Raw genomic sequence first — 111,599 nt, forward strand, 5'->3', positions numbered from 1 at the left:
TCTCGATGCTGCCTATGGCCCCGGCCTGCTCAACGAATCCGAAAGGGGCCTGACGATCGCCGAATTGATGCGGCAGCGCCTCGGCGGCAAGGCCGACTATGCCGACCGCGTCCGCCTCGGCTCGATCATCCTCATCGTCCGCGATCTCGACGAGCACGATCACATCACCTCCGTCGGCATGTCGCTCGAAGCAGTCGAACCGGCAATTACGCTGCCGATCTTCCTCAATCTCAAGGACATCACCCAGCGCATCCGCGACCGGCTGAATGGACGCCGGAACCGGGAAACCGCAGCCTCCGAAAGCCCCCCGAAACCACCGGCCGGACGCGACGAAGGCACACGCGAAAACGGCCGCTGAACGCCTTGCGTCTCGAATGATCCTTGCTATGTTCGGCGCAACTTTCGCCAACCACGACAGGATCCTCCCCATGCCTTCTTTCAAGACCCTCGACGATCTTTCCGACATCCGCGGCAAGCGCGTTCTCGTCCGCGTCGACCTCAACGTCCCGGTGAAAGACGGCAAGGTCACCGATGTGACGCGCATCGAACGTGTGGCGCCGACCATCCTCGAATTGTCCGAAAAGGGTGCCAAGGTGATCCTGCTGGCCCATTTCGGCCGGCCGAAGGATGGCCCGTCGCCGGATCTGTCGCTGTCGCTGATCGCCCCTTCCGTCGAGGAAGTGCTTGATCATGCCGTGCTGACGGCCTCCGACTGCATCGGCGAAGCCGCCGCCTCCGCCGTTGCCGCGATGAATGACGGCGATATTCTGCTTTTGGAAAACACCCGCTTCCACAAGGGCGAGGAAAACAACGACTCCAACTTCACCAAGACGCTTGCCGCCAACGGCGATATCTACGTCAACGACGCCTTTTCGGCCGCCCACCGCGCCCATGCCTCGACCGAAGGCCTTGCCCACCACCTGCCGGCCTATGCCGGCCGCACCATGCAGGCCGAGCTGGAGGCGCTGGAAAAGGGCCTCGGCGAACCGGCTCGCCCTGTTGTTGCGATCGTCGGCGGCGCCAAGGTCTCCACCAAGATCGACCTGTTGATGAACCTCGTGAAGAAGGTCGATGCGCTCGTTATCGGTGGTGGCATGGCCAATACCTTCATCGCCGCCCGCGGCACCAATGTCGGCAAGTCGCTCTGCGAACATGATCTCGCCGAAACCGCCAAGCAGATCATGATCGAGGCCGCCACCGCCGGCTGCGCCATCATCCTGCCCGAGGATGGCGTGATTGCCCGCGAGTTCAAGGCGGGCGCCGCCAACGAGACTGTCGATATCAACGCCATTCCCGCCGATGCCATGGTGCTCGATGTCGGCCCGAAATCCATCGAGGCCATCAACGCCTGGATCGAGCGTGCCGCAACCCTGGTCTGGAACGGCCCGCTCGGCGCCTTCGAGATCGAACCCTTCGATGCCGCAACGGTCGCTGCTGCGAAATACGCCGCTGGGCGCACGGTAGCCGGCAAGCTCACCTCCGTTGCCGGCGGTGGCGACACCGTCTCGGCGCTCAACCATGCCGGCGTTGCCGACGATTTCACCTACGTCTCGACCGCCGGCGGCGCCTTCCTCGAATGGATGGAAGGCAAAGAGCTTCCCGGTGTCGCCGTCCTCAACGCTGCTAGATAGTTGCCAAGATTGATTTCGCAGATTTTACATGTGGATAGACCGTGGAAGAAAAAACAGCTTCCGCGGTCTTTTGCTCAGAGGACGAAAAAAATCCCAACTTTCAAACGATTGAATTGAATTCAATCGTTTCAATGACTTAGCCTTCCATTTTCCTCCCTATAAACTTCTGTTATCCGCGTTCTATATTCCTGAAGTGCCGATATTTATTGTTGTGGAGAGAACGAAATGAGCGAACGACTGGAAGACATTGCAGTGCAGATGGTTACGGGCGGCCGGGGGCTGCTCGCCGCCGATGAATCGACCTCCACCATCAAGAAGCGTTTCGACGCGATCAATCTCGAATCGACCGAAACCAGCCGGCGCGACTATCGCGAAATGCTCTTCCGCTCCGACGAGGCGATGAAGAAATATATCTCCGGCGTCATCCTCTTCGAGGAGACGCTGTTCCAGAAGGCGGCGGACGGTACGCCCTTCGTCGATATCATCCGCGCCGCCGGCGCCATTCCCGGCATCAAGGTCGATACCGGCGCCAAGCCGATGGCCAAATATCCGGCTGAAACCATCACTGAGGGCCTCGACGGTCTCGGCGAGCGCCTTGCCAGATATTATGAAGCCGGCGCCCGCTTCGCCAAGTGGCGCGGCGTCATCGCCATCTCGTCAACCTTGCCGACCCGCGGCTCCGTCCGCGCCAACGCTCAGGCGCTTGCTCGTTATGCCGCACTTTGCCAAGAGGCCGGGATCGTTCCGATCGTCGAGCCGGAATGCCTGATGGACGGCAAACCGGGCGACCACAATATCGACCGCGGCGCCGAAGTGACCGAATCCACGCTGCGCATCGTCTTCGAAGAACTGGCCGATGCCCGCGTCAACCTCGAAGGCATGATCCTGAAGCCGAACATGGTGATCGACGGCAAGAACGCCCGCAAGGCCTCGGTCGCGGAAGTTGCCGAGCGCACCGTCAAGGTGCTGAAGGCGACCGTTCCGCCCGCTGTTCCGGGCATCGCCTTCCTATCCGGCGGCCAGACGACCGAAGAAGCGACAGCCCATCTTTCGGCGATCAATGCCAGCGGCGACCTGCCCTGGTTCGTCACCTTCTCCTACGGCCGCGCCCTGCAGGACAGCGCGCTCAAGGCCTGGAACGGCAAGCAGGAAAACGTCGCTGCCGGCCAGCGCGAATTCACCCACCGCGCCGAGATGAACAGCCTCGCCGCCAAGGGCAACTGGAAGAAGGACCTGGAAAAGGCCGCCTGAGTTTTTGGAGCCTTGAACGTTGGGCAGGGAGCGGCGAACGCAGCTTCCTGCCCTCTCCGCCGTTTCTTTTCCTCCGATTGTCACGGCGACAAGAAACCGCTTCGTTCCCTCGAAAACCGTGACTACTCATAGCGCCCTGTCACAACAGGAGCCGCCATGAACACCCTCTCCTACGTCACCGTCGATGTCTTCACCTCCACCCGCTTCGAGGGCAATCCGCTTGCCGTCATTTCCGATGCGCGCGGTCTGAGCGACGCGGCGATGCAAAAGATCGCCACCGAGTTCAATTATTCCGAAGTCACCTTCGTCCTGCCGCCGGAAGACCCGCAAAATTCCGCCCGCGTGCGCATCTTCACCCCGACGATGGAAATACCCTTTGCCGGCCATCCGAATGTCGGCACAGCCTATGTGATCGGCCAACAGGCGGAGATCTTCGGCAAGCCAGTCGGCGATACGCTGCGTTTCGAGGAAAAGGCCGGCATCGTCGAAGTCAGCCTGAAACGCGAGGGCGGAAGGGTTGCTGCTGCCGCCATCCGCGCGCCGCAGCCGCTGACGATCGGCGACACCATAGCCGCGGAAACCGTCGCCGGCTGTGTCTCGCTCGACCCCGGCGCCATCGTCAACACCACCCATGCACCGGTCTTTGTCTCGGTCGGGCTGAACTTCGCCGTCGCCGAGTTGAACGGGCTTGGAGCGCTGGCCGCCGCCCGCCCGAACCTTGCCGGGTTTCAGGCAGCTGCCGGCCGCCAGACGACCAGCGGCCACGACTTCTCGCTCTTCGTCTACGTGAGGACAGCCGAAAATCCATGGAGTATTCGCGCCCGCATGTTCGCGCCACTCGATAACGTGCCCGAAGATCCGGCAACGGGCAGCGCGTCAGCTGCGCTTGGCGCCTATCTCGTCTCGCTTGCGCCGGAGGCCGACATGAACGCCCGCATCACCATTGAACAGGGCGTCGAAATGGGCCGCCGCAGCGTCATCACTCTTGATGTCGCGAAATCCGACGGCACCGTCACCGATGTGGTCATCTCGGGAGGCTGCGTTTCCGTCATGCGCGGAGAAATCAGTTTGCAGGACTGACGGTCGCAGGTCGGCCGTAATCCCCGGGTTACATATAATCCAAGGATTACATCAGGAAATCGCGCGAAAGCAGAGCCACTGCCCACACCGCGAAAGCGATCAGCGCGAGCTTCCAGAAATCCATCCGCCGCCTTAGGCCGGGAAGCCCGAGCGGCTTGATCACCTGTATCGCCATGGCAAGGATGAGCAGCAAGGCTATCAGCTTTGTCATGCTTTATTTTTTCCGTTTTTCGGAATGTCACAGGACGGACATTTTTCCGCGCGAACAAGAGGATCTCGACACGCCGTAAAGATATTCCGGGGCACAATCAATCATCTTGAGGCTGGGCTGAGGCAGGTCTTGCCTTATGTCCATTGCAAATCGCTAAGACCGAGTCTGGGGAAATGAAGAGAAATCTGCTGTCCGTCGCCGCGTTGCTCTTTGGCACGCTCTTCCTTTTCATGGGCAACGGCCTGCAGGGCATCCTGCTCCCCGTCCGCGGCAATCTCGAAGGCTACGCAACGACGACGCTCGGCCTGCTCGGCACCTCATGGGCCGGGGGCTTCGTCATCGGTTGCCTGGTTGCGCCGAAGATCGTGCGCCGCGTCGGCCATGTGCGTGCCTTTTCGGGCTTCATCTCGATCATCGCCATCATCGCGCTGGTCAGCGGTATCATCATCGATCCGGTCTGGTGGGTGGTCCTGCGCGCCGTCACCGGCTTCTCCACTGCCGGTACGTCGATGATCATCGAAAGCTGGCTGAACGAGCGCGCCAGCAACGAGAGCCGCGGCATGATCTTCTCGCTCTATATCGGCATCACACTACTTGGCGTCGTCGGCGGCCAGATGATGATCCCGCTCGAGGATGTGCGCACGCCGGTTCTGTTCATGATCTGCGGCATCTTCTATTGCATCGCCATGCTGCCGACGACGCTGTCGACCGCTGCTTCGCCGCAGCCACTGAAGGCGGTGCGCCTCGACCTGCCGGCGCTCTATCGCAACTCGCCGGTCTCCTGCCTCGGCATCCTGCTCGTCGGCATCGCCAACGGCGCCTACGGCACGCTCGGCGCCGTCTTCGGCGCCGGCGCCGGCCTGTCCGACACCAACATCGCCGTCATGATGAGCGCCACCATCTTCGCCGGGGCGGTGATGCAGCTGCCGGCCGGCCGGCTTTCCGACCGCATCGACCGGCGCTACGTGCTCGCCGCCATGTCGGGGATCGCCGCCCTTGCCGGCTTGCTGATCTTTCTGCTCCACCCGACGTCCCCCGCCTTGCTGATCGGGCTTGTGGTCCTCTACGGCGCGGTGGCGAATACGCTCTATCCGATCGCCGTCGCCCACGCGAACGACTTCGCGGCCTCGGAGGATTTCGTCAAGGTCTCCGGCGGCTTGCTGCTGCTTTACGGCATCGGCACGATGATCGGCCCGACGCTCAGCGGTCCCGTCATGTCGGCGATCACCCCGCATGCGCTTTTCCTCGTCACCGCCATCGCCCATGTGCTGATCACCGTTTACGCCATCATCAGGAGCCGCATCCGCGCCGCCGTGCCGGCCAGCGACCGCGACGCCTACACGACGATCCCGACCGGCACCTCGCAGATGCTGACACCGCAAAGCATGTCGCTTGCCGATCGCGGCGCCGGCAAACCTCCCGAAACGGAAAAGTCTCCCGAAAGCGGCGATCCTGCTGTAAAGTTCGGCTAGAACAATTCCAGCAAAAGTGCGCAGCGAACGGAGGACGAACCATGAGCTTCATCGATGACGAGCGGCCGCAGAAGAAAGTCGCCCATGAGATCGGCGCGGATCTCTCCATGCTTTCGGTCGACGAATTGAAGGGGCGGGTGGAATTGCTGAAGATGGAGATCGCACGCCTCGAGGCCGAGGCCGGTCGCAAGGCCTCCGGGCGGCAGGCAGCGGAAAGCTTCTTCCGCTCGTGATCCGCTAAAAACCCCGAAATACAAGGCTATGGGCGGATAAAACAGCTAGCCCCAAGTCTTAATTCAGCACAATGTTAATAAAATATTAAGCTTTATAAGGTATTACTATATTCATCCGGATTTCCTCTGGATCTCAGACAGTTTCCCAAGCGGTGAATTGGTCTGATTTTTCTCCCTGTTTTACCTTGAGAGCCGCGTTTGCGGCTCTTCTTTTTCCTATGGCCGGCGCACTTCCACGAAACTGTGGAGATTAACCCTTTCTTAAGAAACGGCTTGCGCATTTGGGCTAATGATACCATCTTAAAGTCATAAAGACCGGGCCTGGAAACTTTTCCGTCGGTGCCGGCGTTACCTGAATATATGTAGCTGCGTGCGAACAGGGACTATTGCGATGTCGGAAGTTGGATTGAACACGATCAGTTTTGCAGGCCGCGCCGCTGCATCCTCGCAGTTCAAGGCACTTTACGCGGAAGGCATGTCGCTGGTCGAAGAGACTGCCTCCTATCTCGACGGCCAGGGCCGTGCCGCCTCCAAGGTTCTGCCGCGTATGGCCTCGGTTCTCTACGCCGCGGAATCGATGCGTCTCACCACCCGCCTGATGCAGATGGCTTCCTGGCTGCTGTTGCAGCGCGCCGTCAACAATGGCGAAATGTCCCGTGACCAGGTGCTGGCCGAAAAGAACAAGGTTCGCCTCGACGGCTTTAACGTCGACCGCGCCGCACCCGGCTGGGGTGATCTGCCGGAATCCTTCCGCGACTTGGTCGAACGCTCGTTGCGTCTGCAGAACCGCATTGCCCTGCTTGACCGCGAGATCTACCGCCCGTCCGAAGCAGTGATCGTTCATGATAATCAGAACAGCGTCCAGGCCCAGCTGTCCCTGCTGCAGACCGCCTTCGGCAACAACTGACCAGATCTGCAAGAATTCGATATGAACCGGCTGCGTCTTACGCGGCCGGTTTTTTGTTTGCCGCTGAACACCGGCATTGCTAAAGCATCCTTTGCGCGTACGAAAAGACGCGCGGCGCTGTAAGCCATTGCCAACGCAAAAAAGCCCGGCGAAACCGGGCTCTCTTCGAATTCCGTCGAGCAGAAGCGATTAGAGGCCGAGGCCGCCGAAACGCTTGTTGAACTTGGAAACGCGGCCACCGCGGTCCATGAGCTGCTGGTTGCCGCCGGTCCAGGCCGGATGCGACTTGGAATCGATTTCGAGGTTCATGACAGCGCCTTCCGAACCCCAGGTCGAGCGGGTTTCGTACTCAGTGCCATCGGTCATGACCACCTTGATCATGTGATATTCGGGATGGATGCCTGCCTTCATAACAATCTTCCTGCGATACCGGAGTTCAATTTGCCGCATGCAGTTGCGGCCAACGAACCGATTGAATAAATGAAGCCGCAGTCGGATGGCTACGGCTTCCCATTAGGATGCGGTGCCTATACATGAAGGACGCCTAGATAACAAGAGCCAACAGGCCGCATTGCGCGGGTCCTGCGGGCGATCGGAGACGATTTGGCAGAGCAGGCACGGGCTGAGGAAAACAAGAAGCGATCGCTGCGACCGCTCGGCAGGCTGACACCCTATGTCATGCGTTACCGCGGCCTGGTAGCCGGTGCGCTGATGTCGCTGGCGCTTGCCGCCATCACCTCGCTGGCGCTGCCGCTCGCCGTGCGCCGCATGATCGATCACGGCTTCACCCAGTCGGACGGCCGCTTCATCAACAGCTACTTCGCCATGCTGATGGTCATGGCCATCGTGCTCGCGGTCGCCAGCGCGCTGCGCTATTATTTCGTCATCACCATCGGCGAGCGCATTGTCGCCGATCTTCGCCGTGACGTCTTTGCCCATGTGACGCGGCTGTCGCCCTCCTTCTTCGACGTCAACCAGTCCGGCGAGATCGTCTCGCGGCTGACCGCCGATACGACGCAGATCAAGTCCGCCGTCGGCGCCACCGCCTCGGTGGCGCTGAGGAACCTCATCCTCTGTATCGGCGCCATGGGCATGATGATCGTCACCTCGCCGAAGCTTTCGAGCCTCGTCATCGGAGCGATCCCGCTGATCGTCTTCCCGCTCGTCGCCTTCGGCCGCTCAGTGCGCAAGCGCTCCCGCGCCGCTCAGGATACACTCGCCGATGCCTCCGCCTTCGCCAACGAGACGATCGCCGCGACCCGCACCGTCCAGGCCTTCAACGGCGAAGACGCCGCAGCGACGCGTTACGGCACCGCCGTCGAATCCGCCTATGAGGCCGCCCGCGCCGCCATCCGCTCGCGCGCGCTGCTGACGGGGATCGCCATCACGCTGATCTTCGGCAGTGTCGTTGCCGTGCTCTGGTTCGGCGCCCATAGCGTGCTTGCCGGCACGCTTTCGGCCGGCACGCTCGGCCAATTCCTGCTCTATGCCGTCATCTCCGCCGGTTCGCTGGGCGCACTGTCGGAGGTCTGGGGCGAACTTTCGCAGGCAGCCGGCGCCGCAGACCGGCTGACCGAGCTTCTCGACGAGGTTTCGCCGATCACAGCCCCCGCCAGCCCTGAGCCGCTTCCGTCGCCCAGCCGCGGCCGCGTCGAATTCTCAGGCGTGCATTTTGCGTATCCTTCGCGCCCCGGCAAATCGGCGCTGCATGGCTTAAGCTTCGCGATCACGCCAGGTGAGACCGTCGCCATCGTCGGTCCTTCCGGTGCCGGCAAGAGCACCGTCTTTTCGCTGCTGCTGCGCTTCTACGATCCGCAGCAGGGCAGCGTGAAGATCGATGGTGTCGACGCGCAGCTGACGACGCCCGACGAGCTGCGCCAGCGCATCGCCATCGTGCCGCAGGACGTCACCATCTTTGCCGCCTCGATCCATGACAACATCGCCTTCGGCCGTCCCGGCGCCTCGCGTGACGAGGTCCGCGCCGCAGCCCTTGCCGCGCAGGCCGACGAATTCATCGCCCGGCTGGACCAGGGCTACGAGACCGAGGTCGGCGAACGCGGCATCACGCTCTCCGGCGGCCAGCGCCAGCGCATCGCCATCGCCCGCGCCATCCTGAAGAACGCGCCGGTGCTGCTGCTCGACGAGGCGACCTCGGCGCTTGACGCCGAAAGCGAGACGCTGGTGCAGAAGGCGCTCGACGGCCTGGTGGACGGCCGCACGACGCTCGTCATCGCCCATCGCTTGGCAACCGTGCTGAAGGCCGACCGCATTCTCGTCATGGATCAGGGCCGGGTCGTCGAAGAGGGCACGCATCAGAGCCTGATCCGTCACGGCGGCATCTATGCGCGGCTGGCGCGGCTGCAATTCGACGCCGCCAATGAGGATGTGCTCGCCGCCGCGAAATAGCCGGCGCGCACTTCTCCCGCCAACAGCGACTAAAGTCTGAACCCGCCACGCCTCTCTGCGGTTGTCTTTCGCGCGTCCTGCCCTAACCTCTTCATTCCCCGGGGTGGGGATATTGCTGCTGAAATCCTTGGGAGGAGATAGGAATGGCGCTTTCCGATATGACGCGACGTACGGGCCTTGCGCTCGGTTTCGGTGTGCTTGCGGCCCTTGCCGTCAGCGCGTCTGCCACTGCTGCGGATTTTCCCGATCGGACGATCACCATGGTCGTGCCCTTCGCGGCCGGCGGCTCGACCGATGTCGTCGCCCGCATCGTCGCGCAGAAGATGTCGGAGGATCTCGGCCAGCAGGTGATCGTCCAGAACGTCGCCGGCGCCGGCGGCAATCTCGGCGCCGGTAACGTCGCCCGCGCCGAACCGGATGGCTACACCATCCTGATGGGCACGGTCGCGACCCACGCCCTCAATCCGCTGATCCTGAAATCGACGCCATATGATGCCGAAAAGGATTTCGCACCGATCTCGCTGCTCGTCGTCGTGCCGAACGTGCTGGTCGTCAATCCGGAACTGCCTGCAAAGACCGTGCAGGAACTCGTCGCGCTACTGAAGGCCGAGCCAGACAAATACAGCTACGCCTCATCGGGCAACGGCACGCCGTTGCATCTTTCCGGCGAACTCTTCAAGTCCATGGCCGGCGTCAGCATGCAACACATCCCCTATAAGGGCGCCGGTCCGGCATTGAACGACGTCATCGGCAACCAGGTGCCGATCATGTTCGACAACCTGCCCTCCTCGTCGAGCCACATCAAGGCCGGCACTCTGCGGGCGCTGGCGGTGACCACGGCCGAGCGTGCGCCGTCCTTCCCCGACGTACCGACCGTCGCCGAGTCAGGCATTCCAGGTTACGAGACCTATACCTGGAACGCGCTTTTCGCCCCGGCCAAGACGCCGAACGAAGTGGTGATGCGCCTCAACGCCTCGGCTAAAAAGGCTCTCGCCGACCCAGCTGTCGCTGAACGCATGAAGGAATTCAGCGCCACCATCGTCGGCTCGACGCCGGAAGAACTCGCCGCCCATGTGAAGGCCGAACTCGCCAAATGGGGACCGGTCGTCAAGGGCGCCAACATCCAGATGGAGTGATGCCGAGCATGATGCCGAAAAGTGTGAGCGGCTTTCGGATGACATCATGCTCTATTCTTTAAATGAGAACAGGATTCAGATTTTAGGCCGACCCGGGCTGAAATCATCCTGTTCTCGGCATAGGCGCTGGCGCCCCCTCATTCGCTTGCGTCCAATGGAAACGGTGACAATTGGACGCTAAGCAACCCAATCCTGATTAAGGCAGTGGAAAAGCTCGCCATTTTGATCTAGCCTCCGCTAAGCTGATGGTTGCAATTCAGCGTTTTGGGATTTCGGGAGACATCTATGTATAAATTCGAAGTCTATAAGGATAAGGCCGGCGAGTTCCGCTTCCGCTTCAAAGCATCGAACGGGGAAGCTATGTTCTCGTCAGAGGGCTACAAGGCGAAGGCGTCCGCCATGAGTGCAATCGAATCCATCAAGAAGAACACGCCAAGTGCCGAAATCGTCGATCAGACGAAGGCCGAATCCTGAGCAGACCGGCAGCGGCGGCATGATTGCCGCCCTGCCCTTTCGCGCCCGTAAGCAGCGCCGGCGCCCTTGAGCTCGGCTCGCTTGCTTGCGATTTCGGGCGCCATTTTTCTTTTTAGCATATTTTTTTGAAAGCCATGTCGAAACGACCGGTGGCCGCGCCTCATTGTTTCGGAACGGCCGCGCCGCTCCGCCGGGCTTCACGGCTTTCGGGATCTCGATCCCCGACATCGGGATGCCCGGATCAACGTCAGCAACGAGATCAGGAGTTTTCCATGCAATATGCTCTCATCATTCGCGAAGCCGCCGAGGATTTCGCTCGCCGCGGCGATCCCGTCTATCGCGACGGCTGGGTCGCCTACAGCCAGGCGCTCGCCCAGGCAGGAATCATGACCGGCGGCGCCGGACTGACAGGCCCGGAGACCGGCACGATCGTGCGCCGCAAAGGCGGGGACCATGATGTTCAGGACGGTCCCTATCCGGAAGGTAAGGAACAGCTCGGCGGCTTCTATCTGATCGACGTCCCCGACATGGACACCGCGCTCGAATGGGCGACCCGCGTTCCGATCTCCGACAAGGGTTCGGTCGAGGTGCGCCCGCGCCTGCAGATGTGAGGCGGCAATGCAGCCCGATGCCGGACGCGCTGCCGAAAAGGTGGCGCGTCAGTCGTACGGCAAGCTGATCGCCTTCCTCGCCGCCCGCTCGCGTGACGTGCCGGCGGCAGAGGATGCATTGTCGGAAGCGTTGGCTTCGGCCCTTCGCGTCTGGCCGGAGCGCGGCGTTCCCGGCAATCCGGAAGCCTGGCTGCTGGTGGCTGCCCGCCGCAACCTCATGCAGGCGGCCCGCCACCGCACCGTCGAGGCCAATGCGCAAACGACGATATCGGTCGCCTTCGAGGAGGCGGAGGAACGCATGAACGCGGCCGGCAGCGCCGTCTTTCCCGATGAGCGGCTGAAGCTGCTCTTCGCCTGCACCCATCCCGCCATCGACAGCTCCGTGCATACGGCGCTGATGCTGCAGACAGTTCTCGGCATCGAGGCAAAGACCATCGCCCGATCGTTCGTCGTTTCACCCGAGGCGATGGGCCAGCGGCTGGTGCGGGCCAAGCTGAAGATCCGCGATGCCGGCATTCCCTTCGCCGTTCCGCCTCGCCCCGCGTTGCCGGGCCGGTTGGCGGCGGTGCTTTCGGCGATCTACGCGGCTTACGGTCTTGGCTGGGACGGTCTTGACGGAGAGAACGAACGCCATTCGCTCGCCGGCGAGGCGATCTGGCTCGGCCGCGCGCTACTGGCGGTACTGCCGGACGAACCCGAAGCTGTCGGCCTGCTCTCGCTGATGCTTCACTGCGAAGCCCGCCGCAGCGCCCGGCGCGACGGTAGCGGCCGATATGTGCCGCTGGACGAGCAGGATACGGCCGCGTGGAACGCGATCATGATTGCCGAGGCGGATGCGCTGCTGCGCAAGGCCGGCAGCTTCGACCGTTTCGGCCCCTTCCAATGCCAGGCAGCGATCCAGTCCGTGCATGCAGCGCGCCGGCTATCGGGAACGACCGACTGGCAGGCGCTGACGACACTCTACGCGGCGCTGGTGATGATGAAGCCGACGGTGGGTGCGCGCGTCAGCCAAGCTGCGGTGATCGGCAGGGCCTTCAGCGCCGATGCCGGCCTGGAGCGGCTCGACAAACTCGATCCGCGCGACGTGGCAGCCTATCAGCCTTACTGGGCCGTGCGTGCCTATCTTCAGGCGCAGGCCGGCGACAATGCCGCCGCAGCCGACGCCTATATGACGGCGATCGGCCTCAGCGACAGCCCCGCCGTGCGCGACTTTCTCGCCGGCCGGTTAAAGGGTGTGCAGCGGTAATGTCAGCCCCCTGCATAACTCCTTAAATCGGAATCGATTTAAGGAGTTATGCAGCCATTCAAAGTGTTTCGGCGTCCTTTGCGCGTCTTCGAAGAGGCGCGGCGCTGAAATCACTTCTCGGTCAGCTTCAGCTCGATGCGGCGGTTGGTAGAGCGCGCATCCGGCGTTTCGCCCGGCGCGATTGGCTGGAACTCGCCGAAGCCGGCGGCAACCAGCCGGTCGGCCGGCACGCCTTGTGCGATCAGGAACTTAACGACCGAAATCGCGCGCGCCGAGGAGAGCTCCCAATTGTCGCGATAGCGGCCCGTTCCGGCAAGCGGCACATTATCCGTATGGCCGTCAACGCGCAGCACCCAATTGATCTCCGGCGGAATTTCCTTGGCGAGATCGAGAAGGGCCGCGCCAAGCTTCGCCATCTCGGTCTGCCCTTCCGGGTTGAGATCGGCGCCGCCCGAGGGAAACAGCACTTCCGACTGGAAGACGAACCGGTCGCCGACGATGCGGATATTTTCGCGGTCCGAGAGGATCTCCCGCAGACGGCCGAAGAAGTCGGAACGGTAACGGTTCAGCTCCTGGACACGGGCGGCAAGCGCCACGTTGAGGCGGCTGCCGAGGTCGGCGATCTTGGTCTGCGAGACCCGGTCTTTATCCTCCGACGCCTGAAGGGCTGCTTCGACGGCGGCAATCTGGCTGCGAAGCGCTGCGATCTGCTGGTTTAGCAGTTCGACCTGGCTGAGCGCTCGTTCGCTCACCTGCTTCTGCTCGTCGAGCTCCTGCGTCATCGAGCCGATCCGCTTCTGCGCCGCATCCTGACCGCCCGAACCGGCACTCAGCAGCGCTTGCAGCCGCGACCGGTCGCCTTCGGCGCTGGCAAGCGAGGCCTGCAGATTGGCGACCGAATCCTGGAGATCCTGGTTGCTGCCCTTTTCCAGCGCAAGAAGCTGCGTCAGCTCGTTGATCTGGCTGTTAAGACGATTGAGCACCTCATCGCGTCCGGTGATCTCACGGCTGAGTATGAACTGCCCGACGACGAAGACCGTCAGCAGGAACATGATGGAGATGAGCAGCGTCGACAGCGCGTCGACGAAGCCCGGCCAATAATCGACCGTGCGTTCGCGGCGCCGGTTGCGGGCTAGAGCCATGGCTTACTTGCCCTCGCTCTTTTCTGCCTGGCTGGCGCGGTCGCGCAAACGCTCGCCCCTCTCGCCTGCGCGCTCCTGCACGCCGATGCGTTCGGCAAGCCGGTCGAGCGTGCGGCGCATCGCCTTCGCCTCGTCCTGCTGTGCCTCGATCCAGTCGCGCAGCATCTGCTGCTCGTTGCGCATGTTCTTGACGAGGCCTTGAATGCCTTCGGCAAGGCTCGCCATGGCGGCGACGGAGCGCTGGCTGCCGGCACCACCCTCTTCCGAGACCTTGCGCAGATAATCGGAGAGCGCGCGCATGTCGTCCGACGAAGCGCCGGCAACGGCGTCGAGAGCCGGGGCAAGATGATCGGAGCCGACATCCGTGACCGAGGAGAGCCAGTTTTCCAGCTCCATATAGAAGCGGTTTTGCGCGCGGCCGGCCTGCAGGTCGAGGAAGCCGAGAATGAGCGAACCGGAAAGGCCGAGCAGCGAGGAGGAGAAGGCCTGGCCCATGCCCGAAAGCGGCGTGGAAAGCCCTTCCTTCAGCGCCGAGAGCACGTCCCCCGTGCCGTTCGAGCCGGCATCGAGCGACTGGATGACAATGCTGATCGAACCAATCGTGCCGATGAGGCCCCAGAAGGTGCCGAGCAGGCCGAGGAAGACCAAGAGGCCGATCAGGTAGCGTGAAACGTCGCGCGATTCGTCGAGGCGGCTGGCAATCGAATCGAGGATCGAGCGCAGCGCCGTCGTCGACAGCGACGCTGAGGACTTGCGGCTGCCGAGCAGCGCCCGCATTGGCGCAAGCAGCCGCGGATTGCGGTTGACCTTGTCGACGCTGCCGGCGGCGCGGAAGGAATTAAACCAACGCACCTCGGGGCGAAGCGCCAGTACATGGTTGAAAACAAGGATGATTCCGACCGCGAGAACGCCGACGATCAGGCCGTTGAGGCCCGGATTGTGCATGAAGGCGGTCTGCGTCTGGCGGAAGAGGATAGCGGCGATAAAACCGACGATGACGAGGAAAAGCAGCATCGTCCAGAGGAAGGGCATGGGGCTCGAAAGCCTGTTGGCATAAATGCCCGTCGTCTTTTCGGTGGAGCCGATCTCCGCCACATTCACATTTTCCATAGGTTACGCAGCCTCCGGATTCCCTGCTGGCGGAGACTAGAACAACATTGTGCCGAATTGAAGTATGCCGGGGAGAAAACCGTGACTTTACAACAGCCAGATTTTCGTTCGGTCACTTGGCGGGAACCGGCCGCTTGACGACTTCGATCAGCGCCTTGTGGATGATCTCGTTGCCGGCGACGATTGTGCCGCTCTCCAGCATCGTCGCGCCACCCTCCCAGTCGGTCGCGAAACCGCCGGCTTCACGGATGAGCAGGATGCCGGCCGCCACGTCCCAGGGCGCCAGTTCCGCTTCCCAGAAACCGTCGAAACGCCCGGCCGCGACATAGGCGAGATCAAGCGTCGGCGAACCCAGGCGGCGGATGCCTGCCACTTCGCCCATCACGTGACGAAGCTCGACCAGGAACTTGCCGTGATTGCGCTTGCCAAGCGCCGGCACGCCACAGCCGATGACGCAATCCGACAGCGCCCGGCGCGCGGCGACGCGCAGGCGCCGGTCATTGAGGAAGGCGCCGCCGCCGCGCTCGGCGGTATAGAGTTCGTCGGTCGCCGGATTGAAGACGACGGCGGCGACGATCTCGCCATTGCGTTCGAGCGCGATCGAGACAGCGAAGGCCGGGATGCCGTGCAAAAAGTTCGTCGTGCCGTCGAGCGGGTCGACGATCCAGCGATGCGCGCCGTCGGTGCCCTTGATTTCCTCGCTTTCCTCGCCGAGGAAGCCATAGGTCGGACGCGCCTTGAGCAGCTCTTCCCTGACGATCTTTTCGGCCTTGCGGTCGGCGGCGGAAACGAAGTCGCCCGGTCCTTTCACGGAAACCTGCAGGTTCTGCACTTCGCCGAAATCACGCCCCAGCGACTTTCCTGCCTTGAGGGCAGCCTGAACCATGACATTGAGAAGAGCTGAACGGGCCATCGGCGCATTTTTCCTTGGGACTGATACGGGGCGCGCGCGCTGCCAGGGGCGGGAAGTGTCCCTGACCATGCATGACAGGCAGCGCTGCGAAGATTGGCGGCCTCAAGACCACAAAATCAGGGAAATTTCAAGGGGACGCACGCATGGCTGCCCTGCGGCGTCGGAAACTATTCATTTTATTCTGGACAAACCAGTCCAATAAGAGTAGAAGCCTGGTCATGGCACGACACAAGGAATTCGATCGCGACACCGCCCTTCATGCCGCCATCGGCGTATTTACCGAGCATGGCTATGAAGGCACCTCAACCGAGGAATTGCTGACGGCGATGAAGATCAGCCGCCAAAGCATGTACGACACCTTCGGCGACAAGCGCGGTCTCTATCTGGAAGCGCTGAAGCGCTACAATGTGGAGAGCATCGATAAGATCATCGCCGATCTTCGCCACGACGGTCGGCCGATCGAGGCGCTGGAAGGTGCTCTTGTCGCTTTCGCCTCGCGTCCCGCTGCCGAGGCCCGGCGCGGCTGCCTCGGTGTCAGCGCCATCTGTGAATTCGGCCGCTCCGATGCCGAGGTCGCAGCTCTTACGGACAGCGCCGGCCGCGCGCTTCACGCGGCGATCGAAAGCCTTCTCGCTGAGGCTCGCAGGAGCGGAGAACTCGCAACAGAGATCGATATCGCCGACGCCATTCCGTTTCTCGGCGCTGCGCTGTCGGGCATGAAAGTCAGCGCCCGAAACGGCGCCCAATCCGAGACGCTCCGCGGTATCGCACACATGGCAATCAGAAGCCTCCGCTGACGAACGGACAACTCCGAACTGACCTTTCCATGAGCAATTCTAGACTGATCAATCCAGAAACAAAGGAAACCTGCATGTCTCAACCCCTTTCCACCAAGATCGCCCTCGTCACCGGCGGCTCGCGCGGCATCGGTGCCGCTATCGTCCGAAGGCTCGCCGCTGATGGCGCCGCCGTCGCCTTCACCTATTCCAGCTCGGAGCACAAGGCGAAGGCGATCGTCGCCGAGCTGGAGGCTGCTGGCGGCAGGGCGCTGGCGATCCGGGCCGACAGTGCCGATGCGAAGGCCGTACAGGATGCCGTCGCGTTGACAGCCGGGCATTTTGGCGGTCTCGACATTCTCGTCAGCAATGCCGGCATTCTCATCCTCAACCCGCTCGACGACTATTCGCTCGAAGATTTCGACCGGATGTTCGCCGTCAACGTCCGCGCTGCCTTCGTCGGCATCCAGGCAGCGGCAAGACACATGAAGGAAGGCGGCCGCGTCATCACCATCGGCAGCGTCACCGCCGATCGCAGCGGCTTTCCAACCTCCGCAGTCTACAGCATGACGAAGGGCGCAATCGCCTCGATGACCCGCGGCCTCGCCCGCGATCTCGGCCCACGCGGCATCACCGTCAACAACATCCAGCCCGGCCCGACGGCGACCGACATGAACCCCAATGAGGACGATCATGAGCGCCTCAAGCCGCTGATGGCACTTGGCCGCCTGGGTGAGGACCGCGAGATCGCCGGCCTCGCCGCCTATCTCGCCAGTGCCGAGGCCGCTTTCGTCACCGGCGCCAGCCTGACGATCGACGGCGGTTATCTCGCCTGAATACGGAACCTGCACGGCTATGATCAAAAGCCGGCGGCATCCTGCGATACCGCCGGCTTCAGCCGGTTCCGTTGAAACCGACTTAAAACTTCTGCTGCGTTATCAAAACTTCGCGAGCGATCTGATCGAGCGGCAGGATACGGTCGACGCCGCCTTTGGCGATCGCCTCCTTCGGCATGCCGAAAACGACTGAACTCGCCTCGTCCTGCGCCACCGTGTAGGCGCCGGCCTGATGCATTTCCAGCATGCCGCGCGCGCCGTCGTCGCCCATGCCGGTCATGATGATACCCATGGCGTTCGAGCCGGCCGAGCGCGCCGCCGAGCGGAAGAGCACGTCGACGGAAGGCCGGTGTCGCGACACCAGCGGCCCGGTCTTGACGCTGACATAGTAGCGCGCACCCTGGCGCTCGAGCAGCACGTGCTTGTCGCCTGGCGCGATCAGCACATGGCCACGCAGCACCGGATCGCCATCGACGGCTTCCTTGACCTCGACCTCGCAAAGCCCGTTCAGCCGCTTGGCGAAGGCGGCGGTGAATTTCTCCGGCATATGCTGGACGATCACCATGCCCGGCGCGTTGGCCGGCAGTTCCTCCAGGAACTCGCGCAGCGCTTCGGTGCCGCCGGTGGAGGCGCCGACGCAGACGACCATCTCCGTTGTCTTCGCCATGGCCCGCCCCGTCGGTGGCGGCAGCATCACATCCGCCGTCAGCTTCTTGGCCGGCCCCTCCGCTGAGGCGGAGCGGATGGTTCCGGCAGCGCGGCGGACATTGGAAAGCCGTGCATGCGAGGCGCTCTTGACGACTTCGCGAATACGCATCGCATCGTCGGAAAGGCTGTCGGCAGCCCCGATCTTCGATTTCAGGATGACGTCGACGGCGCCGGCCTCCAGCGCCTGGAGCAGCGTTTCCGATCCCGCCTCCGTCAGCGACGAGCACATCACGACGGGGATCGGCCGCTGCGACATCAGCTTGCGCAGGAAGGTGATGCCGTCCATGCGCGGCATCTCTACATCGAGCGTGATGACATCGGGGATCTCCTCCTGCAGTTTCCGCGCCGCCATGAAGGGGTCGGATGCCACCGCCATGATCTCGATATCGGGATCCTGCTCCAGCACATGGGTCAGCGTTTGGCGGATACTGGCGGAATCGTCGATTATAAGAACGCGGATTTTCTTAGCCATGAATGCCCCTAATGCATGCCGTCCAGAAGTGCGCAGCGGTTTTGGGATGACGCAATGCGCTTTAGATACGCTGAAACACCGTATTCGAGACCTGCTTCAACGGCAGATCGAAGCCGGTGATTGATTCAGAATGGCCGATGAACATGTAGCCGCCCTTCGCCAGGCAGGCACAGAGGCGGTTGAGAACACCGGCCTGAGTCTGCTTGTCAAAGTAGATTAGCACGTTGCGGCAGAAGATGACGTTCATCAACTCGCCGATCGCGTATTTCTCGTCCATCAGGTTCATGCGGGCAAAACCGATCTTGCTGCGCAGTTTCGGCGTGATACGCACCTCCCGCCGACCCGGCTGCTTGGCTGTCAGCACGTATTTGCGCTGCAGATCGCGCGGCACAGGCGCGATCAAATCTTCCGGGTAGATGCCCCGGCGCGCCGTCTGCAGCACATCAGTGGAAAGGTCGGTCGCCAGAACGCTGTAGGAGACGTCGTTGCGGCCTTCGGCGAATTCCGCCAGCACCATCGCCATCGTGTAGGGTTCCGCTCCCGTCGAGCAGGCCGAACTCCAGGTGCGGATGGTCCGAACGCCGCTATTGACAATCATTGGCAGCGCTACCGTCTGCAGATAGTCGAAATGCTTGGCTTCGCGGAAGAAGTCGGTCTTATTCGTCGTCACCACGTCGATCAGGTAGACGGTTTCCTGGTCGAGGCCGTCATGATTGAACAGGAAATCGCAATAATCGTCGAAGGTCGCATGGTTGGTTGCGCGAAGGCGGCGCCTCAACCGCCCTTCGAGCATCGTCAGCTTGGTCGGCGGCATCTTGATGCCGCTATAATCGTAGATGAACCGGGCAAGCTTATCGAAATTGCGCTTGCTGATCCGGTCGCCCGGCAATTGGGTTTCCACCGCTGCTGCCATACTCATAGAATGCAGTACTCCGAGTTGATGCGCGGGTCAGGCCGCCGATTGCAGTACCGAGGCGTCCTCGCGCGACAGCAACCGTGCAAGGTCGATGATGACGACGAAGCCGTTTTCACGGCGAACGACGCCGGCGATATAGTCCGAGCGCCAGCGCACGCCGATATCAGGCGCCGCCTCGATCTGCTCGTGCCGGAATGGCGTGACTTCGAAGACGCGATCGGCGACGAGGCCAAGCGTCAGCAGCCGGTTTTCCATCGGCACGTCGAGGACGAGCACCCGCGTGTGCGGCGTCGGCACGGTCTTCGTCATGCCGAGCTTCAAGCGAAGATCGATCGTCGGCACGCCCTGCCCGCGCACGTCGCGCAGGCCGAGCAGATAGTCGGGACCATTCGGAATCTTGAAAGCTTCCGCATAGTCGAGGATTTCCCGTACCACCTCAACCGGCACGGCGAAAATCTCCTCGCCGAGGCTGAAGGTCACGAATTGCGCTTCCAAAGATGTCGTGGCCATGATCATGCGCTTTCCTTGAATTCGGCATCCCCATCATCGGGACCGCCCATGGAGAGATCGAGAGCGAAGCCTTTCGCCCGCGCCTGCTGGCCGGCGACGCTGTTGGCGGCCGGCTTCTTGGGCGTAGACTTGCGGCCGGCGGCGGGAGCCGGGCTGCGAACCGTCATCCTGGCGGCCGGCGTGCGGGACTGGCGGTTGCCTGCAGTATCGACCTTGAAGAAGGCGATCGAGGCCTGCAATTCTTCCGCTTGAGTCGCGAGCTCTTCCGAGGTTGCGGACATCTGCTCGGAGGCGCCGGCATTCTGCTGCGTCACCTTGTCGAGCTGCTGGATCGCTTCGTTGATCTGCGAAGCGCCGACATCCTGTTCGCGGCAGGCGGCGCTGATCTCGGAGACCAGTTCCGCCGTCTTGCGGATATCGGGCACCAGCCGGCCAAGCATGTCGCCCGCTTCCTGGGCCGCCTTGACGGTATCGCCCGACATCGAGCTGATTTCGGCAGCAGCCGACTGGCTGCGTTCGGCAAGCTTGCGCACTTCCGAAGCCACCACCGCAAAGCCCTTGCCGTGTTCGCCTGCACGAGCAGCTTCGACGGCGGCATTGAGAGCCAAGAGATCGGTCTGGCGGGCGATTTCCTGGACGATGCCGATCTTCTGGGCGATCGTGCGCATGGCGTCGACAGCACGCGTCACCGCTTCACCGCTCATCTCCGCGTCCTTGGCGGACTGGCGGGCGATCTTTTCGGTCTGGGCGGCGTTATCGGCGTTCTGCTTGATGTTGGCGGCCATCTGCTCCATCGAGGCGGAAGCCTCTTCGGCCGAAGCCGCCTGTTCGGTGGCGCCCTGCGATACCTGCTCGGAGCTCGAGGACAGTTCCTGGCTGCCGGCCGAAACATTTTCTGCGGCAGCCGCCGCATCGGAGACGACACCGCGCAGACGCTCGACCATCTGCTCGAGCGCAATGCCCAGCATGTCCTTGTCAGAAAGCGGCTTCGGCGACACGGTCAAGTCGCCGTTCGAGATCTGGCTGGCGATACCAGCAGTGCTGCGAAGATTATCCGTCATGACGTTGATCGTGTTCACCAGGTCCTTGATCTCGTCGTTGCTGTTGATCTCGGCCTTCTGGTTCAGGTCGCCGGTCGCGACGGCGTTGGCGACGTTCATGATCTTGCGCAGGCCGCTGTTGATGCCGAGGGCGATCCACAATGCGGCGGCAAAAGCGATGACGGAGGCGCCGACGGCGATGCCGATCAGCAGGTTCCTGGTGGAACCATAAAGGGTTTCGGTATCGTCATCGGCCTGCGCCATTGACTTCTGCTGCTGCGCAACGAGCGCCGCGAAGACGTCTTCCAGTTCCGTAACGAGGGCGCGAACCTCTCCCGACGACAGGGCATTGGCCCCTGCCCTGTCACCACTTTCCTGGATGGAGGCGACTTTGTGGGAGCCCTCGGTGAAACGCTTGGCCAGTTCGATCAGCCTATCCCACGTGGGCTTGCCGTCGACAGTTGCAAGCTGTTGGCCACTCACCGCATAGGCCAGCATTTCGTCCATGCTCTTCGCCGAGTTCTGGTAGTTCTTCCTGGCCACTTCGGGATCCATTTCCAGAAGGGCATTCTTCTGCCAGCGAATGGCACTGAGCTCCGCAGCTTTTGCTTCCAGGGCCAGTTCCAGGCTTTTTGCAGGACCCGCGACAAGGTTGCCGACGGCGTCGTTCAGTGTGCTGAGGCTGATGATCCCATACACCGCGCTGCCCACCAGCAACAAAATGACGAAGCCGAACGCGGCCGCGAGCTTAAGCTTGATCGTGATACGCATCTCAATATCCTTTGTGAGAGCGACGTAATAAGTGTGAACCGGCTATTCCTTGGCGCTGCGTCATGCAGCAAAACCTTCCGGCGGACGAAGACTGCCCACGGATCTCCGTGCCGGCACCCGCAGGCGCCGGAAGCATGCCTCGCGGGCGCATTAGCTGGCCCGCGACGAGTGCGACGCGATAGCGCTTAAGCGCTTTCCCCAGGGGAGCGCTATGCGCTCTCCCGGAATTCGTCGTCGACCGTGTCGGGACCGCCCATCGACATGTCGAGGGCAAAACCCTTCACGCGGGCCTGCTGGCCGGCCACCGTATTGGCCGGCGCCTTGCCAGCCGGTTTGCGAGGTGCGGCGGGAGGCCGGTTGCGGACGGTGAGTTTTGCAGCCGGCGCACGCTCGCGGCGACCGCCTGCCATGTCGACCCTGAAGAAGGCAATCGACGTCTGCAGCTCTTCAGCCTGGGAGGCGAGTTCCTCCGAGGTTGCCGACATCTGCTCGGAGGCGCCGGCATTCTGCTGCGTCACCTTGTCGAGCTGCTGGATCGCCTCGTTGATCTGGGCCGCCCCGATATCCTGTTCGCGGCAGGCGGCACTGATCTCGGAAACCAGCTCGGCCGTCTTGCGGATATCGGGCACCAGCCGGCCGAGCATTTCGCCCGCTTCCTGGGCCGCCGTCACCGTATCGCTCGACATCGAGCTGATCTCGGCGGCAGCCGACTGGCTGCGTTCAGCAAGCTTGCGCACTTCGGACGCAACGACTGCGAAACCCTTGCCGTGCTCACCCGCACGAGCCGCTTCCACGGCAGCGTTGAGGGCGAGAAGATCGGTCTGGCGGGCGATTTCCTGGACGATGCCGATCTTCTGGGCAATCGTGCGCATCGCGTCGACAGCGCGGGAGACAGCCTCGCCGCTGGCTTCCGCATCCTTCGCCGACTGACGGGCGATCTTTTCGGTCTGGGCGGCATTGTCGGCGTTCTGCTTGATGTTGGAGGCCATCTCTTCCATCGAGGCGGAAGCCTCTTCGGCGGAAGCCGCCTGCTCCGTGGCGCCCTGCGACACCTGCTCGGAGCTTGCCGAAAGTTCCTGGCTGCCGGAAGAGACGTTCTCGGCGGCCGATATCGCATCGGCAACGACGCCGCGCAGGCGTTCGACCATCTGTTCGAGCGCGATGCCCAGCGCATCCTTGTCGGAGAGCGGCTTTGGAGACACCGTCAGGTCACCGTTTGCGATCTGATCGGCGATGCCGGCGGTGGTCCGCAGGTTGGAGATCATGCTCTGCATCGCGATGCCGAGCGCATCCTTGTCCGAAAGCGGCTTGGCATCGGTGCTGAGGTCACCCATGGCGATCTGGTCGGCAAGTGCTGCCGTGGCACGCAGATTGGCAGTCATGGCATTGACCGTATTGATGAGATCCTTGATCTCGTCATTGGTCTTGACATCGACCTTCTGATTGAGGTCGCCGATCGCGACGGCGTTTGCGACGGTCGTGATCTTCCTGAGGCCGTTGTTGATTCCGAGCGTGATCCACAGCGCAGCACCGAGCGCCACGAGCACGGCGATGCCGGACGCGGTGGTGAGGATCAGTTTCGTTGAGGTGTAGAGATCGGTGTTCGATTGGTTAGTCGCCTGCATGCCCTTGCGCTGGATGTCGATAAGAACGGAGATCGCATCGCCCATGTCGTCGGTCATCGTGCGCAAGTCACCGAGCGAAAGCGCCAGCGCTCCGGCCTGATCGCCACTGGCATCCAGCTGCTGCAGCTCAGCGGATCTTTCACGAAATTTTGCGCCGATTGTCTGCAGCTTCTCCCAATAGGGCTTGCCCTCCGGCAGGGCGATGGCGTAGCCGGCATCGACAGCATCAAGCATTGTCTGCAGATGCTGGTCTGCCTCCTTATAGAAACCTGCAGCGGCTGTGGGATCCGTCGAGAGCAAGGCGTTCTTTTGGTAACGGATGGCGTCGACTTCGGCAATATTGGCGTTGAGGGCAAGTTCCAGACGGCGTACCGAGCCGTCGATCATCTTGCCGTTAGCCTCGTTCAGAGTGCCGAGGCTCAGGCTTCCATAAACCGCAATGCCGATCAGCAGCAGCGTCATGATGCCAAAGGCAAGACCCAGTTTGAGTTTAATGGTGAAACGCATGTGATACCCCCGATTTGCGGTCAAAACGAATGGAGAGACATGTCCCCTTGGCGGGACGTCAAGCTTGGAAAGTGATGTGCTGAAACGGGGAAAAGCGACTAAATTCACTTCCCGGCAGCCGGACATCTATCCATCGCAGCGCCAACGCCTACATGCGTTGGGGGATGTTCTCGCCTCAGGCCGCCGGAGCAGCCCGAGGGATCACATTGAGGCGAAGCGCTCACGCGCTTTCCCCGGGGGAGCGCTTATGCGCTCTCCCTAAAGTCGTCGTCGCTGGCGTCTGGACCGCCCATCGACATATCGAGAGCAAAGCCCTTGAGGCGCTGCTGTTGAGCCGAAACCGTCTGGCCGCGGCCTTGGCTGTGAGCCTGCAGGCCGGGCTTGCGGCCAGCGGCCGGGGCCTTGAGCGCCTTGGCCGAAGCCTTTGGCTGCGCTTTGTGGGCGCCGGACCGTGCGTTGCCTGCCGTATCGACCTTGAAGAAGGCGATTGACGTCTGCAGTTCCTCTGCCTGGGAGGCGAGCTCCTCGGAGGTTGCCGACATCTGCTCGGAAGCGCCGGCATTCTGCTGCGTCACCTTGTCGAGCTGCTGGATCGCTTCATTGATCTGCGAGGCGCCGATATCCTGTTCGCGGCACGCCGCACTGATCTCGGAGACCAGTTCCGCCGTCTTGCGGATATCGGGCACCAGCCGGCCGAGCATATCGCCGGCGTCGGCGGCAGCCTTGACGGTATCGCTCGACATCGAGCTGATTTCGGCGGCAGCCGACTGGCTGCGTTCGGCAAGCTTGCGCACTTCGGAGGCGACCACTGCAAAACCTTTGCCATGCTCGCCCGCACGAGCCGCTTCCACGGCAGCGTTGAGGGCGAGAAGGTCGGTCTGGCGGGCGATTTCCTGGACGATGCCGATCTTCTGGGCGATCGTGCGCATGGCGTCGACAGCACGCGTCACCGCTTCACCGCTCATCTCCGCGTCCTTGGCGGACTGGCGGGCGATCTTTTCGGTCTGGGCGGCGTTATCGGCGTTCTGCTTGATGTTGGCGGCCATCTGCTCCATCGAGGCGGAAGCCTCTTCGGCCGAAGCCGCCTGTTCGGTGGCGCCCTGCGATACCTGTTCCGAACTCGCCGAAAGTTGCTGGCTTCCGGAAGAGACGTTGTCGGCGGCCGACAGTGCGTCGGCAACGACGCCGCGCAGACGTTCGATCATGATATTGACGTTGCCCAGAAGTTCGCCGATTTCGTCATGGCTGGTGATGTCGGCCATCTTGGTCAGATCGCCTTCCGACACTTCGCGCACCACGGTGTTGGCACGGCCGAGGCCCTTGCTGATCGTGCTGGCGATCCAGAAGGCGGTGAGGGCGGCAATCAGCAGGGCGACGGCTGCGACCGCAACCATCATTGTGCGTGTCGTCGTGTACTGCGCTTCGGCGCCGTCGTCGGCAGCCTTCATGCGCTGCTTTTCAAGTGCCAGGATTTCGCTGAGCGTCGCGTCGATATCGTTGGCAGCGGCCCGCGCCGTCGTAACAGAGACGGTATTTGCGCCTTCGGCATTACCGGCCTTCACATAGTCACGGATCTGATCGTCGGCCGCATTGAAGGTCTTGGAAAGTTCGGCGATGCGCGCCCAGCGCGCCTTGCCTTCTTCCGTCGCCAGCGCCAGCACCTGGTTGAAGGCGTCGGTGAACTCCTTGCGGGCCTGATTGCCCTTCGCGACCGCGCCGGCCGTCTCGTCTGCGCTGCGGGCGGTGAGCAGGTTCTTCTGCTGGCGGATGGCCTCGAGCTGGGCAATGTTGATCTGCTGCGCGAGATCGAGGCGGGCTGCCGGGCCGGCAAGAAGCTTATCGATCGTGTCGTTCAGCGATCCAAGGCTGAAGATACCGTAAGCGGCGGTGCCTACGAGCATCAGAATGATGAAGGTGAACGCGGTCACCAGTTTCGTCTTTATTGTCAGTCGCATCGTCCAAACCCCTCGTTGAATTCATCCAGCGTCAATTGACGGCTCCCGCCGCATCGTGCCTCGATGAAAAGATCGCCTGCAGATTGGGGAGAATGATGAATTCTCCGCCCCTCTTCACCAGGCAGTTGATGTAGTCGGCGCGCCAACGCATGCCGATGCTGGGCGGGGCTTCGCTCGCGGACTTTGCAAGTGTCGTCACCTCGTTCACCTTGTCGGTTCTGAGGCCGACGAGCGTCTGCTCGCCCTGTAGGTCGATCTCGATGACGATGAAGCGGCTGTCGATCGTCGCCTCTGCTGCTTCCATCCCGAAGGCGAGACGCAGATCGGCGAGCGGAATGACCTTACCGCGGAAGTTGATGACGCTGGCGACGAAGGGCTGACTGCCCGGCACCGCGGTCTCAGGAAGCAGGTCCAGGATTTCCTGGACGATGACCGCTTCCAGCGCGAAGGTTTCGCCGTTGAGATCGAAGGTCAGGACCTCGACTTCCTCGGCATAGCTCCAGTGCTTGTCGAACCGTTCGGCTGCTGCTGTTGCACTCATCCTGCTACACGCAATTGCGCCTCCTGTTGCTGACCCGCGGCAACCAGGTGCCCAACGTCGAGAATGAGAGCGACGCTGCCGTCGCCGAGAATGGTGGCGCCCGAAAAGGTCGCGACGTTATTGTGCAGTTTCGACATCGACTTGATGACCGTCTGGTGGTCGCCGATGATCTGGTCGACGACGAGGCCGACGCGCTCCGTGCCGGTCGAGATGACGACGACCTTCTGATGCACGTCGGGCTTAGTGCCGGTGCGGAAGAGGTCGCGCAGGCGCAGGAACGGCACCAGGCTGTCGCGTAGCGAGATGAAGCTGCGGCCGCGCGAGCGGAGATCTTCCTCGAGCGACAGTTCGAGGCATTCCTCGACTGCCGAGAGCGGGATGACGTAGCGGCCGGAGCCGACCCGCACCAGCAGGCCGTCGATGATGGCGAGCGTCAGCGGAATGCGCAGCGACACTTCCGAACCTTGTCCCGGCAGGCTGACGATATCGATCGCGCCGCGGAGCGCTTCGACCGTCTTCTTCACCACGTCCATGCCGACCCCGCGGCCGGAGAGATTGGTGATTGCCGCGGCCGTCGAGAAGCCGGGGGCGAAGATCAGCTGCAGCAGCTCGGAGTCGGAAAGCGGCTGACCGGGCTGGATGAGACCGGAGGATTCCGCTTTGGCGCGAACGCGTTCACGATTGATGCCGCGGCCGTCATCCTTGATCGAGATGATCACCTCGCCGCCGGCCTGGCGGGCCAAAAGCGTCACCGTGCCGGCTTCGGTCTTGCCGGAGGCAAGGCGGTCGGCGGGCGTTTCGAGGCCGTGATCGATCGAGTTGCGCACCAGATGCACAAGCGGATCGGCCAGACGCTCGATGACGGTTTTGTCGACTTCGGTGCTCTCGCCCTCCGTCACCAGTTCGATCACCTTGCCGGTTTCGCGGGCGAGATCGTGAATGAGGCGGCGAAAACGGGAAAAGAGGGTGGCGACCGGCACCATGCGCAGCACCATCATCGTGTCGCGCAATTCGCCGGAGAGGCGTTCGATTTCTTCCGAGACGGAGCGCAGCGCGATATCGGCGCTGGCACTGGCCAGCTGGCTGAGGCGCGATTGCGCGATGACGAGCTCTCCGACACGGTCCATCAGCTCATCGAGACGTTCGGCCGGAACGCGGACATTCTCGGCCGCCTTCGCCTGGCTGATGGCGGTGGGCGCCTCGCGCTTGGCCGGAACCGCCTCGACAGGACGGAATTCCGGGACGCTGGTCGGCGAAGCCGCCGATACCGCGGCGACAGGGGCAGTTGCGGCCTTTTCCTCAACCGGAGCGGCGGTTGCCGCTGCCTGCCCGCCGATCTCCTCGACGCTGAGTTCCATATCATCGAGCACGAAGATGAAGACGTCGTCGATCGCTGAGCGGTCTTGCTCGCTGGTCAGCGTCACGTCCCAGGAAATGTGGAGTTCCGTCGGAGCCAGCGCGTCGAGGGGCGGAATGGCCGAGGAGTTGGCGCGCACGGTGCATTCGCCGAGATCGCGCAGCTCGTCCAGCAGGCCGAGCGGGTTGGTGCCGTTGGCCATCGAATTGGCCGGCAGGCTGAAGCGGATGCGCCAGCTGCTCTTCTTCTTCGCCGGGGTCTCGCGCACGGCCGCGGGTGCGGCAACAGCGGCCGGCGCTGCTTCCTTGCCGCCGACGGCAGCTTGCAACTGTGCCAGAAGCTTATGCCCGGTATCGCCGTGATCGGCGTCCGGCTGATCGACCAGGGCCCGCATATGGTCCTGGGCGGCGAGAACGGCGGCGACGAGTTCGCTGGTCGCCGCGACCTCGCCCTTGCGGACGCGATCGAAGGCTGTTTCGCAATGATGGGTGAAGGCGGCGAGCGCCTCGAAACCGAACATCGCACCGGAGCCCTTGAGCGTGTGGAGGCCGCGGAACACGGCATCGACGAGATCCTTGTTGTCGAGCTGGTGGGTCAGGTCGAGAAGACCAGCCTCGATCGCTTCGAGGCATTCGGCAGCTTCCGTGCGGAAGACGGCGACCGGATCGAGCGTACTCATCGTCCAAGAACCTTCTTCACGATCTTCACCAGGCTTTCCGGGTCGAACGGCTTGGTCAACCAGCCCGTCGCGCCGGCGGCCTTGGCGCGCGCCTTGAGATCGGCGTCCGATTCCGTCGTCAGGAAGATGATCGGAACGCCGGCCTGCGCCGGCAGCTTGCGCAGTTCCTCGATCATCGTCAGACCATCCATGACAGGCATGTTGAGATCGGTCACGATCAGATCGAAGCTGCTGCCCTTGGCTGTCGCGAGGCCCTCTGCCCCGTTGACCGCCTCGGTGACGCTATAGCCGGCATTGGTCAGCGTGACCTTGGTGGTCAGACGAATGCTGGCGGAATCGTCGACGGTCAGGATCTTTGCACTCATAACGTCACCTCTTTATGCAACCAGAAATTTGCGTCTTCGTGATCGAAGGATTCGATGAAACCTGCACGCTCAAGTACCTTCAGGACCGAGCCACTGGCCGGTGAAGAAAGCTTGAAGGTCTTTCCCTTGGCCTTTGCTTGGCGGCGCGAGGATTCGATGAGTTGAACAAAACTCAGATCCGCTTCTGCGCCCTCGGGAATGCTGATGATGATTGTATCATTGCTATGAAATTCATCGGTAAACTTGGAATATAGTTCGGACACGTTGCGAATGCTGAGCACGTCCGGCAAATTTATAGATTCGTAATATTGTTTCTGAGTATCCAATGCAGCCTCCTGGGCCAGAAAATACTTGACGACCCTAAAAGGACTCTCACGGCAGCGTTAATGCGGGGTAAACAGCGGTTGTAGGAAACTGCCGTATAGCGCATTCCCAGACTCCCAATTCTCATCCGGGATAAGTTGTATTTTTTTCTCAAAATTTAGAAATAAGTAAAATAAAAACAATAAGTTGAATCATCAATCCGAGCGTTAGGCTTTCCCCGACAGGCCATCAACATCTTTCGTTAATCACAACGCTGGCGAGTCCGGCGCGTTTACCGGACGTTTCCATCCTGCCCGTAAAAATAGAGTTCGAATTGCCTGGATTTTAAGAAAAGGTATAAAAGTGGCACACGCTCTGGTATCGCCGAACGCTGCAGCCTACTCATCAGGACGGGACATAAGCCAGACCCTGGAATCTGCTCGTAGCCAGGTCGAGGAACGTTTCCTCGAAGGCGGCACCGTGCTGCTCTCGGTGATGGATGTGCTCAACCGTCTGTTGAACTCGCTCGAGAGCGTCACCACGACGCTCGACAACAAGGAGGCGAGCGACACCAGCGCCGATCTCCGCGCCACGGTGGAGAGCCTGATGGCGCTGCCCGTCACCGAGGAAAACCGGCAGCAGGCGCTCGTCTCGCTGGCGCATACCGGCAGGGAACTGCGCAAGCACGTCGCCGACATGCAGGAGACGATGCGTTATCTCAGAACCTTCGCGGTGACCGTGAAGATTACCGGTGCCGGCCTTGCCGAATTCGCCGGCTTCGCCCAGGAGATCCTGGAGCGCATCTATTCCGGTACCGATGAGGTCAACCGTTTTGCCACGCATCTCGACAGTCTCGACAAGGAGGTCAAGCTCGCCGCCTCCTTTGGCGCCAGCGTTTCGAAGGGCTATGCCGATACCGTTCCTGCCGTCGCCGGAGCCCTGCGCGATGATGCCGCCAAGATCGCCGGCCATCGCAAGGATCTCGGCGTCATCGCCCGCGAGGTCGGCGCGATTGCCCGCGCCGTCCAGAGCAAGGTCGCCTCGACCCTGTCTGCCCTGCAGATCGGCGATATCACCCGCCAGCGCATCGAGCATGTGCAGGCCACTTTTTCGCTGCTTGAAGATTTCTTTGCCGGTGAGGATGGCGCCAGACTCGACGCCGGCGCGCGCCAGCGCCTCCAGAACGTCATTCACCATCTGACGGCGGCGCAGATGAGCGACATGTGTGCAAATTTCCAGCGAGATTCCGAGAACGTCGTCAAGACGATCGCAAGTTTCGATCACGACATGCGGGAGATTCTCAAGCTGCGCGATCAGATGAGCGGTCAGAGCGGCGAGGCCGGCGGCAACTTCATGCGCGCGCTGGAATCCAGCGTTTCGGCCGCCCATGAAATCGTCAAGCAGGTCGATACGGCAAGCCGCCAGGCCGACCAGGTGAGCCAGTCGACGATCGGTACCGCGGCCAAACTCTCCGAAGCGATCGGCAACATCCGCGCCGTCAAGACTGACATTCACTATATGGCTTTGAATACCAACCTGCGCTGCAGCCGACTCGGCGAGGAAGGCAGGTCGATCAACGTCGTCACCGCCGAGCTGCGCATCTTCGCCGGCAAGCTCGACGATTCCGCCGACGCCATCGTCAACGGCCTGCCGGCGCTCGAAGCTGCGGCCGGGCGCGTCGCCCCCGCCACGGATGCCGGAGCCGGCAATCTCGGAGAAAGCCTGACCTCGGCCGTCGGCAACATCCGCTCTGCAGCCAACGTGATGGAAAACGAGCTGAAGGTGCTCGCCGAGAACGGTCGCGAGGTCGCCACCAAGATCAGCCTGCTGATCGGCAAGCTCGATTTCCAGCATAATCTGGGCGAAGTCCTTGCCGGCTGCGCCGATCTGCTCGAAGGCGTCGCCGGCACCGATGTCGCCGATATCTCCGATCTCGCTGAGACGATCGCGCCGCTCGACCGCAAGATCTTCAAGCACTATACGATGGTCCAGGAGCGCAGCATTCATCGCGGCATCATTCCGGCAAGCGAAGACAGCACCTCCGCTCCCGCCGAAAACGTCAAAGCCGAAAACGATGAAGACCTCTTCGCCGACGCGCTTTTCTAAATTAGAATACGGCCGCTATCGCCGTCGGAATTTGTTGGCGGCATCGATCGCCGCCTTTTGCTGATTGTCCTCGATGCCGAGATAGAAATCCTCGAGCGCCGGATCGGCGAGCCCGGCCCGGCGCGACAGCACGTACCACTTCGCCGCCTCGATCGGATTGGGCGCCGTGCCGATCGCGTTGATATAGAGATGGGCGAGCTTGTTCTGCGCGGCGACATTGCCGCCATTGGCGGCAAGTTTCAGCCATTCGAAGCCCTTGACGTAATCCTTCGGCCCGCCGACGCCGTTGACGAGCCAGATGCCGAGATCGAGCTGGGCCGTGTCGAAACCGGCGCGCGCCGCGCGTGCCATCCACTCGCGGGCGAGCTTCGTCTTTTCTTCCGGCAGGTCCTTCAGCGTCGCATAGATCTGCGCCACGGCATATTGCGAATCGGCAATGCCCTGCTCGGCCGATTTCTCGTAGAACGGCAGCGCGAGCTTCAGTCCCTTCTCGCCGGGATTGTCGGCGATGAGAAGCTGCGCCCAGTTGAATTCCGCCGAAGGATTGCCGGCCTCGGCCGCCTTGTGCATGTAGTCGTCGGCCTTGACCTTGTCACGCGGCACGCCCTCGCCTTCCATCAGGATCAGTGCATATTTGAACATCGCCGCCCCGTCGCCGCCTTCGGCCGCCTTGCCGTACCAGAAGGCGGCGTTCTTGACGTCCTTCTTGACGCCGAGGCCCTGCGAGAGGATTTCGCCGATCAGTGTCTGCGCCGCCGGATCGCCGAGCTGGGCGCGCGGCAGCGCCTTGTCCATTGCCGTCAGGTAATAACCGCGCTGGAAGGCGCCGTAGGCCTCGTCGATCGGCCCCTTGTAATCCTTCTCCGGCGGCAGGTCCGGCAGGTTCGCGCCCATGCGGTCGAATACGCCGACACCATCGGAGGGTTGCACGCCCGGGCTGGAAGGCCGGTCGGTGCGGAAGGTCGTAGCCGGCCCCGTGCCCGGCTGGCTGATGACGCTGTCCGGCGCCTGCGCCAAGGCAACATTCGGCCCGGCCGCAACGAGGGCGGCCATGCTGGCAAGGATATATTTCAAAAGGCGGGCGGGCGGGATCGGCATGAGCGCGATTTCAATCCTCAAACCGTGGCGCTTTTTCGTCAAGCAACGCATTGATTTCGGCAACGACAGACGGCGCCCGGGCAGGCTCGGCGAAGACCGCCAGCCGCAGCGCCACAAACTCCGCTCCGGTTTCGGCGACGGCGAGCGCCGAGGCCGGATCGGTGCCGCCCATGACGATGCAGGGAATCTCGATCATCGAGGCCCACCATTCGCCGAGCGCAAGGTTCTTCGGATGCGCCTCCGGCTTGATATCGCCGTCGAGCTTGCCGAAGAAGATATAGTCCGGCCTGACTTCGCCGATCTCCAGCGCATGGTGCCGGTCGGCCGCGTTGCCGCCGCCGACGATCAGCTTCGGCGCATGTTTGTCGATCGCTTCCGAAAGCGCCTCTGCATTGCTGGAAAGGTGCAGGCCATCGGCCTTTGCCCGGCCTGCGACACGGCTGTCGCCTGATATCAGCGCGGCTGCTCCAGCATCCTGGATCAATGGCACCAGCTTTTCCGCATGTTTCTGGAAGGTGCCGTCGTCGAGCCCGTATTGCGGCACGATCACCGAGGCGACATCGCCGCCCTTCAGCGCGTCGGCGACGATCTTTGCCTGTTCATCTGCATCGGCGATATCGGGCACGATGAGCACAAGGCGGCAGCGGTTTTCCGGTTCGGTCATGGGGTCTTTCCGTTTCCTGCGAATTCCCCTTCGAAATGAGGGATCCGCACTCGTTTTGTGTGAGTAGTTCCGTTAGACGAGGCTGGCAAGAGGAGGACGTCGAAAGCATGCCGCAGGATCTGTCATTCTACTACGCCGCCGTGCCCGCCGTTCTGCTGGTGGGCCTCGCAAAGGGCGGCATGGGCGACGCTTTGTCGCTGATCGGCCTGCCCTTTCTCGCCCTCGTCGTCTCGCCCGTCGAGGCAGCGGCCATCCTGCTGCCGATCCTGGTCTTCATGGACATGATCTCGCTCGTCATCTGGCGCAAACATGGCGACTGGGCGACGCTGAAAATCATGCTGCCGGGCGCGATCTTCGGTATCGCGCTGGGCTGGGCGACCTCGGCGCTGGTTCCGGGCAACATGCTGCGCATCGTCATCGGCGCGGTGACCATCCTCTTCTGCCTGCGCTATTTCTGGAACAGTTTCGGCCCGGGCGCCGGCAAGGTGATCCCGCCGCGCGGCCAGCGGCCGGTGGCCGCCGGCCTCTGGGGGACATTTTCCGGTTACGGCAGCTTCGTCGCTCATGCCGGCGGTGCGCCCTTCCAGATCTATGCCCTGCCGCTCAAATTGCAGCCGCGCGAATATACCGGCACCAGCGTGCGCTTCTTCGCAATCCTCAACGCCATCAAGCTGATCCCCTATTTCGCGCTCGGCCAGCTCGACACCCAGAACCTTGCGACCTCCGCGACGCTTCTGCCCTTCGCCCCGCTCGCCACCATCGCCGGCGCCTGGTGCGTGCGCCGGATGAGGCCACAGATCTTCTATCCCTTCATGTATGCGATGGCGCTGATCGCCGCCTTCCTGATCGTGGGCGAGGGCCTTGGCTGGTAGAAGCCATACAGCGCCGCACATCTTTCGAGAGGCGCAAAGGACGCTGTGGCACTTTGAACGGCTGCATAATTCCTGAAATCAACTCCGATTTTAGGAATTATGCAGTGACACGCTGCAATGCACAATTTCCTTGCTGGCGCGGCCGGTTTGACGTAGCGTTCCCGCCATGTCGAACACGGACCCCTTCTCTGCGATTGCCGATCCGAACCGGCGGTTTCTGCTGGAGGAATTGCGTCGCGCGCCACGGACCGTCAATGAGCTCGCCGAAGGCCTGCCGATCAGCCGTCCTGCTGTTTCGCAGCACCTGAAGGCGCTTCTCGACAGCAATCTCGTCTCCGTGACCTCGGAAGGCACCAAACGTATCTACGCGGTCAACAACCGCGGCTTCGACAAGCTCAATTTGTGGCTGGATCAGTTCTGGGCCTGATGCATGTTCCCATGCGATCTGGGAATACGATGTGAATCATAAGAACGCGATGTGAGACGTGGCGGACCCAAAAGCGCCAGCCACGATGCCGGATGCATCGGGCTGGCGCAAATCTGGTGTCAAATCACCGGTTCTTGCTGATTTTTGGTGGAATGGATGGATTTACCTTGTTGCGCAAGATGATCGTCCGGCGATCCTTGGGAAGATTAGTGGACGGATGACTTAAGACGCTGAATCTCGTCCTTGATGCGCAACTTGCGACGCTTGCAATCGGCAAGTGCCGTATCGGAAATAGAGGGAGATGTTCTGAGCGCGTGCAACTCCTCCTCGAGAGCGACATGCTTTTTCTGGAGTGACTCAAGATGAGCTTGAACAGTCATATGACCCTTCCTTCCTCTTACCCTCCCCGGCCAACATCGTCGGGGATCAAGGTGTCAACGGGCGGGACTGTGACACATTTTTGAAGGCTTGTCGAAGGCCAAAAGATGAAGACTGGATGGCAATTTCATGATCAAGACTAACTAGCCGTTACCTGTATTTGATGATAGGAGCTTGCGGAAATCATCGGCAGATCGGACAAGGTCCAGGGACGATAACGGGGAATGTATATGGCCGATCAGGAACAGGCGGAAATCAGGCTCATAGTGGCGCGCTTGCGCCAGGAGCACGAGGATTTCGACGCCGCGATCAACGCCATGATCCAGACCGGATGCGACGCTCTGCGGATCCAGCGCATGAAAAAGAAGAAGCTCGTCATCAAGGACAGGCTCTCCAGGCTGGAAGATCAGATCATCCCTGACATCATCGCCTGAGAGGGAATAGCAGCAACGATGACAGACAGACCACCCGTCGCCATCATCATGGGCAGCCAGTCCGACTGGGAGACCATGAAAAACGCCGCCGACACGCTGGAGGCGCTGGAAATTCCCTATGACGCGCGCATCATTTCGGCGCACCGTACAGTCGACCGGCTGGTCAATTTCGCCAAGGGCGCACGCGCGGAGGGCTTCAAGGTCATCATCGCCGGCGCCGGCGGCGCTGCCCATCTGCCGGGCATGACCGCCTCGCTGACACCGCTGCCAGTTTTCGGCGTGCCGGTCCAGTCGAAAGCCCTGTCCGGCCAGGACAGCCTCCTTTCCATCGTACAGATGCCGGCCGGTATTCCGGTCGGCACGCTCGCCATCGGCAAGGCTGGTGCGGTCAACGCCGCCCTTCTCGCTGCCGCCGTACTTGCCCTTTCCGACGAAGAAATTGCCGACCGGCTCGACGAATGGCGCGCGCGCCAGAGTGATGCCGTCGCCGAATACCCGATGGACGACCTATGACGGCAACAACGATCGGCATTATCGGCGGCGGCCAGCTCGGCCGCATGCTGGCGATTGCCGCCGCCAGGTTGAATTTTCGCACGGTCATCCTCGAGCCGCAGGCGGACTGCCCGGCCGCCCAGCTCGCCAACCGGCAGATTACCGCTGCCTATGACGATCCGGCGGCACTCGCCGAACTCGCCGATATCTGCGATGTCGTCACCTACGAATTCGAAAACGTGCCTGTCGCAGCCGCCGAAAAGCTCTCGGCGAGCGTGTCGGTCTATCCGCCGCCGAAGGCGCTGGAAGCCGCCCAGGACCGTCTCGTCGAAAAACGCTTTCTCAACGGCTGCGGCATAACCACTGCACGCTTCCATGCGATCGACAGCCAGGCCGATCTCGAAACGGCGCTGAAGGATTTCGGCGGCCAGGGCGTGCTGAAGACCCGCCGTCTCGGTTATGACGGCAAGGGCCAGAAGGTTTTCCGCTCGGCCGCAGACAGCCCGGATGGCACCTATGCAGCACTTGGCGGCGTGCCGCTCATTCTCGAAAGCTTCGTCGCCTTCGAGCGTGAAGTCTCGATCATCGCCGCCCGCGCCACCGACGGTACGGTCGTCTGCTTCGATCCCGCCGAGAATGTCCACCGCAACGGCATCCTCCACACCTCGACGGTTCCCGCCGCGATCTCGGCGCCGACGGCGGACGCCGCGCGGAAATCGGCCGAGAAAATCCTTGCCGCATTGAACTATGTCGGCGTCATCGGCATCGAATTCTTTGTGCTTGCCGATGGCGGTCTGATCGCCAACGAGATGGCGCCGCGCGTCCACAACTCCGGTCACTGGACGGAAGCCGCCTGCGTCGTCAGCCAGTTCGAGCAGCATATCCGCGCCGTCACCGGCCTGCCGCTTGGCAATGCCGAGCGACATTCCGACTGCGTCATGCAGAACCTGATCGGCGACGATATCCTTGCCGTTCCCGACTGGCTGCGGCGCCCCGACACGCTGGTTCATCTCTACGGCAAGACCGAGTGGCGCCCCGGCCGCAAGATGGGTCATGTCACCACCGTGACGCCGAAATCGCCGGTTTGGACCTGAGAAAACACCTCTGCGCCTTGGGAAAAACACCTTCATGTGGTTGACACGGAAAAGGTGACGGGGTATCTGCTCCCCCACCTAAACAGCGCGCCCGATGGCGCGCTTTTGATTGTTAAAGATACGGGCGAATGTGAATTCCCCATAGAGATCGCGGATCAAAAAAATGAAGATTAAGAATTCGCTCAAGTCGCTCAAGGCTCGTCACCGTGACAACCGTCTGGTTCGCCGCAAGGGCCGCATGTACATCATCAACAAGCTGAACCCGCGCTTCAAGGCTCGTCAGGGCTGATTTCGCGCGTCCGGATCGCCCTGCCGCGTGCGCTTGCGCCGGCAGATATATCCGGTGGGTCGCTGCGGTGATCACGTCAAATTTGTTTGATCTTCGGCGCTGGCGGGCTAATATGTCCGCCATGCGCTTTTTTGCTTTGACATCAGCGGCGCTGCCGCTCGCCCTCATTCTCCTTACCCCCTCCTTTCCGGCCGCCGCCGCGGAAAAGTCGGCTGCCGTCGCGAAAAAGGACGTCATCGTCGAGCAGGCGGATGCCAACAATTCGCCGAAGCAGCACCTCGACCAGCTCTTCAGCCAGCTGAAGCGTGAACGCGATCCCGAAAAAGCCAGTGGCATCGCCAATGAAATCCGCATGGAATGGAACGATTCGGGCAGTGCCACCGTCAATCTGCTGATGCAGTGGGCCGACAAGGCGATCGAGGAAAAGCGCAACCCCGCCGCCCTCGATTTCCTCGACGAGGCGATCGCGCTGAAGCCCGATTATGCCGAAAGCTGGAACCGCCGCGCCACGCTGAATTTCGTCATGGGAAATTATCGCAAGTCGATGTCCGACATCGAACGTGTACTCGATCTCGAGCCGCGTCATTTCGGCGCGCTCTCCGGCATGGCGGCGATCCTCAGCAATTCCGGTAACGATCAGCTGACCTTGAAGGCGTGGGAGCGTTTTCTCGATATCTATCCCGCCGAACGCACCGCGCAAGAACAGGCCAACACACTTGCGGAAAAACTCGCCGGCAACCGCACCTGATTCCGGACGGCGGCCTTGACGTCGGATCGTGCTGCGCAATTTTAGAATAGAGCGGGAACGATGCGGTGCCCGCTCGCAGGTCATCCCGCAACTACCGCTTGTTGAGATCATGCTTGCAGAAGTTTCCGCTCTTCTCGCCCCGCTCGCCGCCGCCATCGGTTACTCCACTTATAAGGCGCGGCAATTTGAACACGCCTATCCGAATATCGGCGAACTGACCGATATCGGCGGCTACCGCATGAATGCGGTCCACGTCCCGCCGCCAGAAAATTCGGATCTGCCGGGTCTGGTCTTCATTCACGGCGCCAGCGGCAATCTGCTCGACCAGGTCGTGGCCTTCCGCGCCGCACTCGAAGGCCGGGCGGAAATGCTGTTCGTCGATCGCCCCGGTCATGGCTATTCCGAACGCGGCGGTCCTGAGAACGCCGTCCCCTCCGGCCAGGCAGATGCAATCGCCAGACTGATGGAGAAGCGCGGCATCGAAAAGGCGATCATCGTCGGCCATTCCTTCGGCGGCGCGATCACCGCCGCCTTCGGCCTGCGCCATCCTGACAAAACCGCCGGCCTGCTCTTCCTCGCGCCCGCCACTCATCCATGGCCAGGCGGCATCGACTGGTACTATCACCTGGCAACCGTGCCGATCGTCGGCTGGCTCTTCAACCACGCAATCGTCGTGCCGCTTGGGCTCAGCCGGCTGGAGCGGGGCACGCTGAATGTATTCCGCCCCAATCCGCGCCCGGCCGACTACATCGAAAAAACCGGTCCGTCGCTGGTACTGCGTCCCAGCGCGTTCCAGAACAATGCCGACGATTTCAAACGACTGCTTGCCTATGTGAAGGAGCAGTCGCTGCTCTATTCGCAGATCACCGCTCCGACCGTCATCATAACAGGCGACAGCGACGAGATCGTCTGGGAACACCTGCACTCGCGCGGCCTTGCCCGCGATATATCAGGCTCCGAACTCATCACCGTTCGCGGCGTCGGCCACAAGCCGGATTACCTCGCAACCGATGTCGCCATCGCCGCCATGGAGAAGATATCAGGCAAGCCGCGCGACCTGCAGGCGATCGCCCGCAGGGCCGAAGAGAGGCTTGCCGCGGCCTCACGCGATCGGACGGCCGCAGCCGTACCATCGTTGGGGCCGACAGGACCCCACGTCTTTTCAGAGGCGCCGAGGACGCCGTAGCACTTTGAATGCTGCATAATTTTGTCAGCATCGTCCGAAACCTGCCTCAGGCGCCGAGACTGACGCCACCATCGCAGGTGATGACATGGCCACTCATAAATCCGTTTCCGATCAGGAAGGCAATCGCCTCCGCGATATCCTCCGGCCTGCCGACACGGCCGACCGGCGTGCGGCCGGCGAAATCCGCAAAGACGCTGTCGCGCTGCTCGGGCGGCAGGAAATTCCACCACGGCGTATCGACGACCCCGGGGGAAACGCCGTTGACGCGCAGCGGCTTCAATTCGGCGGCAAGCACCGGCACCATCGCCTCGATGCCGGCATTGACGGCCGCAAGTCCAGCCGTGCCAGGCATCGCAGCTTGCGCGCTGACCGCCGAAACGAAGGTGATGCTGCCGCCCGGCTGCAGCAGCGGCAGTGCCGCCTGGGCTGCCGCGGCATGCGGGATGAGCTTGGTCTGAAACCCGGCAAGCAGATCCGCCATGTCGAGCGTCACGAAGGGTCCGGCACCGTGACCGCTGCCCATCGCCAGCACGAGATGACCGAATGCGCCGATCTGGGAAAAAGCCTCCCCGAGACCGGAGAGCTCCGCCGCATCGAGCACGAGGCTGCGCAGCTCGCCCGCGAGCGATGCCGTCGCCGCGGCAAGCTTTTCGCCGTCGCGGCCCGCAACGGTAACGGTATACCCCTGTTTCAACAGTAATTTCGCCGTGGCAAGGCCGATGCCGGAAGAACCGCCGATGACGACCACATGCTGCAAAGACATGATGCTGCTCCTTGAATTGATCGAGCCGCGGGCGTTTCAATCACCCGCGGCACCGGCATCATGCGCGGCTTGGAAACGGCAAACAGTTCCAGTTTTATCCTGGTATTGATACTGATATGATCGCTCCCATGGACCAGAGACCCGATACATTCGATGCCCGCCGCCGTGAATTCGCAGCCTTTCTGCGTTCCCGTCGCGAGCGGCTGACGCCCTCCGAAGTTGGCCTGCCGGAGGGGTTTCGCCGACGCACGCCGGGTCTCCGCCGCGAGGAGCTCGCCATGCTCGCCGGCGTCGGCACCACCTGGTACACCTGGCTGGAACAGGGCCGCGACATCCGACCCTCCATTCAGGTGCTCAACGCCCTTGCCGATGCGCTGCGCCTCGACGAGGCCGAGCGCCGGCATCTCTTCATCCTCAACAATCGGCAAGTGCCTCAGGCAATCTCGTCCGCACCCGAATGTGTCGACGAGCCGCTGCAGCGCATGCTCGCCAACCTGACACACCAGCCGGCCTATGTGCTCGGCCGCCGGTGGGACGTGCTCGCCTGGAACCGTGCCGCCGAGGTGCTGTTCGGCGGTTACGACACGCTCGACCGCGACGAGCGCAATACCATGCATCGCCTCTTTGCCGACCCCGCGCATCGCAAGCTGCTCGTCGACTGGGAAGCAGTTGCCCGCGTCTCGCTGGCGATGTTTCGCGCCGACAGTGCGCGTTATGCCGGCGATCCGGATTTCGAGCGGTTGATCACGCTGCTGAAACAGGCAAGCCCTGAATTTCGTGATTGGTGGCAGCGCCATGAGGTCGTCAGTCCGCTATCCGGCATCAAGCGCATCAACCATCCCGTCAAGGGCCGCATGTCCTTCGAACATACCGGCCTAACACTGACCAGCCGGCCGGAAATGAAACTCATCGTCTATACGCCGCTCGATGACGACGACACCAACCGGAAACTCGCCGAGCTCCTCACATAAAAGCCAACCCCTTGCATTGCCTCGGGCTGCCGCAGTCCCATATGTTTTTCCATCATTGTCCATAGGAGGGGAAATCATGGGCCGCCTGCATATCGGGACGATCTCCGTCATATCAGCTTTGTCGCTGAGCCTGACCTCGGCTTTCGCCGCCTCGCCTGCGCCCGTCGAAGCCGAGCACGGCATGGTCGTCACCGCCCAGCATCTGGCGACCGATGTCGGCGTCGACGTGCTGAAAAGCGGCGGTAACGCCGTCGATGCGGCGGTCGCCGTCGGTTATGCGCTGGCGGTGGTCTATCCCTCGGCCGGCAATCTCGGCGGTGGCGGCTTCATGACCATCCGCCTGAAGGACGGCACGAAGACCTTCCTCGATTTTCGCGAACGCGCGCCGCTTGCCGCAACGAAGACTATGTATCTCGATGCCAAGGGCGATATCGTGCCGCGCGCCAGCCTCGACGGCTATCTTGCCGTTGGCGTGCCGGGCTCCGTCATGGGCTTCGAGACCGCGCGCGAGAAATACGGCAGCAAGTCGCGCGAAGAACTGATCGCGCCGGCACTTCGCTTCGCCAAGGAAGGTTTCACGCTGGAACAGGGCGACGCCGCAAGTTTCGCCGGCAACGCCAAGCGCCTCGCCAAGGATGAGGCGGCGGCGAAGATCTTCCTGAAACCTGATGGTAAACCCTATGCATCCGGCGAAAAACTCCAGCAGCCGGACCTTGCCGCAGTCCTGGCAGGCATTTCCGAAAAAGGCCCCGACGCCTTCTACAAGGCCGCCCCCGCCGAGGCGATCGTCAAGGCGAGCCAGGCCAAGGGCGGCATCCTCGCCAAGGAGGATTTCGAGCAATATGCCGTGCGCGAATTGAAGCCGATCGAGTGCAATTACCGCGGCTACGACATCATTTCCTCGCCACCGCCGTCTTCCGGCGGCGTCATCATCTGCGAGATCCTCAACGTTCTCGAAGGTTATCCGCTCTCCTATCTCGGCTATAACTCGGCCGAAACCGTGCACATCATGGTCGAGGCGATGCGCTACGCCTATGTCGACCGCAATGCAGCGCTCGGCGATCCTGATTTCGTCGAGAACCCGGTCGAGAAACTGCTCGACAAGAAATATGCCTCGGAAATTGCCGCCAAGATCGATCCCTACAGGGCCGGCGCCTCGGCGAACCTGAAACCGCTCGGCGGCAAGGAAAGCACCGAGACGACGCATTATTCGATCATCGACGACGAGGGCAATGCGGTCGCCGTCACCTATACGCTGAACGGCTCCTTCGGCGCCGCGGTCGTCGCGCCCGGCACGGGTGTCCTACTCAACAACGAGATGGACGATTTCACCTCCAAGCCCGGTGTGCCGAACCTCTACGGATTGGTGCAGGGCGAAGCCAATGCCATCGCCCCGAAGAAGACGCCGCTTTCCTCGATGAGCCCGACGATCGTCACCCGGGACGGCAAACCATTCATGGTGATCGGCAGCCCCGGCGGCTCGCGCATCATCACCATCACATTGGAAGCGATCCTCAATGTCGTCGATTTCGGCATGGATATCAGTCAGGCGGTCAACGCCCCGCGTGTCCACCACCAATGGCAGCCCGACAAGGTCTTTCTCGAACCCTATGCACTCTCGCCCGATACCGAAAAGACGCTTGCCGCCATGGGCTACAGCTTCGATGGCGGCAATGACGCGCCGCAATGGGGCCAGGCCGCAGGCATCCTCGTCGGCGGCAAAAGCCTTGCGGCCATCGAAAAGGGCGGCGGCGCTCGCTACAATGGCGCCATGGACAGCCGCGCAGCGGAAGGGTCGGCAAGCGGCTACTGACGCTTCGGGATCGCCTGGCCAAACAGTCGGTGGAAAGCGCAACACGGCTCTCAACAAGCGGCAGAGGCACCATTCATGTCACCGTGACAAAGTCGCCGTTCACAATTGACTTGCCTCGCCCTATGCATGGGCGAACCCGCAAGCAGAAAGATTCCCGAATGGCCAGCATTGAAATGATTGTCGCAGCCCGCGCCCGTCTGCGCGGTCATGCAAGGCGCACGCCGCTTCTCTCCTCTCCTTTTTTGAATGAGATTGCCGGCCGGCGCCTGTTCGTGAAAGCGGAATGTCTGCAGCATTCCGGCTCGTTCAAGTTTCGCGGCGGCTGGTCGGCCGTTTCCGGCCTCGATCCGGCGGTGCGCTCGAAGGGCGTCATCGCCTTCTCCTCCGGCAACCACGCCCAGGGTGTTGCGCTGGCGGCCAAGCTGCACGGCGTGCCCTCCGTCATCATCATGCCGAGCGATGCGCCGAAGCTGAAGATCGCCAACACCCGCGCCTTCGGGGCCGAAGTGGTGCTCTACGACCGCGTCAACGAAGATCGCGACGAGATCGGCGCGAGACTTTCGGCCGAGCGCAGCCTGACGCTGATCAAGCCCTTCGACGAACCGCTGGTCATCGCCGGCCAGGGCACGATCGGTCTCGAAATCTCCGAGCAGGCGGAAGAGGAAGGCGTGACGTCAGCCGAAGTCCTCGTTCCCTGCGGCGGCGGCGGATTGACTTCAGGCATTGCGCTCGCCCTCGAAGCCAGCGCCCCCGGCTTTCGCGTCCGTCCCTGCGAGCCCAGGGATTTCGACGACACGACCCGCTCGCTCGCCTCCGGCAAGATCGAACGCAACGCGGCGGTGTCAGGCTCAATCTGCGATGCGATCGTCACGCCGCAGCCGGGCAACATCACCTTCCCGATCCTCAAGCGCCTCGCCGGCGCCGGCATCGTCGTCACCGACGAGGAGGCGCTGCGGGCCATGGCGCTTGCCTTCTCGCGATTGAAGATCGTCGTCGAGCCCGGCGGCGCCGTGGCGCTCGCCGCCGCCCTCTTCCATGGCGATGCCCTGGAAAGCGACACAGCCGTCGTGGTCACCTCCGGCGGCAATGTCGATCCCGATATCTTCGCCATGGCTCTGGAACGTTTCGGCTGAACATCGTGCAAGTGAACGCCGTCGACCATCCGCAGCAGCAGCAGCGGATGGTTTCTATCTTTTACAATTACGCGACCTTGTAGCGTTTCGCCGGCGCGGTGCGCGAGAGATTCGGCATCAATGCCTGACGCGCCTGCTCGTAGGCGGCAAGCAGGCCTGCATCCTCAAGCGAGGGGATCGTTGCAAATTCGCCCTGCTCAAGACCTGCGAGCGACGCATCGACCATATTTTCTGCCGACATTACGATCTCATTCGGCAAATGTTCGACCGGCGTGCCGGCGATGTCCCAGAATTCCGTGGCGGTGGCGCCGGGCAGCACGGCCTGCACGCGAATGTTCTTCTCCGCCAATTCGTGCTTCAGCGACTGGCTGAAGGCGAGCACGAAGGCCTTCGTACCGCCGTAAACACCGTTCAGCAGCTCCGGCGCGATCGCGACGATGGACGCAATATTGATGATCGTGCCGCCGCCGCGTGTAGCGAAACCCGGCACGGCGGCATAGGTCAGCCGCGTCAGCGCCGTGACGTTGAGCTCGATCATCTCCTGCATCTTGTCGACATCGGCGGAAAGCAGCGGCGCCGTTCCACCGACACCGGCATTGTTGACCAGCAGCGTGATGCTCCGGTCTTCCTTCAACACCCCTTCGATGCGGCCGAGATCGGCCCGGTTGCTGAGATCGGCAACGACAGTCTCGACCGTCCGGCCGGTCTCATCGGTCAGCCGGCTTGCCAGCGTCTTCAACCGTTCGCCGTTGCGGGCAACGAGAATGAGATTGTAGCCCTGCTTCGCCAGCCTGTGGGCATAGACTGCGCCGATGCCCGAGGATGCGCCTGTTACCAGTGCCGTACCCTTATGGTCCTGTGTCATGATCCGTCTCCTTGCGTGCGCGCCGGCCCAATGCCTTGCGCTTGAGGAGAGTCTTACGCGCGATTGTGCGCGTCCTGAATGTCAGATATGCCACCTTTCAGGACATCCTCTTGCCAGGACGTGATGGTCATGCAGCAAATCGGCTTTCTTCTCTATCCCGGCTTCCAAATCATGAGCCTCGCGGCCGTCTCGGCCTTCGAGTTCGCCAATATCGAACTCGAGGAAAAGGTTTACGAGGTCCGCTATCTCTCCGAACACGGCGGGCCGATTACCAATTCGCTTGGCATGGTGATGGAGACGGAGGCCTTTGGGGACCCCGCCCTCGACACGCTGATCGTGGCGGGAGCGCCCGGTATCAGGCTGCCGAATGCGGCGGAAACCGACTTCATCCGCACCGCCCTGCCCGCCACACGTCGCCTGGCGTCGATCTGCACCGGCGCCTTCTTTCTTGCCGAAGCCGGCATCCTCGACGGCCGCCGCGCGACGACGCACTGGTATGTCTCTCGCGAGCTGCAAAGCCGCTATCCCAAGATAAAGATGGAAGAGGACCGGATCTTCATCATCGACGGTTCCATCTGGACCTCGGCAGGCATGACGGCCGGTCTCGACCTGGCTTTGGCGATGGTCGAGAAGGATCATGGTTTCGAGGTGGCGCGCGCCGTTTCCCGCAAGCTCGTCGTCTATCATCGCCGCGCCGGCGGCCAGTCGCAATTCTCAGTCCTTCTGGAACTGGAGCCAAAATCGGACCGGATCCAAAAGGCGCTCGCCCACGCCCGCAGCAATCTGAAATCGGCGCTTTCGGTGGAGGAGTTGGCGGAAGCCGCCCATCTCAGCCCCCGTCAGTTCAGCCGCGCCTTCCGCGACGAAACCGGGCAGTCGCCGGCGAAGGCCGTCGAGAACCTGAGGCTGGAAGCGGCCCGGCTGATGATGGAGCAGGGCCGCCACCCGATCGATGTCGTTGCCCGCGAAACCGGCTTTGCCGATCGCGAGCGCATGCGCCGCGCCTTCCTTCGCGCTTTCGGTCAGCCGCCGCAGGCAATTCGGCGCGCCGCCCTGCAGGAACTGCAGATGTGATGCACCCGGCCTGCTGCATAATTCCTTAAATCGGAATCGATTTAAGGGTAAAATTATGCAGCAATTCAAAGTGCTACAGCGTCCTTTGCGCGTCTGAAAAGACGCGCAGCGCTGTAGGCGGCAGGATGCATCCTGTTCTCGTTACCGCTCCTGAAGCGCCCGGCGTATTGCCGTCTCGACCGCTGAATAGGCACCGTCCTCCCGTTCGAGCCGAATGGGTTCGGAAGGTGCAAGGCCGGGCTGCGCCATGAAACGCGGCTGCTTGCCGCGATGCATCTGCGCTGCATGGATGAGAAACGGATGGCATAGATAGACGGTACCCGCCCGCCCTGTCGCCAAGGCCAGCGGCCGGTCTTCCCCGACGTGCTCCAACCTAAGATAGGCCATTCCCGACTCGCCCGCTGGCTCAAGAAGGCGGGCAATATCCTTGTGCGAACCGACGCGGATGCGGGTCGGCGCATCCTGTTCCCCGACATCCGAGAACAGGAAGAGCATCAGCAACGCCCGCCCGCGCGAGGTGATGTTCACCCGCCAGGCGGAAAAGTCCCGCTGCTCATCCCGATTGGAATCCTCGCCGGCAAAGCTCAGATCGACATGCCAACCGGCATCGCCGGGATCATCGGGATGGGGAAAGCGGACCGGGAAACTGCCAAGCCCGCTGCGCGGCTCCCAGCGACCCTTGCCGACGAGCTGGTCGAAGGCCGAATGCAACACCGGCGTATTGACGGCTTTCTCGAATGGCCCGCCGCCATAGCCGGCAAGCCGCACGACTGGCTGCGTCCACGTCCTTGGATCATCCGCATCGAAGGGAATGTCGCGCCACATGATGGCTCGAGCTTCCTTGGCCAATGCGAGGGGAAAAGCGTCGTCGATCCTGACGAAACCGTCGTCGATGAATTGCTCGATCTGCGCAGCACTCAGTGCCGCCGGATAAACATCTGATGTCATGAAATCTCTCTCTATCGCCAATCCTGCCGGCTCTTTCCTTGGCCAGACGCAGGGTGGTTACGTTTCACGGCAACGCGCCAGCCGCAAAGGCTGGTCAGCCGCCCCATCTTCTGATGCCCGAAGGCAGAGCCTCAGCGGCTCAAGAAGAAGACCGAAGCGATATTGAGGGTGAACGTCTTCATAGCGGCCCAAAGCTACAGCCACGCGTCCGACGGGTCAATGCGGAGATGTCAGGCCACCACCCCGCGCAACGCGCCATGCACCGACTGCAGCACGAGTTCGGCAAGCCGGGCCGCAGCCGGCTGCGGTTCGGCTTCCGCCCGATGCAGGACCAGGCCGAGCTTCGGCAAATCCGGCAAGCCGATCGCCCCCGGCGCCAGCGGCCGGACCTTCGCCGGCAGGCCAACCGGCGTGCGGATGGTGAGACCGAGGCCAGCCGCCGTCGCAGCCCAAAGACCGCCGAGACTGGGACTGACGAAGGCGAGCCGCCAGGAAATGCCCGCCTCATCAAGTGCCTTGGTCGCTGCACTGCGCAGCAGGCATGGCGCCTCCAGCGAAGCGAGCGGCATCGGCTCGCCGCTTGCGGCTTGCCAGGCCGGCTGCCCCTCGGCAGGTCCGATCCAGCGCATCGGCACTTCGCCGATCCGCTCGCAATGCGCCGTCAGCGTGCCGTCGCTCCAGGCAAGCGCCAGATCGAGCTTGCCCGATGTGACGCGCTCCAGCAGTTCGGCATTGCGTACCACCCGCGCTTCGATCCGAACCTTCGGGTGGGCACGCGCAAAGCGGCCGAGCACATCAGGCAGCAGGGTTTCGCCGAAATCCTCCTGCAGGCCGAGCCGCACCCAGCCTTCCAGCTCGACGCTGTTAACGGCGGCAGCCGCCTCGTCGTTGAGCTCCAGCAGCCGCCTGGTATAACCGAGCATCGTCTCGCCGGCATCGGTCAGCGCCAGCCCGCGCCCCGCCTTGCGGAAGATCGGCGTGCCCGCCTGCTCCTCCAGCTTCTTCAGCTGCGCACTCACTGCAGAGGTCGAACGCCCGAGCCGCTCGGCCGCCTTGGCGAAATTGCCGAGTTCCATGCCGGTCGAAAAGGTTCGAAGCACTTCGAGATCGAAGATCGTCCGTCGCATTAAATAGTCCTATTTTTCAGGATCATTCATCCATAAAATTCTGATTTTCAGCATCATCGTGCCGTGCGATGGTTCTGCTGTCAAGGCCGACCGACGGCCTGAACCATGGAGATTCCGATGCCCTTCGTTCGCATTTCCCTTCGTAAAGGCAAGTCGCCGGACTACCTCATGGCACTGGCCGACAACATCCAGCACGCCCTGGTCGAGACCTTCGACGTGCCCGAAAACGACCGCTTCCAGGCCATCCACCAGCATGACGAGCGCGAGTTGATCTTCGATCGCAGCTATCTTGCCGGCCCGCGCTCGGACGACTTCGTCTACATCTCGATCACGATCGGCAGGCCTCGCACCGGCGAGATGAAGGCAGCGCTCTATCGGCGGCTCGCCGATCTCCTGGCGCAATCGCCGGGCCTCCGGCCGGAGGACGTAATGATCGTCATCAGCACCAGCACACCGGAAGACTGGTCCTTCGGCAATGGCATTGCCCAGATGACAGACCCAGACTGGCGGCTTCGTGTGGCTGGAGGCCGGCAATGATCGCTTCGAACCCGAAGACCATGACCATCAGACGCCCTGGCAGGGCGGTCCGCTCGCCGGAGGGCGTCGCAACCTCGCCTTTCTGGGTCGAGATGCTGCTCGAAGGCAGCGCCGATGGTGAGAACACCGCAATGCGCGCCACGCTCGAACCCGGCACCATCACCCGTTGGCACACCCATCCCAGAGGCCAGTTGCTCTATGTGCTTTCGGGCCATGGGTTGGCGCAGACCGAGGGCGGCCCGATCGAAGCATTGCGTCCCGGCGATGCCGTCTGGTTTGCGCTCGGCGAGCGTCACTGGCATGGCGCGGCCGATGACAGCCCCTTCAGCTATATCAGTATCCAGCCGAAGGAAAACGGCAGCGTCGTCGAATGGCTGCAACCGGTGGAGACACGGTCATGATGACCATGCAGTACAGCTTCCCCCTGCCCGCGGACTACGACATGTCGATCATCGACCGCCGCATCCGCGACAAGGGTCCGCTGCTCGACGGCTTCCCCGATCTCGGCTTCAAAGCCTATCTCAGCGCCCGCAAGGGGGAGTTCGGCAACCGCGACAATCTCTATGCGCCCTTCTATCTCTGGCAGAGGCCGGAAGGAGCAAGCGAATTCCTCTGCGGCCCAGGTTTCGAGGCTCTCACCAGCGCCTTCGGCTGGCCACAGGTGAGGACCTGGATCGTCTGGCAGGCAGAAATCTCGCCTGATATCGCCTCAGCCAAGTTCGCCACACGCGATGTCCTGCAGACAGAGCCTTATGCGCCGCTCGCCGACATCCGCCAGGCCGAAAGCGCGGAGGCTGGAGCCGACGTTGCGACGGGCAGGGCACTCGCCTCCGTCTCCGGCTTCGAACCGACGACCTGGACGCGGGTACGCTTCAGACTGTGGCGAGAAATTCCCGAGATCGGCGAGCAGACGCAGGCCTATCGCGTCGGCCATCTATCCCTGGCTCGACCCTGACCTCAAGCGGTTGCCCGGCGATAGAATGCAAGCGAGCCGGCAAGCGCCAGCAGCGCGCCACCGCAGGCCCGCTCCAGCCACATGGCGCTGGAGGTTTTGAGGAAACGCACGGCCTGCGAACCGAAGAAGGCGTAGCCGAACATGATGAGGAAATCGAGCGCGGCAAAGACCAGCGCGAGCAACGTGTATTGCGTTGCCTGCGGCAGGGTCGGGTCGATGAACTGCGGCAGGAAGGCCGAGAAGAACAGGTAGCCCTTCGGATTGGTCGCCGCGACCATGAAGCTCTTCAGCCCGATCGAGAAGGGCGAAGTCGCGCCCGCAGGCGCTCCGGACTTCAAAGCCGCATCGATCGTGCCCTTCGAACGCAGCAGCATGATGCCGAGAAAAGCGAGATAGGCGGCACCCGCCCATTTCAGCATCGAGAACCAGAATTCCGATGCAGCGAGCAGCGCACCGAGCCCGATCGCGACGGCGCCGATCAGCACGAAATCGGACAGCACCGCGCCGATCATGCCGGCAACTGCCCGGCGCAGGCCATGCCGAGAACCGTTGGTCAGCGCCAACAGCACCGTTGGCCCGGGCGTCGCGATGCCGACAAAAGAAACGGCTGCAAAAGCCAGAAGCGTGACGATATCCATGATGCTCCTCCGAACCCGGAGCATGTCCAGCTCCAGGGAGCGAAACTTGCATGCGTCGCCAAGCTTGGCAATGCCAGTCCGTCAACGAAAAAGCCCGCCGCCTCTTCGGGCAGCGGACTTTCGAAGGCATGCGATTGGATCAGACGCCGCTCTGGCCGTCGGAGCCGATATAGGCGATGCGGATCATGTTGGTGGCGCCGGGCGTGCCGAGCGGCACACCGGCCGAGATGATGATGCGATCGCCCGGCTTGCCGAAGCCTTCGTCCGCGACGATCCGGCAGGCGCGGTTGACCATATCGTCGAGATCGGTCGCGTCATGGGTGACGACGCAATGCAGGCCCCAGACAACGGCAAGACGGCGCGCCGTCTTGATGATCGGCGACAGCGCCAGGATCGGCACCTGCGGACGCTCGCGCGAGGCACGAAGGCCTGTCGTGCCCGACGAGGTGTAACAGACGATCGCCGACAGCTTCAGCGTTTCGGCGATCTGACGGGCGGCCAGCGAGATCGCATCGGCGCCGGTCGCTTCCGGCTGGGCACGCTGGGCATAGATGATGCCGGGATAATGCGGCTCGCGCTCGATGGCGGTGGCAATCGACGCCATCGTCGTCACAGCTTCGACGGGATAGTCGCCCGAGGCCGATTCGGCCGAGAGCATGACGGCATCCGCACCTTCAAAAACGGCGGTCGCGACGTCGGAAACTTCGGCGCGTGTCGGCACCGGCGCTGAAATCATCGATTCCAGCATCTGCGTGGCAACGACCACCGGCTTGCCCGAACGGCGGCAGGCACGGATCAGCTGCTTCTGGATGCCAGGAACCGATTCGAGCGGCATTTCGACGCCGAGATCACCGCGCGCGACCATCAATGCATCGGAAAGCTCGATGATTTCCTCGATGCGCTCAAGAGCTTGCGGCTTTTCGATCTTCGACATCAGGCCGACGCGGCCGCGGGCGATCTTGCGCACTTCGGCAAGGTCGTCGGGACGCTGGACGAAGGAAAGCGCCACCCAGTCGACATCGTCGGTGGCAAGCACTGCGTCGAGATCGGCGCGGTCCTTGTCCGTCAGCGCGCCGACGCCGAGCAGCGTGTCGGGAAGGCTGACGCCCTTGCGGTCGGAGATGCGCGTGCCCGAAATAACAGTCGTGACGATGCTCTTGCCGTCGCATTTTTCTGCGCGCAGGGCGAGCTTGCCGTCATCGATCAGTAGGCGGTGGCCGGGCTGTACCGACTCTAGGATCTCGGGGTGCGGCAGATAGACGCGGTTCTGGTCGCCGAGGGCTTCGTTGTTGTCGAGCGTGAAGGTCTGGCCGGGCTTCAGATCCACCTTGCCGTCGACGAACTTGCCGACACGCAGTTTCGGTCCCTGCAGGTCGGCGAGAATGCCGATCGGCCGGCCGGAGCGCGCCTCGACCGAGCGGATGCGCTGGATGAGCATACGCATCATGTCGTGGCTCGCATGGCTCATGTTGATGCGGAAGACATCGGCACCAGCCTGGTGCAGCTTCTCGATCATCGATTCCTCGGAGGAGGCTGGCCCGAGGGTGGCGAGGATTTTAACTTTGCGATTACGCTTCATCAATTCTGGCTTTCTTGCGTCCCTGGGGTGTCGGAGAGTTGAACCATCCAGCTACCCTGGCGGCCCGTATCATATTCCTTGAATCCCATCTTCTGGTAACCGCGGGCATAACAATCCTGCACACCCGAGATCTTGAATTCATTTTCCGCCACGCACATCTGCACGTCACCCGTCCATCGTCCTCCCCGGGCGGCGTCCTCTGCGTAGAGGTAATAATAACGCGACTGCAATTCTCCCTCGATCAGCGTAGCGCAGGTCGTTGCCGGCACCTGCCACCAGCCCTCCGTCACCCAGCCATCCTTGGCCCGGTATCCGATCGCGACGCCGACGAGATTTTGTGTTCCATTGCAGACGCGAAAATCGGCGCGTGCGGCATCTGCGATGAAAAACGGCATGGCGGCTGCAAGAGCGAACAGAGCGAGACGGACCAGCGGTCCGGACCGCGTGAGGAAACTTGGCGCGGCTTGGATCAACACGGCTCCCAAATAGCTCCACGGTTATTCGTATCCGTGTCTTCTTGCGCCGCCGTCAAGCGAAAGTCAACGCAATGCTAATCGATTATATTTCCTTTCATAACCACCGTCGAGGGTCCGACTCAACCTCTCCCCACCCTGCCGCGCTTGAACCTGCCGCAGGTGCATGCGATCACTGCGCCCGACGGCGCAATGACAAACGGCAATTCCCTGATGGACGACTTCCAATCCTTCGAAATCCTATCCGGCAAACATGACAAAGGCATGGTGATCCTCGCAGATCACGCGATGAACCGCCTTCCAGCGCGATATGGCAGGCTCGGACTGCCCGACGCAGCTTTCGCCCGCCACATCGCCTATGACATCGGCATCGAGGGCCTGACGCGGCAGCTCTCGGCGAAACTCGGCGTTCCCGCCGTGCTCGGCGGCTTTTCGCGCCTGCTGATCGATCCGAACCGCGGCGAAGACGATCCGACGCTGATCATGAAGATCTCCGACGGCGCCGTCATATCGGGCAATCATCCGATCACGCCGCAGGAATGGGACTACCGCATCGAAACCTTCCATCGCCCCTATCACGACGCTGTGGCCGCAACGATCGACAGCGTGGCGAATGCCACCGGCAGAGCGCCGCTGGTGCTGTCGCTGCATTCCTTCACGCCGGCCTGGAAAGGCATTCCCCGTCCCTGGCACGCCGCCGTGCTCTGGGACAGCGACCATCGCGCCGTCGGCCCGCTGCTCGACATGCTGCGCGCCGACCCCGATCTCGCCGTCGGCGACAACGAACCCTATGACGGCGCGCTGAAGGGCGATACCATGTACCGCCATTGCATGATCACAGGCATTCCGCATGCGCTGCTCGAGGTGCGCCAGGATCTGATCGGAGACGAGACCGGCATATCCGCATGGGCCGAACGCCTGGCACCGATCTTTGCGGCGATGAATGCCGATCCCGCCTTGCACGGATACGACGTTCATCTGTCGCGCACCGGCCCTTATTGAACGAATGGCCTCATTTAACGAAAGGAAGCGAGATGACCGCGCTCAGCAAGGAACAACAGACCGAATTCGAAGCTGCCGCCTTCCGCCGCCTCGTCGCACATCTTCGCGAACGCAGCGACGTTCAGAACATCGACCTGATGAATCTGGCCGGCTTCTGCCGCAACTGCCTGTCGAACTGGTATCGCGAAGCCGCGGAGGCCGAAGGTGTCCCGGTTACCAGGGACGAATCGCGCGAAATGGTCTATGGCATGCCCTATGAGGATTGGAAGAATCTTCACCAGAACGAGGCCTCGCCTGTGCAAAAGGCTGCTTTTGAACTGAACAACCCACACAAATAGCTTGGCTGGCCGCGAACAGGCTTGACCGTGACGCCGCTTCGCGGCAGTCACTGGCATCCAAAATTGATCACCAAAAAACCAGGAGAACACGATGTCTGATGCTCATGGCGTCGCCCGCGATCAGCTTCGCGCTTTCATCGAGCGCATTGAACGGCTGGAAGAAGAAAAGAAGACCATCGCCGACGACATCAAGGACGTCTATGGCGAAGCCAAGGGAATGGGCTTCGATACCAAGATCCTGAAGAAGGTCGTGGCGCTGCGCAAGAAGGACGAGCAGGAACGCATGGAAGAGGAAGCAATCCTCGACACCTACCTGCTCGCGCTCGGCATGATCGAGTCGCCGCCGGAAGGCTGATCCTTCCGGCATTACCGATGTCGACAAGCCGCCGGCCTCCCGGCGGCTTTTCTTTTGCGGTGAAAACAACTGCCTAAACAGCCAGCTTGCCGGATCGAAATAAAAAAGAAAAACCGCCGGATCGCTCCCTCCGGCGGTTTTCGACATTTCCTCGATTGGCAGGTTCAGTTCGTGTTGAACTTGCGCACTTCCATGAAGTTCACAGCCGTGCCGCTGAAGCGGGCCGGGTCGACCGAAGCGGTCTTGATGTTGAAGCCCTCGGCATAGACGGCGGTCGGCTGGGCGCGCATCGTCTGGCTGACGAACCGCGGCGCCTTGACCAGCTTGGAGGCCATTTCGAGGCGCGCATTGGTGAGCGCCCACTGCGAGATCATCTTTTCCGTCAGCTTCGGCTCGGTGCGCACCGTCGTGCGGCTGGCATCCGCTGCCGCGGCTTCCTTATGCGTCGGGCGACCACCCTTGGCGGGAAGCCCCTGCGCCACGGCGCTTTCGACAGCCGGTTCGTCGAAGCCGTCGCCAAAGCTTGCCGATTTGGTCATCGGCGCCAATGCCGCGAGTTCGAGCGGCGGCTTTGTTGCGGCAGGCGTCTTTTGCGTCATCGCGGCGTTGATCGCCTGCTCGACCGTCTGCGGCGGAGCCTTCGACGCGATCTGGCTTTCCCCCTCGTTCCGCTGCTGGTCGAGCGCATCGGCAACGGCAGGAGACAGCGCGTCCTGATCGGCTTCGTCGGCCTCTGCTTCCGGATCGGCATCGGCCGCGGCAAGAAGGTTCTCGGCAACGGAAGGGCGTTCGATCGGCGTCGGAACCGGCAGCGCATTCGCACCCGTCAGCACGGGATCGGTCGCTGCAACCTCGGCGTCGCCAGGCGCGCGGCGCTGGCCGAGAAGCGAGGGAACCGGAATGCTGTAGGCGCTGAGATCGGCGAACTGCTGCGGCTGGGCCTGATCGGCCGGAAGGGCCGCCGCAAGAGCCTGCTGTGCGGCATTACCCGAAGGCGGCGCGACGAGTGCACTCGCCACTTCGCTGGCCGCCGGCTGGTTGCTGAATGCGGGGCGAACCTGCGGCACCGGCGCGTTCAGATCGGCGACTTCGGTCTGTTGCGGCTCGGCGGGAGCAGGCTCGGCCTTCGGCGGCGTCGCCTTGGCGACGGCAACAGGGGTGGAATCATCCGACTCGTCTTCTTGCTCGTCCGCTCCGCCGCCAAAGAGCGCGGCAAACAACGTCTTGTGCTTTGGCGCCGATTCGGAAGCGCTGGCGATCTGGATCTGCGTGCCGCTGGCGCGGCGCTTATAGTCGGCCATCGCCTGCTGGTAGCCCGGTAGCGGCTTGCCATCGGCCGGAATATGGATGGTATTACCGTTCGGGAAGAGCCGGACAAGCTCGTCGCGGCTCATGCGCGGCCAGGCGCGAACGCCACCGACATCCATATGCACGAAGGGCGAGCCCGATTTCGGATAGAAGCCGACGCCGCCGACCTGCATCTTCATGCCGATGCCGCGCAACGTCGCCAGCTTGACGTCGGGAATGAAGAAGTCCATCGCCTTGCCAAGCATATGCTGGCTCTTTTCGGCGACGCCGGAATTGCGCGAGCGGCCGCGCAGCAGCTCGTTGGTTCCTGGCGAACGGAAACCGCAGACAACGTTGATGTAGTCCCTCGAACCGCTCTGGCGATAGACTTCCCAGATCAGGTCGAACAGGCGCGGGTCCATCTTCGTCGGCTGGTTCTTGCGCCAGTCGCGCAGGAAGCGGTTCAGCTGCTCTAGACCCTTGGGGTCGAACTTGCCGTTACGCTTATAGGTGATGACGGCTTTTTCGCCGGTATGAATGAAATAGAGCTTGAGGCTGCGGGTGTCGCCCGCTGCCTGCGAAGGCGTACCAACGAATACCGGTGAGGAAACCGCGAGCGCAAGAAGGGCGGCCGCTACCGTCCTTATTGCCTTTCCGCAAATGTCGGCGCACAACAAACGCCAGCTCAAGCGCGAAGGCTTGGAATTCCCATTCAGATTCGGCAACTCGATCCCCGTCAGACAGACAATGTCCCGTACTGTCTCAGATGACTGTCAAATGCGGTCACACGATGGCAAAAATGCCACACATGATCAACCTTTTCTTTACATAGTGAACGCGCCACTAACAAGTGGTTTATGACTAGTAACAAAACGTGGTTGCCTTAACCTTAATGAAAAGCGCTTAAGCCGCATCTTTCTGGGGATTGTCAGGGTCTATGCCGTAGTCCTTGAGCTTGCGATAAAGTGTGGATCGGCCGATACCGAGCTTGCGCGCTACTTGACTCATCTGCCCGCGATAGAATTTGAGTGCGAATCGGATGAGTTCCTCCTCGACATCGGCAAGTTTGCGCACGTCTCCGGCAGGATTGACGCTGGCAATCGCGTTTTCCGAGGCCTCGGACAGGCGGTGGTGGTGTACCTCCCCCGACATCGACGCCCTGAAGTCCTCGCCATAGCCGTTGTCGGGATCGAGGCCGGTATTGTCGGCAACGAGGGCCAGGTGATCCACCACGTCATATTCCGGAAGCTGGGCGGCGATCTGCGGGAAATCAGCCTCGGTCAGCTCCGGCCCTTCGGCCAGGACGACTGCGCGGAAGATCGCGTTTTCGAGCTGGCGGATATTGCCCGGCCAGTCATAGGCCGTCAGCAAAGCCAGCGTGCCGGCATTCACCGTCATGCGGCGGCCGTTCTTCTGCTCGCTGGAGAAGCGGTCGGCAAAGACGCGCACCAGATGCGGAATATCTTCCTTGCGTTTGCGCAACGCCGGAATGGTGATCGGGAAGACGTTGAGGCGATAGTAGAGATCCTCGCGGAAATGGCCGTTCTTGACCTCCTCGATCAGATCCTTGTTGGTCGCCGAGATCAGCCGGACATTGACCTTGTGCGCGGTGCGCGCACCGACGGTCTCAATCTCGCCCTGCTGGACGGCGCGCAAGAGTTTCACCTGCACTTCGAGCGGCAGGTCGCCGATCTCGTCAAGGAAGATGGTGCCGCCGTCGGCTTCCATGAATTTGCCGATGTGGCGCTCGGTCGCGCCGGTAAACGCGCCCTTCTCGTGACCGAAGAGAATGCTCTCGACCAGATTATGCGGGATCGCCCCGCAATTGACGGTGACGAAGGGCTTGTTCGAGCGGTCGCCGCCGGATTGGATGGCGCGCGCCACCAGCTCCTTGCCGACGCCGGATTCGCCTTCGAGCACGACGGGAATGTTGGACTGAGCCGCCCGCTGGGCGAGATCGATGACGCGGAGCATCGCCGGGCTTGCCGAGACGATATCGTCGAAGCCAACCGAACCTGAGCGCGACCGGCGTCCGGCGCGCGCCTTGACTTCGCGCTGGTCGAGCTTCATCGCGTTCGAGATCGAAGTGGCGATGCGTTCGGGCGAGACCGGCTTGACGACGAAATCGAAGGCGCCGGCGCGCATGGCCTGCACCACCGTTTCGATGCCGCCCTGCCCCGTCTGCACGATGACAGGGATCTGCGTGCCGAATTCGTGAAGCGCATCGAGGAATTCGAGGCCGGTCATCTCCGGCATCATCAGGTCGAGCACGATGACGTTGAAAAGGCCGCTGTCGCGTTTGACCATTTCCAGGCCGATACGGCCATTTTCCGCCTGGTGCACGACATGGCCGTGACGCTCGATTGCGTTCTTGAGCAGGCGGCGCTGCACGGGGTCGTCCTCGACCACGAGGATTTGCCCTGCTCCCTTGAGCTCATTGTAACCGGTCATTGTCGCCTCACTTCATGCGAAACCATAAAGCGCACTCTGACAGCAAGGCTTGAACATCCAGTTTTGAGAAATAATTGCATTTTAACGATTGCAACGGGTCGATTTCGTGCCGAAGCGAGGCCTTTCATGCGCCGAAAGCCCCTTGATGCCGGGCCTTAGCGCGCTTAGACAAGCAGTCTGTTATGAATGTGGAGAGGAATGCGCCCATGAAAATCAAGCTCCCGCACGCCGGCCTTCTTCTATCGGCAGCAGCGCCAGCTGGGGCCGCCGATCCGGCGCTCGGCGTTCTGCCGGTCTGGAAGCTGCAGGATCTTTATCCCTCCGCCACCTCCACCGCCTTCGTCGCCGACATGGAAAAAGCCGGCAAGGCCGCGATCGCCTTTGAAGAAAAGTGGAAGGGCACACTCACGGAGGCGACGGCGAAGACCGGCGCCGAGGGCATCGGCGCGGCCCTGAAGGAATATGAGGCGCTGGACGACATCATCGGCCGCCTCGGCTCCTTTGCCGGCCTCACTTATTTCTCCGATACCACCAACCCGACAAACGGCAAGCTCTACGGCGACGTACAGGCCAAGATCACCGAATTTTCCGGTCATCTCCTGTTCTTCGCGCTGGAACTCAACCGCATCGACGACGCGGTGATCGACGCCTGCATGGCGAATGATCCCGCCGCCGGACATTATCGCCCTTGGCTGCTCGACCTCAGGAAGGACAAGCCCTACCAGCTCGACGATAGGCTGGAACAGCTCTTCCTTGAGAAGTCGATGACATCAGCCGCAGCCTTCAACCGCCTCTTCGACGAAACCATGGCGGAACTTCGCTACGAGATCGATGGCGAGAAAGTGCCGCTCGAAGTGGCGCTGAACAAGCTGCAGGAAAAGGATCCGGAAGTGCGCCGCAAGGCAGCCATGGCGCTCGCCGAAACCTTCAAGGCGAATATCCGCACCTTTACGCTGATCACCAACACGCTTGCCAAGGATAAGGAGATCGCCGACCGCTGGCGCGGCTTCGAGGACATCGCCGACAGCCGACACCTGGCAAACCGCGTCGAGCGCGAGGTCGTCGATGCGCTGGCCGCAGCCGTCCGCGAAGCCTATCCCCGCCTTTCGCATCGCTATTACAAGATGAAGGCGAAATGGCTTGGCATGGAGCAGATGAATTTCTGGGACCGCAACGCGCCGCTTCCAGAAACCTCCAGCGCCATCATCTCGTGGCCGGAGGCGAAGGACACCGTGCTATCGGCCTATGGCAATTTTTCCCCCGAGATGGCTGATATCGCCAGGCGGTTCTTCGACGAACAGTGGATCGATGCTCCGGTTCGTGCCGGCAAGGCGCCCGGCGCCTTCGCGCATCCGACGGTTCCCTCGGCCCATCCCTATGTGCTCGTCAATTATATGGGCAAGCCGCGCGATGTAATGACGCTTGCCCATGAACTCGGGCACGGCGTGCATCAGGTTCTCGCCGGCGCGCAGGGAGCGCTGATGTGCCAGACGCCGCTGACGCTTGCCGAAACCGCTTCCGTCTTCGGCGAGATGCTGACCTTCCGCGCGCTTCTGCAAAAGACCACCGATACGCGCGAGCGCAAGGCGATGCTCGCCCAGAAGGTCGAGGATATGATCAACACGGTCGTGCGCCAGATCGCCTTCTACGAATTCGAGCGCAAGCTCCACACCGCTCGTAAAGCTGGCGAACTCACAGCTGACGACATCGGCGAACTCTGGCTCTCCGTCCAGTCGGAAAGCCTCGGGCCGGCGATCAGCATTTCTGAAGGGTACGAGACCTATTGGGCCTATATCCCCCATTTCATCCACTCGCCCTTCTATGTCTACGCCTATGCCTTTGGCGATTGCCTGGTAAATTCGCTCTATGCCGTCTACCAGAAAGCCGAGAAGGGCTTTCAGGAGAAGTATTTCGAACTGCTGAGGGCCGGCGGCACCAAGCACCACTCCGAACTGCTGAAACCGTTCGGCCTCGACGCCACCGATCCGTCGTTCTGGAGCCAGGGCCTGTCGATGATCGAAGGGCTGATCGACGAGTTGGAAGCGTTAGATAGAGCGGCCTGATCAGCCCTGTCCCCACGCCAAACCTCTTCCCGCAAACGGGAAGAGGCGCCGGCAGGCGGACGAGGGATCGCGCTCCAAGAAAAGACGCCGCCGATGGCCGAAACCCGACCCACTATTCTCTTCCGCGACGACGTGACCGGACAGGTGATGCTCTTTGCCGAACCGGCGGAGATCATCGTTGCCAGGACGCGCGCCGAGTTCTTTGCAGGCCTTGCCCGGATGGAGCAGGCCAAGGCCGCAGGCAAATGGCTTGCCGGCTACATGGCCTATGAGGCCGGATACCTCTTCGAGGAAAAACTCGCCTCCTTCGCCGGGGAGCATCGCGAGACCCCGCTCATCTGTTTCGGCGTGTTCGACGCTCCGCAGGCCGATACGCATCCGCTTGCCCAGCCAAAACAGCGCCTCGAAAACGAGGAATTCCTCACCGCTCCGAAAGCTGCCTGGGATTTCCCTATATATAAAGAGCGCTTCGACCGTCTCCACCAGCACCTGCGGCTCGGCGACGCCTATCAGGCAAACCTCACCATGCCGATCGAGGCCCGCTGGAGCGGCGATTCCCGTGCCGCCTTCTGGTCGCTGATCGAACGCCAGCCGGTCAAATACGGCGCGCTGGTCGATCTCGGCGGCCCGATCATCCTTTCGCGGTCGCCCGAACTTTTCTTCCGCACCGATGAAGAGGGCTGGATCGAGACCCATCCGATGAAGGGCACGGCAAAACGCGGCGCTACCGCCGCCGAGGATGCCGAAATCATCGAGGCCATGCGCCGCGATATCAAGACGCAGGCGGAAAACCGCATGATCGTCGATCTCCTGCGCAACGATATCTCCCGCATTACCGAGGTCGGCACGCTCGACGTCCCGAAGCTCTTCGACATCGAGACCTATCCGACCGTCCACCAGATGGTCAGCCATGTCCAGGCAAGGCTCCGCCCCGATCTTTCGATCCGCGACATCTTCTCCGCGCTCTTTCCCTGCGGTTCGATCACCGGCGCGCCGAAGATGCGGGCAATGGAAATCCTCCATGCGCTCGAGGATGTCCCGCGCGACGCCTATTGCGGCGCGATCGGCATGATCTCGCCCACCGGCGCCATGCGTTTTTCCGTCGCCATCCGCACCATCACGCTTTTTCAGGGCGGCAGGGCCGTCTTCAATGTCGGCGGCGGCATCGTCTTCGATTCGACCGCCGAGGCCGAATATGAGGAATGCCTGCTCAAGGCCCGCTTCGCTGTCGGCGACCAATGGATTGCGCGATGATCGATTTTTCGCTGATCGAGACGCTGCGCTGGCAGCCCGGCGAGGGCTTCATCCGCCTGCGGCTGCATCTCGCCCGGCTTTCCCGCTCCGCCCGTCGGCTTGGCTTCCCGAAGCCGATCGAGGCGGCGGCCAAGCTCGACGAAGCCGTTGCGGCTGCTGCCGGTCCGCTACGCGTCCGCCTGACCTTCGACGCGCAAGGCCACATCGAGGTAACGAGCGCCGCCTTTGTTCCGCTCGCACCGGACACGGTCTGGACCGTCCGCCTCGCCGAGACCCGCCTGAATTCCGCCGACAGGTTGCTGCGCGTCAAGACCACGCGCCGTGCCGTCTACGAGACCGCACGCGCCGAATACACGCCAGCCGAGGCCGATGAAGTTATCCTTTTGAACGAGCGCGGCGAAGTCTGCGATGGCACCATCACCTCGATCTTCCTGGACGACGGAACCGGCGTTCTGCGCACTCCGCCGATCTCCTGCGGCCTGCTCGCCGGTGTGCTGCGCACCGAATTGATCTGCAACCGCAAGGCCCGCGTCGGCCGCATCACGCCTGCCGATCTCAATGCCGGCACGCTCTATATCGGCAATTCGCTGCGCGGCCTGATCCGCGCAAACCTCATCAGGAGCTGACCATGTTCATTCTCTCGCTCACCTATGTGAAACCCAACGATGAAGCCGACAGGCACATGGAACCGCACATGGCCTGGGTGAAGGAGGGTTATGCCAAGGGCTGGTTCCTCGCTTCCGGCCGCAAGGTGCCGCGCACCGGCGGCGTGATCCTCGCAATCGGCGATCGCGCTGCGATCGAGACCTATGTCGCCGCCGATCCCTTCACCATCCACGGCGTCGCCGAATACGACATCACCGAGCTTGCCGTAACGACCGCGGTCGAAGGGCTGGAAACCCTGAAGCGCTGAATTGACAGGAGCCGATCATGAATGATCTCGCCGCCCATCTGAAAGAGCTCGAGGAAAAACTCTTCGAGCCATCGGTTCGCGCCTCGCGGGAGATGCTGACTACGCTGCTCTCGCGCGATTTCCGTGAAATCGGCAGTTCCGGACGGCTCTATACCTTCGACGTCATTGTGCCCAGTCTTTTGGCCGAGCAACGGACGGGAACGTCCCGCGGCGAGCATTTCGAAACCCAAAGACTTGCGGAGCACATCGCGCTCGTCACCTACCGCGCCATTTACACAGACACCGACGGAAGCAAAAGGCGGACGCTGCGCAGTTCCATCTGGCGACTGGAAGAGGAGGGGCACTGGCGCATGCTCTTCCACCAGGGCACCGTCATTGGTTAAGCCAATCGATGCGGGCTGCCGATCCCAGGGCAGCCTCGCCGGCCCTATCGCCGCTCGATATTTGGCCTTTCCCCGTCAATGCTCTTTATTGTGACGTCGTTTTATGGTTAGAGCCGGTCACCTCGCACTCTCTGCGGCAATTTCAAAACAATTCTTCGGGCTGAACGCCTTCGTCGCCTTCCACAGGAGAAAAGAATGACGGAACAGAATTATCCGGTATATGCCGAAATTACCGGTCCGATCGTAATGATCGGCTTTGGCTCCATTGGCCGCGGCACCCTGCCCCTGATCGAGCGCCATTTCAAATTCGACAAGAGCCGGATGGTCGTCATCGACCCTCGTGAAGAGCCCTCCGACATGGAGATCCTGAAGAAGCACGGCGTTCGCCATATCAAGGAATATGTCACCAAGGACAATTACAAGGAACTGCTGAAGCCGCTGCTGACGGAAGGCGAAGGTCAGGGTTTCTGCGTCAACCTCTCGGTCGACACCTCCTCGCTCGACATCATCAAGCTCTGCCGTAAACTCGACGTTCCCTATGTCGACACCGTCGTCGAGCCCTGGCTCGGCTTCTATTTCGACAAGGGCATGAGCAATGCCGACCGCACCAACTATGCGCTGCGCGAAACCATGCGCAAGGAAAAGGCGAAGAACCCGGGCGGCGCCACCGCCGTCTCCACCTGCGGCGCCAATCCGGGCATGGTCTCCTGGTTCGTCAAGCAGGCGCTCGTCAACCTCGCCAACGACATCGGCCTCAAGTTCGAGGAGCCGGACCAGCATGATCGCGAAGGCTGGGCAAAGCTGATGAAGAAGGTCGGCGTCAAGGGCATTCACATCGCCGAGCGCGACACCCAGCGCACCAAGCATCCGAAGCCGCTCAACGTCTTCTGGAACACCTGGTCTGTCGAAGGCTTCATCTCTGAAGGCCTGCAGCCGGCTGAACTCGGCTGGGGCACGCATGAAGAGTGGATGCCGAAAAACGCCAAGAAGCACAAGAAGGGCAACAGGGCGGCGATCTACCTGGAGCAGCCGGGCGCCAACACCCGCGTGCGCACCTGGTGCCCGACGCCCGGCCCGCAATATGGCTTCCTCGTCACCCACAACGAGTCGATCTCGATCGCCGACTTTTTCACGGTCCGCGACAAGGACGGCGAAGTGACCTTCCGCCCGACCTGCCACTATGCCTACCATCCGGCCAACGACGCCGTGCTCTCGCTGCACGAGATGTTCGGCAATGGCGGTACGCCGCAGCCGGTCCATCACGTTCTCGACGAGGACGAATTAGAAGATGGCATCGACGAACTCGGCGTCCTGCTCTACGGCCACGAGAGGAATGCCTACTGGTATGGCTCGCGCCTGTCACTGGAAGAAACCCGCCGCATCGCGCCCTACCAGAACGCCACCGGCCTGCAGGTAACCTCCGCCGTCCTCGCCGGCATGGTCTGGGCTCTGGAAAATCCGAATGCCGGCATCGTCGAAGCCGACGAGATCGATTACAAGCGCTGCCTCGAAGTGCAGATGCCTTATCTCGGCCCGGTCGAGGGCCACTATACCGATTGGACTCCGCTGGACGGCCGCCCGGGCCTCTTCCCCGAGGATATCGACACCAAGGATCCGTGGCAGTTCAGGAACATTCTCGTTCGCTGAGATCGTCTGCACGGCTTTGACAATGCCCGCCGCAAGGCGGGCATTTTTGTAACGCCGGCTGTCTAAATGCCGCTCGCCGCCCCACCAAGGCTTGCCTTCACGCCGGGCGCGCGCCATGTTTTGCCCGAACTTGGCGGCTGTCCGCCGCGCCGATTCGCCGGGAGAAGCCTTATGAAAATCAGAACTGGTCTCGTTCTTGTCGGTGCAGCGGCCGCTCTTGCCGCCTGCGTTTCATCAGAGCCGCGTCGCTTGCCGGTTGCAACCGCGCCCGCGGCCACTGGCGTCGAAGGCAACTGGAGCGATCCGAACGGCATCGTTTCCACCTTCCAGGGCGGTAGCTTCACCACCCGCACCACCGATAGCAACCAGCTTCTTGCCTCGGGCACCTATATCAATACCTCACCGACCCTGGTCGAGATCAACATGACCTCGCTGGTGCGCAAGACCCAGTCCAAGGTCAATTGCGCCCTCGTCAACCCGAGCCAGCTCAATTGCACCTCCGATTCCGGCGCACAGTTCACGCTTTCCCGCCGCGGCTGAAAGATGCGGCGATAGGCTAGACTAAGCACACCATGCGGGCCCTCGCCTCTTATCTCGTCCTGCTGCTCGCCATGCCGCTTGCGGCACTTGCGGTCGTTTCGCCGGCCAATGTCTATCGTGCCCAGGGCATCGCCGCTCCCGATTGCGACGGGCCGCTGCAGGTGCTGATCTTCGCAGTGCCTGCCGTCCTGATCTATGGCGCAGGCGCGCTCCTTGCCTATCGGGCCGGCCGGCGCTTTCATCGCCTCGTTTCCGTTCTCTGCTTGATCATCGCGCTCGCCACGGTTCCGAATATTGCCGAGGCCGTGCACGAACTCTATCGAAACGCCGCCGACGGCGAATGCCTGGGATAGGAACTCGGCTTTTTTCCCCTGCCCCCTTGGAAAGCGTCCCGCCTGGCCCAGCTTTCTCTTGCGGTCGTGCATCGTCTGATGGAACATCCGCAGGCCGGGAAACCGCCCCGGCGCACGATAAAAGGGATCGGCGAGGATCAGGGGGATCTTTCGCCTCAATCAGGAGAACAGGGATGACGAAGTCTTTCAGCTTCGGTCTTTTGACCGCGTCCATGCTAGCGCTGAGCGCGGGCGCCGCCTTTGCGGATTACGAACTCAATATTCTTCATATCAACGATTTCCATTCGCGCATCGAATCGATCAACAAATTCGACTCCACCTGCTCGGCCGAGGAGGAAGGCAAGAAGGAATGCTTCGGTGGTGCGGCCCGCCTGAAGACCGCGATCGACCAGCGCCGTCAGGCGCTATCCGGCAAGAACGTCCTCCTCCTCAATGCCGGCGACAATTTCCAGGGCTCGCTCTTCTACACGACCTACAAGGGGGCAGCCGAAGCCGAATTCCTGAACCTGATGAAGTTCGACGCCATGACCGTCGGCAACCATGAATTCGACGACAGCGAAGACGGGCTCGCGACCTTCCTTGACAAGGTGCAGTTCCCTGTCGTGACGGCGAACGTCAAGGCGACCGCAGCCTCCAAGCTCGGCGACCGCATCAAGCCCTCGCTGGTGCTCGATGTCGGCGGCCAGAAGATCGGCATCGTCGGCGCCGTCACCAATGATACGGCAGAGCTTTCCTCCCCCGGCCCGAACGTCACGATCGCAGATGACGTCCAGAGCATTACTTCAGCCGTTCAGGATCTGAAGGGTCAGGGCGTCAACAAGATCATCGCGCTGACCCATGTCGGTTATCCCCGCGATCTCGCCCTGATCGCCAAGATCCCCGATGTCGATGTCGTCGTCGGAGGCCACTCCCACAGCCTGCTCTCCAATACCGACCCCAAGGCTGAAGGTCCGTATCCGACGATGGTCGACAATCCCGGCGGCTACAAGGTGCCGGTCGTCCAGGCTGCCTCCTACAGCAAGTATCTCGGCGATCTCGTCGTCAATTTCGACGATAGCGGCGTCGTCAAGGATGCCAAGGGCGATCCGATCGTGATCGATTCCACCTTCACCCCCGATCCGGCCGTCCTCACCCGTATCGCCGAACTGGCAAAACCGATCGAGGACCTGCGCAAAAAGGTGATCGGCTCTTCCGAAAGCCCGATCGAAGGCGACCGCAAGGTCTGCCGCGTCAAGGAATGCTCGATGGGCAATCTGGTGGCAGACGCCATGCTCGATCGCACTAAAAACCAGGGCGTCACCATTGCCGTTCAGAACGGCGGCGGCCTGCGTGCGTCGATCGACGGCGGCGAGATCACCCAGGGCGAGGTCATCACCGTCCTGCCTTTCCAGAACACGCTCGCTACGTTTGAGCTGACCGGCGCAAACGTCGTCAAGGCGCTCGAAAACGGCGTCAGCCAGATCGACCAGGGCGCCGGCCGCTTCCCGCAGGTCGCCGGCCTGAAGTTCTCCTTCGACCAGTCGAAGCCCGTCGACAGCCGTGTCAGCGACGTTCAGGTGAAGGACGGCGACAATTTCGCTCCGATCGACCCGGCTAAGACCTACAAGGTCGCCACCAACAACTTCATGCGGGGCGGCGGCGACGGCTATACGATCTTCAAGGAAGGCCAGAACGCCTATGATTTCGGCCCGGATCTTGCCGACGTGACGGCCGAATACGTCGCCGCGCATTCACCCTACAAGCCCTACACGGATGGCCGCGTCACGGAACTGGCGCAGGCAGCGCCTGCACCCTCCGCTTCCGAGTCGGCGCCTGCCGCACCTGCTGCTCCGACCCCATCTACCGAACCCAGCCCTGCACCGGCTGCTCCTGCTCCATCCACCGAGCCGGCTCCCGCACCTGCTGCCCCGGCCCCAACAGCACCGGCTCCTGCACCCACTGCGGAACCGGCACCCGCACCGGCAGCCTCCACACCTGCCGCGACGACGCCTTCCACCCACGTCATCGCCGCGGGCGACACCTTCTGGGATCTCGCCGTGACCTTCTATGGCGACGGCACGCTGTGGCGGAAGCTTTCGGATGCCAATGGCAAGCCGAACCCGCGGCACTTGACGGTCGGCAAGGAGATCGAAGTCCCCGCCAAGTAAGACGATTTGTCTCGATGCCACTGGCCGGTCCGGGGTTTCCCGGGCCGGCTTTTCTTTCTATAGGGTGAACCACGATCTCCAGGCTGCGTATGAGCCGACGGGACAAATGAACGTTGGGGCCAGAATGACAGCAGATATTTCACTCCGCCCGGCCGATCATCCGGCCGTCAAATTTGGTAAGGTCGGTGTGCTGCTGGTCAATCTCGGCACGCCTGACGGCACTGATTATACCTCGATGCGCCGCTATCTCAGGGAATTCCTGACCGATCGCCGCGTCATCGAATGGTCGCCCTGGAAGTGGTATCCGATCCTGTTCGGCATCGTGCTCAACACCCGCCCGCAGAAGGTCGGTAAGGCCTATGAGCTGATCTGGAACAAGGAGAAGAACGAAAGTTATCTGCGCACCTACACCCGCAACCAGTCGGAACTGATAGCCGAGCGCCTGAAGGATCTTGATAACGTCAAGGTAGACTGGGCGATGCGCTACGGCACGCCGTCGATCGCCTCGCGCATCGACGCGCTGAAAGAAGAAGGCTGCGACCGGATTGTGCTCTTCCCGCTCTATCCGCAATATGCGGCGGCGACGACCGCCACCGTCAACGACAAGGCCTTCCAGAAGCTGCTCTCGATGCGCTGGCAGCCGGCGCTACGCACCGTTCCCGCCTATCATGACGACGAGACTTATATCGAAGCGCTCGCCACATCCGTCGAGAGGCATCTTTCGACCCTCGACTGGAAGCCCGAGATGCTGCTCGCCTCCTTCCACGGCATACCGATGTCCTATTTCAAGCAGGGCGATCCCTACTACTGTCAATGCCAGAAGACCGGCCGGCTGCTGCGCGAGCGGCTCGGGCTCACCAAAGAAAACTTCATGGTGACCTTCCAGTCCCGCTTCGGGCCGGAGGAATGGCTGCAGCCTTACACCGACAAGACGGTGGAGAAGCTCGCCAAGGACGGCGTCAAACGCATCGCCGTCATCAATCCCGGCTTCGTCTCCGACTGTCTGGAGACGCTGGAGGAGATCGCCGAACAGGCCGCCCACTCCTTCCACGAAAACGGCGGCGAGAAGTTCGCGCATATCCCCTGCCTCAACGATGGCGAGGACGGCATGAAGGTGCTGGAAAAGGTCGTCCGCCGCGAATTGCAGGGCTGGATCTAGGAAACCATCTTCAGAAAATTACGCCGCACGGATAGTAGGCGACGACCCGACGGACCTTACCCTCCTTTCGCTTGGAAGGTGCGGCAGGCGTGCGTCATTTCCTCCTCGCAAAGAACATGCTAACTCACCACATCAGTGGTGTAGGTGGGCGCGAATGCGCCGATAGGAGGAATTTTTCATGCTGTTCGGCGGCTTCGACATCGTCGTGATCGTGCTGGTCATCTTCGTCATCCTGGTGCTCTTTGCCGGGATCAAGACCGTGCCGCAGGGCTACCGCTATACGATCGAGCGCTTCGGGCGTTATACCCGCACGCTGGAGCCAGGCCTCAACCTCATCACCCCCTTCATCGAGCGCGTCGGCGCCAAGTTGAATGTGATGGAGCAGGTGCTGAACGTGCCGACCCAGGAGGTGATCACCAAGGATAATGCCTCGGTTTCGGCCGATGCGGTCTCCTTCTATCAGGTGCTGAACGCCGCCCAGGCTGCCTATCAGGTCTCCAACCTCGAAAACGCCATCCTCAATCTCACCATGACCAACATCCGCTCGGTCATGGGTTCGATGGATCTCGACGAACTGCTCTCCAACCGCGATGCGATCAACGACCGGCTGTTGCGCGTCGTCGACGAAGCCGTGCATCCCTGGGGCATCAAGGTCACCCGCGTCGAGATCAAGGACATTCAGCCGCCGCGCGACCTCGTCGATGCGATGGCCCGCCAGATGAAGGCCGAGCGCGAGAAGCGCGCCCAGGTACTGGAGGCCGAAGGCTCGCGCAATGCGCAGATTCTGAGGGCCGAAGGCGCAAAGCAATCCGCCATCCTGCAGGCCGAAGGCCAGCGCGAGGCTGCCTTCCGCAACGCCGAAGCCCGCGAACGACTGGCCGAGGCCGAAGCCAAGGCGACGAAGATGGTTTCGGAAGCGATCGCCGCCGGCGATATTCAGGCGATCAACTATTTCGTCGCTCAGAAATATACCGAGGCGCTCACCTCGATCGGTTCGGCGCCCAATTCCAAGATCGTGATGATGCCAATGGAAGCCTCTTCCATCCTGAGCTCGCTCGGTGGTATCGGCGCCATTGCCCGCGAAGTCTTCGGCGATGCCGGTAACGGCCCGTCAACGCCGCTGCCTGTGCCGCCGCGTCCACGTCCCGCACCGGCGCGCTCGACACCGCCGATCAATCCATCGACCCCCAATCCCTTCAATCCCGAGCAGGAGCGTTAAGCCATGCTGGCGAAGATCGTCGCCGAACTCGGTCCGTGGAGCTGGTGGGTCGCGGGCCTCGTGCTGCTCGCCGCGGAAATGATCGTTCCCGGCTTCTTCCTGGTTTGGATTGGCCTTGCCGCCTTGATCGTCGGCGCGCTGTCGCTGCTTTTCTGGGACAGCGCCCTCTGGGTCTGGGAGTTGCAGGCAATCCTTTTTGCGCTTTTCGCCGTTGCCGCGACCTTCGCCGGCCGCCGGCTGACACTGCGCAATGCCACGACCGACGAGCCCTTTCTCAATCAGCGCGGCGCCAGCCTCGTCGGCCGCACCGCAACACTGCACGAACCGATCCGCGAAGGCCGCGGCCGCATCCGTCTCGACGATACGCTATGGCAGGTGATGGGACCCGACCTGCCCGTCGGAACACAGGTGAAAGTGGTTTCGAGCAACGGCCGCGACCTGACGGTCGAGCCGGTCTGATCAAATAACTCTGAACAAACGAACCTGATCAGGCGACGCCGATCCGCAGCAGGTCGTGGAAATGCACCAGCCCGACCGGCCGGCGGTCGTCGTCGATGACGATCAGCGCGCCGATATGATGCTGGTTGAGCAGCGCCAGGGCCGCGGTCGCCAGCACCGTCGGCTTCACCGTCTTCGGCGTCCGCGTCATGATGTCGTCGACGGTAAGCTCGGCAAGATTGCGCGTCAGGTTGCGCGCCATGTCGCCTTCGGTGACGATGCCGCAGAGCCGCCCATCCTCATCAAGCACGCCGACGCAGCCGAAGTGCTTGCGCGACAGCACCGTGATCGCCTCCGGCATCGGTGTACCCTTGGCAACGAGCGGCAGCCGCTCGCCGGTATGCATGACATCGGCGACATGCATCAGGCTCGCGCCCAGCTTGCCGCCCGGATGGAAGACGTGGAAATCCGTGGCGGTAAAGCCGCGCGCCTCCAGGAGCGCCACCGCCAGCGCGTCGCCGATGGCAAGCTGCATCAGCGTCGAGGTCGTCGGCGCCAGCCCATTGGGGCAGGCCTCCTGTTCATTCGGCATCAGAAGGACGATATCGGCGGCGGCGGCGAGCGAGGAGCCTTCGCTGCAGGTGATCGCGATCAGCGGAATGGAGAAGCGCCGCGTGAAGGAAATGATGCTCTTGAGCTCGGCGCTTTCGCCACCTTTGGAAATCGCCAGCACGACGTCGTCGCGCGCGATCATGCCGAGATCGCCGTGATTGGCCTCCGCCGCATGCACGAAAAAGGCAGGCGTTCCGGTCGAAGCGAATGTCGCCGCGAGCTTGGCGCCGATATGCCCGCTCTTGCCGACGCCGGTGACGATGACGCGCCCGGAGATGTCGCCGATCACTTCGACCGCCCGTGTGAAAGGACCGGCCAAGCCATTGTCAAAAGCCTGTTCGAGCGCTTCAAGACCGCGTCTTTCGGTCTCTATCGTGCGTTTTGCCGATTCGAGCACGCTGTTTTCAACGAGGTTGATCGCTCTTCTGTTCATGAAGTTGCGTTAGACCTTTTCACTTTCCAAGTCCACCCCGCGCTCTTTCCGACCCGCACTCTTTCCGAAATGTGAACAGCGCCCGCCGCCGGCAACGAATGGTTAACCACAAGGCTTTACCTTTGGGTAAGAACCGAAAGCATGTCAGGCGCGAATTGCATGGGCCAGCCAAAACAGACGAGCAGTGTGACGCCGCTCCGCGCCATGAGCCGTGCCGTCTCCTTTGCCGTGCTGGGTGGCCTGCTTCTCAGCCAGACGGCAGCGTTCGCGCAGTCCGCCTCGTCGCAGCCGGCAACCGGCCGCTCCGCTGCCTCCCAGGATAACCGCGCCACTAACAATGCCGCATCCGCCGCCGGTTTCGATGACGAGACCAGCGATAACGCCACTCCTGCGGCAAACGGCGCGACCGCGAACGCGGACGATGCCCAGCAGCGGCCGGCCATACCGGATACACAAGCCGGCGACGACATTACCGGCTCCATCCTCGACGAGGACATACGCCGGCTGAACACCCGCGAGGCGCCGAGCGATGAGACGCTGCCGCGCCGCAGGGCTGCCGAGAGCGCCTCGACGGAGGAAACGCCAGGAATTCCGATCGGCACTTTCGTGCTCCGCCCGAGCGTCACCCAGAGCATCAATACGGAGACCACCAAGGACGGCAATACCAGGCAACGGCGCGCCTTTCTCGAAACGGATGCGGCAGCGACACTGACTTCCGACTGGGGCCGGCACCAACTGACCGTCACCTCGGAAGGCGCCTGGCAGAGGAATATCAGCGGCGAGGGCGAGGAGCAGCCTTCCTTTAAAGTCAACGGCGATCTCAGGCTGGATCTTCCCGACGATACGACCGCGCACCTCACCGCCGGTTATAATTTCTACCGTGAGGATACGGACGATCCCGACGCCATCGCCGACGCCGCGCAACAGTCGGACGTGCAGGAATTTTCGGCCGGCGCCTCCGTCCAACGCGATTTCGGCATCCTGCGCGGCACGACGGCACTGGCACTGACCCGCTCGATCTATTCGGATGCCAAACTTGCCAACGGCACCACCGTCGCCCTCAGCGGCCGTAACCAGACGACGGGCACGCTGCGCGGCCGCGTCGGCTACGAACTGTCTCCCGCGCTCATCCCCTTCATCGAGGCGACGATCGGCCGTTCGGTCTATGACGAAACCCGCGACTCCGCCGGTTACGAGCGCTCCGGCCATAGCTATGGCGCCAAGGCAGGCGTCGAGGTCGATCTCGGTGAAAAGCTGAAGGGTGAAGTCGGCGTCGGCTACGAGATGGCAGATTTCGAAGACAGCCGCCTGTCCTCGATCGATACCGCCACGCTCGATGCGAGCCTGCTCTGGTCGCCGATCCGCGGCACCGATGTCAATCTCGACCTGCAGACGAGCATCCAACCCTCGACCACGGCAGGCGAAAGCGGCTACGTCTCACACGCGCTGACGACGACGGTCACCCACCAGCTGCGCGACAACCTGGTCGGGACGATGATCGGCGGGGTGATATGGCGCGATTATCCCACGGACAGCACCATCAACGACGAGCTCGTCTATACCGCCGCGACCGGCCTGACCTGGAACATCAACCGCTATCTCGATCTGACCAGCACGCTCGGCTACGAGTTGACGACGCGCAAGGAAGGCAGCGACTCGCAGCAATGGCGAGCCGGCGTCGGTCTCAAGCTGAAACGCTAAGAATGTCGGAAAATAGAGCGCCGCGTATCCCTTAGGACACGCGGCGCTCTATCACATTGAATCTACGACTTATTTCAGGCCCGCAAGCAATTCCCTGAAGCCGCCTTCGACGGAGGGGCGGATATCGTCGCGTTCGAGGGCGAAGGCGACGTTTGCCAGGATGAAGCCGTCCTTGGCGCCGCAGTCGTAAGTCGCGCCGCGGAAGTGGTAACCGGCGAAATCCTGTTCCTTCAGCAGCTTCAGCATGCCGTCGGTGAGCTGGATCTCGTTGCCGGCGCCGCGCTCCTGGGTTTCGAGGATCTTGAAGATCTCCGGCTGCAGGATATAGCGGCCGTTGATGAAGAAGTTGGAAGGCGCCGTCCCCTTGGCAGGCTTTTCCACCATTCCGGTGATGCGAAAGCCGTCGCCGATCGCCTCGCCGACGCCGACGATGCCGTATTTATGCGCCTGGTCCGGCGCGCATTCCTCGACGGCGATGATATTGCCGCCGCTCTGGGCATAGAGGTCGATCATGCCCTTCATGCAGCCCTTGTCGCCCTTCATGATCATATCGGGCAGCAGCAGTGCGAAGGGCTCGTCGCCGACGATCTCGCGGGCGCACCACACGGCGTGGCCGAGGCCGAGAGGCTCCTGCTGACGAGTGAAGCTCACCGTGCCGGCCTTCGGCAATTGCTGGGCGAGAAGGGTAATTTCCGCCTTCTTGGCGCGCTCGCGCAGCGTCTGTTCCAGCTCGAAATGAATGTCGAAATAATCTTCGATGACGTGCTTGTTGCGTCCGGTGACGAAGACCAGATGTTCGATCCCGGCTTCGATCGCCTCGTCGACGACATATTGAATGATTGGCTTGTCGACGACGGTCAACATTTCCTTCGGAACAGCCTTTGTCGCCGGAAGGAATCGCGTTCCCAACCCGGCAACCGGAAATACTGCTTTACGAACTTTGTTGTGTTGAGCCACACCCGGCCTCCTGCTTCGATCATATCGCTTTGGAAATGGAGTTTTTTTAGCTTTAACTAGTATAGAATTGCTACTGTTTTGCAAATGGTGACCGCAGCGGATCGCCATGGTAAAGAATTTGTTGACTCCGTTCCTGTAGTCTCGGGTCTGGGCGGAAATGATGCCCCGCTGCACCAGAAACTGAAGATGACGGATACGACTGTCGATGACCCAGAATCACAAAAACTCCCTTCGTGGTCTTGCTCTCGCCCTCATTGTCGCTGCCCAGGTGGCACTGGTCCCCGACAACGCGAAAGCTGATTCCCGCTTCCAGAAATGGATCGCGGATTTTTACCAGACTGCCGCTCAGAGTGGCATCAGTAAGGCAACCTATCAAAAGGCCTTTTCCGGGGTGAGCGAGCCCGATCCGACCGTGCTCGAAAAGGCGGCCTACCAGCCGGAATTCACCTCGAAGATCTGGGACTATGTCGATTCCCGCGTCAACCCCTATACGGTCAAAATCGGCCGCGAGATGGCCGCCAAACACGCAAGGACGCTCGCTGCGATCGAGCAGCGTTTCGGCGTCGACAAGACCATTTTGCTGGCCATCTGGTCGATGGAATCGAATTACGGCGCGGTTCTCGACAAGGACGACCGGCTGCACTACGTGCCGCGCGCCCTGGCCACGCTTGCCTATGCCGATCCGAGCCGCGCCAAATTCGCCAAGAAGCAGTTGGTCGCCGCGCTGAAGATCCTGCAGAACGGCGATGTGCCGGCACGCAAGATGACCGGCTCCTGGGCCGGCGCCATGGGCCACACCCAGTTCATCCCGACAAGCTACCTGCTTTATGCTGTCGATGCCGACGGCAACGGCCATCGCGATATCTGGAACTCGATCCCCGACGCACTGGCGACCTCGGCCAATCTCCTGATGAAGAACGGCTGGGATACCGGCAAGACCTGGGGCTATGAGGTCGTCGTTCCCGCAGCGGCCGCCAAGCAGGCCGGCAAGACCCATACACTGGCCCAATGGGCGGCACTCGGCCTGACCCGCCCGAACGGCAAGGCCTTCCGCGAGAGCGCCACCAAGGCCATGCTGAAGATGCCGGCCGGAGCTGGCGGCCCAGGCTTCCTGATGACCGCCAACTTCTTCACCATCAAGAACTACAATGCCTCGGACAGCTACGCGCTTGCCGTCGGCCTGCTTGCCGACCAGATCGCCGGCTACGGCGGGATGCAGCAGCGTTGGCCGCGCCCGAACGGCGCACTCGACATCACCGAGAAATTCGAGCTGCAGACGCGTCTCAAGACGCTCGGCTATTACAATGGCGAGGTGGACGGCAATTTCGGCTCGGGTTCGAAGGCGGCGATATCAGCCGTGCAGTCTCGCATCGGCATGCAGCCGGACGGCGAGCCCTCGCTGCCGCTTCTGAACGCACTTCGTCGCTAGAGTTTGCGTCGGTTCGGGAATCATGCAGGGCGCTTCAAGTCTTTGTCTCATGCAGGTCGCCCCGTCCTGGCGCACGGTTTCGGCGAACCAGCATTGGAAGCGGCAGAACCGTGACCTAGATATTAGTGGGAGTGGACGCTGGCCTGCCCTGCGTGCAAGATGCCGGCAGATGCGGAACTGCCCATGACGAAGAAAATTGATCGGACCCGTAAAATCCGTTGGCTCGTGCTCGCCTTGGCGGCGGCTTCGCTATGCCTTGGCGTGTCTGCGCCGGTGCATGTCGCCGAAGCCCAGGAGCAGCGCTATCAGCGCCGGTCGATCTTCGATTTCTTCCTTGGCCGGCGCTATCTCGACGACGGCCCGCAGGCCCCTGACGTCCAGCAGCCGCGACGCCAGCAGCGCAAACGCCCGCCAGCGCAGAAAGCCATCGTCAATACCCGCACTGCGCCGCCGGTCCGCGCTCCCGTCGAGGAGGAGCCGGCCGTACAGAAACTTGGCGACGCCCGAAAGATCCTGATCGTCGGCGATTTTCTGGCCAGCGGCCTCGGCGACGGCCTCACGGCCGCCTTCGAGACCTCGCCGGGTGTCGTCGTCGAAGCCCGCGGCAACGTCTCATCGGGTCTTGTCCGCGACGATTATTATGACTGGCCGGAACAGCTGCCGAAGATGATCGACGAGCTGAAGCCGGCAATGGTCGTCGTCATGATCGGTGCCAACGACCGCCAGCAGATGGTGACCGACACCGCCAAGGAAAAATTCCGCACCGATGGCTGGTTCACCGAATACCGCCGCCGCGTGCTTTCCTTCGGCAAGGAGGTCACCGACCGCAAGATCCCGCTGCTCTGGGTCGGTCTTCCCGCCTTCGAATCCGATTCGATGACGGCCGATGCCGTTCAGATGAACCAGCTCTACCGCAACCAGGTCGAAAGCGTCGGCGGTGAATTCGTCGATATCTGGGATGGTTTCGTCGACGAAAACGGCAACTTCATCGTCACCGGTTCGGATGTGAACGGCCAGCAGGTGCGCCTGCGCACCTCCGATGGCATCAACCTTACTCAGGCTGGCCGGCGCAAGCTTGCCTTCTATGTGGAAAAACCGGCCCGGCGTCTTCTCGGCACCCAGGCGAGCCCGGATCTGGTCCGCCTCGACTCCAGCAATCTGCCCGGCCTCGGCCTTCCCGCCAATCCGGTCGAACATACCGTGCCGATCAGCCTCTCCGATCCCAATCTCGACGGCGGCGCCGAGCTTCTCGGCGCCAGGCCGCCGCCTGTGGCTTTGACGCGGTCGCCGCGCGACCAGCTGGTCGAGCAGGGCGAAATGACGCCAGCACCTCCCGGCCGCGTTGACGATTACCGCCTGCCTGCCGCAAAGGCGCCGGCCGAAGTCTCGGTCAAATAAAGGCTGCGCGAGGCTGCCCTCCACTTCGTCCCGTTTACTTCGCCGTCGCCGTCGCCTGCGGCCAGCTCAGATAATAGTAGTTCGCGCCGATCAAGCCAAAAAAAGCATTGCTGTCGTTCGTCTGGTCGACGTAGCTGCCGTTTTCCTTGACGAAGGCGCCGTTGGCGCCACGCTCCAGATGCGCATCGAGGAAGTCGCTCCAGCCGCTGACATCGATATCCTGGCCGGCCTTGCTCTCCGTGTCCGCCTCGTCGACATCGGCGACATCCCAGGCGTTGATCGATACGCCCTGTGTCGGATCGGTGATGGTCAGCGTGCCCGCTTCGAGGGCGGCCAGCATGTCATGGGCCTTGCCGCTCTCGCCCTCGGCCGCAGCCGCATCCTGCAGCTGCTGCTTCAGCATAGACATGAAGGAGGCGCTGGTGACGTCGGCGCCATCACCCGTTGTGTCGGACTCATCAGACGTGTCGCTTTGGGCCGAAAGCGTATCGAGCAGCCCGGAAAGGGCCTGGTTGGAAAGAAGCGAGGAAGAGCTCGGATCGAGCCCGTAGCTGCTCAGAATGCTGGCGGCCGACGAACTCTGCATATCCTGCGCGCTGTCGTCGGAGCCGCGAAGGTTTTTCAGGGCATATTGGGCCGAAACCAGCCGCGTGCTGTCAAGTGCGGAAACCATTTGAAAATCCTTGTCGATCATTCGCGGCCTTGCGTCGCGGCCGACGGTGAAATGCGCTGTGGCCAAAACGGCGGGGCACCTCCGCTTCGGTCGCCGCTGGCTGCTTCTCAGCCCGCGTCCGGCGAAAATCTCGCTTCCCGACATTGCCTGAGGCTTGCGGCGCAAGGCCTCCGCGTCAAGCGGTCGCACCACAGCGCGGCGCGCCAAGAAAAAACTCCGCCGGAGGGGCGGAGTTTCGTGTCTTCGAGAGGGTGTGCAGCCGACGGTCAGTTCGGCAGGACGGTCGAGCCCATTAGATCCTCGTCGATGGCGCGCGCTGCCTGCCGGCCTTCACGGATCGCCCAGACCACCAGCGACTGGCCGCGGCGCACGTCACCCGCCGTCCAGAACTTGTCGATCGAAGTCTTGTAGTCGCGGTCGTTGGCGACGACGTTGGTCGAGCCGCGCTTGTCGGTGTTGAGCGTCAGCTTGCCGTCGAGCTCCTTCAGCACGCTGCCGGTGAACGGGCCACGGAAGCCGATGGCGATGAAGGCGAGATCGGCCCGGATGACGAATTCCGTGCCCGGAACCGGCCGCCGGCGCTCGTCGACCTCACAGCACTTGACGCCGGTCAGCACGCCGTCTTCGCCGACGAATTCAAGAGTGGCCACCTGGAATTCACGCACCGCGCCCTCGGCCTGCGAGGAGGAGGTGCGCATCTTCGTCGCCCAGAAGGGCCAGACGGCAAGTTTGTCTTCCTTTTCCGGCGGCTGCGGCCGGATGTCGAGCTGGGTGACCCTGACGGCCCCCTGGCGGAACGCCGTGCCGACGCAGTCCGAAGCCGTATCGCCGCCGCCGACGACGACGATATGTTTGGCGCCGGCAAGGATCGGATCCGACGGCCAGCCGACGCTGTCGATGTTTTCACGCCCGACCCGGCGGTTCTGCTGCACCAGATAGGGCATCGCATCATGCACGCCCGCAAGGTCGGTGCCCGGAATGCCCGCCTCGCGCGGCGTCTCGGAGCCGCCGCAGTAAAGCACGGCGTCGTGATCGGCGAGCAACTGCTCGACCTTGACGTCGACGCCGATATTGACGCCGCAATGGAAGGTGACGCCCTCACCCTTCATCTGCTCGACGCGGCGGTCGATGAAGTTCTTCTCCATCTTGAAATCGGGAATGCCGTAACGCAGCAGTCCGCCCGGCTTGGTCTCGCGCTCGTAGAGATGCACCTCGTGGCCGGCGCGGCCGAGCTGCTGGGCGGCCGCCATGCCGGCGGGGCCGGAGCCGATGACGGCAACCTTCTTGCCGGTATGGACCGTGGCCGGCTGCGGCCGGATGAAGCCGAGTTCATAGGCCTTGTCGGCAATTGCCTGTTCGACCGTCTTGATGGCGACCGGCGCATCCTCGAGATTCAACGTGCAGGCTTCCTCGCAGGGCGCCGGGCAGACACGACCGGTGAACTCAGGAAAGTTGTTGGTCGAGTGTAGGTTCTGGATCGCCGCTTCCCAGTTGTTGTTGTAGACGAGGTCATTCCAATCGGGAATCTGGTTGTGAACAGGACAGCCGGTCGGGCCGTGGCAATAGGGGATGCCACAGTCCATGCAGCGGGCTGCCTGTTTCTGCACTTCCGGGTCCGACATCGGGATCGTGAACTCACGGAAATGACGGATACGATCCGACGCCGGCTGGTACTTCGCCACCTGCCGGTCGATTTCCAGAAACCCTGTTACCTTACCCATATCTTCGTCCCTTACCCTCATGACCGCCTCACCGCAGCCAATCTGTCTATCGTCAGTCCCGGTACCCGGGGCAAGTTGCTTGTCTTGACCGTCATTGGACCATATCCCCTGGAAGACATCCGGCGATCTGAACAGCTTTCGCCGTCGGCGTAATCGTCACAAGTCATCGAGATATTTTCGTCACCCGTCACCTGCAGTCAGCTGGTGACGGATGTCCCGGTGCAATTCATTCCGCCGCGATGCCCATCCGGCTGCGCTCCATTTCCTCGAGCGCACGCCGGTATTCAACCGGCATGACCTTGCGGAATTTCGGGCGGTAGTCGGCCCAGTTGTCGAGGATCTCAGTGGCGCGGGCGGAGCCCGTATAATGCAGATGGTTGGAGATCAGCTGGTAAAGGCGCTCCTCGTCATGGCGCGTCATGTCGCCAGAGACGTCGACGCGTCCCTTGTGCATGAGATCACCGCCGTGATGATGCAGCTTTTCCAGCATGTCGTCCTCCTCAGGCACCGGCTCGAGCTCGACCATTGCCATGTTGCAGCGGCTGGCGAAATCACCGGTTTCATCGAGCACGTAGGCGACACCGCCGGACATGCCGGCTGCAAAGTTGCGGCCCGTGGCGCCGAGCACGACGACGACGCCGCCGGTCATGTATTCGCAGCCATGGTCGCCGACACCCTCGACGATGGCGATCGCGCCCGAATTGCGCACGGCGAAACGTTCGCCCGCCACACCGCGGAAATAGCACTCGCCCTCGGTCGCACCATAAAGCACGGTGTTGCCGACGATGATGGAGTCCTCGGCCACGATCCTTGAATTCTCCGGCGGCCGGATGATGATCTTGCCGCCTGAAAGCCCCTTGCCGACATAGTCGTTGCCGTCGCCGATCAGGTTGAAGGTGACGCCGCGCGCCAGGAAGGCGCCGAAGCTCTGACCTGCGGTGCCGCGAAGTGTCACGTTGATCGTGTCTTCCTTCAGACCGCGATGGCGATAACGCTTGGCGACCTCGCCAGAAAGCATCGCGCCCACCGAACGGTCGACGTTCTTGATGCCGACCTCGAAGGCGACGGGTGTCTTGGCCGTCAGTGCCGGCTGCGCCTGTTCGATCAGCACGCGGTCGAGAATGTCGTCGATCGGGTGCTTCTGCCGGCTCGTCCAGAAGGTCTCTTCCTTGGGAGCGTCAACCTTGTGGAAGATGCGGCTGAAGTCGAGGCCCTTGGCCTTCCAGTGCGACAGCATCTCGTCCTTCTCCAGCAGCTCCGAGGCGCCGATGATCTCGTCAAGCCGGGTGAAGCCGAGCGAGGCGAGGATTTCGCGCACCTCGTTCGCGACGAAGAAGAAATAGTTGATGACATGCTCCGGCGCGCCTTTGAAGCGCTTGCGCAGCACCGGATCCTGGGTCGCCACACCAACAGGACAGGTGTTGAGATGGCACTTGCGCATCATGATGCAGCCGGCGGCAATCAGCGGCGCGGTGGCAAAGCCGAACTCGTCGGCTCCAAGCAGCGCCCCGATGATGACGTCGCGGCCTGTCTTCAGCCCGCCGTCCACCTGCAGGGCGACGCGCGAACGCAAGCCGTTCAGCACCAGCGTCTGCTGAGTCTCGGCAAGGCCGATTTCCCAAGGGCTGCCGGCATGTTTGAGCGACGTCAGCGGCGACGCACCCGTACCGCCGTCGAAGCCGGCGACCGTGATATGGTCGGCGCGCGCCTTGGCGACGCCGGCGGCGACCGTGCCGACGCCGACTTCCGAGACCAGCTTGACCGAGACATCCGCGGTCGGGTTGACGTTCTTCAGATCGTAGATCAGCTGCGCCAGATCTTCGATCGAATAGATGTCGTGATGCGGCGGCGGCGAAATGAGGCCGACACCCGGTGTCGAATGGCGGGTCTTGGCAACCGTCGCGTCAACCTTGTGACCCGGCAGCTGGCCGCCTTCACCAGGCTTGGCGCCTTGCGCGACCTTGATCTGCAGCACGTCGGCATTGACGAGATATTCGGTGGTGACGCCGAAGCGGCCCGAGGCGATCTGCTTGATCGCCGAACGTTCCGGGTTCATCGAACCATCGGCCAGCGGCATATAGCGGTCGGATTCCTCGCCGCCCTCACCGGTGTTCGACTTGCCGCCGATCCGGTTCATGGCGATCGCCAGGGTCGTATGCGCCTCCCTGGAAATCGAGCCGAAGGACATCGCCCCCGTCGAGAAACGCTTGACGATATCGACCGCCGGCTCGACCTCGTCGATCGATACTGGTGTGCGGCCGAGTGCCTCGGCGCTCTTCATCTTGAAGAGCCCGCGGATCGTGTTCATGCGCAGCGCCGAGTTGTTCACCATCTCGGCGAATTCCTGGTAACGGTCCTCGGCATTGCCGCGCACGGCATGCTGAAGGGCGGCGACCGCATCGGGCGTCCAGGCATGGCTTTCGCCGCGCATGCGATAGGCATACTCGCCGCCGATATCGAGCGTCGTCGCCAGGATCGGGTCGGCGCCGAAGGCCGCGGTGTGGCGGGCGACGGTCTCAGCGGCGATTGCCTCGAGGCCAACGCCTTCGATCATGGTCGCGGTTCCGAAGAAATACTTGTCGATGAACTCCGACTGCAGGCCGATCGCATCGAAGATCTGTGCGCCGCAATAGGACTGATAGGTCGAGATACCCATCTTCGACATTACCTTGAGGATGCCTTTGCCGACCGCCTTGATGTAGCGGTAGACGATTTCGGTGGCATCCACTTCCTTCGGGAATTCGCCCTTGGCATGCATGTCGAGCAGCGTGTCGAAGGCGAGATACGGGTTGATCGCCTCGGCGCCGTAGCCGGCGAGTAGGCAGAAATGATGAACCTCGCGCGGTTCGCCGGTCTCGACGACGAGACCGACCGAGGTACGAAGCCCCTTGCGGATCAGGTGGTGATGCACGGCAGCTGTAGCGAGCAATGCGGGAATCGCGATCCGGTCCGGCCCGATCTGGCGGTCGGAGAGCACGATGATGTTATAGCCGCCCTTGACGGCCGCTTCCGCGCGCTCGCAGAGCCGGTCGAGCATCTCGGGCATACCTTCGGCGCCGCGCTCGATATCATAGGTGAAATCGAGCGTCTTGGTGTCGAAACGGTCTTCCGTATGGCCGATCGAGCGGATCTTTTCGAGATCGCCATTGGTCAGGATCGGCTGGCGCACTTCGAGCCGCTTGGCGTTGGCCGCGCCCTCATGGTCGAGAATGTTCGGCCGCGGCCCGATGAAGGAAACCAGGCTCATCACCAGTTCCTCGCGGATCGGGTCGATCGGCGGGTTGGTGACCTGCGCGAAGTTCTGCTTGAAATAGGTGTAGAGCAGCTTCGACTTTTCCGACATGGCCGAGATCGGCGTATCCGTGCCCATCGAACCGATCGCCTCCTGGCCCGTCGTCGCCATCGGCGACATCAGGATGCGGGTATCCTCGAGCGTGTAGCCGAAGGCCTGCTGGCGGTCGAGCAGCGACACGTCGCGGCGCAGCGCCCGCGGTTCCACCGGCTTCAAGTCTTCGAGGATGAGCTGCGTGCGGTTGAGCCAGCTGCGATAGGGATGGGCCGTCGCCAGTTGCGACTTCACCTCGTCGTCTGAGATGATACGGCCTTCTTCCATGTCGATCAGCAGCATCTTGCCCGGCTGCAGGCGCCACTTCTGGATGATGATCTCTTCCGGAACCGGCAGCACGCCGGCTTCGGACGCCATGATGACGCGATCGTCATTGGTGACGAGGTAGCGCGCCGGCCGCAGTCCGTTGCGGTCGAGCGTCGCGCCGATCTGCTTGCCGTCGGTGAAGGCGACCGCGGCCGGCCCGTCCCACGGCTCCATCAGCGCCGCATGATATTCGTAGAAAGCCTTGCGTTCGGTGGCCATCGACTGGTTGCCGGCCCAGGCTTCCGGGATCAGCATCATTACCGCATGCGCCATCGAATAACCGCCGCGCACCAGGAATTCGAGCGCATTGTCGAAGCAGGCCGTGTCCGACTGTCCCTCGTAGGAGATCGGCCAGAGCTTGGAGATGTCCTCGCCAAACAGCGGCGAGGAGACCGACGCCTGGCGCGCCGCCATCCAGTTGACGTTGCCGCGCAGCGTGTTGATCTCGCCGTTATGGGCAACCATGCGGTAGGGATGTGCGAGCTTCCACGACGGGAAGGTGTTGGTCGAGAAGCGCTGATGCACCAGAGCGACCGCGCTTTCGAAACGCGGATCCGACAGGTCCTTGTAATAGACGCCGACCTGATAGGCCAGGAACATGCCCTTGTAGACCACCGTCGCCGACGACAGCGACACCGGATAGAAATTGCTCTCCTCGCCGTCGAACTCGTCATAGATGCGGTTGGAGATTACCTTGCGCAGCGTGAACAGCCGGCGCTCGAACTCGTCGTTGTTTTCGGCATCCTCGCCGGCGCCGATGAAGACCTGCACATGATGCGGCTCGGTTGCGGCAATGGCCGGCGCCTTGGAGAGCGAGGAATTGTCGACCGGCACGTCGCGGAAGCCGATGAAGACCTGACCTTCCTCGGTGATGACGTCCTTGATCACCTTCTTGAAGTGCTCGATCTGCTTTTCATCGCGCGGCATGAAGATATGGCCGACACCATATTCGCCGACCGGCGGCAGGGTGATGCCCTGCTCGGCCATCTCCTCGCGGAAGAAACGGTCGGGGATCTGCACCAGGATGCCGGCCCCGTCACCCATCAGCGGATCGGCGCCGACGGCGCCGCGATGCGTCAGGTTCTCGAGGATGAACAGGCCATCCTTGACGATCTGGTGTGACTTCTGGCCCTTCATATGGGCGACGAAGCCGACGCCGCAGGCATCATGTTCGTTGCGCGGATCGTAGAGGCCCTGCTTCTTCGGCAGGCCGGAGGCGGATTTGGACATATTGGCCGTCGCGCGCAGATTAGCAGCAGCAAACCGGTCAACTTCCATGGATGGCGTCTTCGTCATCATCTTTCCTCCTGTCGAAGCCCGCGGAGCCGCGGGCGGCTTTTCGTCCAGCGCCGCAACCCGAAGATAGGTTCGGCGCATGACAGCGCTGTTGCATTGTGAAGATCGGCCGCAGACATCTGCTTTTAAGGAAAGCAAACCGTCGCGTTCCGCGCCTGCCATTCGCCTCCGCGCGGCGCCCCTTGAGGCTTGACGCTCGGAAGAACTATAGCGTGAAAGCCGGTCTGTTCCAGGGCTTTCGGCGTCTCTTCGGTCACAAAGGCCAAAATAGGACAGCAACACTGTCCTAATTCATCAGTTCTATGCCAGAAAGCATTCGGCTCTGCAAGAGCGCTCCGTTAAAAAACGTCAATTTGCGACGGAAGATTGCCTGGGTAGCGGCGATCGCGCAATAAAATTACGCTGAGACGTGTTATTTTGTTTATTGATTGCGTAGTTCAATTTCCGTGATGTGTCGCAGGCGACAACCTTGATCCTGTGAAGCTTTGGCGTAATGTCCGCTGCGGACTTTGCCAACCCCTTCCTTTCCAACGGTTTCCCCCATGTTCTTTGCTTCCGATAATTGGGCCGGCGCCCACAAATCCATTGCCGAACGTCTGCTGACGGAATCGACCGGCTTTGCCGCCGCCTATGGCGCCGGCGATCTCGACAGGAAGGTCGAGGCCCGTTTTTCCGAGATCTTCGAGCGCGAGGTTTCGGTTTTCTTCGTCGCCACCGGCACGGCCGCCAACTCCCTGTCGCTGGCAAGCGTCCAGCGGCCCGGCGGCATCACCTTCTGCCATTCGGAGGCCCATGTGATCGAGGATGAATGCGGCGCGCCGGAATTTTTCTCCGGCGCTGCCCGTCTCGTTGCCATTGACGGCGAAGCCGGCAAGATCGATCCGGCGAAGCTTTCGGCGAAGATCGCAAGCTTTCCCGAGGACGCCGTCCATCATGGCCGCGCCAGCGCGGTGACCATCACCCAGGCGACCGAGATCGGCACCGTCTATTCCTTGCCGGAGATCGGCGAGATCGCCGCCATATCAAGGAAGCGCAATCTGCCGCTCCACATGGATGGTGCCCGCTTTGCCAACGCCCTGGTCGCACTCGGCGCCACCCCGGCCGAAATGACCTGGAAGCGCGGCGTCGACATGCTGTCCTTCGGCGGCACCAAGAACGGCTGCTGGTGTGCCGAAGCGATCGTCTTCTTCAATCCGGATCGAGCCCGGGAAATGCCCTTCATCCGCAAACGCGCTGCCCAGCTCTTCTCCAAGTCGCGTTTCATCGCCGCCCAGTTCGATGCCTATTTCGAAGATGGCCTCTGGCTCGATCTCGCCCGCCATTCGAACGGCATGGCCGACCGGCTGCGCGCCGGCATCGGCACGAGCAACTCCGCCCGCCTCGCCTGGCCGACCGCATCCAACGAAGTCTTTGCCGTCGTCAGCAAGAGTGCCGTGAAAATTGCGGAGGAAAAGGGCGCGAAGTTTTACGAATGGCCGGTCCCGGCGGCAACGCCCGAGCTCGTTTCCGAAAGCGAAACCCTGATCCGCCTCGTCACCAGCTTCGCGACCACCGAAGCGGATGTCGATGGCTTCTTGAAGTGCCTGGCCGCCTGATCGCCTGCCGGAAAGGGTTGCCGGGCCGGCAGGCCTTTCGGTAACGGGCAAGGATTCACGCCGACCGCAATCCCCTCACCTTTTGCAGAATATCCTCGGACAGTGCCGAGACCAGTGCCTGGTCCGCGCCCTTGCGCGGCACCAGCACGAATTCCACATCCTCCAGCACCGGCAGTTTTCCCACCGCAATCTCCTTCAGACCGGACGGCGCCATGCTGCGCGGCTGCACCAGCACGCCCATCCCGGCCCGCGCCGCCGCCGTCAACCCGCTCAGGCTGCCGCAGGTACAGACGATCCGCCACGGCACCGCGTTTCGCCCGAGTGCTTCGAGCGCGATCACCCGTGTGACGCTCGGCGGCGGAAAGGCGATCAGCGGCAGGGGGCCGGAGGCAAGCACACGCTCGGGATCACGCGCCAGCCAGACGAGTGGCTCGCGATAGACGAGTTTTCCGCGCGCATCGCCGAGCCGGCGCTTGGCAAGCACCAGATCGATCTCGCCATTGTCCTGCATCTCGTAAAGAACACCGGACAGCGCCACCGTCAGTTCCAGGTCGACCGAGGGGTGCGAACGAACGAAATCCTCCAGCACCGCCGGCAACTGGCTAGTGACGAAATCCTCCGACACGCCGAGCCGCAGACTGCCACGCAGGCTGTTATTCTTAAACAGCGACTGCACCTGTCCCTCGATCGAAAGCATGGCGCGCGCATGCGACAGCAGCGCCTCGCCATCGCCGGTCAACATCACCTTATGGGTGTCGCGCGCCAGCAGCCTGCGCCCGAGTGCTGCCTCCAGCCGCTGGATGTGCTGACTGACCGTCGACTGCCCAAGGCCGAGCCTTTCTGCGGCGAGCGTGAAACTGCCCATCTGCTCGACGGCGACGAAACTGCGCAATTGCGAAAGGTCTAACATGATCCAGCTTCTCGATAACTGTTATTTCTTGCATCCTGGATCATAATGGACGACAGAACAATGACTGTTTTATCAAGCCGCGAGATCGTCATGCGCCGCTTTCTGCCCGATACATTCACCATCCTGCTCGTCTGCACCGTCATCCTCGCCTCGGTGTTGCCGGCAAGCGGCACATTCGCGGATTATTTCGGCATCGCCACCGATCTTGCCATCGCGCTGCTGTTCTTCCTGCATGGCGCCCGCCTGTCGCGCGACGTGGTCATCGCAGGCTTGCTGCACTGGCGCCTGCATATCGTCATCCTGCTGACCACCTTCGGCATCTTCCCGTTGCTCGGGATGGCACTCGGGCTGATCCCCGACACGATCCTGCCGCAGCCACTCTATCTCGGCATCCTCTTCCTCTGCGTGCTGCCATCGACGGTGCAGTCGTCGATCGCCTTTACCTCGATGGCCGGCGGCAACGTGCCTGCCGCCATCTGCTCGGCCTCGGCATCCAACATCTTCGGCATGTTCCTGACGCCACTGCTCGTCGGCCTGCTGTTTTCCGTCGGCGGCCATGGCGGCTTCTCCTTCGACGCATTGCAGCAGATCCTGCTGCAGCTGCTTGCCCCCTTCATCCTCGGCCAGATCCTGCAGCCCTGGATCGGCGACTGGATCCGCGCCAAGAAGAAGATCCTGATGCCTGTCGACCGCGGCTCGATCCTGATGGTCGTCTATCTCGCCTTCAGCACGGCGGTGGTCGAGGGCCTGTGGCACACCTTCTCGATTGCCGATATCGCAGTCGTCATCGTCGCCGACATGGTCCTGCTGGCGATTGTCCTGGTGCTGACGATGTTCGGCAGCCGCTGGCTGGGCTTCAACAAGGCCGACCAGATCACCATCACCTTCTGCGGCTCGAAGAAGAGCCTCGCAAGCGGCGTGCCGATGGCGAACGTCATCTTCGCCGGCCAGTCGATCGGCGCGATCGTGCTGCCGCTGATGCTGTTCCACCAGATCCAGCTGATGGTCTGCGCCGTCATCGCCCAGAAATACGCCGCCGCCGCGGCCCGCCGTGCAACGGACAAGGAAATCGACGAGGCAACCAGCCCGGCATGAAGCATGTCGCGCAAAACTGTTCAGCGGTTTTGCGATAACGACATGCGTAAATAAAGTGCGAAAGCGCGAGAAGCGAATCTGAAAGATCGCGACGCGCTTTAAGCCGAAATAGAAAACGGCGCCCCGATGGAGCGCCGTTCGTTTTATCCGATAAGGATCTGATTAGCCGTTGATGATCTGCGCCTCGATGGCCTTCGGAGCCTCGACCGGTTCTGCAGCAATTGCGATCTTGCGGGGCTTCATGGCCTCGGGAATATTGCGCAGAAGGTCGATGTGAAGCAGGCCGTTCTTCAGCGAAGCGGCGGTCACCTCGACATGATCGGCAAGCTGGAAGCGGCGCTCGAAGGCGCGCTTGGCAATGCCGCGGTAGAGGAACTCGCCGCTTTCGGCAGGTTCCTCGTTCTTTTCACCCTTCACGGACAGCACAAGGGCATGGGCTTCGATCGAAAGTTCGGTCTCGTCGAAACCGGCAACGGCCATGGTGATGCGATAGGTGTTTTCACCGGTGCGCTCGATATTATAGGGCGGATAGGTCTGCGCCTGCTCCGGCTGGGCAAGGCTGTCGAGCATGGTGAAGAGCCGGTCGAAACCGACGGTCGAACGATAAAGGGGAGAGAAGTCTACGTGACGCATGATGTCCTCCTGTGGAAGCGACGTGTTGCGATGAAATGCCCCTGAGACCCCATCTTTGGCGGCCTTGGGACGGTTGCGCAGGCCCTGTTCGGCACCCGCAGAAAGGAGATGGTGATGGGATTCGAGGAGTTCAAGACCTTTTTGCAATCGCCTTGATCGGCCCGTGAACCCCGCATGAACGACAGGTTCGGAGCACGTTCAGGCGCATTCACTTAGGAATTTAGGCGTCGGGTGAAATCTGGTCCCGATGGCTGAAGTGCATCGTCCCTTCTTCTTCAGCCTCAACTTCGGCCGGCCGCGAGCACCCTCATGCTCCTGCCGGCCCTTTTCCCCCACCGCTTTCCAAGCCGGATGCCATGCGCTATCCCTGATGCGAAGCAGTCAGCAGCGGCGCATTGGCAAAGTCATGGATCAGGTTCTCTATTCGACGCCCGATAATCCCGCCCCGGAAAACCGCACGGAAGGGTTCTTCGAAACCCATGACGGCCAGCAGCTGCGATACGCCGTCTTCCGCTCGAGCGGCCAGATTGCCAAGGGCACCGTCGTCATCCTGCACGGCCGAAACGAATATATCGAGAAATATTTCGAGACGATCCGCGATCTGACGGCCAAAGGACTCTGGGTCGCGACCTTCGATATGCGCGGCCAGGGCGGCTCGCCCCGGCTCCTGAAGAGCCGCAACCATGGCCACATCCGCCGCTTTGCCGATTACGAGCGTGATCTCGACACCTTCCTCGAAAAGGTGGTGCTTCCGGATACCCGCCTGCCCTTCTATCTGCTCGCGCATTCCACAGGCGGCCTGATCGCGCTGTCGGCTGCGCCCTATCTCACCACCCGTATCGATCGCATGGTGCTGTCGGCGCCCTTCATCGGCCTGACCGGCCAGTCGGCCTCGCCGCGTGTCATCCGCGCTCTGGCCGGCACGCTGGCTGCCGTCGGCCTCGGCTTCCTGCCGCTGACCTCGAAACCGAAGGAGCCGAACTTCAGCGACAACCCGCTGACCTCGGACGAACACCGCTTCGAGCGCAATGTCGCAATGATGAAGGCTCATCCGGAATTGACGCTCGGGCCGCCGACGGCCCGCTGGCTGATCGAGGCTTTCCGCACGATGGACCGGGTCACCTCCCCCTATCATCTCTTCTCGATCACCATCCCGACCATCGTCATCGCGCCGACGCGCGACGGGGTCGTGCCCTACACGGCGCAGGAGCGGCTTTCACGTTATTTCCGCGCCGGCCAACTGGTGCCGATCAACGGCGCCCGGCACGAGATCTTCCAGGAACGGGATATCTACCGTGCCGCCGCCCTTGCCGCCTTCCACGCATTCATTCCCGGCAGCGATGCCGAAGAAAACCAGGACGTCGCCGCCCTCGGCACGTGAGCCGGATCGGCTTTGCCGACCGGGGGATCAGCGCTGCTGACCCTGGGATCAGCGCTGCAGGATGGCGATAGCCTGTTCGTAGACTGCGCGGCTGCCGGCAGCGATGATCGAGCCGCCGTTTTCCGGCCGTCCGCCGTCCCAGGTGGTGATGATGCCGCCCGCCCCCTCGATGACGGGAATGATGCCGCCGACGTCATAGGGTTTCAGGCTGTTTTCGACGACCAGATCGATATGGCCGGCGGCAAGCAGCGCATAGGCATAGCAGTCGCAGCCGTAGCGAAAGAGCCGTACCTGGCTCTCAATCTCGCGGTATTTCTCCATCTCCTCGCCGGCAAAGAGATGCGGCGAGGTAGTGAACAGGATGGCGTTCGAAAGCGTGTCGCACTGGCGCGTCGCCAGCCGCCGCTCGCCCTCCGGCCCGGTATAGATCGAGCCGTTCTGGTCGGCGAAATAACGCTCGCCGGTAAAGGGTTGCTCGATCATGCCCATGATCGCCCGGCCCGCCTGCTGCAGGCCGATCAGCGTTCCCCATACCGGCACGCCGGAGATGAAGGCGCGCGTGCCGTCGATCGGATCGATCACCCAGACATATTCGCGGTCGAGCCCGACATTGCCGTGCTCCTCGCCGAGAATGCCGTGACCGGGGAAACTCTCCTCGATCAGCGCCCGGATGGCGAGTTCGGCCGCCCGGTCGCCCTCCGTCACCGGGTCGAAACCGGAGGAAAGCTTGTTCGTGACATCGAGGCCGGAACGGAAGCGCGGCAGCGTCTCGGCTCGGGCGGCCTCCGCCAGGCGGTTGAAGAACGAACGGTCAGGAAGCATGATTTATCCGTTTGGCTGGCGGGAATGGCGCTTTTCATAGCGAAAAGCAACGGGAATGCAAACGCAGTAGGCAATCTGGATCTAACTGCCCAAAGATATCGCAGCGCAATATATTGCTTGACATTTGTGCAATGCAATAGTAGCGTCTTCATACAGTCTTCTGACTGTAAATACCCTCCTTGGGTGTTTCCTCCCTAGACTTAGCCGCGCTCACAAGCGCGGTTTTTTTTGGCCGGGAAGACGAAGGCCAGAGGTCAGCGGTATCGAAAAAGAGAGCTATTCGGCGGCCAGCGCCCGCTCGCCGGCAAATTTCTCGACGTATTCCGCCATCTGCTGCATGAAGTCCGTGACGGCATCCGCCACCGAGGCGAAATCCTCGCGTTTCTCCAGTGTCAGCTCATCGACATAGATGGCCCGGTTCACCTCGATCTGCAGCGCGTGCAGGCCGCGCGAAGGCCGGCCGTAATGTTCGGTGATGAAGCCGCCGGCATAGGGCTTGTTGCGGATCGCGGCGAAGCCCATTTCCTCGAGGATGGCGATGGCCGCGCGCGAAAGTTCAGCCGAAGCGCTGGTGCCGTAGCGATCACCGATGATGAAATCGGGTCGCGCAGTGCTGCCGGCAACGCGTACATTGCCGGGCATCGAGTGGCAGTCGATCAGCACGCCGAAGCCGAACTGCACATGCGTTCGTGCGATCAGCCGGCGAAGCGCCGCATGATAGGGCTTATAGACCGCTTCGACGCGGTCGAGCCCCTCCTGCACCGGCAGGCGCCGCGCATAGATCTCCATGTTCTCGGCGACGATACGCGGGATGGTGCCTAGCCCGCCGGCGACCCTGAGCGAATTGACATTGGCATAGGGCGGCAGCAGCCCGTCGAACATCCGCGGATCGAGCTCGTAGGGCTCGCGATTGACGTCGAGATAGGCGCGCGGGAAGTTGGCCGCCAGCAGCGGCGCGCCGAGTGCGACGGCCGAGCCGAAGAGCTCGTCGACATAGTGATCTTCGGAACGGCGGATGGCGATGCCCTCCAGCCTGGACTGGGCAATAAATTCCGGTGGATAAATACGGCCGCTGTGGGGGGAGTTGTAGACGAAGGGAATGGTCTGCGACACGGGCTCATGGACCTCAAAAAGCTCGTACTCGCGTATTTCCGGCACTTTCGGCCCTCTTTACCATGTCATGAACTGACTGCTTGGCCCATGTTGCCAGTTGCCCGGCCGCAAGTCCATACTATGTAGAAGGGATGGCGGTCACGCACAGACAATTCACCGGTTGTTTACCGGGTAAAGACTAGTGTAAACGGCTGGCAGCCCACCAAAAACCTATGGATCGCGGTCTGGATTGATGACTCAGAAGATACTTCTCGCCGAAGACGACAACGACATGCGCCGCTTCCTGGTGAAAGCGCTCGAAAAGGCCGGCTACAAGGTCCTTTCCTATGACAATGGCGCCAGCGCCTATGACCGGCTGCGCGAGGAGCCGTTTTCCCTGCTGCTGACCGATATCGTCATGCCCGAGATGGACGGCATCGAGCTGGCGCGCCGCGCCACCGAGCTCGACCCCGACCTGAAGGTGATGTTCATCACCGGTTTTGCTGCCGTGGCGCTGAACCCTGATTCGAAGGCGCCGAAGGATGCCAAGGTCCTTTCCAAGCCTTTCCACCTGCGCGATCTCGTCGATGAGGTCAACAAAATGCTTGCCGCGTAAGGCCTGCGGGCGGCGCGTCACAAAACTGAAAAAAGCCTATTGACGGCTCCGAAGGTTTTGTGATCTATGCGCCGCCATCGGATGGGCGTGTAGCTCAGCGGGAGAGCACTACGTTGACATCGTAGGGGTCACAGGTTCAATCCCTGTCACGCCCACCATCCGATCCCCTTGACCCGCAAGGGGAATTTGAAAAGCAGCTGGTAGCTGTTTTTCTGTTCTTCATGGCCTCGCCCAATCTTCGCCCACGAAACCGCTGTTTTGCAGCGGATAGGTGTTCCGGGTGGTGGTGCCCATAGACGCTGCGGATGATCTTCTCGGAGGTTCCGGAGAAGCCGGCCACCTCCCAGATTGGAACCCCGCGCTGCATCCAGGTGATGCAAGTGTGCTTCAGAATGTGCGGCGTGACGTCTTCGCCAAGTCCAGCCAACTCCCGCGCCCTTGCAAACCCCTTGCGCTCTTTAGCGATCAGCCGGCCATGATATTCGACCGGCCCCATGACAGTGATCTTGCGCCATCGCTCGGCGTGCGGCCGAAGGTTCGACGGGATCGGCACGGTCGGCCGCCGCTTGTTGGTTTCCCGCTCTCCCTGCCCCCGCCTGTAGAGAACGTCATTCGCAAGATCGAGCCATCCTCCGCTGGACGCTACCGAAGAATTCCAGCAGGTGCACGGGGTGGGAACCCCACCAGCTCCGGATGCGCCATGCTGGGCGCACGCTCCGTGCCATAGAACAGCAGCACGTCGGCGATGCTCACCTCCTGAGGCTCGCCCCGGCGCCATTCGGGTTTATGCTTCTCGGCAAGGTACTTTTCGAGCGCTCGATCAGCGCCAGCCCTGTCATCCGGGCCGCATCCTGTGCTGATCTCATTTGATCCGTCGAGGATAACTCAGACGGGTGGCCTGCCCTTGCGCTCGCGGAGGTATTTGCGGACCCCTTCGACTTTCGCGGCATAGTTCCCTCATTCTCTTGATGTCGTTGAGGCTGACATAGGTCTTGCCGGCGATGCTCTCGCACTCAAGGCGGTTTCATGGAATGGGCAACGCTACGCTTTTCCTAGGTTCGCGCTGATCTTCCGTACCACCCGAACCCTTTGCGCAGCAAAAGGCAGTCGCAACTATCGCGCCCCCGCACCCCTTTGCGCAAGCAGATGCCGCCGGAACTATCCGGCGGGAACGGCTGAAGCTTGCCTCGTTGCCGTTGTCGACGGGATCTGTTGACTATCAACAGGCTCCACCGAGAGAATCAGTTCCGACAAATCTTGTGATGGACTTTTGCCGAAACGCGTCGTCGCGATTCTAAAACGCGCCCACCAAACGGGGGCGCCGACAAGTGCAAACTGTGGATTATGTGGATAGCAGCAGGTCAACGGCCGGTTTTCACAAGTCTTTTCATGACCTTAGTGCTTCAGGTGGAAGGCTATGTTTTTAAACAGCTTTTAATTGTGGATGGAGAAAAACCTAGTTGGTGCAGATGCTTATGGCATGCACCCGTTCCACAGGGTGTTAATTTTCAACCCCTTGACGGAATCAACGGTTTCAAACTTTACTTTCCTCACTGATCGCCAATCGGGCGAGCAGGGCACGAAAAAGGCCGGGGGTGCAACCCCGGCCTCGTGTCGAATAAACCGAAGGCCTCGATCGGCAAAACGGCTCACCCCTTAACAACCCCAAGGATACTTGGGGAGGATGGCCTGTCAAGCTGATCGAGGTTTCTTAACCAGTAGGAAACTCGAAAATGAAGCATACGAACCACCGCCTCACTCTCGACGACGCCGTACAGGTCTGGCTGCACAGCTGGAACGGCGAGTATCAGCACGAGATCGCTTTCCGCTTCGGCGTCAATCAGGGACGCGTCAATGAAGTGCTGAAGGGTAAGCGCCACTCTGGCAGCGAGCAGATTGCTCGGGAAAAGCGCGACCTTCACTGACGTCATAGGGGGCGGACCCCGCACGCCCTTGAAGCTTGATGCCCACCCGCCGGACTGTGAGAACCCTCCGGCGGGTGATCGTCCGACCTTTCATTGAAAGTGAAGCGTAGATGAGCGCCCGATATAGTGAACCAAGAATAGACAAGACCGAATTCAACTGCCCACACTGCGGCGTTCGCGCCACCCAGCATTGGAACAACCTTCATCAGGATCGAGGGAAGAAGGGGGAAACGCCAATGCGATTTACTACGGAGAGTGCGGACGCGTTGCTGGCAAAGATAAGGCAGGAACAGCAGGCTGCGCCGCCCGAATCTTTTGTCAAAGATTTGTACCGCCGAGTTGGAGGGGAGACTTTCTTCGGTGGGGCTAGGGAGGCCGTCTACGATGCACGCGTTGTCTGGAATTTGAACGCTGCCCAATGTGATCATTGCGGCGACGTCTCGATATGGCTTCACTCACAGATGATCTATCCAGCCGGGAGCGATATTCCGGCCCATGAGGACATGCCACGCGTCGTAAAGGAAACGTTCGTCGAGGCAGCGAAGATTGTTTCAGCGTCACCCAGGGCGTCCGCTGCGCTAGCTCGACTTGCATTGCAGCAACTCTGCAAAGAGCTGGACTGCAAGAAAGAGCAGCTCCACGAGCAGATTGGTGAATTGGTGGCGAGGGGCCTCAGCCCAGACATTCAGAAAATGCTCGACTCGGTCCGCGTGATCGGAAACAACGCCGTCCATCCCGGCGAGATTGACATGAAGGACGACGAGCCGACTGCACGTTTCATCCTCGAATGTATGAATAGAATCGTTCAACGCCTGATTACCGAGCGGGTGGAGGTCGATGCCCTCTACAACTTGCTTCCAGAAGGCACCCGCATTGCGATTGAAAAGCGTGATGCGAAGCAACCGCAACCGGCACCAGCCGACAAGGAGACCGGTCCATGACGACCTACGCCTATGCGGCCACCTTTGAGCCGACGGACGGCTTCATCGTTACCTTCGAGGATGTCCCCGAGGCCATAGATGCGCTCGGTGTCGCCCTGCTCGCGATGGTGGTCGTCGGGCTTTTGTCAGATTCGTGCAGCTTGCAGTGATGGCGTGTTCGCATATGAGGACGTGCTCACGCGATCATCGATTGCACTACCGTTGCCGAAAGTTCAGCCCATCGTTGCCCAAGCATCCGGAAGCGCGGTTTTGTGACGGATAGATGACGAGTTTATGACAAAAAGCGTGTGATTTCAGCAACATAGACATGCCAGCCTACTGTCACGATCGACAATGTCGTTGCAGTGCAACATACCCTATGTAACTTCCGCGGCGAGGCAGGCACCGAGCCAAAAAGGTGCCGCTTCGGTCACACGGGGTGAAGACACGTAGGGACTGCCGAGCGCAGACGGTCTTCATCCTCTTGCATCTGAACTGGAGGTTATTCCATGAACATCAAGAGCCTTCTTCTCGGCTCCGCTGCTGCACTTGCAGCAGTATCCGGCGCTCAGGCTGCTGACGCTATCGTTGCTGCCGAGCCGGAACCGGTTGAATACGTCCGCGTCTGCGACGCCTACGGCACCGGCTACTTCTACATCCCGGGCACCGAAACCTGCCTCAAGATCAACGGCTACGTCCGTTTCCAGGTTGACGTTGCTCCGCACGCCAGCTCGATTGGCGCCGGCGGCGGTGGTGCTGTCGCCAACGACTCGGACTGGGATGCCCGCACGCGCGGTCAGGTTCAGTTCACGGCCAAGAGCGACACCGAATATGGTCCGCTGACCGGCGTTATCGTCATGCAGTTCAATGCTGACAACGCTTCTGCCCAGAAAGCCCAGCTGGACTCCGCTTACCTCGACATCGCCGGCTTCCGCGCTGGTCTGTTCTACAGCTGGTGGGACGATGGCCTCTCCGGCGAAACCGACGATATCGGTTCTCCGGTAACGCTGCACAACTCCATCCGTTATCAGTACGAAACCGACGCCTTCTACGCTGGCATCAGCGTTGACGAGCTGGAAGACAGCCCGTTCTATGATGGCGAAACCGCTAACAACTTCGGCGTTGCAGTCGGTCTCGGCGGCAAGGCTGGTGCATTCAGCTACCAGATCACTGCCGGTTACGACACCGACAACGAAGAAGGCGCCGTCCGCGCTATGGGTACGGTTGCTGTCGGTCCGGGCACGCTCGGCCTCGCAGTTGTCTACGCGACCAACCCGAACGCCTACTACAACAAGGCTGAATGGGCGATCGCTGCTGAATACGCCATCAAGGCGACTGACAAGCTGAAGATTACCCCGGCTGTCCAGTACTACAGCGACTACGGCGTCACTGCTGGCGAGTTCAACGACGGCGATGCCTGGAAGGCCGGCGTGACGATCGACTACCAGATCGTCGAGAACCTCTCCACGAAGATTTCGGTTCAGTACCTCGATCCGGAAGATGCTGACGACGTCACCTCGGGCTTCTTCCGCCTGCAGCGCGCGTTCTGAAAAAGGGCTGCCGGTTGGACCGGCGGCTGCAAATTCCTGATCTGACTGACCTCCGATCGGGAAAGAATGGGCCTGGACTTCCCTGCCTGGGCCCATTCCCCTTGACCAGACATGCGTCCAAGACGGCACGCTCGATGAGTGCCTGCCCCTATCTCGTGTCACATCGGTTCGTTGCCGATGTCCGGCGGCCTATGTCATTGCTGGACCTTGTAACCAGCAAGCTCAACCAACTTTTTACTCATCTGCCGCCGATTGCCGAGTTAGCCCTGCGGCCGAAAAAAATTTGCGTTTCAGCAACAACGGCGCCAAATTCGGACACAGACCCATGCCATGGCGAACCGAGGGTGAGGTAGTGATTCGCCTCGCCACGACACGGGGTTTGAGATCGAAATGAAGTTATCCGTGCTTGCCGCCGCCGCAATTTTTTCCGCCGCCCTTGCCTTGCCGGCCTCTGCCGCGCCGGCCGCGCCCGTCGAGACCTTTCCCGGTGCGCCCGGCGTCATTACCCTTTCCGGCAAATGCGCCAAGCTGGTCGTTGCCAAATTCGACGCCACCAAGGGCTGCAAGAACGAGCTTGCCAGCGTCACGCTGGCCAATGGCTTGGTGACCTTCATCTTCACCTCGGACGGCAAGGCGCTCGGCTTCCAGGGCGACGGCAGCGGCATCAAGCCCGCCTCCAACGGCAATGCCCGCCTGCCGCTCAGCCTCGTCACGACAGGTGTCGGCAACAAGATGACCGGAGAGGTCAAGGTTGCCGGCTTCTGCACCTTCGGCAATCCCTATGCCGGCAAGCCGATCGCGATCGAATGCACCGCCGAGAGCAAGGATTCCTCGTTTACCGGCAGCTTCCGTACCGGCGGCAAGCTGGTGAAAAAGGGTAAGTAGCCGCCCTCAGGCGCACCAGGCGCCGCCGGCGACCCCTGGTTTGCGTGCCAGGCCCTCGTTGATCAGCTGCGCGCCGAAAGAGCGCCCGTCGCGCGAGACGACGCGCGGCGCGCCAGAGGGCTCGCCCTTGCCCGCAGCATTCATGGTGAAGGGGCCGGCGTTCAGAAGCGCCAGCAGCCGCGACTTGGCGGCAAAGGCCACCCGGCGCTCGCCGTCACAGCGCGCCTGGTCAACCACCGGGCTCGCCATGTCGGCAATCACGATCTTTTCGCCCTTGTACCAGAAGACGCCACCGTCGCTGACGCAATTGATATGGGCGCCCTGCCCGCAATAGCCGAAGGCGACTGTCCCGGTTTCCGAAACGGCCGGGGAGGCCGGGGACGGCACTGCCTTTATCGGCTGGATCATCGGCGTCGGGATCGCCGCCGGCGGCAGCGATTGCGACTGTGGCAGCGGCAACGCGACTTTCGGCGTGGGTGCGGCAAGCGCCACCTGCTTCGGCGGCACGTCCTTCCTGACGACGGGCCTTGGCTCCGCCGTTTCCCGCGTGATCGACGTCGATTGCCTTGCAAGCATCGGCTGGATGCTCTTCCAATCGTCGTGGACGACGATGCCGCCGATCGCGGCAATGCCGATCACCGCCCAGGGCAGCAATCCGCCACCGCTGCTGCGCGCTTTGCTCTTTCCTCTGGCCGGCGCCTTGCGGCGGCCGCGTGTCGCTGTCTTGGCCATCTGTCCGATTCCCGTGAGGCCGGGATTATCGCTGCCCAATCCTTTCCGAAAGGTTGGCGCGGCGACAGGATGATGCCTGGTGCGCCGAACTTTCCCTCCAATGACATGCAAGCGCCGGCGCGGACCGGAGAGACCAACGGGACGGCCGAAACGCATGAGGGAAAAAAGCTGAACAAATTCCGCGCTCAGACGTTAGCCAGCGAAAAATTCCATCTATTCTGGGGAAAAATCCATGGATCTCATCATCGCCGACATAATACCGGCGTCGCGTATCCACTATCCCGTCATCTTCGCCCGCCTCTTCGGCGCCATCGTCTTCGGCGGGCTGATCGGCTTCGAACGCGAGGCACGCGACCGCCCGGCGGGCTTCCGCACCCATATTCTGATTAGTCTTGCCGCTGCCCTCTTCGCCATCATCTCGATCGAGGCCGTGCACATGCCGGGTTTTACCGATGACGAGCAGGTGCGCATCGATCCGCTGCGCGTCATCGAAGCAGTGACCGCCGGCGTCGCCTTCCTTGCCGCCGGCATGATCGTCTTTGCAAGAGGTCGGGTGCACGGGCTGACGACGGGCGCCGGCATGTGGCTCTCCGGCGCGATCGGCCTCGCCATGGGCTTCGGCTATTGGCCGCTCGCCTTCTTCACGACGATCGTCGCCATCTGCGTACTCTTCGCCTTCGGCAAACTCGAACAGCGGTTCGGCTTTAATTCCGGACAGCGTGTCGATCGCGATGAACAGAAATAGAAAAGCAAAGCGCCCGGCATCATGCCGGGCGCTCGTGTTGTCGGCGTGCCCTTCTGTGGGTCACTCGGCTGTTGGCCATTCAGCGCGTGTAGCCGAAGGATCGCTTTTACCAACCGACACGGTGCCGCCGATGGCGGAGAGCGGCTTCTGGCGTTTGCCGATATTGATGCGTTCGTCCGCCGCCTCGCGTACGGCCTTCCATTCATTTTCGTGCCGGATGAAGATTTCGCGGGGCACAAAGTTGATCGTCATATGTTTCTCACCCTGTTTCAAATCTACTGTCATCGCCCAAGGGCTTCCGGAATAGCCGTTATTTCTTGGTCTCTGCATTGCCCTTGATGTCGGGGCCACCCTTGGAAAGATCGGCGCCGGTAACATGGGCCGGCACGTGAATGTCGTGGTAGACGCCGGGCGTAAGCGTCAAGTCGACATGATGCGGCGGCAGCACCTGCGCCTTCTGCATGCGGTTCGGCTTCGACCGCTTCATGCGGTCGGACGCCTCCGTGCGTTTGTCGGGAAGATGGGTCGAAGTGTGCATCATCGGCCTCCTTTTTTAAGCTCAACCAGGGCCTAACGGGCGGGCATCAGGATGGTTCCAAAAAAAAATGCCCAATCTCGGTGTACCTGTCGGCCTTGACTGGCCCGCGAAGTTCATTACCTAGAGCCTATCCTGCAGCCTTCCAGACATCGGCTGACGGGGGAACTTTGGTGCCGGGCCCCTCTGGCGAGAGTTTTACGGCGCTCTCGTGATGTCGGTACCGCCTGCAGCTTAGCCGGCGGATTTTTCATCGATGAACAAGCTCACCATGCCTGACCCGCGTGCCCGTTGTGGCGTGCGGCGTCTTTCCAATTTTTCCACCCTCTTCGACACGATTTGCGGCCGCGAGGTGCGGCCATGAACCAGACTGTGACCTCTAAATCCTCGCTCAGCTATTTCCGCTGGGCTTTCATCGTCACTGCCCTCGGCCTCGTTCTCGGCGCCGTGCTCGGCTGGCAGACGACCGGCACGATCGGCGGCATGGCGACCGTCTTCTTCATCTGCACGGTGCTTGCCGTGCTGGAGATCTCCCTCTCCTTCGACAATGCCATCGTCAACGCCAACAAGCTGAAGGAGATGACGCCGGTCTGGCAGAAGCGCTTCCTCACCTGGGGCATCATCATCGCCGTCTTCGGCATGCGCATCGTCTTCCCGCTGGCGATCGTCGCGATCGCGGCACAGATCGGCCCCTGGGATGCTCTGGTGCTTGCCGCTCGCGAGCCTGCCGAATATGCCCGCATCATGAACGACGCGCACCTGCCGATCGCAGCCTTCGGCGGCACCTTCCTGATGATGGTCGGCCTCAACTATTTCTTCAATCACGAGAAGCAGGTGCACTGGATCGGCGGCCTTGAAAAGATGATGGCGCGTTCCGCCACCATCAAGGGTATCGAGATCGCCTTCGTGCTGGCGCTGATGCTGGTTTTCTCCTGGCTGATCGGCGGCGAGGAAGCCACTGTCTTCGTCCATTGCGCCATCTACGGCCTGCTCACCTTCCTCGCGGTCGAGGTGGTCGGCGGGCTGCTCGATGCCTCGCAGCAGACGATGAGCGCTGCCGCCAAGGGTGGCCTCGGCGCCTTCATCTATCTAGAAGTGCTGGACGCCAGCTTCTCCTTCGACGGCGTCATCGGCGCCTTTGCGCTGACGCAGAACCTCTTCGTCATCGCCATCGGCCTCGGCATCGGCGCCATGTATGTGCGCTCGATGACGATCATGCTGGTGGAGAAGGGAACACTTGCCGAATACCGCTATCTCGAACATGGCGCCTTCTATGCCATCCTGATCCTCTCGGTGATCATGTATGCGCAGACCATGGTGCACATCCCCGAAGTCATCACCGGCCTCGGCGGCGCGGCCTTGATCGGCCTGTCCCTCTGGTCATCCATCCGCCACAACAGGCGCGAAAAGGTGGAGGGTCATGGCATCAGGCAGGAGGAGCTTCACGCCTGACATCGGGTGTCACAGCGCGCCGCGCTGCTGCATCCGTAGGGATAAAAATAAAGCCCGCGACCATCCGGTTGCGGGCTAATTCATTCATGCATGGCTTGAAGGTGTTAGCGGGAGACCTGACCGAAGGAGGCCGGGTCGATGCCGAGCTTCGTGAGATCATTGGCGCGCGGGCGACGGCCTGCTTCGACAGCGGCGCTGACAGCGTTTGCAGCCCCAAGGACGGCGAATGCGCGGCCAAAGAAGCCAGTGCGGATTGAATTGCGAAGTGCGGACATTGTCCTTTTCCTCTTGCTCTATGATTGACTATCCATAGATGGCGTCACGCATAGACCTCCACAATGCTCAGAAAATCACCTCAGCCATGCAAAAAACAGCAGGCCGGCACATGTCTCCATGGCCGGCCTCGAGGGAGGGGTGGATCGTCTTCTTATTTTAGTCTTCGTTTGCCGCAAGTTGCGACAGCACCTGACCTCTGCCGCGCAGCCGCAGGATCAGCGGGATGAGGAAGGCGGCGGCTGCAACGATGAGCAAGCCTGCCGCGATCGGCGACATCACAAGCGTCGTGACGTCGCCCTGGCTGATCGCCAGCGCCCGGCGCAGCTGCTGTTCGGCAAGCGGGCCGAGGATCAGGCCGACGACGGTAGGCGCGATCGGATAGCCGAAGAGCCGCATCACATAGCCGAGCAGGCCAAAAGTGAGCAGCATGCCGAGCTCGAACACGGATGGATTGGCGCCGATTGTCCCAAGCGTCGCAAACAGCAGGATGCCCGCATAGAGCCATGGCTTCGGGATTGTCAGCAGCTTTACCCAGAGCCCGATCATCGGCAGGTTCAGCACCAAAAGCATCGCATTGGCGATGAGCAGGCTGGCGATCAGTCCCCAGACGAGCTGCGGATTGGTGGCAAACAGCAGCGGCCCCGGCTGCAAGCCGTACTGCTGGAAGCCGGCAAGCATGATCGCCGCCGTCGCCGTCGTCGGCAGGCCGAGCGTCAGAAGCGGCACCAGCGTGCCGGCGGCCGAGGCGTTGTTTGCTGCCTCGGGACCGGCCACCCCTTCGATCGCGCCATGGCCGAACTCTTCCGGGTTTTTCGCCAGCCGCTTTTCGGTCGCATAGGAGAGGAAAGTTCCGATTTCGGCGCCGCCGGCCGGCATCGCGCCGATCGGGAAACCGATCAGCGTGCCGCGCAGCCAGGGTTTCCATGAGCGCGACCAGTCCTCAGCGGTCATCCAGAGCGAACCCTTGACCGCCTCGATCTTTTCCGCGATCCGGTTGCCCTGCGCGGCGATATAAAGCGTCTCGCCGATCGCAAACATCGCCACCGCCAAGGTCGTTACCTCGACGCCGTCGAGCAGGTCGGGAATGCCGAAGGAAAGCCTGGCCTGCCCCGTCTGTTGGTCGATGCCGACCATGGCGAGCGCAAAGCCGATAAACAGCGAGGTCAGGCCCCTGAGCGCTGAATCGCCGAAAGCCGAGGAGACGGTGACGAAGGCAAGTACCATCAGCGCGAAATATTCGCGCGGCCCGAAAACCAGCGCCAGCTTGACGATGTAGGGAGCGATGAAGGCAAGCCCGAGCGTCGCGATCAGGCCGGCGACGAAGGAGCCGATCGCCGCCGTCGCCAGCGCCGGTCCGCCGCGCCCGGCGCGCGCCATCTTGTTGCCCTCGAGCGCGGTGACGATCGAGGCGCTTTCACCCGGCGTGTTGAGCAGGATCGAGGTCGTCGAACCGCCATACATGCCGCCGTAATAAATGCCGGCGAACATGATCAGCGAGCCGCCCGGATCGAGTTTGTAGGTGACGGGCAACAGCAGCGCCACGGTGAGTGCCGGGCCGATGCCGGGAAGCACGCCGACGGCGGTGCCCAGCGTCACGCCGACCAGCGCATAAACCAGGTTCATCGGCTGCATCGCAACCAGGATACCCTGCCATAGGAATTCGAATGTGCTCATCTTGGTGTCCCAAGCGGCCTTCCCGACCATCCGATTTCGGGGTCAGGCGCCGCGCAAAATCAAAAGAGCTGACAGCGCGTCCGCGCGGTCAGAAGAACAGATGTTCGAGCGGGCCGGCCGGCAGCGTCAGTTGCAGCAGCTGCGAAAAGATCGCCCAGACGACAAAGCTGAGGACGATGCCAAGCGGCAGCGAGATCCAGAGCTTACGCTTGCCGAAGCCGCGTGCCGTCAGCGCGAAGAGGATGCCGGTCGCGATCGAGAAGCCGGCGACGCGCAAAAGCAGCATCTGGCCGGCAAGACCGGCGACGATCCAGATGACGGGTGCGACTTCCTGCCGGTCACGTTCGGGAAAATCGCCGCGCCAGGCTTCGAAGGCGGTCCAGATCCCGAGACAGAAGAGGCCGAGTGCCACCACTTGAGGCACAGTCGCCGGACCGATGCGGTCGTACTGCGCAATCGTTTTCAGATGCAAGGCATCCCAGGCCATCACGCCGGCGACGACGAAGAGGAAAACGGCAATGATGAACGCCGCCCAATCAGGGCGGCGTTCGGTTGCCGAGGAGGGGCTATCCTCGCTCATTGAACAAGTCCGATATCTTTGAGAATGCCTTCAGTGGCCGAGACATCCTTTTCGAGCTGCGCCTTGAAGGCGTCGCCGGACAGATAGGTGTCGGCCCAGCCCTTGGTCTTCAGGGTTTCCTGCCAGGTGGCGGAGCTGTGCAGTTTCTCGAAATCGGCGGTGACGCTTGCCACCTGCTCTGCCGACAGGCCGGGAGCAGCGGCAACCATGCGCCAGTTCTGAATGGTGACGTCGGTGCCGGCTTCCTTCAGCGTCGGCGCATCGACGCCGTCGATACGCTTGTCGCTGGATACGGCGAGAAGACGGAGCGTGCCCGACTTCACCTGCGATTCGAATTCGCTATAGCTCGAGACGCCAGCCGTGACCTGGCCGCCGAGAATGGCGGCGAGCGCTTCACCGCCACCGGAAAAGGCGACATAGTTGATCTTGGTCGGGTCGACGCCGGAAGCCTTGGCGATCAGGCCGACGGCGATGTGGTCGGTGCCGCCGGCCGAACCGCCGCCCCAGGAAACCGCACCCGGATCTTTCTTCAGCGCCGCGACCAGATCGGCCATGGTCTTGATCTCGGAGGCAGTCGGAACGACGACGGCCTCATATTCGCCGGTCAGACGGGCGATCGGGGTAACGTCCTTGAGCGTCACCGGCGACTTGTTGGTGAGGATCGCGCCGACCATGACATAGCCGCCGACAATCAGCGAATTCGGGTTGCCGGCAGCCTGGCTGCTGAACTGCGCAAGGCCGATGGTGCCGCCGGCGCCCGGAACGTTCTGGACCTGCACGTTGCCGGAGATCTTCTCCTGCTGCAGCGCGGTCTGCAGCGAACGGGCCGTCTGGTCCCAGCCGCCGCCGGGAGCGGCCGGCGCGATGATGGTGTAATCGGCCGCATAGGCCGGCAGCGCGATAGTCGCTGCAAGAAGGGTTGCAATGAACGTATGCTTCACGATGTGTCCTCCGTCGGCGGCTGAGCAGACCGCCTGTTATTCTCAAGGGAATCGGGAGGAATGGCTGCCAGCGGACGCAAGCGTCCTGAATGACGAGCGGAATACCTCCCAAGGCTTCAGCTCTCCGCCTCCACGGAGAAGAAGTAGCCAAAGCGACCACAACAACCTGTCATTTAGCTGACATCGGTGAGATATCCAGAAGGACACGACACTTTTTTGCCGTAATTGGCAGTTGCCGGTCTAAATCCCGGTTCTTCGCTGCCGCATGGCCAGTACTTCTAGTCGCCGCGAAGTATGGCCGCGAGCCTCATCTGGCGAGAGCTACAGGCGGAGCGATCCAAAGCTCTATAAGGAGGGCAAAGCCCACCGAAAGCGCCTTCACTGCATCCGCAGAACCTCGTTCCAATGCGCGATCAGCCGCGCCCGCTTCACCTGGTCGAGATAGACCATCAATCCGGGGCTGACCGGCACCGGCCGCAGTTGGGCGCCGAGCAGTTCCTGCAGCGTATTGGCGGTATTCTCGCCTGCCACCTCGGGGCTGACCGCCGGGATCTGCAGCTCGCGCGCCAGGATCGTCTGCCCTTCCCTCGACATGAAGAAGGTAAGGTAACGCCGACCGAGTTCCGGATCGGCGGCGGCCTGCGGCACCAGCCCGATCCGCGACATCACCACGGTATAATCCTTCGGCAGCACGATGCCGACATCGGGATAGCGCGACGCCCAGTCGGCCGCATAGGAGCCGAGAATATTGTAGCCGAGCACGAAGCGCCCGTCGGCAACGCGTTCGAGGATCGCCGAACTCGTCGAATAAAGCTTGACGCCGGCAGCCCCCATCGCCCCGATCACCGACCAGATGTCGCCGAACTGCTCCTGGTCGCGCGCCATGAAAAGAAAGCCGACGCCCGAGCGCTCGATATCGTAGGTGCCGATCCGCCCATAGACGTCGTTGCCCTTGCGTTTCAGATAATCGACGAATTCAGCCCGCGAGCTCGGCACCGGCTCATGCGCAAAGCTCGGCTTGTGATAGACGAACACCGCCGGCTCGAAGGTGAGCGCATAGGCGGTGTTGCGCCAGTTCGCCCATTTCGGCCATGCACCGCTCATCGGCAGGTTGCTGACCTGGGCATATCCGTCGTTGGAAAGCTTTACCTGCAGGTCCATCGCCGAGGAAAAGGCGAAATCCGCCGTCTTCTTGCCGGCATCCGTCTCCCTGACGATCCGGTCGTAAATATCGCCGGTCAGCATGTCCTCGTATTTGACCGCGACATCGGGATTGGCCTCCAGGAAACCCCGGATCATTGGCTGCGCCAGAGGCTCGTCGAGCGAGGAATAAACCGTCAGCACCGGCGCATCGGCGGTGCCCGATTTTGCCGGATAAAAGGTCTGGTCGGCGTGCGCGAAGCCCGGCCAGAACGCCAGCAGCAAGATGAAAACTCTCCTCATGCAGCAACAATGCCTGAGCCCGCCGGGAGGAGCAAGGGCGCCGGACTAGGCAGCGACCCACTCCATCAGCGCATTCTGCGCATGCAGCAGAAAAGCCTTGGCGATACGGCTTCGGCAGAGCGGATGTTCCATCGCCCCCGCCGTTACCTCCTCGCCGCGCCGAACCGGCGGGCACGGCAGGGAGATCGCACCCTCCGACAAACGATCGAGCAGATACCCTGATCGACAAACTCACTGCATTGGCCGACAAGGCGTCCATCGCCATCCGGGAGCTCAAGGAGCGGGATTGGGCCGACGGAGGAAGCCATTCTCTGGGCGAACGCGGGCGGGCTGAGTGGCATTTGGGGTCGGGGAGCACTTTACTACTAGGCGACCCAACTTCGCGACCTAGGTGTCCCCTATGCATCCAAACCACATTTGAGCTGGTTTGCTCCTATTCAGTTTTGATGCCTGTGTTTAGCGTCACATAATAACGCGCAACAGCAACATCCATCTCTGCAATTACCAGTTGATACACCAATCGGGCACTCTTAGCGCCACCGTCTGAAGCTCTCAACGTAAGATCAATTATTTCCTGGGGTGAGTTGGCCATTCGAAAAGTTGGAGCCACAAGTAGATCATATCCGTCCTTGTTCCATTCAGTGTCACCTTGATCGTCAGATTTTGCTATTTCATCTTCCATTTCACTATCAATTCGCCGCTTTGCATCGGACAGCATTCGTAGGACTTCCTCAAGGTCTCCTTGCCCGATTGGTCTCTTTTGATCGCTCATCCGAGACTTTGCGCGTGTCGTGATCTCCTCTAACTCATGAATGGCCGCCATAGCAGCACCCACAGCGGCGTTGAACTTTTTCGACGGAACCCGCAGAATTTTGGGTGATGGGTCCGGCTCTGCTTTGCGTCGTAGGAAACCAAGCATTGTGTGTTCTCTCGTTCAAGGGGAACCGCCCGGGTTTGCCGGAGACCGTTTGGTTTAAGTTATGCGGCCATGGCTGGCGCGTCCAGCATGACGTAGTATCGTTCTTCAGCTTCGGCTGGTGGAATGTTGCCGATGGGCTCCAGAAGACGGCGGTGCCGCCGCGCCAATGAGGACTTGGCCATCTGCATGCGCGCCTTGTCGACGTCGACTATCCCGGCGCCGACAAGGTTCGTGTCATGATGGATAACCTATCAACCCACACGACCTCCGCCGTCTATCAGACCTTCCCAGCCGCCGAGGAGCGCCGGATTTTGCGACGTCTGGAGTTCCACTACACGCCCAAGCACGCCAATTGGCTCAATATGGTCGAGATCGAGATCGGCGTCCTGTGCCGCCAATGTCTTGACCGCCGCATCGCCAGTCGCGACAGCCTTGAAACCGAGGTCCGGACCTGGCTGCGACGCCGCACCGAAAGGGCCATCGCATCCGATGGATGTTCTCAACACAGCACGCAAGAGCCAAGATGGCAAAATCATATCCAACGCCATCGCTCAGCGAGGCAGGAAAAGTGTGTAGCGGTTTTCCCAGGCAAAGCGCGAAGCGCTTTTGCCGGGAATTGCGTAAAGACAAAAGGATAGAGCGGTTCTGCGCTTCCGTTAAAAGCTGAATCGCTCTAGGTCGCGACCCACTCCATCAGCGCATTTTGCGCATGCAACAGAAAGGCCTTGGCGACGCGGCTTTGGCAGAGCGGATGCGCCATCGCCTCCGCCGTCACCTCCTGGCCGCGCCGAACCGGCGGGCACGGCAGAAAGATCGCATCCTCCCGCAAACGATCGAGCACATCGGCCCCGATCCGGTAGCCGGCGAGCGCGTCCGAGGCGGCATCGCCCGGCCATGAATCGGTGGTGACGACGTCGGCATTCGATAGCTCGCCCATATCGGTGCTCACGCGGAAGCGTCCATTGAGCAACGCGGCGTCGCTGATGTGCCAGTGTTCGGGATAGACCTGCACCACCTCGATCGGCAATGCGATCGACGCTTCGGCCCAGGAGCGGAGGATATTTGCGTCCGCCGCCACGCCAACGACCTTCAACCCATCGATCAAGCCGCGCCGGCTGTTGATATAGGCAAGGTCGCCGAGCGTCTCGCAGGGATGGTTGGAGCGTGTGCGCGCGTTGATGACAGGGACCGGCGAGGCTGCCGCCACCGCCTTCAATGTCGCAAACTCCTTCGTGCGGATCACCAGCATGTCGAACCAGTTGCCGAGATAACCCGAGAGATCGCCGGTTTCCTCCCTGGCATTGAAGCCGATCGGCACATGCACGCAAATACCGCCCATCGCCTGGATGCCGAGATCGAAGGCGGTCGTATTGCGCCAGCCGCCGTCATCGACAATCAGCGCGACGCGTTTGCCCGCAAGGCTCTGCGGCATCGTGCGCTCATCCCAGGCTTTGGCAAGCTCACCGGCGCGACCGATGATCGACCGCAGCCCGGCCTCCGGAATGTCGTGAAACTCCAGAAAATTCCGGGCCAAATCCGTCATCCAAAATCTCCGTCAGCCATGACACGTCACCACAATACCTTTCGCTGGCCTCACGACAATCGCCGAAGCAACCGCGAATCACATTGCATACCGCGTTGGATACCCTGGCGATTCGTCTTCCAAGCCATGCCCCTGGGTCCGGCTCAAGCCTTAAATCGTTCGGCGATCGGTTTTATGATGCCGACACGGGAAGTATCGGCCAAGGCAGAACACTGGGTTTTTCTCCGAAGCAAATTGCCTTTTCATCACAAAGGATTAGTGACTGGCTCCATCCTTCACCCATTTAGAGTATTGATGAAGATCGACGACGTTATATGGTCGCGCTGCCGCGTTAAAACGTCGAGACCGCCCGAATTTCTTATTTCGGGGGACGACTCTATGCGACAAAAACTCTATAAAAAGTTAGACTAAACTGGGAAGATCCATGGGAGGGGTCATGGAACGACGACTGAGCGCTATTCTCGCTGCAGACGTCGTCGGCTACAGCCGGCTGATGGGCATCGATGAATCCGGCACGTTGCAGGCGCTGAACCGCCATCGCTGCGAGCTGGTCGACATTCGTATTTCAGACTACAAGGGCCGGATCGTTAAACTCACCGGCGATGGCATCCTTGCCGAATTCCAGAGCGTGGTGAATGCGGTGGCCTGTGCCGCCGAGATCCAGCGCAGCATGGCCGCCCGTAACGAGAACGTGCCCAAGGACGAGCGCGTCGAATTCCGCATCGGCATCAATCTCGGCGACGTCGTGGTCGAGAACGGCGACATATTCGGAGATGGGGTCAATCTCGCCGCCAGGCTTGAGCGTATCGCAGCGCCGGGCGGCATCGCCGTGTCGGCCTCGGTGCGTGACCAAGTCGGCTCGCGCCTCAATCTTGGCTTCGAATTCATCGGCGAACATATGCTGAAGAACATCAGGCAGCCTGTTCAGGTCTATACCGTCAGCTTGGCGCCGCCTTCCTCCGCCAGATTGGTCGCGCAGAATCGCAATACCTGCTTCATCGCGGTGCTGCCCTTCACCAATATGAGCGGCGATGCCGATCAGGATTATTTCTCCGACGGCATTACCGAAGATATCATCACCGATCTTTCCAAGATCTCCAGCCTGCACGTCGTGCCGCGCAATACCATCTTCACCTATAAGGGCATATCGGTGAAGGTGAAGCGGCTCGCCCAGGAGCTTGGCGTGCGCTACGTGCTCGAGGGAAGTGTACGCATCGTCGGCAATCGCGTGCGCATTTCCGGTCAGCTGATCGATACCGCCAATGGCGACCATCTCTGGGCCGAGCGTTACGACCGCGATATGACTGACATCTTTGCCATCCAGGACGAGATCACCCATGCGATCGTCGGCCAGTTGAAGGTGCGCCTGCTACCGGAAGAGAAGAAGGCGATCGCGACTGAGCCGACCGCCAATGTCGAGGCCTATACCTACTATCTCAGGGGCCGCCAGCTCTCCCACACCTGGACCAAATCCTATCTCCAGCTCGCAAGGCGCATGTTCTGCAAGGCGGTCGAGCTCGATCCGGATTATGCCCGCGCCTATGCCGGCATCGCCGATTGCGACGCGGCGATCCGCGACTGGGCACCTGACGACGTGCCGCTGAGGCGCATCCTCGAGATGAGCGCCCGTGCCCTGGCGCTTGATCCCGACCTTCCCGAAGCCCACGCCTCTCATGGTCTCGCTTTGCATCAGAGCGGCTATGACGATAGGGCGGCGGCGGCCTTCGAACGTGCCCTGGCGCTCGACCCGAACCTCTTCGAGGCGAATTTCCATTATGCCCGGTTCTTCTTCATGCACGGCAACTTTGCCGAATCGGTGCAATATTTCACCCGCGCCGCCGCAATCCGTCCGGACGACTACGTCTCGCCGATCCACCTGATGTCGGCCTACCGCTCGCTCGGCCGGGTGTTGGACACGGAAAACTGGGCGCGCCTCGGCCTGCTGCGCGCCGAACGCGCCCTGAACCTCAATCCGGAAAATTCCGGCCCCGCCCATCGCGGCGCGCTGGCGCTTGCCCATATGGGCGATGCGACAAGGGCACGCGACTGGGCGGCGCGTGCGATCGCCATCGATCCCGACGACATCGTCGCCCAGTATAATCTCGCCTGCGTCTATTCCGTTCTCGGCGACGTCGACCAGGCGATCGATCTGCTGGAGAAGCTGCTGCCGAACAGCTCCGTCTACCATATCAAATGGTTCGACAATGATTCCGATCTCGACAACATCCGCGACGATCCCCGCTTCCGGAAGTTGCTCACCGCCGCAATGATGCAGCGCGAACGGATCGAAAGGACCGGAAGCTAACGCCGGTCTTTCCCGGCGTTCACCCAATCTTCAAAATCGCTGTGACATCGCTACAGCACCTCTGTAATCTCCTATGAAAACAGGGGGACATCTGTGCGCATCCTGCTCACCGAAGACAATATCGCGCTGGCCGACGGCCTGTCGGCGATCTTGCGCGGCACGGGCCATGCCGTTGATGTCGTGCATGATGGTGCGTCTGCCAATGCGGTCATCGCCGCGGAAAATTTCGATCTGGTGATCCTCGACCTCAACCTGCCGGAGATGGACGGTCTCGACGTGCTGCGCGCCATGCGCGCCCGGCAGAATCAGGCCGCCGTTCTCATCCTGACCGCGCGCGGCACGCCGGAAGAGCGGGTGAAGGGGCTCGATCTCGGCGCCGACGATTATCTGATCAAGCCCTTCGACATTGCCGAATTCGAGGCCCGGGTGCGCGTGCTGCTGCGCCGCCAGGCCGGGCTGCGCTCGGCGACGGTCGGCTTCGGCGGCATCTCCTTCGATCTCAATTCCCGCACCTTTTCAGCAGGCGCCACTCCGCTCGATATTCCTGCTCGCGAGCTCGGTCTGCTCGAAATCCTCTTCATGCGGGCCGGCAAGGTCGTCGCCAAGGAAGCGATCATTCAATCGCTGACCGCCTTCGACGACGACATTTCCGCAAACGCCATCGAGCAATATGTCAGCCGCCTGCGTAAGCGCCTGTCGCCGCACGGCCTGACCGTCAAGACCGCGCGCGGCATCGGCTATTATCTCGACAAGCTGCCCGAGGCCTCATGAAAGCCGCCTATTCCCTCCGGCGCCGGCTGCTCTTCTGGCTGCTCGTCTCGACAGCCGTCATCGGTACGCTGGCACTTGCCGATACCTATCGCGAGGCGGTCCAGACCTCCAATATCGTCTCCGACCGCGTGCTCGCCGGTTCCGCGCTGGCGATCGCCGAGCGCGTCGTCGTCGCCGAGGACGGCACGCTGCAGGTCGATATCCCCTATGTCGCACTGGAGATGCTGACCTCGGCCGCGCAGGATCGCGTCTTCTACCGCGTCGACGGCCCGCCGGGCCAATTCATCACCGGCTACCAGTCCCTGCCGGTCCTCAAGAAGACGCCGGGCGATGCCGCCGCCTTCGCCGACGATAGCTTCCGCGGCGAGCCGATCCGCATCGCCACACTCGAACGCTCCGCCTCGACAGGCATCCGCTCTGTGCCCTTCGTGGTGACGGTCGCCGAAACCACCATCGCTCGCCGGCAGCTGGCGCAGGCGATCCTCGTCCGCTCCGCACTCCGTCTCGCCTTCATGATCGCGGGCGCTGCCGTCATCGTCTGGATCTCGGTCACGGTGGCTCTGCGCCCGCTCTACAAGCTCGGCGACGCCATCGGCGAACGCAGCCCCGATGACCTGCATCCGATTGAGCAGACCGTGCCGAGCGAGGTCGAACCGCTCGTCGATACGGTGAACTCCTTCATGGTCCGCCTGCAATCGGCGCTCGATGCGCTCCGCCATTTCACCGGCAATGCCAGCCATCAGCTGCGCACCCCGCTGGCGATCATCCGCACTCAGCTCGCCCTTTCCGCCCGTGCCGGCTCGCTCGACGAGGCCCAAGCGGCGGCACTGAAGGGCGACCAGGCGGTGGCACATGCCGAACGCATCATCGCCCAGCTTCTCCTGATGGCCAAGATTGACGCCGCCACCGCCAAGGAGGCGCTCACCGCCTCCGCCATCGATCTCGCCGCCATTGCCCAGGAGATCACCGGCGAACAGATCCCGACGGCCG

The 111,599-nt window shown here is 61.8% G+C and carries 108 protein-coding genes, 1 tRNA gene and 3 pseudogenes (1 of these 112 running past the window's edge); 64 read left to right on the top strand and 48 right to left on the bottom strand.

Going from position 1 to position 111,599, the window contains the following annotated elements; translation table 11 throughout:
- From ACM5SV_RS20210 to ACM5SV_RS20225, 4 genes and pseudogenes are all read left to right on the top strand, one after another.
- Window positions 1-358 (top strand): annotated as a pseudogene (locus ACM5SV_RS20210) (potassium/proton antiporter); the annotation flags it as partial.
- Window positions 359-428: 70 nt separating this feature from the next.
- Entirely contained in the window at window positions 429-1,631 is a 1,203-nt protein-coding gene (locus ACM5SV_RS20215) for a phosphoglycerate kinase (protein WP_012758885.1), read from the top strand.
- Window positions 1,632-1,856: 225 nt separating this feature from the next.
- A complete protein-coding gene (locus tag ACM5SV_RS20220; protein WP_222014732.1) occupies window positions 1,857-2,882 on the top strand; it encodes a class I fructose-bisphosphate aldolase in 1,026 nt (341 codons plus the stop codon).
- A gap of 156 nt (window positions 2,883-3,038) precedes the next feature.
- Window positions 3,039-3,962 (top strand): PhzF family phenazine biosynthesis protein, encoded by a 924-nt coding sequence (locus ACM5SV_RS20225; RefSeq protein ID WP_017995109.1) that lies wholly within the window; start codon window positions 3,039-3,041, stop codon window positions 3,960-3,962.
- A gap of 46 nt (window positions 3,963-4,008) precedes the next feature.
- Here the strand turns inward: ACM5SV_RS20225 and ACM5SV_RS20230 are convergent, their stop codons facing one another.
- Window positions 4,009-4,173, bottom strand: coding sequence for a hypothetical protein (locus ACM5SV_RS20230; protein ID WP_003542801.1), 165 nt, complete (start codon window positions 4,171-4,173; stop codon window positions 4,009-4,011).
- 173 nt (window positions 4,174-4,346) lie between these two features.
- On the opposite strand from ACM5SV_RS20230, the gene ACM5SV_RS20235 reads away from it, so the two are divergent.
- The 3 genes from ACM5SV_RS20235 (at window position 4,347) to ACM5SV_RS20245 (ending at window position 6,785) form a co-directional block, all read left to right on the top strand.
- The gene (locus ACM5SV_RS20235; protein WP_012758888.1) at window positions 4,347-5,645 is read left to right on the top strand and encodes an MFS transporter; all 1,299 of its coding nucleotides are present in this window, start codon (window positions 4,347-4,349) and stop codon (window positions 5,643-5,645) included.
- 41 nt (window positions 5,646-5,686) lie between these two features.
- Complete coding sequence (locus ACM5SV_RS20240) at window positions 5,687-5,878, top strand: DUF1192 domain-containing protein (protein WP_222014734.1); 192 nt, start codon at window positions 5,687-5,689, stop codon at window positions 5,876-5,878.
- Between the two features lie 391 nt (window positions 5,879-6,269).
- Window positions 6,270-6,785, top strand: coding sequence for a DUF1465 family protein (locus tag ACM5SV_RS20245; RefSeq protein WP_222014736.1), 516 nt, complete (start codon window positions 6,270-6,272; stop codon window positions 6,783-6,785).
- A 189-nt stretch (window positions 6,786-6,974) separates the two neighbouring features.
- Here ACM5SV_RS20245 and rpmE read toward each other — a convergent pair whose 3' ends face one another.
- Window positions 6,975-7,196, bottom strand: coding sequence for a 50S ribosomal protein L31 (gene rpmE / locus ACM5SV_RS20250; protein ID WP_003542805.1), 222 nt, complete (start codon window positions 7,194-7,196; stop codon window positions 6,975-6,977).
- 192 nt (window positions 7,197-7,388) lie between these two features.
- Here rpmE and ACM5SV_RS20255 point away from each other — a divergent pair, with 192 nt between their 5' ends.
- The 5 genes from ACM5SV_RS20255 (at window position 7,389) to ACM5SV_RS20275 (ending at window position 12,658) form a co-directional block, all read left to right on the top strand.
- The gene (locus ACM5SV_RS20255; RefSeq protein ID WP_222014739.1) at window positions 7,389-9,191 is read left to right on the top strand and encodes an ABC transporter transmembrane domain-containing protein; all 1,803 of its coding nucleotides are present in this window, start codon (window positions 7,389-7,391) and stop codon (window positions 9,189-9,191) included.
- A 143-nt stretch (window positions 9,192-9,334) separates the two neighbouring features.
- On the top strand, window positions 9,335-10,327 hold the full coding sequence (locus ACM5SV_RS20260; RefSeq protein WP_017995111.1) for a Bug family tripartite tricarboxylate transporter substrate binding protein: 993 nt from the start codon (window positions 9,335-9,337) through the stop codon (window positions 10,325-10,327).
- A 285-nt stretch (window positions 10,328-10,612) separates the two neighbouring features.
- A complete protein-coding gene (locus ACM5SV_RS20265; protein ID WP_003552601.1) occupies window positions 10,613-10,801 on the top strand; it encodes a YegP family protein in 189 nt (62 codons plus the stop codon).
- 272 nt (window positions 10,802-11,073) lie between these two features.
- Window positions 11,074-11,412, top strand: coding sequence for a YciI family protein (locus tag ACM5SV_RS20270; RefSeq protein WP_017995112.1), 339 nt, complete (start codon window positions 11,074-11,076; stop codon window positions 11,410-11,412).
- 7 nt (window positions 11,413-11,419) lie between these two features.
- On the top strand, window positions 11,420-12,658 hold the full coding sequence (locus ACM5SV_RS20275; protein ID WP_221968684.1) for an RNA polymerase sigma factor: 1,239 nt from the start codon (window positions 11,420-11,422) through the stop codon (window positions 12,656-12,658).
- Window positions 12,659-12,768: 110 nt separating this feature from the next.
- On the opposite strand, the gene ACM5SV_RS20280 is transcribed toward ACM5SV_RS20275, so the two are convergent.
- The 3 genes from ACM5SV_RS20280 to ACM5SV_RS20290 all read right to left on the bottom strand — a co-directional run bounded on the left by ACM5SV_RS20280 (window position 12,769) and on the right by ACM5SV_RS20290 (window position 15,823).
- Window positions 12,769-13,800 carry a peptidoglycan -binding protein gene (locus ACM5SV_RS20280; RefSeq protein ID WP_017995114.1) on the bottom strand — a complete coding sequence of 344 codons (1,032 nt, stop codon included), beginning with the start codon at window positions 13,798-13,800 and terminating at the stop codon, window positions 12,769-12,771.
- 3 nt (window positions 13,801-13,803) lie between these two features.
- Window positions 13,804-14,910, bottom strand: coding sequence for a MotA/TolQ/ExbB proton channel family protein (locus ACM5SV_RS20285; protein ID WP_012758895.1), 1,107 nt, complete (start codon window positions 14,908-14,910; stop codon window positions 13,804-13,806).
- Between the two features lie 112 nt (window positions 14,911-15,022).
- Window positions 15,023-15,823: an inositol monophosphatase family protein gene (locus tag ACM5SV_RS20290; RefSeq protein WP_113548446.1), complete on the bottom strand. Its 801-nt coding sequence runs from the start codon at window positions 15,821-15,823 to the stop codon at window positions 15,023-15,025.
- A 218-nt stretch (window positions 15,824-16,041) separates the two neighbouring features.
- Between ACM5SV_RS20290 and ACM5SV_RS20295 the strand changes: the two genes are divergently transcribed.
- Together ACM5SV_RS20295 and ACM5SV_RS20300 are read left to right on the top strand one after the other, a co-directional pair.
- Window positions 16,042-16,620 (top strand): TetR/AcrR family transcriptional regulator, encoded by a 579-nt coding sequence (locus ACM5SV_RS20295; RefSeq protein WP_017995117.1) that lies wholly within the window; start codon window positions 16,042-16,044, stop codon window positions 16,618-16,620.
- A gap of 74 nt (window positions 16,621-16,694) precedes the next feature.
- Complete coding sequence (locus ACM5SV_RS20300) at window positions 16,695-17,435, top strand: 3-oxoacyl-ACP reductase family protein (RefSeq protein WP_113548445.1); 741 nt, start codon at window positions 16,695-16,697, stop codon at window positions 17,433-17,435.
- An 82-nt stretch (window positions 17,436-17,517) separates the two neighbouring features.
- Here the strand turns inward: ACM5SV_RS20300 and ACM5SV_RS20305 are convergent, their stop codons facing one another.
- The 10 genes from ACM5SV_RS20305 to ACM5SV_RS20350 all read right to left on the bottom strand — a co-directional run bounded on the left by ACM5SV_RS20305 (window position 17,518) and on the right by ACM5SV_RS20350 (window position 29,207).
- The gene (locus tag ACM5SV_RS20305) at window positions 17,518-18,615 is read right to left on the bottom strand and encodes a protein-glutamate methylesterase/protein-glutamine glutaminase (RefSeq protein ID WP_113548444.1); all 1,098 of its coding nucleotides are present in this window, start codon (window positions 18,613-18,615) and stop codon (window positions 17,518-17,520) included.
- Between the two features lie 61 nt (window positions 18,616-18,676).
- Window positions 18,677-19,534: a CheR family methyltransferase gene (locus tag ACM5SV_RS20310; protein WP_012758900.1), complete on the bottom strand. Its 858-nt coding sequence runs from the start codon at window positions 19,532-19,534 to the stop codon at window positions 18,677-18,679.
- Window positions 19,535-19,564: 30 nt separating this feature from the next.
- Window positions 19,565-20,047 carry a chemotaxis protein CheW gene (locus ACM5SV_RS20315; protein WP_012758901.1) on the bottom strand — a complete coding sequence of 161 codons (483 nt, stop codon included), beginning with the start codon at window positions 20,045-20,047 and terminating at the stop codon, window positions 19,565-19,567.
- On the bottom strand, window positions 20,044-21,852 hold the full coding sequence (locus ACM5SV_RS20320) for a methyl-accepting chemotaxis protein (protein WP_222071143.1): 1,809 nt from the start codon (window positions 21,850-21,852) through the stop codon (window positions 20,044-20,046). Before ACM5SV_RS20320 ends, ACM5SV_RS20315 begins: the two co-directional genes overlap by 4 nt.
- Window positions 21,853-22,061: 209 nt before the next feature.
- A complete protein-coding gene (locus tag ACM5SV_RS20325) occupies window positions 22,062-23,984 on the bottom strand; it encodes a HAMP domain-containing methyl-accepting chemotaxis protein (RefSeq protein ID WP_221968692.1) in 1,923 nt (640 codons plus the stop codon).
- Window positions 23,985-24,229: 245 nt separating this feature from the next.
- Entirely contained in the window at window positions 24,230-25,939 is a 1,710-nt protein-coding gene (locus tag ACM5SV_RS20330) for a methyl-accepting chemotaxis protein (RefSeq protein ID WP_017995123.1), read from the bottom strand.
- A gap of 31 nt (window positions 25,940-25,970) precedes the next feature.
- Complete coding sequence (locus ACM5SV_RS20335; protein ID WP_012758905.1) at window positions 25,971-26,480, bottom strand: chemotaxis protein CheW; 510 nt, start codon at window positions 26,478-26,480, stop codon at window positions 25,971-25,973.
- Window positions 26,477-28,516 carry a chemotaxis protein CheA gene (locus ACM5SV_RS20340; RefSeq protein ID WP_222014743.1) on the bottom strand — a complete coding sequence of 680 codons (2,040 nt, stop codon included), beginning with the start codon at window positions 28,514-28,516 and terminating at the stop codon, window positions 26,477-26,479. The genes ACM5SV_RS20335 and ACM5SV_RS20340 overlap by 4 nt, the downstream gene beginning before the upstream one ends.
- Window positions 28,513-28,881 carry a response regulator gene (locus tag ACM5SV_RS20345; protein WP_012758907.1) on the bottom strand — a complete coding sequence of 123 codons (369 nt, stop codon included), beginning with the start codon at window positions 28,879-28,881 and terminating at the stop codon, window positions 28,513-28,515. The genes ACM5SV_RS20340 and ACM5SV_RS20345 overlap by 4 nt, the downstream gene beginning before the upstream one ends.
- Window positions 28,878-29,207, bottom strand: coding sequence for an STAS domain-containing protein (locus ACM5SV_RS20350; RefSeq protein WP_012758908.1), 330 nt, complete (start codon window positions 29,205-29,207; stop codon window positions 28,878-28,880). The genes ACM5SV_RS20345 and ACM5SV_RS20350 overlap by 4 nt, the downstream gene beginning before the upstream one ends.
- Window positions 29,208-29,547: 340 nt before the next feature.
- Here ACM5SV_RS20350 and ACM5SV_RS20355 point away from each other — a divergent pair, with 340 nt between their 5' ends.
- Window positions 29,548-31,290 carry a chemotaxis protein gene (locus tag ACM5SV_RS20355; protein WP_128405938.1) on the top strand — a complete coding sequence of 581 codons (1,743 nt, stop codon included), beginning with the start codon at window positions 29,548-29,550 and terminating at the stop codon, window positions 31,288-31,290.
- A gap of 15 nt (window positions 31,291-31,305) precedes the next feature.
- Here the strand turns inward: ACM5SV_RS20355 and ACM5SV_RS20360 are convergent, their stop codons facing one another.
- Both ACM5SV_RS20360 and ACM5SV_RS20365 read right to left on the bottom strand, forming a co-directional pair.
- Window positions 31,306-32,388: a tetratricopeptide repeat protein gene (locus ACM5SV_RS20360; protein WP_222014744.1), complete on the bottom strand. Its 1,083-nt coding sequence runs from the start codon at window positions 32,386-32,388 to the stop codon at window positions 31,306-31,308.
- Between the two features lie 10 nt (window positions 32,389-32,398).
- Entirely contained in the window at window positions 32,399-33,052 is a 654-nt protein-coding gene (locus ACM5SV_RS20365) for a thiamine phosphate synthase (protein WP_012758911.1), read from the bottom strand.
- A 107-nt stretch (window positions 33,053-33,159) separates the two neighbouring features.
- Between ACM5SV_RS20365 and ACM5SV_RS20370 the strand changes: the two genes are divergently transcribed.
- Window positions 33,160-33,924, top strand: coding sequence for a sulfite exporter TauE/SafE family protein (locus ACM5SV_RS20370; protein ID WP_012758912.1), 765 nt, complete (start codon window positions 33,160-33,162; stop codon window positions 33,922-33,924).
- A 166-nt stretch (window positions 33,925-34,090) separates the two neighbouring features.
- On the top strand, window positions 34,091-34,351 hold the full coding sequence (locus ACM5SV_RS20375) for an ArsR/SmtB family transcription factor (protein ID WP_003552646.1): 261 nt from the start codon (window positions 34,091-34,093) through the stop codon (window positions 34,349-34,351).
- A gap of 206 nt (window positions 34,352-34,557) precedes the next feature.
- Here the strand turns inward: ACM5SV_RS20375 and ACM5SV_RS20380 are convergent, their stop codons facing one another.
- Window positions 34,558-34,731, bottom strand: a complete 174-nt coding sequence (locus ACM5SV_RS20380; RefSeq protein ID WP_003552648.1) for a YdcH family protein — start codon at window positions 34,729-34,731, stop codon at window positions 34,558-34,560.
- Between the two features lie 228 nt (window positions 34,732-34,959).
- On the opposite strand from ACM5SV_RS20380, the gene ACM5SV_RS20385 reads away from it, so the two are divergent.
- From ACM5SV_RS20385 to ACM5SV_RS20410, 6 genes are all read left to right on the top strand, one after another.
- Window positions 34,960-35,163 (top strand): YdcH family protein, encoded by a 204-nt coding sequence (locus tag ACM5SV_RS20385; protein WP_003552650.1) that lies wholly within the window; start codon window positions 34,960-34,962, stop codon window positions 35,161-35,163.
- Window positions 35,164-35,181: 18 nt separating this feature from the next.
- Complete coding sequence (purE, locus tag ACM5SV_RS20390; protein ID WP_222014745.1) at window positions 35,182-35,676, top strand: 5-(carboxyamino)imidazole ribonucleotide mutase; 495 nt, start codon at window positions 35,182-35,184, stop codon at window positions 35,674-35,676.
- The gene (locus tag ACM5SV_RS20395; RefSeq protein WP_017995130.1) at window positions 35,673-36,749 is read left to right on the top strand and encodes a 5-(carboxyamino)imidazole ribonucleotide synthase; all 1,077 of its coding nucleotides are present in this window, start codon (window positions 35,673-35,675) and stop codon (window positions 36,747-36,749) included. Before purE ends, ACM5SV_RS20395 begins: the two co-directional genes overlap by 4 nt.
- Before the next feature lie 163 nt (window positions 36,750-36,912).
- Entirely contained in the window at window positions 36,913-37,038 is a 126-nt protein-coding gene (gene ykgO, locus ACM5SV_RS20400) for a type B 50S ribosomal protein L36 (RefSeq protein ID WP_003542835.1), read from the top strand.
- A 112-nt stretch (window positions 37,039-37,150) separates the two neighbouring features.
- Window positions 37,151-37,786: a hypothetical protein gene (locus tag ACM5SV_RS20405; RefSeq protein ID WP_012758914.1), complete on the top strand. Its 636-nt coding sequence runs from the start codon at window positions 37,151-37,153 to the stop codon at window positions 37,784-37,786.
- A gap of 109 nt (window positions 37,787-37,895) precedes the next feature.
- Window positions 37,896-38,972, top strand: coding sequence for an alpha/beta fold hydrolase (locus ACM5SV_RS20410; RefSeq protein ID WP_222014746.1), 1,077 nt, complete (start codon window positions 37,896-37,898; stop codon window positions 38,970-38,972).
- Window positions 38,973-39,018: 46 nt separating this feature from the next.
- Here the strand turns inward: ACM5SV_RS20410 and ACM5SV_RS20415 are convergent, their stop codons facing one another.
- On the bottom strand, window positions 39,019-39,735 hold the full coding sequence (locus ACM5SV_RS20415) for an SDR family oxidoreductase (RefSeq protein ID WP_222014747.1): 717 nt from the start codon (window positions 39,733-39,735) through the stop codon (window positions 39,019-39,021).
- A 116-nt stretch (window positions 39,736-39,851) separates the two neighbouring features.
- Here ACM5SV_RS20415 and ACM5SV_RS20420 point away from each other — a divergent pair, with 116 nt between their 5' ends.
- The 3 genes from ACM5SV_RS20420 (at window position 39,852) to ACM5SV_RS20430 (ending at window position 43,652) form a co-directional block, all read left to right on the top strand.
- Window positions 39,852-40,706: a helix-turn-helix transcriptional regulator gene (locus ACM5SV_RS20420; RefSeq protein ID WP_222014748.1), complete on the top strand. Its 855-nt coding sequence runs from the start codon at window positions 39,852-39,854 to the stop codon at window positions 40,704-40,706.
- Between the two features lie 76 nt (window positions 40,707-40,782).
- On the top strand, window positions 40,783-42,519 hold the full coding sequence (ggt, locus tag ACM5SV_RS20425) for a gamma-glutamyltransferase (protein ID WP_017995135.1): 1,737 nt from the start codon (window positions 40,783-40,785) through the stop codon (window positions 42,517-42,519).
- A gap of 158 nt (window positions 42,520-42,677) precedes the next feature.
- Window positions 42,678-43,652, top strand: a complete 975-nt coding sequence (locus ACM5SV_RS20430) for a threonine ammonia-lyase (protein WP_222014749.1) — start codon at window positions 42,678-42,680, stop codon at window positions 43,650-43,652.
- 67 nt (window positions 43,653-43,719) lie between these two features.
- Here the strand turns inward: ACM5SV_RS20430 and ACM5SV_RS20435 are convergent, their stop codons facing one another.
- Window positions 43,720-44,517, bottom strand: coding sequence for an SDR family NAD(P)-dependent oxidoreductase (locus ACM5SV_RS20435; RefSeq protein ID WP_113548010.1), 798 nt, complete (start codon window positions 44,515-44,517; stop codon window positions 43,720-43,722).
- Between the two features lie 129 nt (window positions 44,518-44,646).
- On the opposite strand from ACM5SV_RS20435, the gene ACM5SV_RS20440 reads away from it, so the two are divergent.
- Entirely contained in the window at window positions 44,647-45,591 is a 945-nt protein-coding gene (locus ACM5SV_RS20440; RefSeq protein WP_222014750.1) for a GlxA family transcriptional regulator, read from the top strand.
- 141 nt (window positions 45,592-45,732) lie between these two features.
- On the opposite strand, the gene ACM5SV_RS20445 is transcribed toward ACM5SV_RS20440, so the two are convergent.
- Both ACM5SV_RS20445 and ACM5SV_RS20450 read right to left on the bottom strand, forming a co-directional pair.
- A complete protein-coding gene (locus tag ACM5SV_RS20445; protein WP_012758922.1) occupies window positions 45,733-46,539 on the bottom strand; it encodes a phytanoyl-CoA dioxygenase family protein in 807 nt (268 codons plus the stop codon).
- A gap of 230 nt (window positions 46,540-46,769) precedes the next feature.
- A complete protein-coding gene (locus ACM5SV_RS20450) occupies window positions 46,770-47,666 on the bottom strand; it encodes a LysR substrate-binding domain-containing protein (RefSeq protein WP_222014757.1) in 897 nt (298 codons plus the stop codon).
- 117 nt (window positions 47,667-47,783) lie between these two features.
- On the opposite strand from ACM5SV_RS20450, the gene ACM5SV_RS20455 reads away from it, so the two are divergent.
- Genes ACM5SV_RS20455 through ACM5SV_RS20465 form a run of 3 tightly spaced genes read left to right on the top strand, consistent with a single transcriptional unit; the run spans window position 47,784 to window position 49,158 of the window.
- Window positions 47,784-48,203, top strand: coding sequence for a tautomerase family protein (locus ACM5SV_RS20455; protein WP_113548011.1), 420 nt, complete (start codon window positions 47,784-47,786; stop codon window positions 48,201-48,203).
- A complete protein-coding gene (locus ACM5SV_RS20460) occupies window positions 48,200-48,604 on the top strand; it encodes a cupin domain-containing protein (RefSeq protein ID WP_012758925.1) in 405 nt (134 codons plus the stop codon). Before ACM5SV_RS20455 ends, ACM5SV_RS20460 begins: the two co-directional genes overlap by 4 nt.
- Window positions 48,601-49,158 (top strand): DUF4865 family protein, encoded by a 558-nt coding sequence (locus ACM5SV_RS20465; RefSeq protein ID WP_012758926.1) that lies wholly within the window; start codon window positions 48,601-48,603, stop codon window positions 49,156-49,158. Before ACM5SV_RS20460 ends, ACM5SV_RS20465 begins: the two co-directional genes overlap by 4 nt.
- Window positions 49,159-49,160: 2 nt before the next feature.
- Here ACM5SV_RS20465 and ACM5SV_RS20470 read toward each other — a convergent pair whose 3' ends face one another.
- The 3 genes from ACM5SV_RS20470 to ACM5SV_RS20480 form a co-directional block, all read right to left on the bottom strand.
- Complete coding sequence (locus tag ACM5SV_RS20470) at window positions 49,161-49,796, bottom strand: LysE family translocator (protein ID WP_012758927.1); 636 nt, start codon at window positions 49,794-49,796, stop codon at window positions 49,161-49,163.
- Between the two features lie 139 nt (window positions 49,797-49,935).
- Window positions 49,936-51,375: a pyruvate kinase gene (gene pyk, locus ACM5SV_RS20475; protein ID WP_003542849.1), complete on the bottom strand. Its 1,440-nt coding sequence runs from the start codon at window positions 51,373-51,375 to the stop codon at window positions 49,936-49,938.
- On the bottom strand, window positions 51,375-51,860 hold the full coding sequence (locus tag ACM5SV_RS20480; protein WP_011653476.1) for a DUF1036 domain-containing protein: 486 nt from the start codon (window positions 51,858-51,860) through the stop codon (window positions 51,375-51,377). The genes pyk and ACM5SV_RS20480 overlap by 1 nt, the downstream gene beginning before the upstream one ends.
- Before the next feature lie 201 nt (window positions 51,861-52,061).
- Between ACM5SV_RS20480 and ACM5SV_RS20485 the strand changes: the two genes are divergently transcribed.
- From ACM5SV_RS20485 to ACM5SV_RS20495, 3 genes are all read left to right on the top strand, one after another.
- Window positions 52,062-52,850 carry an N-formylglutamate amidohydrolase gene (locus tag ACM5SV_RS20485; protein ID WP_003552686.1) on the top strand — a complete coding sequence of 263 codons (789 nt, stop codon included), beginning with the start codon at window positions 52,062-52,064 and terminating at the stop codon, window positions 52,848-52,850.
- Window positions 52,851-52,882: 32 nt separating this feature from the next.
- Entirely contained in the window at window positions 52,883-53,188 is a 306-nt protein-coding gene (locus ACM5SV_RS20490) for a DUF1244 domain-containing protein (RefSeq protein WP_003582233.1), read from the top strand.
- Window positions 53,189-53,279: 91 nt separating this feature from the next.
- Window positions 53,280-53,543, top strand: a complete 264-nt coding sequence (locus tag ACM5SV_RS20495) for a DUF2312 domain-containing protein (RefSeq protein WP_003542853.1) — start codon at window positions 53,280-53,282, stop codon at window positions 53,541-53,543.
- 164 nt (window positions 53,544-53,707) lie between these two features.
- Here the strand turns inward: ACM5SV_RS20495 and ACM5SV_RS20500 are convergent, their stop codons facing one another.
- Entirely contained in the window at window positions 53,708-55,555 is a 1,848-nt protein-coding gene (locus ACM5SV_RS20500) for a DUF882 domain-containing protein (RefSeq protein WP_419425391.1), read from the bottom strand.
- A gap of 178 nt (window positions 55,556-55,733) precedes the next feature.
- Complete coding sequence (locus tag ACM5SV_RS20505; protein WP_012758931.1) at window positions 55,734-57,281, bottom strand: sigma-54-dependent transcriptional regulator; 1,548 nt, start codon at window positions 57,279-57,281, stop codon at window positions 55,734-55,736.
- A 206-nt stretch (window positions 57,282-57,487) separates the two neighbouring features.
- Here ACM5SV_RS20505 and ACM5SV_RS20510 point away from each other — a divergent pair, with 206 nt between their 5' ends.
- From ACM5SV_RS20510 to ACM5SV_RS20565, 12 genes are all read left to right on the top strand, one after another.
- On the top strand, window positions 57,488-59,344 hold the full coding sequence (locus ACM5SV_RS20510; RefSeq protein ID WP_017995147.1) for a M3 family oligoendopeptidase: 1,857 nt from the start codon (window positions 57,488-57,490) through the stop codon (window positions 59,342-59,344).
- 93 nt (window positions 59,345-59,437) lie between these two features.
- The gene (locus ACM5SV_RS20515) at window positions 59,438-60,598 is read left to right on the top strand and encodes an aminodeoxychorismate synthase component I (protein WP_017995148.1); all 1,161 of its coding nucleotides are present in this window, start codon (window positions 59,438-59,440) and stop codon (window positions 60,596-60,598) included.
- On the top strand, window positions 60,595-61,224 hold the full coding sequence (locus ACM5SV_RS20520) for an aminotransferase class IV family protein (protein ID WP_222014758.1): 630 nt from the start codon (window positions 60,595-60,597) through the stop codon (window positions 61,222-61,224). Before ACM5SV_RS20515 ends, ACM5SV_RS20520 begins: the two co-directional genes overlap by 4 nt.
- A gap of 2 nt (window positions 61,225-61,226) precedes the next feature.
- Window positions 61,227-61,511 (top strand): YciI family protein, encoded by a 285-nt coding sequence (locus ACM5SV_RS20525; protein WP_113548016.1) that lies wholly within the window; start codon window positions 61,227-61,229, stop codon window positions 61,509-61,511.
- 17 nt (window positions 61,512-61,528) lie between these two features.
- Entirely contained in the window at window positions 61,529-61,894 is a 366-nt protein-coding gene (locus tag ACM5SV_RS20530) for a DUF4440 domain-containing protein (RefSeq protein ID WP_012758935.1), read from the top strand.
- 195 nt (window positions 61,895-62,089) lie between these two features.
- Window positions 62,090-63,541, top strand: a complete 1,452-nt coding sequence (locus ACM5SV_RS20535) for a homospermidine synthase (protein WP_221991341.1) — start codon at window positions 62,090-62,092, stop codon at window positions 63,539-63,541.
- Between the two features lie 171 nt (window positions 63,542-63,712).
- Window positions 63,713-64,081 (top strand): outer membrane lipoprotein Omp10, encoded by a 369-nt coding sequence (gene omp10, locus ACM5SV_RS20540; RefSeq protein WP_012758937.1) that lies wholly within the window; start codon window positions 63,713-63,715, stop codon window positions 64,079-64,081.
- 32 nt (window positions 64,082-64,113) lie between these two features.
- On the top strand, window positions 64,114-64,434 hold the full coding sequence (locus ACM5SV_RS20545; RefSeq protein WP_012758938.1) for a hypothetical protein: 321 nt from the start codon (window positions 64,114-64,116) through the stop codon (window positions 64,432-64,434).
- Window positions 64,435-64,607: 173 nt separating this feature from the next.
- The gene (locus ACM5SV_RS20550) at window positions 64,608-66,581 is read left to right on the top strand and encodes a bifunctional metallophosphatase/5'-nucleotidase (RefSeq protein ID WP_012758939.1); all 1,974 of its coding nucleotides are present in this window, start codon (window positions 64,608-64,610) and stop codon (window positions 66,579-66,581) included.
- Window positions 66,582-66,705: 124 nt separating this feature from the next.
- A complete protein-coding gene (gene hemH / locus ACM5SV_RS20555; protein ID WP_041935574.1) occupies window positions 66,706-67,740 on the top strand; it encodes a ferrochelatase in 1,035 nt (344 codons plus the stop codon).
- Between the two features lie 178 nt (window positions 67,741-67,918).
- Window positions 67,919-68,959, top strand: coding sequence for an SPFH domain-containing protein (locus tag ACM5SV_RS20560; RefSeq protein WP_012758941.1), 1,041 nt, complete (start codon window positions 67,919-67,921; stop codon window positions 68,957-68,959).
- Between the two features lie 3 nt (window positions 68,960-68,962).
- Window positions 68,963-69,418, top strand: a complete 456-nt coding sequence (locus ACM5SV_RS20565) for an NfeD family protein (protein WP_222014759.1) — start codon at window positions 68,963-68,965, stop codon at window positions 69,416-69,418.
- A 28-nt stretch (window positions 69,419-69,446) separates the two neighbouring features.
- On the opposite strand, the gene ACM5SV_RS20570 is transcribed toward ACM5SV_RS20565, so the two are convergent.
- Window positions 69,447-70,442 (bottom strand): KpsF/GutQ family sugar-phosphate isomerase, encoded by a 996-nt coding sequence (locus ACM5SV_RS20570; protein ID WP_017995155.1) that lies wholly within the window; start codon window positions 70,440-70,442, stop codon window positions 69,447-69,449.
- Window positions 70,443-70,601: 159 nt separating this feature from the next.
- On the opposite strand from ACM5SV_RS20570, the gene ACM5SV_RS20575 reads away from it, so the two are divergent.
- Window positions 70,602-72,143, top strand: coding sequence for an outer membrane beta-barrel protein (locus tag ACM5SV_RS20575; protein WP_222014760.1), 1,542 nt, complete (start codon window positions 70,602-70,604; stop codon window positions 72,141-72,143).
- A 69-nt stretch (window positions 72,144-72,212) separates the two neighbouring features.
- On the opposite strand, the gene galU is transcribed toward ACM5SV_RS20575, so the two are convergent.
- The gene (galU, locus tag ACM5SV_RS20580; protein WP_012758945.1) at window positions 72,213-73,100 is read right to left on the bottom strand and encodes a UTP--glucose-1-phosphate uridylyltransferase GalU; all 888 of its coding nucleotides are present in this window, start codon (window positions 73,098-73,100) and stop codon (window positions 72,213-72,215) included.
- 205 nt (window positions 73,101-73,305) lie between these two features.
- Here galU and ACM5SV_RS20585 point away from each other — a divergent pair, with 205 nt between their 5' ends.
- The gene (locus tag ACM5SV_RS20585) at window positions 73,306-74,529 is read left to right on the top strand and encodes a lytic murein transglycosylase (protein WP_012758946.1); all 1,224 of its coding nucleotides are present in this window, start codon (window positions 73,306-73,308) and stop codon (window positions 74,527-74,529) included.
- A 159-nt stretch (window positions 74,530-74,688) separates the two neighbouring features.
- Window positions 74,689-75,927: an SGNH family hydrolase gene (locus tag ACM5SV_RS20590; RefSeq protein WP_171815698.1), complete on the top strand. Its 1,239-nt coding sequence runs from the start codon at window positions 74,689-74,691 to the stop codon at window positions 75,925-75,927.
- A 34-nt stretch (window positions 75,928-75,961) separates the two neighbouring features.
- On the opposite strand, the gene ACM5SV_RS20595 is transcribed toward ACM5SV_RS20590, so the two are convergent.
- The 3 genes from ACM5SV_RS20595 to gltB form a co-directional block, all read right to left on the bottom strand.
- The gene (locus ACM5SV_RS20595; protein WP_041935695.1) at window positions 75,962-76,600 is read right to left on the bottom strand and encodes a hypothetical protein; all 639 of its coding nucleotides are present in this window, start codon (window positions 76,598-76,600) and stop codon (window positions 75,962-75,964) included.
- A 266-nt stretch (window positions 76,601-76,866) separates the two neighbouring features.
- Window positions 76,867-78,321, bottom strand: a complete 1,455-nt coding sequence (locus tag ACM5SV_RS20600; RefSeq protein WP_026157470.1) for a glutamate synthase subunit beta — start codon at window positions 78,319-78,321, stop codon at window positions 76,867-76,869.
- Between the two features lie 226 nt (window positions 78,322-78,547).
- Window positions 78,548-83,272: a glutamate synthase large subunit gene (gene gltB / locus ACM5SV_RS20605; protein ID WP_012758950.1), complete on the bottom strand. Its 4,725-nt coding sequence runs from the start codon at window positions 83,270-83,272 to the stop codon at window positions 78,548-78,550.
- A gap of 539 nt (window positions 83,273-83,811) precedes the next feature.
- On the opposite strand from gltB, the gene ACM5SV_RS20610 reads away from it, so the two are divergent.
- Window positions 83,812-84,864 (top strand): threonine aldolase family protein, encoded by a 1,053-nt coding sequence (locus tag ACM5SV_RS20610; RefSeq protein ID WP_012758951.1) that lies wholly within the window; start codon window positions 83,812-83,814, stop codon window positions 84,862-84,864.
- A gap of 55 nt (window positions 84,865-84,919) precedes the next feature.
- Here the strand turns inward: ACM5SV_RS20610 and ACM5SV_RS20615 are convergent, their stop codons facing one another.
- Window positions 84,920-85,774 carry a LysR family transcriptional regulator gene (locus ACM5SV_RS20615; RefSeq protein ID WP_128438536.1) on the bottom strand — a complete coding sequence of 285 codons (855 nt, stop codon included), beginning with the start codon at window positions 85,772-85,774 and terminating at the stop codon, window positions 84,920-84,922.
- Window positions 85,775-85,819: 45 nt separating this feature from the next.
- On the opposite strand from ACM5SV_RS20615, the gene ACM5SV_RS20620 reads away from it, so the two are divergent.
- Entirely contained in the window at window positions 85,820-86,869 is a 1,050-nt protein-coding gene (locus tag ACM5SV_RS20620; protein ID WP_128438537.1) for a bile acid:sodium symporter family protein, read from the top strand.
- A 162-nt stretch (window positions 86,870-87,031) separates the two neighbouring features.
- Here the strand turns inward: ACM5SV_RS20620 and ACM5SV_RS20625 are convergent, their stop codons facing one another.
- Entirely contained in the window at window positions 87,032-87,502 is a 471-nt protein-coding gene (locus tag ACM5SV_RS20625; RefSeq protein ID WP_012758954.1) for an Hsp20 family protein, read from the bottom strand.
- A gap of 406 nt (window positions 87,503-87,908) precedes the next feature.
- On the opposite strand from ACM5SV_RS20625, the gene ACM5SV_RS20630 reads away from it, so the two are divergent.
- On the top strand, window positions 87,909-88,883 hold the full coding sequence (locus ACM5SV_RS20630; protein WP_012758955.1) for an alpha/beta fold hydrolase: 975 nt from the start codon (window positions 87,909-87,911) through the stop codon (window positions 88,881-88,883).
- Between the two features lie 48 nt (window positions 88,884-88,931).
- On the opposite strand, the gene hisN is transcribed toward ACM5SV_RS20630, so the two are convergent.
- Together hisN and ACM5SV_RS20640 are read right to left on the bottom strand one after the other, a co-directional pair.
- Complete coding sequence (gene hisN / locus ACM5SV_RS20635) at window positions 88,932-89,705, bottom strand: histidinol-phosphatase (RefSeq protein ID WP_012758956.1); 774 nt, start codon at window positions 89,703-89,705, stop codon at window positions 88,932-88,934.
- A 276-nt stretch (window positions 89,706-89,981) separates the two neighbouring features.
- Window positions 89,982-90,863, bottom strand: a complete 882-nt coding sequence (locus ACM5SV_RS20640; protein WP_221968732.1) for an N-formylglutamate amidohydrolase — start codon at window positions 90,861-90,863, stop codon at window positions 89,982-89,984.
- A gap of 187 nt (window positions 90,864-91,050) precedes the next feature.
- On the opposite strand from ACM5SV_RS20640, the gene cpdR1 reads away from it, so the two are divergent.
- Both cpdR1 and ACM5SV_RS20650 read left to right on the top strand, forming a co-directional pair.
- Window positions 91,051-91,413: a response regulator CpdR1 gene (cpdR1, locus tag ACM5SV_RS20645; RefSeq protein WP_003542883.1), complete on the top strand. Its 363-nt coding sequence runs from the start codon at window positions 91,051-91,053 to the stop codon at window positions 91,411-91,413.
- 83 nt (window positions 91,414-91,496) lie between these two features.
- A tRNA-Val gene (locus ACM5SV_RS20650) sits at window positions 91,497-91,571 on the top strand.
- Here the strand turns inward: ACM5SV_RS20650 and ACM5SV_RS20655 are convergent.
- Window positions 91,550-91,909 (bottom strand): hypothetical protein, encoded by a 360-nt coding sequence (locus ACM5SV_RS20655; RefSeq protein ID WP_419425392.1) that lies wholly within the window; start codon window positions 91,907-91,909, stop codon window positions 91,550-91,552. The two genes, ACM5SV_RS20650 and ACM5SV_RS20655, sit on opposite strands and share 22 nt — an antisense overlap.
- A gap of 1,237 nt (window positions 91,910-93,146) precedes the next feature.
- Here ACM5SV_RS20655 and ACM5SV_RS20660 point away from each other — a divergent pair.
- The 5 genes from ACM5SV_RS20660 to ACM5SV_RS20680 all read left to right on the top strand — a co-directional run bounded on the left by ACM5SV_RS20660 (window position 93,147) and on the right by ACM5SV_RS20680 (window position 96,693).
- Complete coding sequence (locus ACM5SV_RS20660; RefSeq protein WP_168256373.1) at window positions 93,147-93,338, top strand: DUF4159 domain-containing protein; 192 nt, start codon at window positions 93,147-93,149, stop codon at window positions 93,336-93,338.
- Between the two features lie 236 nt (window positions 93,339-93,574).
- Window positions 93,575-94,279, top strand: coding sequence for a DUF4145 domain-containing protein (locus ACM5SV_RS20665; protein WP_222014762.1), 705 nt, complete (start codon window positions 93,575-93,577; stop codon window positions 94,277-94,279).
- Window positions 94,276-94,428 carry a hypothetical protein gene (locus ACM5SV_RS20670; RefSeq protein WP_260686459.1) on the top strand — a complete coding sequence of 51 codons (153 nt, stop codon included), beginning with the start codon at window positions 94,276-94,278 and terminating at the stop codon, window positions 94,426-94,428. The genes ACM5SV_RS20665 and ACM5SV_RS20670 overlap by 4 nt, the downstream gene beginning before the upstream one ends.
- A gap of 339 nt (window positions 94,429-94,767) precedes the next feature.
- Window positions 94,768-95,808 (top strand): porin, encoded by a 1,041-nt coding sequence (locus ACM5SV_RS20675; protein WP_221968735.1) that lies wholly within the window; start codon window positions 94,768-94,770, stop codon window positions 95,806-95,808.
- 390 nt (window positions 95,809-96,198) lie between these two features.
- Window positions 96,199-96,693, top strand: a complete 495-nt coding sequence (locus ACM5SV_RS20680; RefSeq protein ID WP_221968736.1) for a hypothetical protein — start codon at window positions 96,199-96,201, stop codon at window positions 96,691-96,693.
- A 6-nt stretch (window positions 96,694-96,699) separates the two neighbouring features.
- Here ACM5SV_RS20680 and ACM5SV_RS20685 read toward each other — a convergent pair whose 3' ends face one another.
- A complete protein-coding gene (locus ACM5SV_RS20685; RefSeq protein ID WP_419425393.1) occupies window positions 96,700-97,425 on the bottom strand; it encodes a hypothetical protein in 726 nt (241 codons plus the stop codon).
- A gap of 232 nt (window positions 97,426-97,657) precedes the next feature.
- Between ACM5SV_RS20685 and ACM5SV_RS20690 the strand changes: the two genes are divergently transcribed.
- A complete protein-coding gene (locus ACM5SV_RS20690; protein ID WP_012758961.1) occupies window positions 97,658-98,170 on the top strand; it encodes an MgtC/SapB family protein in 513 nt (170 codons plus the stop codon).
- A 60-nt stretch (window positions 98,171-98,230) separates the two neighbouring features.
- Here the strand turns inward: ACM5SV_RS20690 and ACM5SV_RS20695 are convergent, their stop codons facing one another.
- Both ACM5SV_RS20695 and ACM5SV_RS20700 read right to left on the bottom strand, forming a co-directional pair.
- The gene (locus tag ACM5SV_RS20695; protein WP_017995172.1) at window positions 98,231-98,422 is read right to left on the bottom strand and encodes a hypothetical protein; all 192 of its coding nucleotides are present in this window, start codon (window positions 98,420-98,422) and stop codon (window positions 98,231-98,233) included.
- 58 nt (window positions 98,423-98,480) lie between these two features.
- A complete protein-coding gene (locus ACM5SV_RS20700) occupies window positions 98,481-98,711 on the bottom strand; it encodes a hypothetical protein (protein ID WP_017995173.1) in 231 nt (76 codons plus the stop codon).
- A 354-nt stretch (window positions 98,712-99,065) separates the two neighbouring features.
- On the opposite strand from ACM5SV_RS20700, the gene ACM5SV_RS20705 reads away from it, so the two are divergent.
- Window positions 99,066-100,157 (top strand): DUF475 domain-containing protein, encoded by a 1,092-nt coding sequence (locus ACM5SV_RS20705; protein ID WP_012758965.1) that lies wholly within the window; start codon window positions 99,066-99,068, stop codon window positions 100,155-100,157.
- Window positions 100,158-100,261: 104 nt separating this feature from the next.
- Here the strand turns inward: ACM5SV_RS20705 and ACM5SV_RS20710 are convergent, their stop codons facing one another.
- From ACM5SV_RS20710 to ACM5SV_RS20740, 7 genes and pseudogenes are all read right to left on the bottom strand, one after another.
- Window positions 100,262-100,432 (bottom strand): hypothetical protein, encoded by a 171-nt coding sequence (locus ACM5SV_RS20710; RefSeq protein ID WP_012758966.1) that lies wholly within the window; start codon window positions 100,430-100,432, stop codon window positions 100,262-100,264.
- 157 nt (window positions 100,433-100,589) lie between these two features.
- Window positions 100,590-102,107: a tripartite tricarboxylate transporter permease gene (locus ACM5SV_RS20715; protein WP_012758967.1), complete on the bottom strand. Its 1,518-nt coding sequence runs from the start codon at window positions 102,105-102,107 to the stop codon at window positions 100,590-100,592.
- A gap of 88 nt (window positions 102,108-102,195) precedes the next feature.
- Window positions 102,196-102,687, bottom strand: coding sequence for a tripartite tricarboxylate transporter TctB family protein (locus ACM5SV_RS20720; protein ID WP_017995177.1), 492 nt, complete (start codon window positions 102,685-102,687; stop codon window positions 102,196-102,198).
- Entirely contained in the window at window positions 102,684-103,628 is a 945-nt protein-coding gene (locus ACM5SV_RS20725; protein ID WP_113547282.1) for a Bug family tripartite tricarboxylate transporter substrate binding protein, read from the bottom strand. Before ACM5SV_RS20725 ends, ACM5SV_RS20720 begins: the two co-directional genes overlap by 4 nt.
- A gap of 378 nt (window positions 103,629-104,006) precedes the next feature.
- Window positions 104,007-105,053, bottom strand: a complete 1,047-nt coding sequence (locus ACM5SV_RS20730; RefSeq protein WP_222014763.1) for an ABC transporter substrate-binding protein — start codon at window positions 105,051-105,053, stop codon at window positions 104,007-104,009.
- A 63-nt stretch (window positions 105,054-105,116) separates the two neighbouring features.
- Window positions 105,117-105,284, bottom strand: a pseudogene (locus ACM5SV_RS20735) (ornithine carbamoyltransferase); the annotation flags it as partial.
- A gap of 220 nt (window positions 105,285-105,504) precedes the next feature.
- Window positions 105,505-105,990, bottom strand: a complete 486-nt coding sequence (locus tag ACM5SV_RS20740) for a hypothetical protein (RefSeq protein WP_020487030.1) — start codon at window positions 105,988-105,990, stop codon at window positions 105,505-105,507.
- A 156-nt stretch (window positions 105,991-106,146) separates the two neighbouring features.
- Here ACM5SV_RS20740 and ACM5SV_RS20745 point away from each other — a divergent pair.
- Window positions 106,147-106,540 (top strand): annotated as a pseudogene (locus tag ACM5SV_RS20745) (transposase); the annotation flags it as partial.
- Window positions 106,541-106,663: 123 nt separating this feature from the next.
- Here ACM5SV_RS20745 and ACM5SV_RS20750 read toward each other — a convergent pair.
- On the bottom strand, window positions 106,664-107,533 hold the full coding sequence (locus tag ACM5SV_RS20750) for an ornithine carbamoyltransferase (protein WP_012758972.1): 870 nt from the start codon (window positions 107,531-107,533) through the stop codon (window positions 106,664-106,666).
- 436 nt (window positions 107,534-107,969) lie between these two features.
- Here ACM5SV_RS20750 and ACM5SV_RS20755 point away from each other — a divergent pair, with 436 nt between their 5' ends.
- The 3 genes from ACM5SV_RS20755 to ACM5SV_RS20765 form a co-directional block, all read left to right on the top strand.
- A complete protein-coding gene (locus tag ACM5SV_RS20755) occupies window positions 107,970-109,838 on the top strand; it encodes an adenylate/guanylate cyclase domain-containing protein (protein WP_033179665.1) in 1,869 nt (622 codons plus the stop codon).
- Window positions 109,839-109,931: 93 nt separating this feature from the next.
- Window positions 109,932-110,609, top strand: coding sequence for a response regulator transcription factor (locus tag ACM5SV_RS20760; protein ID WP_171605510.1), 678 nt, complete (start codon window positions 109,932-109,934; stop codon window positions 110,607-110,609).
- On the top strand, window positions 110,606-111,599 hold the 5' portion of the coding sequence (locus ACM5SV_RS20765; RefSeq protein ID WP_012758975.1) for a sensor histidine kinase. 389 nt of this gene lie beyond the right edge of the window; only the first 994 of its 1,383 coding nucleotides appear in the window; its start codon is at window positions 110,606-110,608; the stop codon falls past the right edge of the window. The genes ACM5SV_RS20760 and ACM5SV_RS20765 overlap by 4 nt, the downstream gene beginning before the upstream one ends.

Source organism: Rhizobium sp. CRRU65 (genome assembly GCF_048551595.1).
In the GTDB taxonomy this organism is placed as follows: Bacteria; Pseudomonadota; Alphaproteobacteria; order Rhizobiales; family Rhizobiaceae; genus Rhizobium; species Rhizobium leguminosarum_J.

Excerpts from the sequence above, each read along its gene's own strand:
- ACM5SV_RS20215 (WP_012758885.1), top strand. The coding sequence starts at position 429 with ATGCCTTCTTTCAAGACCCTCGACGATCTTTCCGACATCCGCGGCAAG.
- ACM5SV_RS20220 (WP_222014732.1), top strand. The coding sequence starts at position 1,857 with ATGAGCGAACGACTGGAAGACATTGCAGTGCAGATGGTTACGGGCGGC.
- ACM5SV_RS20225 (WP_017995109.1), top strand. The coding sequence starts at position 3,039 with ATGAACACCCTCTCCTACGTCACCGTCGATGTCTTCACCTCCACCCGC.
- ACM5SV_RS20230 (WP_003542801.1), bottom strand. The coding sequence starts at position 4,173 with ATGACAAAGCTGATAGCCTTGCTGCTCATCCTTGCCATGGCGATACAG.
- ACM5SV_RS20235 (WP_012758888.1), top strand. The coding sequence starts at position 4,347 with ATGAAGAGAAATCTGCTGTCCGTCGCCGCGTTGCTCTTTGGCACGCTC.
- ACM5SV_RS20240 (WP_222014734.1), top strand. The coding sequence starts at position 5,687 with ATGAGCTTCATCGATGACGAGCGGCCGCAGAAGAAAGTCGCCCATGAG.
- ACM5SV_RS20245 (WP_222014736.1), top strand. The coding sequence starts at position 6,270 with ATGTCGGAAGTTGGATTGAACACGATCAGTTTTGCAGGCCGCGCCGCT.
- rpmE (WP_003542805.1), bottom strand. The coding sequence starts at position 7,196 with ATGAAGGCAGGCATCCATCCCGAATATCACATGATCAAGGTGGTCATG.
- ACM5SV_RS20260 (WP_017995111.1), top strand. The coding sequence starts at position 9,335 with ATGGCGCTTTCCGATATGACGCGACGTACGGGCCTTGCGCTCGGTTTC.
- ACM5SV_RS20265 (WP_003552601.1), top strand. The coding sequence starts at position 10,613 with ATGTATAAATTCGAAGTCTATAAGGATAAGGCCGGCGAGTTCCGCTTC.
- ACM5SV_RS20270 (WP_017995112.1), top strand. The coding sequence starts at position 11,074 with ATGCAATATGCTCTCATCATTCGCGAAGCCGCCGAGGATTTCGCTCGC.
- ACM5SV_RS20275 (WP_221968684.1), top strand. The coding sequence starts at position 11,420 with ATGCAGCCCGATGCCGGACGCGCTGCCGAAAAGGTGGCGCGTCAGTCG.
- ACM5SV_RS20280 (WP_017995114.1), bottom strand. The coding sequence starts at position 13,800 with ATGGCTCTAGCCCGCAACCGGCGCCGCGAACGCACGGTCGATTATTGG.
- ACM5SV_RS20285 (WP_012758895.1), bottom strand. The coding sequence starts at position 14,910 with ATGGAAAATGTGAATGTGGCGGAGATCGGCTCCACCGAAAAGACGACG.
- ACM5SV_RS20290 (WP_113548446.1), bottom strand. The coding sequence starts at position 15,823 with ATGGCCCGTTCAGCTCTTCTCAATGTCATGGTTCAGGCTGCCCTCAAG.
- ACM5SV_RS20295 (WP_017995117.1), top strand. The coding sequence starts at position 16,042 with ATGGCACGACACAAGGAATTCGATCGCGACACCGCCCTTCATGCCGCC.
- ACM5SV_RS20300 (WP_113548445.1), top strand. The coding sequence starts at position 16,695 with ATGTCTCAACCCCTTTCCACCAAGATCGCCCTCGTCACCGGCGGCTCG.
- ACM5SV_RS20305 (WP_113548444.1), bottom strand. The coding sequence starts at position 18,615 with ATGGCTAAGAAAATCCGCGTTCTTATAATCGACGATTCCGCCAGTATC.
- ACM5SV_RS20310 (WP_012758900.1), bottom strand. The coding sequence starts at position 19,534 with ATGAGTATGGCAGCAGCGGTGGAAACCCAATTGCCGGGCGACCGGATC.
- ACM5SV_RS20315 (WP_012758901.1), bottom strand. The coding sequence starts at position 20,047 with ATGATCATGGCCACGACATCTTTGGAAGCGCAATTCGTGACCTTCAGC.
- ACM5SV_RS20320 (WP_222071143.1), bottom strand. The coding sequence starts at position 21,852 with ATGCGTATCACGATCAAGCTTAAGCTCGCGGCCGCGTTCGGCTTCGTC.
- ACM5SV_RS20325 (WP_221968692.1), bottom strand. The coding sequence starts at position 23,984 with ATGCGTTTCACCATTAAACTCAAACTGGGTCTTGCCTTTGGCATCATG.
- ACM5SV_RS20330 (WP_017995123.1), bottom strand. The coding sequence starts at position 25,939 with ATGCGACTGACAATAAAGACGAAACTGGTGACCGCGTTCACCTTCATC.
- ACM5SV_RS20335 (WP_012758905.1), bottom strand. The coding sequence starts at position 26,480 with ATGAGTGCAACAGCAGCAGCCGAACGGTTCGACAAGCACTGGAGCTAT.
- ACM5SV_RS20340 (WP_222014743.1), bottom strand. The coding sequence starts at position 28,516 with ATGAGTACGCTCGATCCGGTCGCCGTCTTCCGCACGGAAGCTGCCGAA.
- ACM5SV_RS20345 (WP_012758907.1), bottom strand. The coding sequence starts at position 28,881 with ATGAGTGCAAAGATCCTGACCGTCGACGATTCCGCCAGCATTCGTCTG.
- ACM5SV_RS20360 (WP_222014744.1), bottom strand. The coding sequence starts at position 32,388 with ATGCCGATCCCGCCCGCCCGCCTTTTGAAATATATCCTTGCCAGCATG.
- ACM5SV_RS20365 (WP_012758911.1), bottom strand. The coding sequence starts at position 33,052 with ATGACCGAACCGGAAAACCGCTGCCGCCTTGTGCTCATCGTGCCCGAT.
- ACM5SV_RS20370 (WP_012758912.1), top strand. The coding sequence starts at position 33,160 with ATGCCGCAGGATCTGTCATTCTACTACGCCGCCGTGCCCGCCGTTCTG.
- ACM5SV_RS20375 (WP_003552646.1), top strand. The coding sequence starts at position 34,091 with ATGTCGAACACGGACCCCTTCTCTGCGATTGCCGATCCGAACCGGCGG.
- ACM5SV_RS20380 (WP_003552648.1), bottom strand. The coding sequence starts at position 34,731 with ATGACTGTTCAAGCTCATCTTGAGTCACTCCAGAAAAAGCATGTCGCT.
- ACM5SV_RS20385 (WP_003552650.1), top strand. The coding sequence starts at position 34,960 with ATGGCCGATCAGGAACAGGCGGAAATCAGGCTCATAGTGGCGCGCTTG.
- purE (WP_222014745.1), top strand. The coding sequence starts at position 35,182 with ATGACAGACAGACCACCCGTCGCCATCATCATGGGCAGCCAGTCCGAC.
- ACM5SV_RS20395 (WP_017995130.1), top strand. The coding sequence starts at position 35,673 with ATGACGGCAACAACGATCGGCATTATCGGCGGCGGCCAGCTCGGCCGC.
- ykgO (WP_003542835.1), top strand. The coding sequence starts at position 36,913 with ATGAAGATTAAGAATTCGCTCAAGTCGCTCAAGGCTCGTCACCGTGAC.
- ACM5SV_RS20405 (WP_012758914.1), top strand. The coding sequence starts at position 37,151 with ATGTCCGCCATGCGCTTTTTTGCTTTGACATCAGCGGCGCTGCCGCTC.
- ACM5SV_RS20410 (WP_222014746.1), top strand. The coding sequence starts at position 37,896 with ATGCTTGCAGAAGTTTCCGCTCTTCTCGCCCCGCTCGCCGCCGCCATC.
- ACM5SV_RS20415 (WP_222014747.1), bottom strand. The coding sequence starts at position 39,735 with ATGTCTTTGCAGCATGTGGTCGTCATCGGCGGTTCTTCCGGCATCGGC.
- ACM5SV_RS20420 (WP_222014748.1), top strand. The coding sequence starts at position 39,852 with ATGATCGCTCCCATGGACCAGAGACCCGATACATTCGATGCCCGCCGC.
- ggt (WP_017995135.1), top strand. The coding sequence starts at position 40,783 with ATGGGCCGCCTGCATATCGGGACGATCTCCGTCATATCAGCTTTGTCG.
- ACM5SV_RS20430 (WP_222014749.1), top strand. The coding sequence starts at position 42,678 with ATGGCCAGCATTGAAATGATTGTCGCAGCCCGCGCCCGTCTGCGCGGT.
- ACM5SV_RS20435 (WP_113548010.1), bottom strand. The coding sequence starts at position 44,517 with ATGACACAGGACCATAAGGGTACGGCACTGGTAACAGGCGCATCCTCG.
- ACM5SV_RS20440 (WP_222014750.1), top strand. The coding sequence starts at position 44,647 with ATGCAGCAAATCGGCTTTCTTCTCTATCCCGGCTTCCAAATCATGAGC.
- ACM5SV_RS20445 (WP_012758922.1), bottom strand. The coding sequence starts at position 46,539 with ATGACATCAGATGTTTATCCGGCGGCACTGAGTGCTGCGCAGATCGAG.
- ACM5SV_RS20450 (WP_222014757.1), bottom strand. The coding sequence starts at position 47,666 with ATGCGACGGACGATCTTCGATCTCGAAGTGCTTCGAACCTTTTCGACC.
- ACM5SV_RS20455 (WP_113548011.1), top strand. The coding sequence starts at position 47,784 with ATGCCCTTCGTTCGCATTTCCCTTCGTAAAGGCAAGTCGCCGGACTAC.
- ACM5SV_RS20460 (WP_012758925.1), top strand. The coding sequence starts at position 48,200 with ATGATCGCTTCGAACCCGAAGACCATGACCATCAGACGCCCTGGCAGG.
- ACM5SV_RS20465 (WP_012758926.1), top strand. The coding sequence starts at position 48,601 with ATGATGACCATGCAGTACAGCTTCCCCCTGCCCGCGGACTACGACATG.
- ACM5SV_RS20470 (WP_012758927.1), bottom strand. The coding sequence starts at position 49,796 with ATGGATATCGTCACGCTTCTGGCTTTTGCAGCCGTTTCTTTTGTCGGC.
- pyk (WP_003542849.1), bottom strand. The coding sequence starts at position 51,375 with ATGAAGCGTAATCGCAAAGTTAAAATCCTCGCCACCCTCGGGCCAGCC.
- ACM5SV_RS20485 (WP_003552686.1), top strand. The coding sequence starts at position 52,062 with ATGGACGACTTCCAATCCTTCGAAATCCTATCCGGCAAACATGACAAA.
- ACM5SV_RS20490 (WP_003582233.1), top strand. The coding sequence starts at position 52,883 with ATGACCGCGCTCAGCAAGGAACAACAGACCGAATTCGAAGCTGCCGCC.
- ACM5SV_RS20495 (WP_003542853.1), top strand. The coding sequence starts at position 53,280 with ATGTCTGATGCTCATGGCGTCGCCCGCGATCAGCTTCGCGCTTTCATC.
- ACM5SV_RS20505 (WP_012758931.1), bottom strand. The coding sequence starts at position 57,281 with ATGACCGGTTACAATGAGCTCAAGGGAGCAGGGCAAATCCTCGTGGTC.
- ACM5SV_RS20510 (WP_017995147.1), top strand. The coding sequence starts at position 57,488 with ATGAAAATCAAGCTCCCGCACGCCGGCCTTCTTCTATCGGCAGCAGCG.
- ACM5SV_RS20515 (WP_017995148.1), top strand. The coding sequence starts at position 59,438 with ATGGCCGAAACCCGACCCACTATTCTCTTCCGCGACGACGTGACCGGA.
- ACM5SV_RS20520 (WP_222014758.1), top strand. The coding sequence starts at position 60,595 with ATGATCGATTTTTCGCTGATCGAGACGCTGCGCTGGCAGCCCGGCGAG.
- ACM5SV_RS20525 (WP_113548016.1), top strand. The coding sequence starts at position 61,227 with ATGTTCATTCTCTCGCTCACCTATGTGAAACCCAACGATGAAGCCGAC.
- ACM5SV_RS20530 (WP_012758935.1), top strand. The coding sequence starts at position 61,529 with ATGAATGATCTCGCCGCCCATCTGAAAGAGCTCGAGGAAAAACTCTTC.
- ACM5SV_RS20535 (WP_221991341.1), top strand. The coding sequence starts at position 62,090 with ATGACGGAACAGAATTATCCGGTATATGCCGAAATTACCGGTCCGATC.
- omp10 (WP_012758937.1), top strand. The coding sequence starts at position 63,713 with ATGAAAATCAGAACTGGTCTCGTTCTTGTCGGTGCAGCGGCCGCTCTT.
- ACM5SV_RS20545 (WP_012758938.1), top strand. The coding sequence starts at position 64,114 with ATGCGGGCCCTCGCCTCTTATCTCGTCCTGCTGCTCGCCATGCCGCTT.
- ACM5SV_RS20550 (WP_012758939.1), top strand. The coding sequence starts at position 64,608 with ATGACGAAGTCTTTCAGCTTCGGTCTTTTGACCGCGTCCATGCTAGCG.
- hemH (WP_041935574.1), top strand. The coding sequence starts at position 66,706 with ATGACAGCAGATATTTCACTCCGCCCGGCCGATCATCCGGCCGTCAAA.
- ACM5SV_RS20560 (WP_012758941.1), top strand. The coding sequence starts at position 67,919 with ATGCTGTTCGGCGGCTTCGACATCGTCGTGATCGTGCTGGTCATCTTC.
- ACM5SV_RS20565 (WP_222014759.1), top strand. The coding sequence starts at position 68,963 with ATGCTGGCGAAGATCGTCGCCGAACTCGGTCCGTGGAGCTGGTGGGTC.
- ACM5SV_RS20570 (WP_017995155.1), bottom strand. The coding sequence starts at position 70,442 with ATGAACAGAAGAGCGATCAACCTCGTTGAAAACAGCGTGCTCGAATCG.
- ACM5SV_RS20575 (WP_222014760.1), top strand. The coding sequence starts at position 70,602 with ATGGGCCAGCCAAAACAGACGAGCAGTGTGACGCCGCTCCGCGCCATG.
- ACM5SV_RS20585 (WP_012758946.1), top strand. The coding sequence starts at position 73,306 with ATGACCCAGAATCACAAAAACTCCCTTCGTGGTCTTGCTCTCGCCCTC.
- ACM5SV_RS20590 (WP_171815698.1), top strand. The coding sequence starts at position 74,689 with ATGCCGGCAGATGCGGAACTGCCCATGACGAAGAAAATTGATCGGACC.
- ACM5SV_RS20595 (WP_041935695.1), bottom strand. The coding sequence starts at position 76,600 with ATGGTTTCCGCACTTGACAGCACGCGGCTGGTTTCGGCCCAATATGCC.
- ACM5SV_RS20600 (WP_026157470.1), bottom strand. The coding sequence starts at position 78,321 with ATGGGTAAGGTAACAGGGTTTCTGGAAATCGACCGGCAGGTGGCGAAG.
- gltB (WP_012758950.1), bottom strand. The coding sequence starts at position 83,272 with ATGATGACGAAGACGCCATCCATGGAAGTTGACCGGTTTGCTGCTGCT.
- ACM5SV_RS20610 (WP_012758951.1), top strand. The coding sequence starts at position 83,812 with ATGTTCTTTGCTTCCGATAATTGGGCCGGCGCCCACAAATCCATTGCC.
- ACM5SV_RS20615 (WP_128438536.1), bottom strand. The coding sequence starts at position 85,774 with ATGTTAGACCTTTCGCAATTGCGCAGTTTCGTCGCCGTCGAGCAGATG.
- ACM5SV_RS20620 (WP_128438537.1), top strand. The coding sequence starts at position 85,820 with ATGGACGACAGAACAATGACTGTTTTATCAAGCCGCGAGATCGTCATG.
- ACM5SV_RS20625 (WP_012758954.1), bottom strand. The coding sequence starts at position 87,502 with ATGCGTCACGTAGACTTCTCTCCCCTTTATCGTTCGACCGTCGGTTTC.
- ACM5SV_RS20630 (WP_012758955.1), top strand. The coding sequence starts at position 87,909 with ATGGATCAGGTTCTCTATTCGACGCCCGATAATCCCGCCCCGGAAAAC.
- hisN (WP_012758956.1), bottom strand. The coding sequence starts at position 89,705 with ATGCTTCCTGACCGTTCGTTCTTCAACCGCCTGGCGGAGGCCGCCCGA.
- cpdR1 (WP_003542883.1), top strand. The coding sequence starts at position 91,051 with ATGACTCAGAAGATACTTCTCGCCGAAGACGACAACGACATGCGCCGC.
- ACM5SV_RS20655 (WP_419425392.1), bottom strand. The coding sequence starts at position 91,909 with ATGGGGCCGGTCGAATATCATGGCCGGCTGATCGCTAAAGAGCGCAAG.
- ACM5SV_RS20660 (WP_168256373.1), top strand. The coding sequence starts at position 93,147 with ATGAAGCATACGAACCACCGCCTCACTCTCGACGACGCCGTACAGGTC.
- ACM5SV_RS20665 (WP_222014762.1), top strand. The coding sequence starts at position 93,575 with ATGCGATTTACTACGGAGAGTGCGGACGCGTTGCTGGCAAAGATAAGG.
- ACM5SV_RS20670 (WP_260686459.1), top strand. The coding sequence starts at position 94,276 with ATGACGACCTACGCCTATGCGGCCACCTTTGAGCCGACGGACGGCTTC.
- ACM5SV_RS20675 (WP_221968735.1), top strand. The coding sequence starts at position 94,768 with ATGAACATCAAGAGCCTTCTTCTCGGCTCCGCTGCTGCACTTGCAGCA.
- ACM5SV_RS20680 (WP_221968736.1), top strand. The coding sequence starts at position 96,199 with ATGAAGTTATCCGTGCTTGCCGCCGCCGCAATTTTTTCCGCCGCCCTT.
- ACM5SV_RS20685 (WP_419425393.1), bottom strand. The coding sequence starts at position 97,425 with ATGGCCAAGACAGCGACACGCGGCCGCCGCAAGGCGCCGGCCAGAGGA.
- ACM5SV_RS20690 (WP_012758961.1), top strand. The coding sequence starts at position 97,658 with ATGGATCTCATCATCGCCGACATAATACCGGCGTCGCGTATCCACTAT.
- ACM5SV_RS20695 (WP_017995172.1), bottom strand. The coding sequence starts at position 98,422 with ATGACGATCAACTTTGTGCCCCGCGAAATCTTCATCCGGCACGAAAAT.
- ACM5SV_RS20700 (WP_017995173.1), bottom strand. The coding sequence starts at position 98,711 with ATGATGCACACTTCGACCCATCTTCCCGACAAACGCACGGAGGCGTCC.
- ACM5SV_RS20705 (WP_012758965.1), top strand. The coding sequence starts at position 99,066 with ATGAACCAGACTGTGACCTCTAAATCCTCGCTCAGCTATTTCCGCTGG.
- ACM5SV_RS20710 (WP_012758966.1), bottom strand. The coding sequence starts at position 100,432 with ATGTCCGCACTTCGCAATTCAATCCGCACTGGCTTCTTTGGCCGCGCA.
- ACM5SV_RS20715 (WP_012758967.1), bottom strand. The coding sequence starts at position 102,107 with ATGAGCACATTCGAATTCCTATGGCAGGGTATCCTGGTTGCGATGCAG.
- ACM5SV_RS20720 (WP_017995177.1), bottom strand. The coding sequence starts at position 102,687 with ATGAGCGAGGATAGCCCCTCCTCGGCAACCGAACGCCGCCCTGATTGG.
- ACM5SV_RS20740 (WP_020487030.1), bottom strand. The coding sequence starts at position 105,990 with ATGCTTGGTTTCCTACGACGCAAAGCAGAGCCGGACCCATCACCCAAA.
- ACM5SV_RS20750 (WP_012758972.1), bottom strand. The coding sequence starts at position 107,533 with ATGACGGATTTGGCCCGGAATTTTCTGGAGTTTCACGACATTCCGGAG.
- ACM5SV_RS20755 (WP_033179665.1), top strand. The coding sequence starts at position 107,970 with ATGGAACGACGACTGAGCGCTATTCTCGCTGCAGACGTCGTCGGCTAC.